The organism is Bacteroides sedimenti, assembly GCF_040365225.1.
GTDB lineage: Bacteria > Bacteroidota > Bacteroidia > Bacteroidales > Bacteroidaceae > Bacteroides > Bacteroides sedimenti.
Genome location: NZ_AP028055.1, coordinates 2,249,187 through 2,364,529 on the forward strand (window position 1 = coordinate 2,249,187; position 115,343 = coordinate 2,364,529).

72 protein-coding genes, 1 tRNA gene and 1 other RNA gene (2 of these 74 cut by a window edge) are annotated in these 115,343 nt (G+C 39.0%); 28 read left to right on the top strand and 46 right to left on the bottom strand.

All coding sequences use genetic code 11. From position 1 onward, the window contains the following. Positions 1-1,180, bottom strand: partial view of a polysaccharide lyase family 8 super-sandwich domain-containing protein gene (locus ABWU87_RS08925; RefSeq protein ID WP_353329999.1) — the 5' portion only. Its footprint begins 2,147 nt before the window's first position; 1,180 of the gene's 3,327 nt are visible here — the first part of the coding sequence; the start codon lies at positions 1,178-1,180; its stop codon lies beyond the left edge, outside the window. A 194-nt stretch (positions 1,181-1,374) separates the two neighbouring features. Between ABWU87_RS08925 and ABWU87_RS08930 the strand changes: the two genes are divergently transcribed. The 9 genes from ABWU87_RS08930 (at position 1,375) to ABWU87_RS08970 (ending at position 13,584) form a co-directional block, all read left to right on the top strand. Further along, complete coding sequence (locus tag ABWU87_RS08930) at positions 1,375-2,919, top strand: sulfatase family protein (protein WP_353330001.1); 1,545 nt, start codon at positions 1,375-1,377, stop codon at positions 2,917-2,919. A gap of 13 nt (positions 2,920-2,932) precedes the next feature. Continuing rightward, positions 2,933-4,471 (top strand): sulfatase family protein, encoded by a 1,539-nt coding sequence (locus ABWU87_RS08935; RefSeq protein ID WP_353330002.1) that lies wholly within the window; start codon positions 2,933-2,935, stop codon positions 4,469-4,471. Positions 4,472-4,664: 193 nt separating this feature from the next. Then, positions 4,665-4,967, top strand: coding sequence for an aconitase X (locus ABWU87_RS08940; protein ID WP_353330004.1), 303 nt, complete (start codon positions 4,665-4,667; stop codon positions 4,965-4,967). 181 nt (positions 4,968-5,148) lie between these two features. After that, positions 5,149-6,390, top strand: a complete 1,242-nt coding sequence (locus ABWU87_RS08945) for a TolC family protein (RefSeq protein ID WP_353330006.1) — start codon at positions 5,149-5,151, stop codon at positions 6,388-6,390. A gap of 1 nt (position 6,391) precedes the next feature. Then, the gene (locus tag ABWU87_RS08950) at positions 6,392-7,330 is read left to right on the top strand and encodes an efflux RND transporter periplasmic adaptor subunit (RefSeq protein ID WP_353330008.1); all 939 of its coding nucleotides are present in this window, start codon (positions 6,392-6,394) and stop codon (positions 7,328-7,330) included. After that, on the top strand, positions 7,327-10,347 hold the full coding sequence (locus tag ABWU87_RS08955) for an efflux RND transporter permease subunit (RefSeq protein WP_353330009.1): 3,021 nt from the start codon (positions 7,327-7,329) through the stop codon (positions 10,345-10,347). Before ABWU87_RS08950 ends, ABWU87_RS08955 begins: the two co-directional genes overlap by 4 nt. Before the next feature lie 31 nt (positions 10,348-10,378). Next, positions 10,379-11,053, top strand: coding sequence for a response regulator transcription factor (locus ABWU87_RS08960; protein WP_353330011.1), 675 nt, complete (start codon positions 10,379-10,381; stop codon positions 11,051-11,053). Next, entirely contained in the window at positions 11,041-12,102 is a 1,062-nt protein-coding gene (locus ABWU87_RS08965; RefSeq protein ID WP_353330013.1) for a sensor histidine kinase, read from the top strand. Before ABWU87_RS08960 ends, ABWU87_RS08965 begins: the two co-directional genes overlap by 13 nt. Positions 12,103-12,216: 114 nt before the next feature. Continuing rightward, positions 12,217-13,584, top strand: coding sequence for a phosphatase PAP2 family protein (locus ABWU87_RS08970; RefSeq protein WP_353330015.1), 1,368 nt, complete (start codon positions 12,217-12,219; stop codon positions 13,582-13,584). Positions 13,585-13,702: 118 nt separating this feature from the next. Here ABWU87_RS08970 and ABWU87_RS08975 read toward each other — a convergent pair whose 3' ends face one another. From ABWU87_RS08975 to ABWU87_RS09025, 11 genes are all read right to left on the bottom strand, one after another. Beyond that, positions 13,703-14,131: a hypothetical protein gene (locus tag ABWU87_RS08975; RefSeq protein WP_353330017.1), complete on the bottom strand. Its 429-nt coding sequence runs from the start codon at positions 14,129-14,131 to the stop codon at positions 13,703-13,705. Between the two features lie 60 nt (positions 14,132-14,191). Further along, positions 14,192-14,755 (bottom strand): hypothetical protein, encoded by a 564-nt coding sequence (locus ABWU87_RS08980; RefSeq protein ID WP_353330019.1) that lies wholly within the window; start codon positions 14,753-14,755, stop codon positions 14,192-14,194. 47 nt (positions 14,756-14,802) lie between these two features. After that, positions 14,803-15,426: a hypothetical protein gene (locus ABWU87_RS08985; protein ID WP_353330021.1), complete on the bottom strand. Its 624-nt coding sequence runs from the start codon at positions 15,424-15,426 to the stop codon at positions 14,803-14,805. A gap of 303 nt (positions 15,427-15,729) precedes the next feature. After that, positions 15,730-16,308, bottom strand: coding sequence for a hypothetical protein (locus ABWU87_RS08990; protein ID WP_353330023.1), 579 nt, complete (start codon positions 16,306-16,308; stop codon positions 15,730-15,732). A gap of 433 nt (positions 16,309-16,741) precedes the next feature. Then, positions 16,742-16,957, bottom strand: coding sequence for a hypothetical protein (locus ABWU87_RS08995; protein ID WP_353330024.1), 216 nt, complete (start codon positions 16,955-16,957; stop codon positions 16,742-16,744). 151 nt (positions 16,958-17,108) lie between these two features. Continuing rightward, a complete protein-coding gene (locus tag ABWU87_RS09000) occupies positions 17,109-17,468 on the bottom strand; it encodes a hypothetical protein (RefSeq protein WP_353330026.1) in 360 nt (119 codons plus the stop codon). Positions 17,469-18,762: 1,294 nt separating this feature from the next. After that, entirely contained in the window at positions 18,763-21,804 is a 3,042-nt protein-coding gene (locus ABWU87_RS09005) for a chondroitinase family polysaccharide lyase (RefSeq protein ID WP_434533878.1), read from the bottom strand. A gap of 159 nt (positions 21,805-21,963) precedes the next feature. Further along, entirely contained in the window at positions 21,964-22,323 is a 360-nt protein-coding gene (locus ABWU87_RS09010) for a DUF5017 domain-containing protein (protein WP_353330028.1), read from the bottom strand. A 32-nt stretch (positions 22,324-22,355) separates the two neighbouring features. Continuing rightward, a complete protein-coding gene (locus tag ABWU87_RS09015; RefSeq protein WP_353330029.1) occupies positions 22,356-23,951 on the bottom strand; it encodes a RagB/SusD family nutrient uptake outer membrane protein in 1,596 nt (531 codons plus the stop codon). Between the two features lie 18 nt (positions 23,952-23,969). Beyond that, positions 23,970-27,104: a SusC/RagA family TonB-linked outer membrane protein gene (locus ABWU87_RS09020; RefSeq protein WP_353330031.1), complete on the bottom strand. Its 3,135-nt coding sequence runs from the start codon at positions 27,102-27,104 to the stop codon at positions 23,970-23,972. Between the two features lie 109 nt (positions 27,105-27,213). Further along, positions 27,214-30,135 (bottom strand): chondroitinase family polysaccharide lyase, encoded by a 2,922-nt coding sequence (locus tag ABWU87_RS09025; RefSeq protein ID WP_353330033.1) that lies wholly within the window; start codon positions 30,133-30,135, stop codon positions 27,214-27,216. A 292-nt stretch (positions 30,136-30,427) separates the two neighbouring features. Here ABWU87_RS09025 and ABWU87_RS09030 point away from each other — a divergent pair, with 292 nt between their 5' ends. Next, entirely contained in the window at positions 30,428-31,786 is a 1,359-nt protein-coding gene (locus tag ABWU87_RS09030; RefSeq protein WP_353330035.1) for a sulfatase family protein, read from the top strand. A gap of 301 nt (positions 31,787-32,087) precedes the next feature. On the opposite strand, the gene ABWU87_RS09035 is transcribed toward ABWU87_RS09030, so the two are convergent. Further along, the gene (locus tag ABWU87_RS09035) at positions 32,088-33,296 is read right to left on the bottom strand and encodes a glycoside hydrolase family 88 protein (RefSeq protein ID WP_353330037.1); all 1,209 of its coding nucleotides are present in this window, start codon (positions 33,294-33,296) and stop codon (positions 32,088-32,090) included. 526 nt (positions 33,297-33,822) lie between these two features. On the opposite strand from ABWU87_RS09035, the gene ABWU87_RS09040 reads away from it, so the two are divergent. Next, positions 33,823-34,680, top strand: coding sequence for an HAD family hydrolase (locus tag ABWU87_RS09040; protein WP_353330039.1), 858 nt, complete (start codon positions 33,823-33,825; stop codon positions 34,678-34,680). 234 nt (positions 34,681-34,914) lie between these two features. Here ABWU87_RS09040 and ABWU87_RS09045 read toward each other — a convergent pair whose 3' ends face one another. Then, the gene (locus ABWU87_RS09045; RefSeq protein ID WP_353330041.1) at positions 34,915-35,667 is read right to left on the bottom strand and encodes a DUF169 domain-containing protein; all 753 of its coding nucleotides are present in this window, start codon (positions 35,665-35,667) and stop codon (positions 34,915-34,917) included. A gap of 428 nt (positions 35,668-36,095) precedes the next feature. Here ABWU87_RS09045 and ABWU87_RS09050 point away from each other — a divergent pair, with 428 nt between their 5' ends. The 3 genes from ABWU87_RS09050 to ABWU87_RS09060 all read left to right on the top strand — a co-directional run bounded on the left by ABWU87_RS09050 (position 36,096) and on the right by ABWU87_RS09060 (position 37,710). Continuing rightward, positions 36,096-37,304: a uracil-xanthine permease family protein gene (locus tag ABWU87_RS09050; protein WP_353330043.1), complete on the top strand. Its 1,209-nt coding sequence runs from the start codon at positions 36,096-36,098 to the stop codon at positions 37,302-37,304. Between the two features lie 82 nt (positions 37,305-37,386). Continuing rightward, entirely contained in the window at positions 37,387-37,584 is a 198-nt protein-coding gene (locus ABWU87_RS09055; RefSeq protein WP_353330045.1) for a hypothetical protein, read from the top strand. A 53-nt stretch (positions 37,585-37,637) separates the two neighbouring features. Continuing rightward, a tRNA-Trp gene (locus ABWU87_RS09060) sits at positions 37,638-37,710 on the top strand. A 137-nt stretch (positions 37,711-37,847) separates the two neighbouring features. On the opposite strand, the gene ABWU87_RS09065 is transcribed toward ABWU87_RS09060, so the two are convergent. After that, positions 37,848-38,414, bottom strand: coding sequence for a nucleosidase (locus ABWU87_RS09065; protein WP_353330046.1), 567 nt, complete (start codon positions 38,412-38,414; stop codon positions 37,848-37,850). A gap of 270 nt (positions 38,415-38,684) precedes the next feature. Between ABWU87_RS09065 and ABWU87_RS09070 the strand changes: the two genes are divergently transcribed. From ABWU87_RS09070 to ABWU87_RS09085, 4 genes are all read left to right on the top strand, one after another. Then, a complete protein-coding gene (locus ABWU87_RS09070; RefSeq protein ID WP_353330048.1) occupies positions 38,685-38,978 on the top strand; it encodes a hypothetical protein in 294 nt (97 codons plus the stop codon). A gap of 24 nt (positions 38,979-39,002) precedes the next feature. Continuing rightward, the gene (locus tag ABWU87_RS09075) at positions 39,003-39,317 is read left to right on the top strand and encodes a cell division protein ZapA (protein ID WP_353330050.1); all 315 of its coding nucleotides are present in this window, start codon (positions 39,003-39,005) and stop codon (positions 39,315-39,317) included. Between the two features lie 118 nt (positions 39,318-39,435). Continuing rightward, entirely contained in the window at positions 39,436-40,968 is a 1,533-nt protein-coding gene (rny, locus tag ABWU87_RS09080) for a ribonuclease Y (protein WP_353330052.1), read from the top strand. A 205-nt stretch (positions 40,969-41,173) separates the two neighbouring features. Further along, positions 41,174-42,406, top strand: coding sequence for a PLP-dependent transferase (locus ABWU87_RS09085; RefSeq protein WP_353330054.1), 1,233 nt, complete (start codon positions 41,174-41,176; stop codon positions 42,404-42,406). Between the two features lie 268 nt (positions 42,407-42,674). On the opposite strand, the gene sucD is transcribed toward ABWU87_RS09085, so the two are convergent. After that, positions 42,675-43,559: a succinate--CoA ligase subunit alpha gene (gene sucD, locus ABWU87_RS09090; RefSeq protein ID WP_353330056.1), complete on the bottom strand. Its 885-nt coding sequence runs from the start codon at positions 43,557-43,559 to the stop codon at positions 42,675-42,677. Between the two features lie 25 nt (positions 43,560-43,584). Next, on the bottom strand, positions 43,585-44,727 hold the full coding sequence (gene sucC, locus ABWU87_RS09095) for an ADP-forming succinate--CoA ligase subunit beta (RefSeq protein WP_353330058.1): 1,143 nt from the start codon (positions 44,725-44,727) through the stop codon (positions 43,585-43,587). Between the two features lie 142 nt (positions 44,728-44,869). Here sucC and ABWU87_RS09100 point away from each other — a divergent pair, with 142 nt between their 5' ends. Then, positions 44,870-47,881, top strand: a complete 3,012-nt coding sequence (locus tag ABWU87_RS09100; protein WP_353330060.1) for a DEAD/DEAH box helicase — start codon at positions 44,870-44,872, stop codon at positions 47,879-47,881. A 343-nt stretch (positions 47,882-48,224) separates the two neighbouring features. Here ABWU87_RS09100 and ABWU87_RS09105 read toward each other — a convergent pair whose 3' ends face one another. The 18 genes from ABWU87_RS09105 to ABWU87_RS09190 all read right to left on the bottom strand — a co-directional run bounded on the left by ABWU87_RS09105 (position 48,225) and on the right by ABWU87_RS09190 (position 82,311). Next, entirely contained in the window at positions 48,225-50,531 is a 2,307-nt protein-coding gene (locus ABWU87_RS09105; protein WP_353330061.1) for a GH92 family glycosyl hydrolase, read from the bottom strand. Between the two features lie 809 nt (positions 50,532-51,340). Next, positions 51,341-55,678, bottom strand: a complete 4,338-nt coding sequence (locus ABWU87_RS09110) for an endo-beta-N-acetylglucosaminidase (protein ID WP_353330063.1) — start codon at positions 55,676-55,678, stop codon at positions 51,341-51,343. 251 nt (positions 55,679-55,929) lie between these two features. Continuing rightward, positions 55,930-57,684 (bottom strand): SusD/RagB family nutrient-binding outer membrane lipoprotein, encoded by a 1,755-nt coding sequence (locus ABWU87_RS09115; protein WP_353330065.1) that lies wholly within the window; start codon positions 57,682-57,684, stop codon positions 55,930-55,932. 20 nt (positions 57,685-57,704) lie between these two features. Beyond that, positions 57,705-61,055 carry a SusC/RagA family TonB-linked outer membrane protein gene (locus ABWU87_RS09120; protein ID WP_353330067.1) on the bottom strand — a complete coding sequence of 1,117 codons (3,351 nt, stop codon included), beginning with the start codon at positions 61,053-61,055 and terminating at the stop codon, positions 57,705-57,707. 381 nt (positions 61,056-61,436) lie between these two features. Beyond that, positions 61,437-62,438, bottom strand: coding sequence for a FecR family protein (locus ABWU87_RS09125; RefSeq protein ID WP_353330069.1), 1,002 nt, complete (start codon positions 62,436-62,438; stop codon positions 61,437-61,439). A gap of 46 nt (positions 62,439-62,484) precedes the next feature. Further along, complete coding sequence (locus ABWU87_RS09130; RefSeq protein ID WP_353330071.1) at positions 62,485-63,054, bottom strand: RNA polymerase sigma-70 factor; 570 nt, start codon at positions 63,052-63,054, stop codon at positions 62,485-62,487. 422 nt (positions 63,055-63,476) lie between these two features. Next, positions 63,477-63,923 (bottom strand): YhcH/YjgK/YiaL family protein, encoded by a 447-nt coding sequence (locus tag ABWU87_RS09135; protein WP_353330073.1) that lies wholly within the window; start codon positions 63,921-63,923, stop codon positions 63,477-63,479. Between the two features lie 17 nt (positions 63,924-63,940). Continuing rightward, positions 63,941-65,176, bottom strand: a complete 1,236-nt coding sequence (locus ABWU87_RS09140; protein WP_353330075.1) for an MFS transporter — start codon at positions 65,174-65,176, stop codon at positions 63,941-63,943. A 22-nt stretch (positions 65,177-65,198) separates the two neighbouring features. Beyond that, complete coding sequence (locus ABWU87_RS09145; protein ID WP_353330077.1) at positions 65,199-67,259, bottom strand: GDSL-type esterase/lipase family protein; 2,061 nt, start codon at positions 67,257-67,259, stop codon at positions 65,199-65,201. Between the two features lie 6 nt (positions 67,260-67,265). Next, positions 67,266-67,925, bottom strand: coding sequence for a GDSL-type esterase/lipase family protein (locus tag ABWU87_RS09150; RefSeq protein ID WP_353330079.1), 660 nt, complete (start codon positions 67,923-67,925; stop codon positions 67,266-67,268). A gap of 11 nt (positions 67,926-67,936) precedes the next feature. After that, positions 67,937-69,886, bottom strand: coding sequence for a family 20 glycosylhydrolase (locus ABWU87_RS09155; protein ID WP_353334445.1), 1,950 nt, complete (start codon positions 69,884-69,886; stop codon positions 67,937-67,939). A 279-nt stretch (positions 69,887-70,165) separates the two neighbouring features. Further along, positions 70,166-71,794 (bottom strand): sialidase family protein, encoded by a 1,629-nt coding sequence (locus ABWU87_RS09160; RefSeq protein WP_353330081.1) that lies wholly within the window; start codon positions 71,792-71,794, stop codon positions 70,166-70,168. Positions 71,795-71,854: 60 nt separating this feature from the next. After that, complete coding sequence (locus ABWU87_RS09165) at positions 71,855-73,057, bottom strand: cyclically-permuted mutarotase family protein (protein ID WP_353330083.1); 1,203 nt, start codon at positions 73,055-73,057, stop codon at positions 71,855-71,857. Positions 73,058-73,365: 308 nt separating this feature from the next. After that, complete coding sequence (locus ABWU87_RS09170; protein WP_353330085.1) at positions 73,366-74,988, bottom strand: RagB/SusD family nutrient uptake outer membrane protein; 1,623 nt, start codon at positions 74,986-74,988, stop codon at positions 73,366-73,368. A 20-nt stretch (positions 74,989-75,008) separates the two neighbouring features. Next, complete coding sequence (locus tag ABWU87_RS09175) at positions 75,009-78,311, bottom strand: SusC/RagA family TonB-linked outer membrane protein (protein ID WP_353330087.1); 3,303 nt, start codon at positions 78,309-78,311, stop codon at positions 75,009-75,011. A gap of 196 nt (positions 78,312-78,507) precedes the next feature. Beyond that, positions 78,508-79,707, bottom strand: coding sequence for an AGE family epimerase/isomerase (locus tag ABWU87_RS09180; RefSeq protein WP_353330089.1), 1,200 nt, complete (start codon positions 79,705-79,707; stop codon positions 78,508-78,510). Between the two features lie 8 nt (positions 79,708-79,715). Further along, positions 79,716-80,633, bottom strand: coding sequence for a dihydrodipicolinate synthase family protein (locus ABWU87_RS09185; RefSeq protein WP_353330091.1), 918 nt, complete (start codon positions 80,631-80,633; stop codon positions 79,716-79,718). Positions 80,634-81,117: 484 nt separating this feature from the next. Then, positions 81,118-82,311: a PNGase F N-terminal domain-containing protein gene (locus ABWU87_RS09190; RefSeq protein ID WP_353334446.1), complete on the bottom strand. Its 1,194-nt coding sequence runs from the start codon at positions 82,309-82,311 to the stop codon at positions 81,118-81,120. A 424-nt stretch (positions 82,312-82,735) separates the two neighbouring features. Here ABWU87_RS09190 and ABWU87_RS09195 point away from each other — a divergent pair, with 424 nt between their 5' ends. Both ABWU87_RS09195 and xpt read left to right on the top strand, forming a co-directional pair. After that, on the top strand, positions 82,736-84,130 hold the full coding sequence (locus ABWU87_RS09195; RefSeq protein WP_353330093.1) for a nucleobase:cation symporter-2 family protein: 1,395 nt from the start codon (positions 82,736-82,738) through the stop codon (positions 84,128-84,130). 1 nt (position 84,131) lies between these two features. Further along, positions 84,132-84,698 (top strand): xanthine phosphoribosyltransferase, encoded by a 567-nt coding sequence (gene xpt, locus ABWU87_RS09200; protein ID WP_353330095.1) that lies wholly within the window; start codon positions 84,132-84,134, stop codon positions 84,696-84,698. Between the two features lie 964 nt (positions 84,699-85,662). Here xpt and ssrA read toward each other — a convergent pair. Further along, positions 85,663-86,059: a transfer-messenger RNA gene (ssrA, locus tag ABWU87_RS09205) on the bottom strand. 327 nt (positions 86,060-86,386) lie between these two features. Then, on the bottom strand, positions 86,387-87,577 hold the full coding sequence (locus ABWU87_RS09210; RefSeq protein WP_353330097.1) for a heparin lyase I family protein: 1,191 nt from the start codon (positions 87,575-87,577) through the stop codon (positions 86,387-86,389). A gap of 284 nt (positions 87,578-87,861) precedes the next feature. Between ABWU87_RS09210 and ABWU87_RS09215 the strand changes: the two genes are divergently transcribed. From ABWU87_RS09215 to ABWU87_RS09225, 3 genes are all read left to right on the top strand, one after another. Then, positions 87,862-88,734, top strand: a complete 873-nt coding sequence (locus tag ABWU87_RS09215) for an ATP-binding protein (protein ID WP_353330099.1) — start codon at positions 87,862-87,864, stop codon at positions 88,732-88,734. A 133-nt stretch (positions 88,735-88,867) separates the two neighbouring features. Then, positions 88,868-89,575: a DUF5020 family protein gene (locus tag ABWU87_RS09220; RefSeq protein WP_353330101.1), complete on the top strand. Its 708-nt coding sequence runs from the start codon at positions 88,868-88,870 to the stop codon at positions 89,573-89,575. An 18-nt stretch (positions 89,576-89,593) separates the two neighbouring features. Then, entirely contained in the window at positions 89,594-90,904 is a 1,311-nt protein-coding gene (locus ABWU87_RS09225; protein ID WP_353330103.1) for an NCS2 family permease, read from the top strand. A gap of 236 nt (positions 90,905-91,140) precedes the next feature. Here the strand turns inward: ABWU87_RS09225 and ABWU87_RS09230 are convergent, their stop codons facing one another. Next, positions 91,141-91,542, bottom strand: a complete 402-nt coding sequence (locus ABWU87_RS09230; RefSeq protein ID WP_353330105.1) for a hypothetical protein — start codon at positions 91,540-91,542, stop codon at positions 91,141-91,143. 429 nt (positions 91,543-91,971) lie between these two features. On the opposite strand from ABWU87_RS09230, the gene ABWU87_RS09235 reads away from it, so the two are divergent. Next, the gene (locus tag ABWU87_RS09235) at positions 91,972-93,183 is read left to right on the top strand and encodes an alkaline phosphatase family protein (RefSeq protein WP_353330107.1); all 1,212 of its coding nucleotides are present in this window, start codon (positions 91,972-91,974) and stop codon (positions 93,181-93,183) included. A gap of 212 nt (positions 93,184-93,395) precedes the next feature. Here the strand turns inward: ABWU87_RS09235 and ABWU87_RS09240 are convergent, their stop codons facing one another. The 7 genes from ABWU87_RS09240 to ABWU87_RS09270 form a co-directional block, all read right to left on the bottom strand. Next, positions 93,396-95,984 carry a DUF4962 domain-containing protein gene (locus ABWU87_RS09240; protein WP_434533879.1) on the bottom strand — a complete coding sequence of 863 codons (2,589 nt, stop codon included), beginning with the start codon at positions 95,982-95,984 and terminating at the stop codon, positions 93,396-93,398. A gap of 645 nt (positions 95,985-96,629) precedes the next feature. Further along, positions 96,630-98,198, bottom strand: a complete 1,569-nt coding sequence (locus ABWU87_RS09245) for a peptide chain release factor 3 (RefSeq protein WP_353330111.1) — start codon at positions 98,196-98,198, stop codon at positions 96,630-96,632. Between the two features lie 5 nt (positions 98,199-98,203). Further along, complete coding sequence (gene rfbD, locus ABWU87_RS09250) at positions 98,204-99,058, bottom strand: dTDP-4-dehydrorhamnose reductase (protein WP_353330113.1); 855 nt, start codon at positions 99,056-99,058, stop codon at positions 98,204-98,206. 3 nt (positions 99,059-99,061) lie between these two features. After that, positions 99,062-99,610 carry a DUF4924 family protein gene (locus ABWU87_RS09255; protein ID WP_353330115.1) on the bottom strand — a complete coding sequence of 183 codons (549 nt, stop codon included), beginning with the start codon at positions 99,608-99,610 and terminating at the stop codon, positions 99,062-99,064. A gap of 10 nt (positions 99,611-99,620) precedes the next feature. Further along, a complete protein-coding gene (locus ABWU87_RS09260) occupies positions 99,621-100,277 on the bottom strand; it encodes a LysE family translocator (RefSeq protein WP_353330117.1) in 657 nt (218 codons plus the stop codon). Positions 100,278-100,435: 158 nt separating this feature from the next. Continuing rightward, a complete protein-coding gene (locus tag ABWU87_RS09265) occupies positions 100,436-101,842 on the bottom strand; it encodes a DUF5723 family protein (protein WP_353330119.1) in 1,407 nt (468 codons plus the stop codon). 23 nt (positions 101,843-101,865) lie between these two features. After that, on the bottom strand, positions 101,866-103,596 hold the full coding sequence (locus ABWU87_RS09270; protein ID WP_353330121.1) for a hypothetical protein: 1,731 nt from the start codon (positions 103,594-103,596) through the stop codon (positions 101,866-101,868). Between the two features lie 464 nt (positions 103,597-104,060). Here ABWU87_RS09270 and purL point away from each other — a divergent pair, with 464 nt between their 5' ends. Further along, complete coding sequence (gene purL, locus ABWU87_RS09275) at positions 104,061-107,756, top strand: phosphoribosylformylglycinamidine synthase (protein WP_353330123.1); 3,696 nt, start codon at positions 104,061-104,063, stop codon at positions 107,754-107,756. 487 nt (positions 107,757-108,243) lie between these two features. Further along, positions 108,244-112,200: a hybrid sensor histidine kinase/response regulator transcription factor gene (locus tag ABWU87_RS09280; protein ID WP_353330125.1), complete on the top strand. Its 3,957-nt coding sequence runs from the start codon at positions 108,244-108,246 to the stop codon at positions 112,198-112,200. Positions 112,201-112,345: 145 nt separating this feature from the next. On the opposite strand, the gene ABWU87_RS09285 is transcribed toward ABWU87_RS09280, so the two are convergent. After that, positions 112,346-113,857: a glycoside hydrolase family 10 protein gene (locus ABWU87_RS09285; protein ID WP_353330127.1), complete on the bottom strand. Its 1,512-nt coding sequence runs from the start codon at positions 113,855-113,857 to the stop codon at positions 112,346-112,348. Between the two features lie 164 nt (positions 113,858-114,021). On the opposite strand from ABWU87_RS09285, the gene uvrA reads away from it, so the two are divergent. Further along, on the top strand, positions 114,022-115,343 hold the 5' portion of the coding sequence (gene uvrA, locus ABWU87_RS09290; RefSeq protein WP_353330129.1) for an excinuclease ABC subunit UvrA. The gene runs 1,459 nt beyond the window's last position; the window shows 1,322 of its 2,781 coding nt (coding positions 1-1,322); it begins with the start codon at positions 114,022-114,024; its stop codon lies beyond the right edge, outside the window.

A 115,343-nucleotide genomic window follows, 5' to 3' on the forward strand; every position in this document is an offset into this window, starting at 1 on the left:
GAAGCACCCTTTTCTTCAGGTTCACCCCTGGATGAGTGCTATCATACTCCTCATAGATTGGCATTGCATACAGAAACCCTTTCGCAAACTCCCGGCAAGGAGTATAGTTGCTCGATTGCATTCCTACCGGACCTCCTCCGGGAGAAACCCCATAATCCAACAGATAACGTGTCAGCTTCAGTAAATTATCCTTAGCCGTAGTGTTTGCTTTGTCTATAGCTGCATACGCCAGCGATGCCACATAATAGGCACTATTATAAGCTTGTTCGGGAGTATACACAAGCCAGGACGAGCTGGCGTTAATCCCTCCGTCGGCTGTTTCTGTTATATTCCTGTCATTTACAAATGTAGTTGCCTCTGCCAGCTTGCTCTCATACGTCTTAACGCTTATGTTCCGATAGTTTGCCAGAACGGCATCTACCTCAGCAACCTGCTGGCCGGTCACCGGGATTGAATCCTTTTCATTCATGGTCCGCGAATAAGCCTCCATAAAGTAAATATTCAGATTTGATCTGTCGGGGAAATATCCGGCACGGTAATCAGTAATCATCTGAGGTCCCAGGTGACAGATATAAAAATTATTATTCGATGTAGCCGCACTGTTACTTGCCGAAGTGCAGATTCCATCCAACCATAATGTTTGAGTGCTGCCGGTTTCTGAAGGCAGATAGGTTATTTCAATACGAGTGAAGTTCTGAGTTACATACTTGCCGAAGTCCTGATAGATATAACGTTGAAAGGGCACCCATCCCTGGTAATTCAGATCGTGCCTGCCTTCACATATTTTTGTTGAACCATTATAGAATGTAACAAGCAGTTTGTCGTTACTAGGTTTCAGACAATATATCGGGATATAGACCACCTTTCCGTAAGATATGTTATAGCCTGGATATTTCTTTGAATAATCCAGTACTAGTTTTGCACCACCGTTCGCCTGCCACTTCAAAGCTTGTGTTCCTTCCCGGGCATGCTCCTTGCTCAATGAGATGGTGCTATTCGAAGCCGACCAGTAATCACTTTCCATCGTTGTCTCCTCAAAATAAAAAAGCGTTTTCTGTGCCTTTACCGGCATAAAACAGGTAAATAGAAGCAGTGAAAGCACAACTGAATGCCTTCCCAAACCGCTTCTTTTCGCTAGGTCGGTTAAAATTGCAGTAAGATATCTTTTTCTGTTTTTCATGGGTATTGAATATTTTTCTTTCGTAAACAAAGAAACATCTTCTTTGCGATATCTACTGAACAGAATCGTACAGAAAAGATCTTTTTCCGTACGACTATGTACAATAATGGCATCAACTATGAATATTATTGCCTTCCTTTTTGGATATCAGAATGTAATTTTGTGAACAATAAAAGAATTCAATCTCTAAAATTATGAAAGATCAACTACTGTCAGGTCTGTTGCCGGGAATTATACTATTCACCGGATGCTCTTTGCAGAAGAAAGAGGCTGAGAACCTGCAAACCAGCAGACCCAACGTTATTTATATTTATGCCGACGACCTTGGAATAGGCGACCTGAGCTGTTATGGTGCTACAAAAATAAGCACCCCTAATATAGACAAGCTGGCCGGACAAGGCGTTCAGTTTACTAATGCCTACGCATCATCTGCCACCAGTACCCCATCACGCTTCTGTCTGCTTACCGGGAAATATCCCTGGCGACAGGAAAACACAGGTATTGCCCGTGGAAATGCCGGAATGATTATCGATACAACTTGTGTAACAATGGCCGATGTTTTCAAAAGAGCCGGATACAGTACGGGAGTTGTCGGGAAATGGCACTTGGGATTAGGCGGTCCGCAAGGGCCTGACTGGAATCATGAGATTTCACCTAGCCCAATGGATTTAGGATTTGATTACGAGTTCCTGATTCCTGCCACTGTAGACCGCGTGCCTTGTGTTTATGTGGAAAACAAACATGTGGTGAATCTGGATCCCAATGACCCCATTCAGGTTAATTACGATAAGAAAGTAGGCAACTGGCCTACCGGAAAAGATAATCCAGAACTCTTGAAGGTACACCCCAGTCAGGGACACGAAAATACGATCATAAACGGAATCAGCCGTATTGGCTACATGACCGGGGGAAAGTCTGCTTTGTGGACCGATGAGGACATTGCCGATGTAATCACCAATAAGGCCAAGGATTATATTATAAAGAACAAAAACAATCCTTTCTTCCTTTACTTTGGTACACAGGACATTCATGTACCGCGCGTTCCGAACAAACGATTTGCGGGAAAAAGCGGATTGGGAGTTCGTGGTGATGTGATTCTTCAGCTTGACTGGACAGTGGGACAGATAATGCAAACACTGGATAGCCTGGGCATTGCCCAGAACACCCTTCTTATCTTCACCAGTGACAATGGTCCGGTGATTGACGACGGATACAAAGACCAGGCGTTTGAAAAGCTGAACGGACACACCCCGATGGGCATTTACCGCGGTGGCAAATATAGTGCATACGAAGCCGGAACACGAGTTCCATTCATTCTTCGGTGGCCGGCATGTGCCAAACCCGCCAAGCAACAGGCGCTCTTTTCGCAGGTGGATGTGTTTGCATCGTTCGCTCATATCCTGAAACAACCTTTGGGAAAGAATATTGCCCCCGACAGCCGCAACTGTCTGCCCACCATGCTGGGCAAGCACAACGACAACCGCGACTATATTATTGAGCAGAACCTAAACAACACCCTGGCCATTGTCAAAGGAAACTGGAAATACATTGAACCCAGTAGTGCAAGCCGACTGGAGAAATATACAGGCATGGAGCTCGGTAACGAAAAAACGCCGCAACTCTACAATCTTGATTCGGACCCTTGCGAGAAAGAGAACGTTGCACAAAGACACCCCGGGATTGTAAAAGAGCTTGCAGCCATCCTTCTGAGAGAGAAAAACAAAAGAACAAATAAATAATAAATTTATAACAATGAAGAGAATAGACTATCTGTTGGGCGGAGCATTCCTTCTGGCTGCATGCGGAGCACATGCACAAGGCAGCACCGATAGCAAACCAAATGTAATCTATGTTTTCCCCGACCAGTTCAGAAACTGCGCATTGGAATTCTGGAACCAGAAAGAGTTCAATAAATACGTTCATTTTAAAGCTGACCCGGTTCACACACCAAACCTGAATCAATTTGCCAAAGAGTCGCTTGTACTCTCTTCGGCCGTCAGCAATTGTCCGCTCAGCAGCCCTCATAGGGGAATGCTGCTCACCGGCATGTACCCTGAAGGAAGCGGGGTTTCTCTGAACTGTAATTCCACACGACCCATTAGTTCACTCAATCCAAACGCGGAATGCGTCAGCGATGTGTTCAGCAAATCAGGCTATGATTGTGCCTATATCGGCAAGCTGCATGTAGACTACCCTACTCCGAATGACCCTGAACATCCCGGAAATTATGTGGAAGATCGAAGACCGGCATGGGATGCCTATACTCCCAAGGAGAAAAGGCATGGCTTCAATTATTGGTACTCGTACGGAACTTTCGACGAACATAAAAATCCGCATTACTGGGACAGCAACGGCAAACGCCATCAATCCAACGAATGGTCGCCCATACACGAAACCAACAAGGTTATCGATTATCTAAAAAATCAGCATCACGAACGCGATGGGAAAAAACCTTTCTTTATGGTGCTAAGTTACAATCCACCGCACAGCCCGTACAACAGCTTGGACGATTGCATGGAAGAAGACTTCAACCTATATAAAAACATGCCGATGGACAGTTTGCTGGTTCGTCCAAATGCCGACAGGAATATGTCCAAAGCCCGATCGGCTCGTTACTATTTCGCATCGGTAACAGGCATCGATCGTGAATTCGGACGCATTCTTTCCGCTCTCAAGGAACTGGGCTTGGACAAGAACACCATCGTAGTCTTCTCGTCCGATCATGGCGAGACAATGTGCAGTCAGGGAACCGACGACCCGAAGAATTCACCCTATGCCGAGTCGCTGAATGTTCCTTTCCTGGTTCGTTATCCGGGTAAAATCAAACCCAGGGTGGACAACCTTTTGCTTTCATCGCCCGACATCATGCCTACCCTGCTTGGACTTAGCGGACTAAAGACCTCCATTCCAAAGAGCGTGCAAGGAAAAGACTACTCCCCTGTTTTCCTGAACAAAAAAAATAGTGTGGCTCGCCCCAAAGCCGCCCTCTATATCCGTAATATGGATGGTGAAAAAGATAAAGATGGAAAGGTGATCAGCTATTTCCCGGAAGCACGGGGTATCAAAACAGAGAGATATACGCTTTGCCTCAACATCAACAAAAAGACCGGTAAGCTGAAGTCGGCTCAGTTGTTCGACGACCTGAAAGATCCCTATCAGATGAAAAACCTGAAACTGGAAGAGCATAAAGAGCTGGTTAAAAGCCTCTGCAAGCAGATGGTTCCTCTTTTAAAGCAAGCCAACGACTCTTGGTATAAGAAAAGAATACTCAGTGAAATGATTCCTTATTAATGGAAAAGAGTCCCGGAAGATGATTAATCTTTCGGGACTCTTTTTTTATGAACTCAAATGTTGAATGCAATTGGCTACAGGATATATTCTCCCCCCGTAAGAACATCTTATTATTTTCATTTGTTTATTAACATTAAAGTTAGTTTTATTGATCTATACAATTATAACTAACATTTAAAAAAAGGAGTAATATATGGAAAACTATAGAATGGAACTTACTCAAGAAGAAAAAGAGATACTCCAAGGTAAACAGGGAGAAGTTATGGTCAAAGTATTAAAGCCGATTGTCGTTTATGGTGAAGCATTCGGAGCTAAACGGCTTCTTCCGATCAAAAACCCAATACATGTAGTTACAGGTATGTCGATGACTGGTTTAAATGCATACTATGATATGCTTGATATGCTTATTCATGGAGGATTAAAAACAAAGGAGCCTTTTACGATTGATCTCAGACCATTTGATTTCGAAAATGTGGTATATATAGAATTTGGATGAATTTATTGAAAAATCCGACAGCCATCCGCCTATTATTAGAGAGCAAAACGGAAATTTTGTATTACAGAGTAATCTGTTGTTGAATTATTCAGCAAACCCTTTATAATACAATCAATGGATATTCAATATTTCTACAAAATTACTTCTTTATTTTGTATTTGATTTATGACATATTCAAATTATGAAGAATCAGGTATTACTAATTTGTATTTTATTTTTAGCCTCAATAAAGACTTCTGCTCAGAACAATAACTTAGATTATTTTATCCAGAAGGGAATTGAGAGCAACCCTTTGTTTTATGACTTAGGAAACAAAATAAAAATTACAGAGCTGGATAGTTTAAAAGCAAGAGCTTTATATAATCCAATCGTATCAGCCGCTTCAAATCTTATAATCGCTCCTACTTACAAAGGATTAGGGTACGACACCGCTATATCTAATGGGCAAAACATTGATGCTACGCTTACAATTACCAAACGCTTAATAAGCAATAATAACCTGAAAGCAAGATTGAACAGCTATAAATTAGACAAGAAAAGCATTGAAAACCAGAAACAACAATCAATTGATATAGTTAAAAAGGCAGTTATCGACCAATACATTACAACCTTTATGAACCAGGAATTACTGCACCTCTCTGATGAAATTATTGCCTTTTTACAAAAAGAAGATAAGGTTCTTATTAAACTGACCACTAATTCCAACATTAAGCAGACTGATTATCTTAATTTCAAGGTTACACTGCAACAAAGCCTCTTCAACAATGAGCAACAACGTATGCTGTGGATCAACAATTTAAGCTTATTGAATTACATTTGCGGCACTAATAATAATGGAACAGACTCAATTGTTTCACCTGTTATCGGTTTACCTGTTATTATTCCTTTTGAAGAAAGTTATTATGGAAAAAATGATGCAATTGACAGTTTGAAAAATAAAAATAACGAGCAGCTTATCAGACTTAACTACAAACCCCAGGTTTCTGTTTTTGCCAACAGTGGATACACTTCTTCATTTATGACAACTCCATATAAAAATTTTGGTATCAGTTTAGGCGTCAGTATGAATCTTCCGATTTATGATGGAAAACAAAAGAAACTGTCGTTAATGCAAAACGATTTGAATGAACAGAATCGTAAAACTTACCGGGATGCAAACAAAAAGAATTACATAAATCAGGTACAGCGACTTCAACAACAAATAGAACGTTACAACAAGCTCATATCCATGACTCCTCAACAGTTTAAATACAGCAGAGCTTTGGTTGATGCCAATGCGCATTTACTTGGAACAGGAGAAGTTAGTGTGACAGACTTTCTTTTATCGATCAATAACTATCTGAATATAAAAGCGATAGACATCCAAAACAGAACCAACAGGTTGTTGTTAATCAATCAATTAAACTATTTAATTTCACCTTGATATGAATATAAAAATAATAGCATTGCTGTCATTAGCCGGAATATTGATTTATAGTTGTGGCGCCAAAGAGTCCGCTTCCTCTTCTGAGAACCAAGAACCAACAACACCTGTGACTGTAACCACTCCGGAAATAGCATCAATGCAAGACGAAATTACGCTAAATGCAACTTCTGTTTATATTTTGAAAACAGATATTACATCTACTATTAATGGATATATTGTAGAATCAGATATTCAGCTTGGGGATAAAGTGAACAAGGGTGAAGTTTTATTTCGGTTGCAGACAAAAGAAGCAAAAAGTCTGGGTAATGAAGTGAATAAATTAGATCCATCTTTCCATTTTACAGGAATAAACAATATTGTATGCCCAACCAGAGGCTATGTTATTATGTCTAATCATCAACAAGGAGATTATGTGCAAGAAGGGCAGGTTCTGGCCACAATCAGCGATGAAAAAAGCTTTGGATTTGTATTGAATTTACCGTATGAACTTAATGGCATATTAGGTGATAACAAAGAAATAAATATTTGCTTATCAGATGGTAAGAAGCTTACAGGAATTGTCAATAAGATTATGCCAGAACTAGACAGCGTTTCTCAAACGCAACGTGTCTTTCTAAAGATAAAGCAGCATGTAAATCTTCCTGAAAATCTGGTAGCTAAAGCTATTTTGGTTAAAAGTAGAATGAACAAGGCGATAATTCTGCCCAAACAGGCAATCTTATCAGATGAGGATCAGTCTACATTTTGGGTAATGAAGCTTATTAATGACTCTACAGCTATAAAAGTGAACATAAAAAAAGGAATTGAGAGGGATAACCGTGTTCAGATTACGGAACCTCTTTTTACTGAAAAAGACAGAATTATAATCACTGGTAATTACGGTTTGGCAGATACGGCAAAAGTAGCCGTTCAAAAAACAAATATTCAGTTACAATGAAAAAGGATTTTTTTAACACCTATAAAACACCTTTACTTGTTATCGCGGTGCTTATTCTTTTTGGAGGAGTTTTTTCCTTACTAAAGATAAAAACATCTTTATTTCCTCAAGTTACATTCCCAAAGATAAAAGTGATTGCCGAAGCCGGGCAGCAGCCAGTGGACCTAATGACTGTCAGCGTTACACGCCCTCTGGAAAATGCAATAAAACAAGTGCCAGACTTGAATTCTTTACGAAGCATCACAAGCCGGGGGAGTTGCGAAATATCTGCTTTCATAGACTGGAAAGTTGATGTTAATCTCGCACAACAGCAAGTGAATGCTAAAATAAATGAGATAAGAAACCAACTTCCACAAAACACCAATATCACCGTGGAAAGAATGGATCCATCCATCTTAGCCGTAATGGGATATTCACTCAATAGTAACAAACGAAGTGCCATCGAACTCAAACAGCTGGCACAATATACCATCAAGCCTTTTCTCTCTCAAGTAGAGGGTATAAGTGACATCCGAATCATAGGAGGACAAACAAAAGAGTATTGGGTTACTCTGGATAAAGGGAAAATGTCACAGCTGGGATTAACTCCATCGATGGTTAAAGAGAGTATGGCCAATGCAAACTTTTTATTAGCAAACGGATATCTTTCTGATTACAGGCTGATGTATCTATCTGTAACAGATGCACAGATTATGAATCTGGAACAATTAGGAAATGCAGTAATCAGGAATGACGGGAAACGGACCATCAAACTGAATGATATTGCCAAGGTAGAGATACACAAGGCGAAAGAGTACATCAAGGCGAACGCAAATGGAAAAGAGAGTGTGTTAGTAGCTGTGATTCAACAACCCAATGCAAATGTATCGGAAATTTCTTCCAACATGGAAAAACAGCTGGAGAAGTTAAAGGTGATCATTCCTTCTGATGTGCAGATTAAGCCCTATTATGTGCAGGCAGACTTTGTAAATGACAGCATCAGAAGTGTAACTGATTGCTTGTGGATAGGTCTTTTTCTGGCCATCATCGTAGTGATTGGCTTTTTGAAATCATGGAGAGCAAGCCTCACCATTTTAATTACTATTCCCATCACATTGGGACTTACTTTACTAATGCTTTATGCTACCGGACAAACCTTTAATATTATGACTTTAGGCGCAATTGCCGCATCTGTAGGATTGATCATAGATGATGCCATTGTGGTGGTAGAACAGATTCACCGAACACATGAAGAAAGTCCGGGAGAATCAGACAAGAGGGTAGCACACAAAGCTATCAAATATCTGTTTAAGGCAATGATTGGCTCTTCCTTAAGTACGATTGTTATTTTTGTTCCCTTTATACTAATGACAGGAGTAGCCGGCGCCTACTTCAAGGTTATGACCAACACGATGATCATCACTTTGATTTGTTCTTTCCTGGCTACATGGATTTTGCTACCTGTAGTCTATCTGTCTCTTGGAAGGACAGGAAAATACAAAGATGTAGGAATTCACGAAGTAAAAGAACGGAAGTGGGTAGGTTACTTTATTTCAAGGCCTTATTACAGTATCGCCTTTATTATTATAATTATCACTTTGGCAGCCCTTGCTGTTCCTAATCTGAAAACCGGCTTTCTTCCCGATATGGACGAAGGAAGTATTGTACTGGATTATGCGTCGCCTCCGGGAACAACTTTGGAAGAGACAGATAGAATGCTGGTTAAAGTGGAACAAATGCTGGTAAAGATTCCCGAGGTAAAAACATACAGCAGACGAACAGGCACTCAAATGGGTTTTTTCATTACCGAACCAAATACCGGAGATTATCTGATTCAGCTAAAAAAGGACAGACATCGTACGACTGATGAGGTCATAGATGACATCCGAAAAAAAATTGAATCGACCCAACCGGCATTACGAATTGATTTTGGACAGGTAATCGGAGATATGCTGGGAGATTTGATGAGCTCAGTTCAACCGATTGAAATTAAGATATTTGGTCCGGAGCATGATATCATTCAGAAGTATGCCAAGTCTGTGGCTAAAATTGTTGAGAAAACGCCCGGAACTGCAGATGTGTTTGACGGTATTGTTATTGCAGGCCCCACGTTTTCAGTTACTCCTGATTTCCAGAAACTAGCACAATACAATATTACTCCAACTGATTTTCAGTTTCAATTGCAGACTATTATGGAAGGGAATGAGGCCGGGACTGTTTTCGAAAAACAGCAGCTTACCCCTATCCGCTTAATCTATAATTCCAATAACGGTGTTTCGGCACAGGATATAGAAAATAGCCAGATATTCCTTTCGAATGGTCAACAAAAATTATTGAAGGAATTAGCCAAAGTAGAATTTAAATCGGGTTCAAGTGAAATACAACGAGAGGATTTGCAAACAATGGGTGTTGTTACCGCTCGTCTGGATAAAGGAGATTTGGGAGGTACTGTAAATAAAATACAACATGAAATACGAAGCCACATCTCTCTGCCTAAAGGTTATTCAATTACTTATGGAGGAGCTTATGCCCAGCAACAGCAATCATTCAAAGAGTTACTGATGATTCTGATACTTTCTTGTATGCTTGTATTCACGGTAATATTGTTTATGTTCAGAGATATAAAAGTAGCCTTTACCATTATATTGGTTTCTATTCTGGGAATATGTGGAAGCTATATCTCACTCTATATTACAGGAACAGCCCTCAATGTAGGCAGTTATACCGGAATTATTATGATAGTGGGAATTATCGGAGAAAACGCAATCTTCACTTATCTGCAATATCATGAGAGTCTATCAAGCATCAGTCGAAAACATGCCTTGGTATATGCAATAAGCACACGACTGCGCCCCAAACTGATGACAGCCGTTGGAGCTGTTATCGCATTAACTCCTTTAGCCATGGGTATAGGAACTGGAGCACAACTACATCAGCCTCTTGCCATTGCAGTTATTGGTGGGTTTATTGTGGCTTTACCATTGCTTCTTGTTGTATTGCCAACATTAATTTATCGGATAAAGCCGTCGCATCCATAGATATTTAAATTTTTCGTATATATTTGCTTTCATGAAGCTACTAATAATTGAAGATGAGCACGAGCTTTCAAAGAGTATCGTAACCTACCTTGCAGCAGAGAACTATCTTTGCCAGCAAGCCTTTACGTTTGATGAGGCCATGGAAAAGGTCTCCCTCTACTCTTATGATTGCATTTTACTGGATTTAATGTTACCTGGAGGAAACGGTCTGGATATACTCACAGAAATTAAGCTACAGAACAATCCTGCCGGCGTTATTATTATTTCCGCAAAAGATTCATTGGACGACAAGATCTGCGGACTCAAGATTGGGGCAGATGATTATCTCTCCAAGCCTTTTCATCTTCCGGAATTAAGTATGCGTATCTATGCCCTTATCCGCCGCCGTCAATTTTTCAGCAATAATACTTTAACTATAAACAATCTGATTATCAATCTGCTTAATAAAGAAGTAGTAGCAAATGGAAAAATTATTAATCTGACAAAAACTGAATATGAGCTTCTTTTATTTCTCGTCGGAAACAAAAATAGAGTTGTATCTAAAAGCGCTTTGGCAGAACACCTGAGCGGAGACATGGCAGACATGTTCGACAGTCAGAACTTTGTTTATGCTCATATAAAAAACCTAAAGGCCAAGCTGGCAGATGCAGGTTGTCCCGATTATATTAAAAATGTTTATGGAACCGGATACAAATGGATAGAATGAAAAGTCTCCTTCAAAAAAGCCTTTCAAGGTTCACAATTTGTACAGTAATTATTCTTTTACTAGCAACCCCACTCTTTTATCTTCTTACCAAGTATTTCTATGCAGAAGATTTAAGGGAAATAGTTGAAGCTGCCCAATCAGGAGTTCCTCTTCCGAAAACAGACCTTGAACAAGACATGATTGTAGGCATTGCATTGCAGTTCGTTTTAATAATGAGCGTTTTATTGGCTTCATTAATCCTAATGTTAAAATTAATTTCCAAACGGCTTTGGGCTCCCTTTGATGAAACACTGAGACAACTTGAACATTTTTCGCTTGAAAAGGAAATTCCTCCTCTATTTACGGTAAGTGACATAAAAGAATTTAATCGACTAAATTCCGTTCTCACTCAATTGATCAAGAACAATTTACGCAGTTATAAGATACAGAAAGAGTTTACCGAAAATGCATCACACGAATTACAAACGCCTCTGGCTGTTTTTCAAAGCAAACTCGATTTATTGCTGCAGCAGCCCAATATGACCCAACAACAAGCCGAAATTGTACTAAGCCTATATGAAGTCTCTGCACGTCTTACACGTCTGAACAAGAATCTTCTCTTGCTTGCAAAGATAGATAACAAGCAATACACACAAATGGAACTTATTGATATAGTTCAGATAATAGAAAGGACTTTGCCTCTACTGAGCGAATTTACCCAAGAAATAAAAATACGGAAAGAAATACAAGTTACATCGTTTACAATAAGGGCAAATAAAGCTCTTTTGGAAAGTCTGATTAATAATTTGTTTATAAATGCCGTACGTCACAATGTTGTTAAAGGAGAGATCACCATTATTATAACGCCCAATCAACTAATTATTTCTAATACGTCCTCTGAAGAACAGTTGGATAAAGAATTAGTATTCGAACGTTTCCACCGTTCATCAGAAAAGATAAATGGAAACGGCTTGGGGCTAGCCATAGTAAAAGCTATTTGTAATTTTCACGGTTGGGGCATAGACTATCAATACAATGCAGGAAATCATGAGTTCATTATCAATTTTTGAACGAGTATACGCTTTTAAAAATATATTCAGAGCTAATTTTCTCCAATTATCATAAATTCAAATTCTCTACAAATTTCTGTTTTAACTTCGCTCTTATTAAAAAGGATAAGGTCTATGAAGATATTCATTGTTATTTTGTTATTTCTGATATTACATGGAATGCTGATGCAAGCCAGCAATATTCAAGAAGAAGCGAGTGGAATAATCTATTCAAAAGGGGAAATATCGCTTGAAGATATTCAGACCGTCAGAAACAATATTCAGAAAACATCAACTGGTGAGAATCTGTTTCTTAATACAAAAAATGAAACTGTGAATGTTCTATCTTCAAAGGAAAGTTTCAACATAAAACTTGATAAAACAACCTCTTCACGCGTCTTCCGAATGACTTATATTGGTGTGCCTCTTATTGCCGGTGGATTAATTGTAAAAAGTGAAGATGACCATTTCCGCAGTTTACGCAATGAATATCTACCCTCTTTTCGTCAACATTATGACGATTATCTGCAATATTTCCCTGCCGTTGCTATGGTCGGGATGAAGATTGGTGGCGTAAAAGGACGGAGTTCATGGTTTAGAATGCTAGCTTCAGATGCTATTTCAATAGCCATTATGTCTAATGTTGTAACTTCACTCAAATCTTCTACTAAAGTAATGCGTCCGGATGGTTCAGATAACAGGTCATTCCCTTCGGGACATACAGCTACCGCATTTATGTGCGCTACCATGATGCACAAAGAATACGGACTTACACGCAGTCCATGGTACAGCATCGGTGCATATTCTATAGCAACCGCTACTGGACTTAGTCGTCAACTGAATAACAAACATTGGTTAAGTGATGTTATGGTGGGAGCCGGAATCGGTATTTTATCGACTGAACTTGGATATTTTTTGGCAGATTTAGCATTTAAAGATAAAGGTATTACCCACTCCAATCTTGATTACAAACCGATTGAGCGATTCGAAAAACCTTCTTTCTTTGGAATTTTTATGGGCATTAACATCTTACCTGGTAAATATATAATATCCAATGATAATTATTTATCAACATCAACCGGAAGTAATGCCGGAGTGGAAGGAGCCTGGTTCATGAATCCCTATTTGGGCATAGGGGGTCGTTTTTCAGTTGCCAGCATGCCAGTATTATTAAATAATGTGCCACAAACCGATCAATTGGATATTCTTACAGCTTCAGCCGGCACTTATTTCTCATATCCCATTTCAAAAAGATGGTCGGCCGGAAGTAAATTATTAGCAGGATACAGTCACTTCTCAAAATGTAATCTTTCTTCGTCAGAAGTAGTAGGAAAAACAGGAGGGATCAGCATTGGTACAGGCTGCTCCATGAATTATTTGGTGAAACAGAACTTTGGAATTAAATTCTTTATAGATTATAATCTTACACCCTCTCCTATCTCAACAAACAACAGTATTGAACATATGTTTACTTTTGGAGGATCGGCAAAAGTTCTATTCTAGAGTCACACATTGTTTTATCTTCCTGTGGTGAAGCCGAGTGTCAGCTTCCTTTTTTAGGACGATAATTAATTAGACTGCTAAGTTATTAATTCCAGTTAATTGGTTACAAATTACCGTCTTAATGCATTGACGGATGATTATAGCCGGAATATTGACGAATCATTCTAACTAATGTGTCATTACCAATCATTTCAACGCTATCTAAAGTATTGTAATAATCACCTAAAAGAAGAACAGAGGAATGTCCATCAGGAAAGTGTATTATACATTGCATATAAGGCTCACACCCATCAGGGATTGTTCCTTTTTTCATTGGTTTGAGGCTATTTACTAGACATATGATTGAATCACAAACTTTTTCATTAGTAATCGAGCTTTTCACTAAGAATTCTGAATGTTCACCATTAATAACTTCTTCCCATTTTAATTCAACAATAGTTTCGATAGCATAATTTTGATATTTTATGTCTATTCTTTTTATATTCTTATTCTGACAGTTTAAGAAAACAAATATCAAAAAACAAATAAATAATTTAATGTATTTCATTATTTAACTATTTATAATAAACAACAATATCTGAATTTTGCAATACAAATAAAAGAACACCTATTTTAAATAACTTGTCAGTTTTTCAACAAAGAAGATTTCCCCGTCTCCTGTATATATTTTTCTAAGCCTGATATTTTTATCAAAATAATAATAGAAGCAATCTTTTGAAAATCCCATATCTGCCCCACAAAAAACATACAAACTATCTTTACTATCGAATTTTACAAATTTAAATCCACCTCTTCTAAAGTCCAATAAAGAATGAGAAATATATATTTTCGTGGATATTTCTTTATTAAAATTCAAATATCCAGAAGTAATATCATCATTTGATAATTTCAATAAAACTTGTTTATCTTGCTTTATCAAATAATACCTAAAAGTTTTATTCGTTTCATTGCTATAGTAGAAAATTCGAGTTACTTTCTGAGTGCTTGCCGAAATATCCTTATAGAGCATCACAATACTATCAACATATATTTTGTTACTATCCCTATCTACTCTGGTTATAGGAATAAGGCTTACTTTATTAGTTTTATTTACGCACCCCACAAAGTAAATAGAACTAATAAGTAGCAAGATTATATAATTACTCAGGTATATCCTTTTTGTTGTTTTCATAATTAAAATCACCCGTTTTTTCAGATTTTATTCCATATCGTAATATATTATTCACATCTTGTTTGTACGCTTCTTTTATAAAGAAGGTGACTTGTGTAATCTATAAAATTGTATTTCGAGAATCTGACTATATTACTTATAGGAGTATCCCAAAATGACTTGTCATAACTAAAGCCTGATTGTGGTAAATAAACCATTGAATTAAATTTGGTTCCTGCCCTATTATGATATTCATAGCAATCACAAAAATTTCCTGTAATAGGTGTCGCATATATATTAACTAATATCCATTTGCGCTTATCCCAATTCATCTTTATTGACTGAACTTTTACACGATTCTTGTCTATTAGAAATATTAGATTCTCTATTTGCTCATCATAATTGCTATCAAAATCAAGTCTTGTTTTACTAGTGGATGTGAATATATCAATAGTATCACCCTTTATGCAATCATCTAAATTATCCTTAGAAAATTCTGCAACATATAAAGGGGTAAGATAAAAATCATTACTTTTTATTGAGTCAACAGGAGTAATCCAATAATAATTTTTAAATTCTTTGTCAATAGATCTTTTCGATGAAAATGTAATAACAATAAATTTATTTGTTTGCCCATAACAAAACAAGCATATTACTGTTAACATCAGACTAACCATTATTTTACTTTTCATATGCCTTCCTCCATATTTAGTTAACTTCAAACTGTAATAAATTTACTGGAGATTAATTCATTAATTCTCCAGTTGAATTGAGATAATTATTATCTAAATGAAATGTATATCCATTTTCGTGAGATAGTGCAATACTATTTCACTCTCAATGTGCATTGACTATTTCATTTTTTATTCCTCATAGACAAATCTTATGAGATTTTTCTAATTATAAACAGTCCGATTTAAAGGAAAACACACAGTTGAATATTTAAGTCCGAAACCCTAATTTTATACTACCCGTTTTTTCGGAGTGAGGTCATTTCATTTTTTGTTCTTACCATAAGCTGCAGGGATAATATTATTTCCTTTGTATATATAATAGTAAAAATATGGATCAAAAAACGGAGGTGGATATCCCTCACCATTATCTTTTACTACATATTGATCATCTGGGAAATATATATAATTGAAATATTTCTTTTCGTTTGTTGGAGTCAGGAACTTATAAAACGCCATTTCAAAATCAACCCTATTATCTATTCTTGATAAGACAATGATTTCTGCTTGTCTCTGCCTATCTTCAATATAACCAACAATCCTTAAGTTTGAACCAAATATAAAATATTTATTTAAAATTTCTTTTTTTGTAGATGTAAAACAAAACTCAGGTGCAAACTCATTTATTCTCAATTCCAAGACTATTACATTATCGGATGCTTTTGATATATATGCACTATCTTTGATGCTGTTAATGATTGAATATAATTGTCTATTAACTACATTAAATTTTTGTAAGACAAATCCATTTTGTTTGGACTCATTTTTACAAACGAAAAGTCCAATTATGAATATAATTCCAATACAAATAATATAAATAATATTTCTTTTTTTTGTATTCATTCCTTATTATTATTACATTATTATAATGAATATATTTATTGTGTGGTACATCATAGACTCTACAACTTATTATCTTATTCGTACGACCTAATGATAAACACTTTTTATTAATTAATAATTCAAAATAGCTTCTAAATGAAAATTATTTCAGGAACAAACCAATACTAAAAATCTTTACTACTTTTTAGCATTAGCCTTATTACTCTTTTTAAATGACATTAATGAAAGTTTAAGCCAAAATGACGTCCTAAACCGATAGAGCTTCATTGCGTAAGCTTTAACAAAGCATGGCTCATTATAATATGATGCATCATAATTAAAATGAATATTTTTTTATTTGCTACACAAAAAGAATCTATCTGTTCACAAATATCGATATTTGGATACATTCTGCTTAATTTCCCACAATCAACATCTTCCCATCTCTTTTTCATTATAAAAACCTATGCACTTTTGTCTTTACCAAAGAAGCAACACCATTTTTAACTTCAAAATCAGTGACGATTTGTGCAACTCCATTAATAGTATCTTTAACACCTGCTTTAATTATCATTTCTCTGTTTAAAAACACATTTGATATTGGAGAATCTTGTGCACTAACATCAACACAAACAAGGAAAAACACCAATAAACTATATAGATACCTCATAATTTGATAATTTTTTATGCCATGGAACAATTTTTTAATATGCTATTATATATAGGATTTCTGATTTATAGCTTTTTACTAAAATATGCAATCATATCTTACATTTTTGATTTACACAATTAGTGGGATAGTGTCTTTTAGTAATTAACCATTAAGCCAAAAAATATAAAAATAGAAATATTAGTGTCCCCATAATAACAAATAACAGCCAATATTCTCTTACCGACTTATATTTTTCCTTTTTGGACATTTTCAAAATCAAGCCTACAACAATGCAAATTAAGGGAATTGTCAATCCGAATATTTCTTTAACAATAAAGAACTTTTCCAATTCTTTTGAAAGCATTTTCATCCCCCAAATTATAGATCCTATTGAACCTATATAACCATTTATATGGATAGAGTATGTTATTGAAAAAAAACCTTCTTTTATTTTTTTCTCATCTTTACAGGTTATATATAGAATAATAATTCCAAATAGAATCCATCCAATAGAATACAAATAATTCATTTTTATTTTTTATCTCCCTTTAACTTCTCTCTGTCTTCCAATATCTTATCAACAAGTCTTTCAATACCTGCGACTTTAAGTTTGGTTTCTTATTTTATCCATGGCATATGTGATGAATTAATTGTAATTGTGGCAGCATCCCTACAAATATAAATAAATTTATTACATTGTTAAATTTATAACTCTAATATAGTAAATAAATACCAAAAATTTAATACTCATTTTTTAATAACACTGTCATTCAAAGAGTACAATTTATATTTATTGCTCGTTCGGATTCAATCGGTTTCCCCTCATTGGATATTCTCTTGAAAGTCTCAATAGACTTGATATAACTTTTAAAGCATTATTTCCCGAAGGGGTGGCAGAGGTGGTAGTAAAAAAGAGTGTTTTACGGTTTCAGAAAATGAAAAATGAAAATTCTTCAAAAAGAATTTTTTTCGATTTACGATTTACAGAAAGGTAAAAAGGATATTTTCTCTACCACCTCTGCCACCCTTTGCCCAATATAGCATTCATTATCAATAGAATGGAAATAGATATTGGCGGGGTAGGTTTAAGGATAGTAGCTCTCTCATCCATCTGATATCTTGTATTTACCCCATTCCCGGTATGCAATAATTTAAAAGGGGTGTAGATGGTGTAGATAAAACGACTGTTTTTCGATTCTAAAAAATGAAAATTGAAAATTCTTCAAAAAGAATTTTTTTCAAATTTGATTTTCTGGGAACATAAAAAGCTTGTTTTTACTACACCATCTACACCCCAGAAAATGATACATCATTGATTCTCTTGAATTTAGATTCTAAAACAAATGGTGCAGAAGAATTGGTATATTGGCAATATCACTAAAAAAGAGACTCAAACAGATGGATTTCGGCAATGGTAGAGGGATAAAAACAGCACACCACCTCTCAGTTGTATCAATTGCTATTCACCAAATAGGTTAAATGTGGGGGGCCGACTGAAAACAAATGGCATTTGAGAACCTCTTCGATGGTTAATCCTTAAAAGGACAACCCATATCAGAGTCAACAAAATAATGAGTCAAACTAATTAATCGGTTTAGGAACATTAGTAGTCAGCTGGAATCAGATTATTGCAGTCAACTTAGTGAACTAACATAAAGAACGTCAAGAGTTAATCCAATCATGTACAAGATTAGGGGTAATCATGTACAAGATTAAAAGCAATCATGTACATGATTGGGGGTAAACATGTACATGATTGCTTTAATTATTCCCGATAAAAGGATTAGTTTATGCCGAAGATCGGGTTAAATGAACGAATGGAATTACTTAGTGAGCTCCAAATCAATACTCATTCCGTCGTGGCAGTTGAACAGGAGCACCGTCTCGTTTTTACCGACCGATACAAGCTTGCAATCGGGGGTCTCTTTCACGTTCCACTTCCCTTTCAGGGTAACTTTTACTGGAATGGGGGTGCTTACATTGTCAATCCACGGACGGGAATAGATGCTTCGCTCTACCCTTTTGCCATCCTTATCGAACAACTCATCGGACGGACCGGAATAGAGGTTCAAATCGGGGTTGGCAACTGTGAGCAGCAGCTTATTCTTTTGTTCACGCGTCATCAGCAAGCAGGTGGTATCCACCTTCTGCACAATGCCTTCGGGTAAAATGCGCGGTGTTTCGAACAGTACATACGAGGTAATTCCAGTTGGGATATCTTTCACAATATGGGCATTCCTGTCTTGTTGAAGTACCTTGTACGAAGGCTTCTTGGCAAAAGCAGCCAGTTGTGCCTGCGAAATCTGGGGCAGAATGGCATATTCGTACTTTCCTCCTTTAGGTGCTTTTCCGTGATTGATTACCAGCGAAACGAAATTGCCTTTTGTCTCTTTCTGTGTATCCTGCGCCAATGAGTATTGCGGGAAATGGATTTCCGGCTTCAAATTGCTCTGCCCCTCTTTGTTTGGAACATAATAGCCGGTTGAATTCACCGGATCAATCCAGGTGTTGTTCGTTGAAGCATTATCCAGCCAACATACTTGCACGCTGTCTGAATAGGCTGCCAGCTGAAATACGGTTGTTTCCGTATCGTAATTCTTATTGGTGTTCTCGATATCGCTGCCTAGGCAGACAATACGGTTATCAAAGAAATGGTAAGACTTGCGGGCACGCATTGAGCCGTTGTATTTATCATGCTCGTGCAGTTTCATGCCAAAGGCACCATTGGTGCGTTGTTGGGAAATCCCTCCGGCAAAGCTTTCGTCGGAATAGAGCATCTCTTCAAATCCGGAATAGACATCTACGTTGAGGACGTTTGCCTTTAACTGCGCTACCGGTAGATGAATAGCGGTGGTTCCGGGAATGCGTCCCCAATCGAACCCATCGTGCTGCCAACTGCTGGTGGTGGGAGTAACTGAATCGCCCGGCAGGGCAGTCAGGATCTGCAGACTTCCGTGTGCCAGATAACGACCGTACCAGTTTGCTCCCAAATAATGCTCTGCAGCCCAAAGGTAGCGGGAGTGTCCACGTGCCACTGCTGCCCAATTGCTTCGGCGTTGCACGGAAACACATCCGTATCCCAGCGCCAGGTTACCTTGTGGATCGTTCTCGGCTTTGAAGCCTTTTTTCTGCAAAGATTCCACCAATCGTTTCTCCTCTTTGCTGCCTTTGTTGGCAACGCGCAGGAAGGCAGCAGCCATATCTGCATCGTAAGGCTGAGCGCCATCAGGGGTACCAGCTAGCGCCATGATTCCATATTCCATCGGAATCAGTGTTCCCTTACCATTGGGATGGCGTCCGGACATAGACAGCGGGAAATAGTTTCTATTGCAGTAGAAACGCATGGTTAGTAGTACATTCTTAACGGTTGAATGTCCCAGTTCGGAAACACGGAACGAAGTTCTGCTCAGCAGATAAATCATGTTTGAAGCTCCTTCGAGCCCCCCTACCGCATAAGCCGGATAGTTGTTGCGATGGTGAAATGCACCGCCGTCTTTCTTGAATGCCCCAGCCAATCCGGTGGCAGGCAGGCAGCCGTTATTTATCCAGCGAGTGAAGGACTTGAGGTACTGAACCTTCAGGGGCGAGTTGTCCATAATCAGGATGCTGGCAATTCGTCCGGTTGTTTTGGTATTGAACGAATCCATATCCATTCCCGGCGCCGAAGGATTTATGTACACCTCATTGGTCATGGCATACCATTGCATTGCCTTCTGTGCCTCTTCCAGCAATCCGGCCTCGCGAAGCACATCCTTCATCAGGTAACAGGAGGTGTAATATCCGCGGAAGCTGTATCCGTAATGAGTGAAATTACCCAGACAGCTACCATAATCAATACCCTGATCGCAGGCAAACTGGTACATCAGCAAGAACATCGACTTCAGTTCCTGCTTAGCCGGCTCATTGTCTGCATTGTTATAGGCAATGGCAATGCGGTTCATCAAATCGAAATAGGCTTTTAGCTCCATGCCCATCTTGTCATAAAGATTCTTGTTCCAGTTAGGAAGGAAGCGCTCGTAAGCCTCGGCTGCACGGTTGAAATAGATGGGTCGGCCGGTAATGATTCCATCTTTTACAGTGATGTGATACTCTTCGAACTTAGTTCGTAAATTGGCCATTGCCTGCTGAGTAAGTTTACCGGGGGTATAAATCAGGTTCCGAAATCTTTGCCCTATCAGCTCCATGTCTTTCTTTTCCTGTTCGGACACACTGCTGTCAAGGGCAATATCCGGTTTCAGAAGAGAGCAATCTCTTACTATCAGCCAGTGATTATCTGTGCCGGCATTCACAAAAGGCACTTGATTATCGGCCGTTTGATGTCTATGGTCGGTCTTGGCAGCCAGCACCATCTGGTCGAAACAGAGCATTCCTCCGGTTGAAGGTGCCGAAACACGGAGCTCATTCATCCCCTCCTCGGGTTTTCCTTGCATGTCTCTTTCAAAGCATACCCAGGCAGCCCGCCATCCCTTAAAGTTTATATGAAAGTCGAACCAGGAACACTCCTTGCCATCTTTATAGAAGGAAAACCTTACTTTTTCGTCCTTTGGCTGGTCATTGTACACCCACACCACAAATGTGGAGAGATAGGTGTCTTTTCCTGTGGGATCCTTCGGTTCAAAGGGGATATCGTGTTTAAGCGACAGAGTGGCTCCGGGCTGATATTTCCATTGCAGGGATTGCTGTCCGTCCCTGTGATACTGACCGGTTATATTAACCTGGCTACCTTTCGAAGTTGTAAATCCGGACACTGAGCCGGCTTCCTCGAACGACAGAATCTTCTCGTGCTTTACCTCTTGAGCATTAGCATGGCTAAGGGAGGCAAAACAGAGAGAAAAAAGCATGTATGCAAAAGCAGAATTTCTCATAACAGTTTCTTTACTGATAATGTTTTAAACAAAATAAAGGGTTATTTTTTAATAAAAGAAATTTATGGAAAAGTTCTTCTGGGAATAGTAGAACTAGAGTGAATTAAAAAGGGTGACATTGCGGTCACCCCTTTTCATTCCAACAAACAAATAAACACACTAATTAATTGTGATTGTAAGTTCTTTCACAACTGTTTTTTCTCCGTCATAATTGGTATTCCCGGCGAGGAATGTTACAACATAGGTTCCTGGATCGGCATACTTAAAAGAATATGTGGTCAAAGAGTTTGATATATTCTTAATTGCCACGCCTCCTGCTGGATAGACAGCTCCTGTTTTACCAGAATAGAAAGTAACCCAGTTGGGAGTTCCCGATATTTTAAACACCACATCCGAACCGGCTGCATAGGTATTTGATTCGCTCAATGCAACATTAAAGTCAACATCTTCGAGTGCTTTATCACACGATGATAGTCCTATGAACATGAGCAGTATTGCAAAAATATGTTTTAGTTTCATGATTATCTGATTTTTAGAGATTTGAACTAATATTACCACAACGGATTTTGAACCAACGCCTTATTCAATCCAAGCTCTTTAGTTGGGATTGGAAGGAACTCATGTCTCTTTTCCGTTCTTTTTGCATAAAGTGCCGCAAATCCTTTTGCTGTTTGCCAACGTGAAGTATTGGCCACGGCAGCTCCCAGATTATCATGAACAGCAGTTACATAGTCACCCCAGCGTACCAGGTCGTATTTACGAAGACCTTCGAAGCAAAGTTCGCGTCCGCGTTCATCTTTCAGTTCCTGTTTAAATTGGTCGTAAGACAATCCGCTTAACGGAAGTACTCCTGCTCTTGCTCTTACTTTGTTAATGCATTCGTAAGCCAAAACGGTAGGACCCTGATTTACTTCATTGTCGGCCTCAGCAATCATTAGCAATACATCTGCATAGCGAAGAAGCGGGAAGTTTTCGGGTGTACGGTTTTTATCTTTCGGGAACAATGTTTCCCATTCACGGCGGAATTTACCGCAGTTACGTTGTACAATGTTCGTAGCCGCCCAGTTGGTCTTCACACCTTTGTTATAAGTATAAGGCGCCATTGATAAGTCGCGGCGTGCATCCGGAGTTGTTCCATTCTGAGTTTTCAGGTAAAGATCCCAAAGAATGGTAGTACTGGAGAAAAATCCGTAACCATATCCGTCACCGTTTGCAATATTTGGATCGGCATTATTCAGAATACCGTTCACATTACCGATACGTCCGGCAGAATAGTGTCCTTCTGTACGGTTGCCAAGGAATTCAGCTTCCCAGATGGATTCATTATATTTCGTATCCACCTTGTCACTGGCCATATTTTTAAACAATGCATAAACATCGGGATTCAGATCGTGTTTACCGGAGTTCTTCACTTCGTTTGCCCAACGAAGAGCTTTTTCATAGTAAGGCTTACCTCCATTTGACGGATATCCTGCACGGGTAAGACATACACGTGCCAACACACCTTCTACAACAGTCTTCTTAACATGAGAAACTGAAGGATTATAAACTGTATTGTCTACCATATCCACACATGCTTCCATTTCATTGATTACGAAATCGAGCACTTCAGCCTGTGTGCTTTTCGGTGTATTCACTTTTGTTACATCCTTTTGAGACTCCGTTTTCATAGGAACATCTCCCCATGCCTGTGCTAGCAGAAAATGATAATATGCTCTCAGGAAACGTGCTTCTCCTTTGTAACGAGTACGAAGTGATTCGTCCATAGTAGCCCCGTCAATCTTTTCCAGAAGCAGGTTTGCATTATTAATTCCGGCATAAAGGGCAGTCCATGTATCCAACAGGATCGTATTACCGGGTGTATGGTCATTGACATAAACCTCACCGGAGATATTGTTACGGTCGTAGTAGCTCAGATCATCTACTCCTGAAATCAAACAGGAATAGTTGTTCCCATAAACTGTTTCTTGGTGAATGGTACTGTACACCCCTGTCAGGGCATTATACACCTCTTCGGCATTTTTATAGTAGGTTTCCGGAGCCACAAAATCAGAAGGCTCTGTCTCCAGAAAGTTGCTGCAAGAAGACAATACAGAGGTCATTGCTGCAGCTATCAAGATTGATTTAATTCTATATTTGGTATACATAATAATTCGCTTTTAAGGTTATAATGTCAGGTTCAGACCAAAAGAAAAGCTTCTTGAACGAGGATAAGCAGAATAGTCGAATCCTGGTGTTAACGCAGAGTGTCTTACAGATACTTCAGGATCGAATCCGGAATAATCGGTAATGGTGAATAGATTTTCTGCCGACAAAGAAACTTTTGCACTCTTGATACCCACTCTCTTGATCAGTGAAGTTGGTACGTTATAGCCCAATGACACATTTTTCAAACGAAGGAATGAACCATCTTCCACATACAAAGATGAATATTGCTGAGAACCCTGAGCATCAGCACGAGGAATGTTACTTGTAGGATTTTCCGCAGTCCAACGGTTAATGTACGAAGCATACATATTTGTATTCTTTCTCTTAGCAGGATTTTCGAAGAACAACCGGTTCGCATTTAAGATATCGTTGCCGTAACTCCACTGGAAGAATATATTCAGTTCAAAATTCTTGTAGGTAAAGTTATTAGTGAAACCACCAGTATGTTTAGGCTGGCCGCGACCAATGATGGTACGGTCGTTGTCATTTACTACGCCATCTTTGTTAATATCCACATATTTAGGATCTCCCGGTTGAATTACTTCACGGCTTGCGGTATTATTTGGAATTCCGCTCTTCAAGACATAAGCACCTGTAGGAGTAACATCAAAATCTTCGTATTTATATGTTCCGTCATATAAGAAACCATACATCATTCCTGAAGGACGGTTAAGCATGGAGATATATGCATACTGACTGTTGTATTTGTTATCAAATGCTACAGAGTTAAGCATGGATTCCTGGTTAAGGCTCAGGCCTTTGATCTTTCCAACATTGAAAGCAATATTGAAACTACTGCTCCACTGGAAATTTTTGTTTTTGATATTATCTGTTTCTAATGTAAATTCTACACCTTCATTACGCATACGTCCTATATTCATGTATGTTGAAGAGAAACCTGATGTTGGAGGCAGATCAGCATACAAAAGTAGATCGTAAGTATTCTTGCGATAAACATCTGTTGTCAGTCGGATGCGATCCTGGAAGAATCCCAGGTCAAGACCAAGGTCGTACTGTTCGGTTGTTTCCCACTTCAGCTTTTCATTAGCCATTGATGAAAGGATATATCCAGTTGAATAGGCATTGTCATATACATACTCAGTAGAGATACCTGTATAGAGTTTTGCCAATGAAGCAAAATCTGATACACGGTTGTTTCCGGTTTTACCCCAGCTCAGTCTCAGTTTACCGTTTGACAACCATCCCAGTTTCTTAACTGCTTCTTCACGGCTGAAGTTCCATGCTACTGATCCAGAAGGGAAATATCCCCAGCGGTTATCAACAGGAAACTTAGATGAACCATCGGCTCTGTATGAGAGAGTTAGATAATACTTAGACTTGTAATTATAGTTAAGACGAGCCAGATAAGACATCATGGTATTTTCGCTTAGAGATGCATTTACAACGGGGGGGTCTCCTTTACCTAAACCGGCCATACCAAACGATTCGTTGGTAATATGGTTTACTGTTATATCATGGTTTGAGGCATAATTACCTTGGAAAGTAATACCGGCCAGAAGATTTAAGTTGTGTTTCTTTTTAGAGTATGCGTAAGTCAATACATTCTCATTCAACCAACCGCGACTTTCGCTTTCATAAAGGTAAGCATTGTTTCCCTTGCTCTGGGTATTCTTCGGGTTTGTATTACCTGTACGCGTATTGGGACCGTTAAACTCTTCGCGTCTGTAGTTTACCAAGTGGTATCCGCCGGATACTTTTAGTTTCAGGTTTTTGATAAATTCATATTCAAGAGATGCATTTGCAGAAAGGTCGTCATTTACGCGTTTACGGTATTCATTTCTTGCAGACAATACAGGGTTGAAACGATAATCTTCTGCCATATTTACATCCGGGTCAACCAATTCATCCAGTAAATCAGTACCCGACGGAGAAACCGGACGATATCCCCATACACTATACATCAGGTTATTCGTTGCACTCCATGAAGAAGTGGAGGGAGCAGAACCGTTGGTGATTGCACGCGCATAGTTGGCATTCATGGTCACACGAAGCTTGTCGCTTACTCTCTGTTCAAGATTTAAACGACCCTGATAACGGTTAAAGTCGGATGCAATGATTACTCCTTGCTGATTTGTGGCAGAAAGAGAAGCTGCATATTTTAGATCGTCTTTTTTACCGGTAAGTGAAACATAGTGGTTATTAGTTATCGCTGTACGGAAAATTTCATCCTGCCAGTCATAGTATGGCATATCACTGTAAGACTCCAGAGTACGTCCATCTTTGTAGTAAGAGCTTGCCATATCTTCGGGAGTAGTAATTTCCTGCTGTAATTTTACAAATTCATAACCATTCATCAGAGGGATGGTTTTTGAAACATTCTGCATTGAAACACTTCCGTTGTATGTCACAACCGGACGTCCTTCTTTTCCACTTTTGGTAGTAATAATCACAACCCCATTGGCACCACGGGCACCATAAATAGCAGTGGCTGAGGCATCTTTCAGAATATCGATTGACTCAATATCGTTAGGGTTCAGTGAGCTGGCATTGGATGACTCCATTGGAAATCCGTCGATAACATATAAAGGTTCACTACTTTGAGTCAGTGAATTGTTACCGCGAATAACAATATTCATTCCTGCACCTGGCACACCATCATTTGATGATACCTGAACACCAGAAATACGTCCGCCCAGCGCCTGATCAATCGAAGTAACCGGTGCTTTCAGCATGTCTGTTACATTTGCTTTAGCCACGGACCCTGTCAGGTCTTTTCTCTTCACATCACCGTAGCCGACAGCTACTACTACCACTTCCTCAATGCTTACCGCATTTTCTTCGAGTGTTACACTAATAACTTTCTGATTTCCAACAGAAACTTCCTGGGTTTTGAATCCCATAAAGGAAAACTTCAGCACATCCTTTGGTGTAGTCTGAATAGTAAATTTACCGTTAATATCGGTAACTGTACCAGCAGTTTTCCCTTTTACAACAACATTTACACCCGGCAATCCCTCACCGGATTTGTCTTTCACAGTACCGCTTATCCTCACTTGAGCAAATACCGGTACGACCGTAAATGCTGTAAAGAGAAAGAAAGCAATAAACAATTTAAAATTTGATTTTATCATACTATATAAGATTAAAGGATCTTTAATTAAATTTTTCTCCGATGCGTTCAAAATCAAAAAATCATGGTTTTTAAAATTAATATAAAGACAAATTAAACAAGCTAATATTTCAATATTTCATTAATGTAAACTCAACTGGTCTGCCATCCACACAGGTTACCTGCAAAGAGGTGCTCTTCTTGTCAGACGAAGTTACAGCCTTAACATTATCCATCTCCAGAGCAACTTTCCAATTTCCGTTGAGCGTAATCTGCTTAACAGCCGGTTTACTGGATTCTTTGGTTGTGTAACTCTTCTCCGATATATTGAGGTCGGGCATGCAGACACTCATTATTTTCTGATTATCGCCAACTGGTTTTGTCATCACCAACAGCTCCCTATCACTCTTCTGGATTTCAGAAGATTTATCGGTCGATACAAAATCCTCAAAGATGGCGTATCCGGTAATGTTTGTCTGATTATCACGAACAGCATGTACAATGCTATCTTTTCTCAGAACTGAATAGTTCTCTTTACCGATCTTTTTTAGTTGGTTTTTATCCGGTTGAATCAGAACCATGTATTCGTATTCCTGATTATCCGGTGCAGTGCCATGTACAAGACAGGCTGATGCAAAATCTCCTTCTGTCAGTTTTTTTGTTTTGTTCTCAAAAGAGCGTTGATGCTGTCTCATCACTTTTACATGACCTGAGTTTTTTACATAATAATAGTTTCCTTTGGTATCCGAACAGATCAGTCCATGCTGGCTATCGAACTCACTTTCAAATGGGAATGTCGTAGTTTCTGCATTATCGACAACCATCGGTTCAGCAGGTTCTTTCAAAGCGACCTGGAACAATGTTGTTTCAGTAGGATACTTCTGATTATTGTTTGTGATACCTGTTCCCAGACAGACTAAGCGATTATCGAAGCAAAAAACCGATTTGCGGGCTTTAAATCCCGGAGTAAATGTTGGACGATTTCGCTCCAACAGTTTCATGGCAAATACTCCATTTTTTCCTTCAAGAGATGATGCTCCGGCAAAATGTTCAGGTGAATGTTCCATTTGTGTTCCCTTGAATGGTGATTCAAGCATTTCGAGAGGCAAATGAATGGTTGTGGTTCCCGGAACACGGTTCCAATCCCATCCGTTTTCTTCAAAACCACTTTCTTTCTGAGTTACTGGTTTGCCCGAACCGATAATTTGTACTGACCCGTAGCTCTGATATCTTCCGTAGCGATTATCCTTTGTATAAATCTCCGAATTCCACACATCAGTATTATAGCCTTTCAGAGTAACCATCCAGTTGTTGCGGCGGTGAATTCCGAAAGCCCCGTAATTGTATGCCCAGAATCCTTCGGGATTGGCAGACTCAACAACACCTGCTTTCCGAAGAGTTTTGGCCAATTGTTTGTTTCCAGTGCCAAAGCGAAGAAAGTCGGATGCCAGTTCACGATCAAAGGCCTCTCCTTTTCCAGTCAGGTCTCCTGCCTGAGCCAGATAGGCAAAAGCATTGATGTCTTCATCTGGTATTTTTCCACTGAACGGGTGGCGTCCGCAGATTCCAATTCCCCAGTCTTTCAGATTTGTATAATTTCGTATTGTTTGTAATGCAAGCTTAAAATTCTTTCTAGCTGATTCTGAAATCATAAAAGGAGTAGCATTGGTAACCATCAGATAGTTTCCTAATGCTGCAAAAGCTCCTACAGAATAAGCCGGATAAAAGCCCCCGTGGTGAAAGGTGGTGCCATCTATCTTAATACCTCCGATTGTTCCGGGTGTGAAAGCCATTGAACCCGATACCCATCTGGAAAGTGCTTGCACTGCACGGTAACGCTCTTTCTCTTCAGTAATCATCATAGCACAAATCAGTTTCGCCTGTAACAGCGTATGCCAAGTATCCAAAAGTTCGTCACGACCATATTGATATGGTATTCGTGATTCTTGCAGTCCACTCCAGTAACAAAGCGTTTTGATGTATTCAGAGCTGTTTTCTGATTTGCGAATTTCATTTCTCATTATCCAGGCAGATCTGAAAATATCGCGTGTCTGGTATCCATAATGGTGATTTGTTCCCATACCACTTCCATATGCCATTCCTTGTTCAATAGCATAATCCAGCACTTCGAAATATTTCTTTAGAGAACTGCTGTTTGCACTAATCACCCAATCTTGAGCAAATGCAATCAGCATATCATTAATATCAGTGAGACTCAGTTCGCCATTCTTTTTTTGCAGTTCATCGTTTGACACCAAGGGTTTTCCAGTCATATGGTCACCTACACGGGCGATTCCCGCTGCTGAATATGTTTTCTCGACTTTATTTAGTTCTTTTGTGTTAACATCATCTGGTTTGAGTGCTGCATCGAGTCTTTTTTCCATCTCTTTAAGTGCAGAACTCCCTTCTGTCGTCAGATTTGTAGGAACAGATACATCATATTTATATTGTTCCCATTCCCATAGGCGACACCAATGCCATAAATCTCTCTTTAGATTATTGTTGTTTTCATCTATCTGAAGGTCGGGGGTAATGCGATCGCTTAACGTCTTAGCGGTAATCTTCATCCGGTCCAGATAAACCGAACCTTTTGCAACAGAGGATGGTGAAGAAACAAGCATCTTTACTATTTTTCCTGAAGCGAGCTGGGTTTTCTTCATATCACTGAATTTTATCCAACAGGCACGCCATCCTTTATATGATAGGTTGAAGCTGAACTCATAGCCTTTTTCTCCCTTTGCTGTTTCGAATACAAAATGAAGGTGATCGGCAACAGGCTTTTCATTATAAATCCATAACGTGATTCCTCCGTCGGCACTCTTGGCAGCCCCAGGCATTTCAAGGGAATCAATCAGGCACAATGAGGAATTTGAAACCCAGTCCCATTTCAGCGATTTTTTCCCTTCTTTAAAATAGGAATCGCTTAACGACAAGTTTCCCCCCTTAATAACCGAAATGGATTTGGGAACAGAATCTTCAAATCCATAATCAGCCGCCTTCAGTCCGGTTGAAAATGCTCCAAGTAAAGAAAGTGTCAGAATCAGGTTTTTCATGGTATCGAAATATATGTTTTTTAAATAATAAAGTTCGGTTATAAACAGCAAATCAGAGATATTATTTCTCATTCACCGGACAAAAATAGAGTCTATAATGATTCGACAACTGCATAAATCGTACAAAAATAGGCAAAAATAATACATCCTTAAAAATGCCGGAAAATTGGATTATAAAGCACTTGTGAACGATTTAGCAACCTTTTTTGTACATCATCAAAAGTACTTATTAATATGAAATATTATTTTTGCCTTTATCTTATATATAAACTATGAAAGGAGTGCATAGCAAATGAAAAAAATCTTATTTACCGGTCTAACCGGACTGACTTATGCCGCGCAGCTGACTGCACAGCAACCCAATATTGTGTATATTTTCACTGACCAGCAAACAGCTTCGGCCATGAGTTGTGCCGGCAACCTGAATCTGAGTACACCTAATATGGATCGTCTTGCAAGAGAAGGAGTACGTTTTACGGAAGCATATTGTGCAGCTCCACTCAGCACCCCATCAAGGGCAGCCATGATAACAGGTGTTACTCCCGGTACTCTGAACATGCTGAAAAACAACACCAACTTCCCAGAAAAATACAAAAACAGTACTATCGGGACAGTCCTTTCGGAAGCGGGATATAATTGTGCCTATGCCGGCAAGTGGCATCTGCCTGAATCCAGTCTGTCCATAAGCAAAGGGAATGAGAAAACATACGGCTTTACAGTTTTACATGAACATAACGACTACGGACTGGCAGAATCGTGCATAAAGTTCATCAATCAACAGAAAAAAGAACCGTTCTTTCTGGTGGCATCTTTTGATAATCCGCATAACATCTGCGAATATGCACGCAATCAGGTACTTCCTTTTGCACAGATAAAAGAACCAGCAATAGCCGATTGCCCGAATCTACCTGGTAATTTCCAACCTTCTCCCTATGAAGCGGAAATTATAAGAAATGAGCAGATGCAGAGCTTTCCCACCTACCCCGTGATTAACTACTCAGAGGACGACTGGAGAAGATACCGCAATGCATATTTCAGATTAACTGAGATTGTAGATGCAGAAATAGGTAAAATCCTGAAAGCACTGGATGATAACCACTTGACTGAAAATACTATCATTATTTTCTCAAGCGATCATGGAGACGGAACTGGTGCTCATCAATGGAATCAAAAATCGGCTCTGTTTGAAGAAGTGGTGAATATTCCATTTATTGTAAGAATGCCTCAAAAAAAACTGGCAGGAACAATCCGGAAAGAGATAATAAACAACGGATTGGATCTGATGCCAACCCTCTGTGATTTTGCCGGGGCCCATACTCCTGATTATTGCTTGGGCAAAAGCCTGCGACCAATTCTGGAGAACAAAAAAGAACAGCAAATTAATGAATATGTAGTAACTGAAACTCAGTTTGATAAATCGGTTACACGAGGATGGATGGTCCGGACCCCCCGATATAAATATGTACTGTATGATAAAGGTCGCAACCGCGAGCAACTGTATGACATCCAAAACGATAAAAATGAACAGGTAAATCTGGCTGTGGAAAGTAAATACAATGTTGAGCTCAACAAACATCGCCGATATCTTACAGAATGGATAAAGAAATGCGGAATAGAGACGACAGGCCGGGAAATAATTCCTGCAGAATAAAAGTCACTATTTTAAGGCTGGAATTTAAAAACACGAAAGTTATAGATTGTCATAAGCCAGCTTAAGGCAAACATTAAGAGCCATTTCAAATCCATAATATCGGATTGGAATGGTTCTTTTTATTATTGAACTTTATAAAAACTCATACAGGATAAAGCCATCCAAAAAATAAAATTAACTCTCGAGAATTGAACATTTAAAACGACATCAGATTGAAGCACGAAGAAAAAGAAAATAAAAAAAGGGCTGTTCCGACAGGACAGCCCCTAAATTTTAATTCATTAAATGATAAAAACGATCACTATCTTGACTCCAAATCCTTTTTCCATTTCAATGCTTCGAGGAAATAATAATCGGCATAGTTCAATGGAGTATCAATTTCGCTATTGTGAGGAATACTGCCCACAGAATGCATCAATAGGAAGTTTCCGTTGGTACCTAGTTTTGCCCTGTAAGCAGGAGTGCTCAATGAGAACATGATGCTGTCTGCATATGATTTATACGAAGATGCATTGGGCACATCAAATGTACTAATCATGTACAACGCAGCTGCCATGCAAGTTGCAGAAGACACATCGCGTGGTTCGTTTGGAATATTAGGAGCATCCATATCCCAGTAAGGAATGAGATCTTTAGGCATGCGAGGATGATTCTTCATGAAGCCAAATGTTTTAAGTGCCTGATTCAGATAAGCACGGTTCCCGGTTTCACGGTAACAAACAGCGAATCCATAGATTGCCCATGCCTGTCCGCGTGACCAAGCTGATTCGTGAGAATATCCCTGAGCAGTATGACGGTGTCTCACTGATCCGTCCGTCAAACTGTAATCAATCACATGATAGCAACTTCCGTCCGGACGAAAATGCTCTGCCATTGTTCTGTTGGCATGTTTCACAGCTATATTATAGAACGTAGAATCGCCCGACAAGCGGGTTGCATTGAATAATAGTTCAAGATTCATCATATTATCAATAATAACAGGACATTCCCAACCACGTTCTGACTGCCATCCTTTGTCTACATTCCAAGACTGAATGATTCCTGCCTTTTCACGAAAACGAGTGGAAAGCGATTTGGCTGTCTGGATAATTACATCTTTGTATGCAGGATCTTTTGTTACTTTATACCCATTCCCGAAACTGCACTCAATTATAAATCCCACATCATGATGCCATTTAAGATTCTTAGCATCTTCAATGGCTCCAGTATATTTCTTAGCCAATGGAAGATAACTCTTGTCCCCTGTCAATTGGTAGAGATACCAAACCGAGCCGGGGAAAAAGCCACTACGCCAGTCATCATAATCACAATAGAACACTGAACCATCTTTCTTCAAGGTGACGGGATTCAGAACTTTCCCACTCTTTTCGATAACTGAGATTTCCTTGCCAATTTGTTTTCTGGAAAACTCTATATCGTCTTTTAAAAAATTTTTCGACTCCAAAGGCTTGGTTGCGCACGACGTGAATAACACAGCTATAGCAACATAGGACAATTTAATCAATTTCATATTTTTCTTATCATTTTATTATTTCTATTTCTCATAATCTTTTTTTCTCCATTTCTTGCTGTTAGTGAGATGCACTCCTAACAAGAACATAACTTCCTATCATTAACCAGAATTTTTTCAATGGTTTGAAATCGATTTGCATTTGAACAAATCCTGTTCCGTATAAATACCGGTGTGTATGGCTGTTAAAAAGAGCATTAGAAGAAATGCCGTTAATCGATTGTTTTTCATGATTTACACTCTAATAGTTGACGTTACGAAAATAGAACAAACAGCGATTAGTGAGGTACCCTTATTGTACAAGTTTTATGCAAAAATCATTCATTTCGTTATCAACAAGCCGTTTTGGAGTAATTTCACTATCGATAACGAAACTAAATCAATGAATTTACGCCAAATATTTCATTGCGACATGACGTTTAAATATCCACATATCTAAAATAGGAAGCACAAGATATTTATTCCTACCTGTGCAGATTATATTTGAATATTTTTATATATGTTTGTCTATTAACAAAAAGAATATATGAAGAAAAGCGAGAAACCTGTTGTGGCATTGATATACGATTTCGACGGAACTCTTTCCCCGGGCAACATGCAGGAGTATGCATTTATTCAGGCAATAGGTAAGAACAAAGAAGAGTTCTGGAGGGAAAACCAGGAACTGGCCGAAGCGCAGGATGCAGATAAGGTGCTAACCTATATGTTTTTGATGCTCCGAAAAGCACAGGATAATGGCATTTCGCTGAAAAAAGAAAGCTTTCAGCAATTCGGAGAAAATGTGGAACTCTTCACTGGTGTGGAAGAGTGGTTCGATCGGATTAACGAATACGGGAAAGAAAAAGGGGTGATTATTGAACATTACATCAACTCATCGGGTCTTAAAGAGATGATTGAAGGAACCCGGATTGGGAAAAGGTTCAACCAGATATATGCCTGTTCTTACCTATATAGCTTAGACGGCATTGCACAATGGCCGGCTATTGCCGTGAACTTCACCAACAAGACTCAGTTTCTATTTAAAATCAATAAAGGAATTACCAGTGTAAGTGATACAATAAAGATAAACCAATTCATAAAAGAGTCCGATCGGCGGATCCCTTTTAGTCACATGATTTATTTTGGTGATGGGGAAACAGATATTCCCTGCATGAAATTGGTTAAACAACAGGGCGGACATTCCATAGCTGTGTACCAACCCGGAAACAGGAAGCGAGAAGTAGCGGAAAAACTGATTAACGAAAACCGAGTGAACTTTGTATGCCCCGCTGATTATTCACTAGGAAAAGAAGTTGACCAGGTAGTTAAAACAATCATTGACAAAATAAAGGCCGATTCAGAATTTAATGAACTGATGAGGCTGCATAAAGATAAGGCAGGTTAACAGGGTCAACATAATCGACATATATTTTTGTTTAAAATTAAATTTTAACATTTATATGAATCGTCATAATTATATTTTTAAATTTATAATTGGTTAGGTCGTTTCCTATTATATCGATTTATATTAGGTATTCTTTTCCGAGGTTATTATTCTTAAAAACGGGCAACATTAGGTGATATCAAAAATGCGATATAAATGCAGACGTAAAATACAACTAATACTTACATTCTAAATTTATTCCGTTTTGGGAAGTCCCATTCTTCCTCTAATTTTAGACCAACTATCAGTAATAAGGAAACTCTCTTCCATTTCATCGATCATTTCTTTGAATTTCAAGAAAGGAATTGAAAAAGATAAGATATCTCCTTTTACAAACTTACGCGCAGACGGATCGAAAAGCCCAAGCACGGCACGCTTTGTTCCATCCAACTCTTCCCGATAGGGATAATACACAATGGATGCACAACCAGCACCAAAAGGAGTGATTACCGCATCGAAAGCCGCACTATTAAAACAAGTAAGTGTAAACAGCCCCGAAACAACATCCGGAGTTGCGAAAAAAACAACTGCTAGTGGGGTATCTTGTTCATTAAGCCTGTCCCACCGCTTAAAGATTATGTTCTTTTTGACGGGAAGTGGTGAAAACTGCTTCATGCACTCATTAACTAGTTCAGGTGTTCGTTTATAACGCTCGCCCTCACCCGCCTTATCATGAGAAAGGAAATATTCAAATTCCAGAAACATCTTCTGAGAAAACCCTAGATACCGTTTCCCACCTCCACAGCATACCGATTCCTCTTGCATGCAGATAGAATCACCCCTTCTTACTTTTGAAAGTTGCGCAAAGATACACCGGTGTCCCGAAACAGGCTTTTCTTCTTCTGTCCCCATCGTGTCATCCGAGTATTGAAACGTAAGTGGCAACTCTGCGTTGGGAAAATATTTCTGCCACAATAGAATGAATCTCTCTTTTAATATTTTTTCCATAATGCTTTAAGATATAACTATAACAAAAGAACGTATAAATATAACATTCTTTTCTGATGGAAGTTTATGATTCTGTTTTATTTTGCATTCCAGAAAATGATTTAAATCAAAAAGCTATATTTAAGACAGCTCGATTAATTATATTTTAGCCAGACTGCCTACTGTTAATTGATTCCATATAAGAAAAAGATATTCAGTTATTTTTTTTACATTAAGAAGGAAGGATCCTTGCCCTTAGTGAAATGGAGAAAAAACAAAGGATACTGCGCAATGGACAATTTATAAACCGCCCATTTTGATTTGTTGATTCAGCCAAGCTGATTTTTATTATTTATGCATTATTTTCCTGAAAAATGGAACTTCAATTTTGAAGTATGAAAATAAAAAACGAACTTTGCCCGATTTTTAATTAAACCCTTGATTATTATATGGACAATGACAAACAACTGAGCCCGCTGCATAAAACAATAGTCGGTGTTCAATTTTTATTTGTGGCATTCGGAGCTACTGTGCTGGTTCCACTGCTCGTAGGGCTCGATCCCTCAACAGCTCTTTGCACAGCAGGAATAGGTACTTTAATCTTTCATTTATTAACGAAAGGTAAAGTACCTATTTTTTTGGGTAGTAGTTTCGCATTTATCGCTCCCATTATTAAAGCTACTGAATTGTACGGACTACCGGGAACTCTTTCCGGAATGGTAGCTGTAGGTTTAGTTTATGCCCTGTTCAGTGCAATTATAAAATGGAGAGGGGCAAGTTTTATCCGAACTATTTTCCCACCGGTGGTTATTGGCCCTGTAATTATTTTGATTGGTATCTCTCTGTGCGGAGCAGGGGTAAATATGGCCAAGGAAAACTGGGTATTGGCTCTTTGTTCATTAATCACAGCCGTACTGGTTACTCTATTAGGAAAAGGATTGTTAAAACTGATTCCCATTTTTGCAGGAATAATTGTTGGTTTCATTGTCGCCGTTCTCTTTTACAGTGTCGACTTTACATCTGTAATAAACGCTCCTTGGCTCTCACTTCCCAAATTTGTGACTCCGGTATTCTCCTGGGAAGCAATCTTATTCATGACTCCGGTTGCCATCGCACCGGTAATTGAACACATTGGTAACATTTATGCAGTTAATGATGTAACGGGAAAAGACTTTGTGAAAGACCCCGGATTACACAGAAGTCTTCTTGGAGACGGATTGGCATGTATGGTAGCAGGTACAGTAGGTGGCCCTCCCGTAACAACTTATTCTGAAGTGATAGGGGCCATGTCTTTAACTAAAGTTACTGCTCCCGGAGTAATTCGCATTGCTGCCGTAACTGGTATCGTTTTCTCAGTAATAGGAAAAGTCAGCGCATTGCTTAAAATCATTCCGAATGCTGTATTAGGTGGGATTATGCTACTTTTGTTTGGTACAATCGCCTCAGTGGGTATTAACAACTTAATTCATGCAAGAACAAATCTGGGCGAACCACGCAACATGATTATTGTGTCATTGATATTAACCTTCGGTATCGGAGGTGCTGTACTTGAAATCGGAAGCTTCTCTATGACTGGAATAGGGCTTGCCGCAATTCTGGGGGTTGTACTCAATCTGATACTGCCTAAGGAAAAAAAACAAGAAGAGACAGTAAAGTAAACCATTGAAAGAAATATTGTATCTTTGTAGCCCGCACTAAAGTGTGGGCTACATTTTTATAAGAAACTAACTATCAGATTATATGAGCATTGACAAAAAAGTACTGACGGAAGGCATTGTTTTTAAAAAGGGCAAAGACTCCTCTTTTGGTAAAAAAGAAGAACCTAAAATTAAAACAAAAGCAAAAAAAACGACCTATATCAAAGGAGCTCACGGTTCGGGAGCAGCCAAAATGAAGGCCGAATATAGAAGGAAAAGAGCAAATAGAAACAAGAAATAATTAAAGCAGGTATTGCATATATAAAATATTGCATTACCTTTGCAACCGCAAACACGGAAGTAGCTCAGTTGGTAGAGCACCGGTCTCCAAAACCGGGTGTCGGGAGTTCGAGCCTCTCCTTCCGTGCTTTTATTCTTTCCCTGATTTTCACATAACAGAAAATCCACCAAGATTTACTCAAAAAAGCAAGCATTGTAAAACATTACAACAGTTCTAGTAACAAACAGATTCCGTCCTTATGCATTTGTTTAATATTAATTCATTTATCGCACTAAAATGCGTTCTTCCAAAAACTTAGCTAACCCTTTTCTGGCATCAGCCAACTTATCTTCCCAATGCTTAATTGAATTTTCGCCTATTTTATCTGTTACATATTTTACCGAAATGAAGGGAATGTTTTTAAGCAAACAAACCTGTGCCTGAGCATATGCTTCCATATCAAAAACATCTCCTGACGAACCGGATGGCTCAGTCAGAAAACTATCACCGGTATTGCATACCCCATCATGATCCCAGCCTAAACAAAGCCCCTTCTCAGAAAGCAAGAATGAAGAGTCTATTTCATATTGTAGATTAAGTGCTCCTACTTTCTGAAGATCTCTGTCAATAAAATGACGACATACAAACACATCACCAACATTATGAGACACTGTCCCCGCAGTTCCCATATTTAGAACAACATCAGGAGAAAATTCAGTTAAAGCATCCATCAGTCGGATAGCAGCTTTTACTTTACCAATGCCGGTACGTATATATTTAATCTGACAATCGGGCATATTTACTTTAACCAGCTCGTCATTCACTGCATGAGTAATCAAAACGTTCAACATAAATCAATTATTTTGATGCAAAGATAGAAAAATGAATAGAACAAAAACACTTTTCCAGATGATAGATTGAAGCAAAGACAGATAAATTAATTGTTGCTTGTATGATTTGCACACATCTTTAACAAATACGGTATCACAAAGAATCGTTCTTATTAAAAAGAGATTACAGGATGTCAGAATACTTTTTTCAATAAATATCCGTAATTTTCATAGGATTTTTTTGTATATTTCAGACTTAATTGTATTTTTGTGTACAATTTGGGCGTAGAAATGACAGAAGAAGATAAAAAGTTATTAAGCACCTTTGAGGCAAGACTTAGACATTTGATGTATTTGCATGACGAGCTTAGACGTGAAAATGCAGAAATGAAGCAACTTCTTGGGAAAAAAGAAGAAGAGGTCGCAAAGCTGAGAAGTAACTATAATGAACTGGAAATAGCATACGCAAATTTGAAAGTAGCAAAGACAATAAGCATTACAGACTGTGAGGTAAAAGATACCAAGCAAAGATTGTCTAAATTAGTGCGGGAAGTCGACAAATGCATCGCTTTATTAAATGAATAATTAACAGGCAATAGAAGAAGATGTATGAACGATAAGATAAAAATTAACCTGCAGATAGCAGATGCTCCTTATACAATGACCATCAATCGCGATGAGGAAGAGTTGTTCAGGAAAGCTGCAAAGCAGGTGAATGATAGAATGAACGTATATCGTTCCATGTATAAGCCAACCGGAAATCCGGGAGCCAGAGAATATGAACAAAAAGATTTTCTGTCTATGGTAGCTTTTGATTTCGCATGCAATAATCTGAAATTGGAAAGCAAGAACGATACTTCGCCTTTTACTAATAAAATTGAAGAACTGACCCAGGAATTGGAGGAGCACTTCAGAAAAGAGTAAAAGTAGGTCACCAGTCTACCATTTTTTAAGAATATTAACCCCGCACTGCTGATGCCCGGAAAAAGAGAGTTCCGGTGCATAAGTAGTGCGTTTTTATTTATAAATTAAATTAATTGTAATGAACGTAATAATAGCATCTATTTTATGCTTTATCATTGGAGGCTCTCTTTCTTACGTTTTGTTTAGATATATTCTAAAATCAAAGTACGAAAGCACAATTAAAGAAGCCCAAGTGGAAGCGGAGGTAATTAAGAAGAACAAGCTTCTGGAGGTAAAAGAGAAATTCCTCAATAAAAAAGCAGACCTTGAAAAAGAAGTAGCTATCCGCAATCAGAAGATTCAACAGGCCGAAAACAAGTTAAAACAAAGAGAGCTTGTACTGAATCAAAAACAGGAAGAGATACAGCGCAAAAAAGCTGAAGCAGAAGCTGTGAAAGAAAATCTGGAGGTTCAGCTTGGAATCGTTGAGAAGAAAAAAGAAGAGCTGGAGAAACTGCAACACCAGGAAAGAGAAAAACTGGAAACAATTTCCGGTCTCTCTGCCGACGAAGCAAAAGGCAGACTAATTGAATCGCTTAAAGAAGAAGCCAAGACAGAAGCTTCATCTTATATAAACGATATCATGGATGATGCAAAACTAACAGCTAACAGGGAAGCAAAAAGAATCGTTATCCAGTCCATTCAACGTGTAGCTACGGAAACAGCTATCGAGAACTCGGTTACTGTGTTCCACATCGAAAGTGATGAAATAAAAGGACGTATCATCGGACGTGAAGGGCGTAATATCCGAGCACTGGAAGCAGCAACCGGAGTAGAAATCGTGGTTGATGATACCCCTGAAGCAATCGTATTATCAGCATTCGACCCAGTTCGCCGTGAGATTGCCCGCTTGGCACTTCACCAACTGGTAACTGATGGACGTATCCACCCCGCCCGCATTGAAGAGGTGGTTGCTAAAGTTCGTAAACAAGTGGAAGAGGAAATTATTGAAACCGGTAAACGCACAACCATCGATTTGGGAATTCACGGACTTCACCCTGAGTTGATCAGAATTATCGGTAAAATGAAATACCGTTCTTCTTACGGTCAGAATCTGTTGCAGCATGCTCGCGAAACAGCTAATCTCTGTGCTGTAATGGCTGCTGAACTGGGACTGAACCCGAAGAAAGCAAAACGTGCCGGATTGCTTCACGATATTGGTAAAGTACCAGATGAAGAACCAGAATTGCCACACGCATTACTTGGTATGAAGCTGGCCGAGAAATTCAAAGAGAAACCAGATATCTGCAATGCAATCGGCGCTCACCATGACGAAACCGAGATGACCAGCCTGTTTGCTCCAATCGTACAGGTTTGTGATGCCATCTCAGGAGCACGTCCGGGAGCACGTCGCGAAATTGTGGAAGCTTATATCAAACGCCTGAATGACCTTGAACAGCTTGCAATGTCTTATCCTGGAGTAACCAAGACTTATGCTATCCAGGCAGGTCGTGAACTTCGTGTAATTGTAGGTGCTGATAAGATTGACGATAAGGCAACCGAGAATCTGTCTACTGAAATAGCTAAAAAGATTCAGGATGAAATGACTTATCCGGGACAGGTGAAAATCACGGTTATCCGTGAAACCCGCTCTATTAGCTTTGCCAAATAAATAAGAGATACATTAATATAAGAGAGGCTACCACATATAAGTGGATAGCCTCTTTTTTTTATACATCACCTCAATCACCGTTTTATATACCACAAACATGGTATATTTGCGAGAAAAAATTTCTTTTATTTCCGGAATAAACAATTCTGCTTTATTTTTGTATATAAATTAAGAATAAAGAAATCAATAGGTAATAAAGAACAAGATGAAAGATATTAGTTTTGAATCTCAAGTATTACACACACTTTTTGAAAAAGAGGATGCATACCATTCTCTGGCAATGCCTGTATATAACACTGCTGCATACGAGTTTGATTCGGCGGAAGCCATGGAGGCGGCTTTTTGTGGTCAGACTGCCGAACATGCTTACTCCCGCATAACTAATCCTACAGTGGAATATTTCGAAAAAAGAGTGCGTGTCGTTACCGGAGCACTGAGTGTCACAGCTCTTAACTCAGGAATGGCAGCAATCAGTAATGCATTGATTGTTGTGGCTTATCAGGGAGCAAACATCATCACTTCTACTCATCTTTTCGGAAATACATATTCGTTTATAAAGAATACATTAGGAGCGTTTGGAGTTGAAGTTCGCTTCTGCGACCTAACCAACCCGGAAGATGTCAGAACAAAAGTAGATAAAAATACATGTGCAATATTTCTTGAAGTCATAACCAATCCGCAATTGGAAGTGGCAGACTTGAAAAAGCTCTCTGACATCGGAAAAGAGAATGGTATTCCTTTGATAGCTGATACCACGGTAGTTCCTTTTAATATTTTCAAAGCAAAAGACTTTGGAATTGACATTGAGATTGTTTCTAGCACCAAATATATATCGGGAGGAGCCACTAGCCTGGGAGGACTTATTCTGGATTATGGTACTTTCGACTGGGGGCAATCACCTAAGTTGAAAGACATGGTTGCTCAATTCGGCAAGAGTGCTTTCACAACAAAACTACGAAAAGAAATTCATCGAAACTTAGGAGCCTATATGATTCCACAGGTGGCTTATATGCAAACTCTTGGACTGGAAACATTGGAGGTACGTTACGAACGCCAGGCAGCAACCTGCCTTAAACTAGCCCAAAAGCTACAATCGTTGAAGGAAATCGAAGCAGTTAACTATACAGGATTAGAAGATAACCCGTATTATGAATTAAGTAAAGCGCAATTCGGTCCTTATCCGGGAGCAATGTTTACCTTTGATCTTGCATCTAAAAATGATTGTTTTCGTTTCATGAATAAACTAGGACTTATACGCCGGGCCACCAATCTTTTCGATAATAAGACATTAGCTATTCATCCCGCCAGTACAATCTACGGAACTTTTACAGAAGAGCAACGTCAAAGTATGGATGTAAGCCCCAAAACCATCCGGTTATCTGTCGGTCTGGAAAGTGCGGAAGATCTATTTGATGATATTAGACAAGCTTTGGATTAAATTGTCTTTTTATCCCTAGCAGAAACAAAACGGCATAAAGCATTATAAAATAAAGAGATAGTCAACCTTTAAAAGGGCTGTAAACTTAATGAGCCATAATCTTACCAGAATATTCTGATATAAGATAAAAGTGTTTAAATCAGAAAAAACAAAAAGGCTGTCTTTAAAATATATTTTCTCCTATATGGTCGTAGAAAGCATCTTATAGACAGCCTCATCCACATAATCTGATTACCGAGCGAGACTATTCACAGGGTCAGTTATTTATTCAGACCATGATTTTTTTTAATTGATTTTCAATGATCAGCTTCGGAATCATTGAAGGATCTCTGGCTACTGTCACCCCAGCCGCCTCAAAGGCTGCGATCTTTTCCGCAGCGGTACCTCGACCGCCCGAAATAATAGCTCCGGCATGCCCCATTTCTTTATCGAATGGAGCATACTGTCCGGCAATGAATACAACTACCGGTTTGGTAATTTGCCAGCGGATAAACTCCGCGGCACGCTCTTCCGCATTGCCGCCAATTTCTCCAATCAAAACAATAGACTGTGTCTCTTTATCTTTTTCAAATTGTTCCAGCAATTCACGAAAATAAAGTCCAACCACCTTATCACCTCCAATACCAATGGCGGTTGACTGACCCAGCCCTTTTGCTGTAAGATGAGATACAACTTCGTAAGTAAGGGTACCACTACGACTGATGATACCTACACCACCACGGGTAAATATATGAGAAGGCATAATTCCTGTCATACTTTTACCTGGAGAGATAACTCCAGGACTATTGGGCCCGATCAATACAGCTCCTTTCTGCTGTACAAAATTATAAGCTTTGATCGCATCCAGTGTGGGAATCCCTTCTGTAATACATATAATAAGTCCGATACCAGCATCGGCAGCTTCCATTATGGCATCGGCAGCAAAAGGAGCCGGCACAAAAACAATAGAAGTATTAGCACCGGTCTGGTCAACCGCTTCATACATGGTATTAAACACAGGAATATTTTCAACCATGCTTCCCCCTTTTCCGGGAGATGTGCCTGCAACCACATTCGTTCCGTAGGCTTTCATTTTCATGGCATGAAAGTATCCGTCTCTACCGGTGATACCTTGTACAACCAGGCGTGTTGATTCATTTATAAGAATACTCATATCGAATGAATTTTTATTGTTTAGCCTAACCGGCTTTTATTGATTCGTTTACAGCCATTTTAATAGCTTCAAGCATTGTCTGAGCCACCAGAAAATCAGAATTACGAAGCAATTCTCTGGCCTCTTCCTCATTGGTACCGGTAAGCCTCACAACCACTGGAACATCCGAATGCAACTCTTCATAGGCCTTCAAAAGGCCATTTGCTACATCATCGCAACGGGTAATCCCGCCGAAAATATTCACAAGAATCACCTTCACCTGGTTATCCTGCAAAAGAAATTTCATTGCCTCGAGAATCTTTTTCTGGTTTGAACTACCTCCTATATCCAGAAAATTAGCCGGATAACCATCATTTTCTTTAATCATATCCAGAGTTGCCATTGCCAGTCCGGCGCCATTTACCATACAACCAATATCCCCATTCATGGGAATGTAATTAAACCCTTTAGCTTTTGCATGAAGCTCTATTTCTTCCTGTGGAGTGGGTTCCGAAAAGAAGCAGATATCCTCCTGACGATAAAGAGCACTGTCATCAAACACCAGTTTCGCATCTGCAGCAACCAAATTCCCGGATTCAGTTAATACAAGCGGATTAATCTCTGCCAGGAGCGCGTCCTTCTCTATAAACAACAGATAGAGGTTCTGCAGGATTTCAACCAATTGAGAAACAAGTTCCATATCGTCAAAGAGGAAGAAAGCAATTCTCCTTGCAAGATAATCGGGCATTCCTACAAAAGGATCTATATTGACACGATATATATTTTCAGGAGTATACTTAGCCACCTCCTCAATATCTATCCCACCTTCAGAACTCAACATCATAATAACCGATTTATTTCTTCTGTCTATGCTGAAACTCAGATAAAATTCCGATTCAATATTCACAGCCTCACTAACCAGTATTTTATTTACCGGCAACTCATTTATCTTCATTTGAAGCATATTATCTGCACAAGTAGCAACATCTGTAATGCTCTTGGCCAACTTCACACCACCCGCTTTACCTCTTCCTCCGGAAAGGACTTGTGCCTTAAGCATCACTTTTTCCATTTTCAAGGCTGCATAAGCAGCTAGTGCATCCTCTATACTATGGCACAAAATATGTTTTTCCACAGGAATGCCATATGAAGAAAAAAGATTTTTAGCTTGATATTCGTGTATTTTCATCTCTCAGAAATATTAAGTGATACGTTTATGATGGTTCAATTAAAACAATTGAATGAAAAGGTTTGTTTAAAAACATACAGCACATTTTATATCTGAAACAAAGGAACTATCTTTGTATCTTAAATCAAGAATTCATCTTTTAATGTCAAAATTAATCGTAGGACTTACCCGCCATCTCAGTTTAGGTACTCTTCTTATACCTTATTTGGTCAAAAAAGAATCCGAAGAGATTATACTGGTGGAAGAACAAGCTACCTCCGCTTCTCTTTCTGATGAATCGCTTAACGAAGCTGAGAAAGAGATTATCCGGCTATCGCTCTGTTATTCGGAAAAAGCTTTGATGCAGGTATATTCAAAAGAGAAAACTGTATCAGCATTTCTTCGTAAACTGACAGAGGAGAGATTAAAAGAGATCATTCGTTCTTATATTGATAAAAAAATGATGGAAATCATTCAACTGGTTCGTATACATAAGATTCCACTGTATCAAAAAGAATCAGGAAAGAAAACACTGTACAGCCACAGCCGTATAACGTTATTAAACAACGATGCTGAAGTGTTTTTTCATTTCGACATGGATGATCATCATTTCAGATATTCAATAACCTGCACTGCTAATGGAAGGCCTGTGGTTCTGAAAGAGAAAAAACCGGTTATCATCCTTGCCTCACATCCTGCAGCAATTCTGGCCAAAGATGAACTGATGGTATTTAAAGGTATTGAAGCCTCACGACTGCTGCCTTTTTTCAACAAAGATTGGGTCGAGGTTCCTGTCTCGATGGCAGAAAAGTACATAGAGCAAATTGTAAAACCCGCCTTGGAATATTTTGAGGTAAAAGCAACAGGACTTGATATCAAACAGCTGCCAGTTTATAATAAAGCCGAACTCTCCATTGAGAAATCGATTCTGGAGCAACCTTTGCTTAAACTCTGTTTCCGATACAATGAATATAACTTTCCTCCTGAAGAAGAAATCAGGAAAAAGTACGTCAGTATAGAGCATATTGAGAATCATTTTGAAATAAGATATTTTACTCGGGACTATCTGTGGGAAAAAGAGTGTGTTGAACAACTGAAGAGCTGTAAACTGAAACAGATTAATGCCAACCAATTCATGTTATCAGAGGATGCAACGGAAAAGAGCCTGATACAATGGATTGGAAATCATAAAGAGCTGCTGCAACGGAACTTTGAGTTAAACCAAAGTGGATCTTGTTCAAGTTACTACTTGGGCGAGATTACAATGAAACAGGAAATAAGCGTGCAACCTGACTGGTTCGACATACAGATAATGGTTCAGATAGGGAATTATCGCTTCCCCTTTATCTACTTCAAAAGAAATATAATCAAAGGAATCAGAGAGTTTATACTCCCCGATAACTCTATTGCTCTACTGCCTGAAGAATGGTTTGAGAAATACAATGATTTAATGGCATTGGGGAGCAAACAAAAAGATAGTATTCGCTTACAGAAGGTACACTTTAAAGTGGTTGACGAACTAGAATCAGGCGAATATAATAAGGATATTGAAGAATTACTGAAAGGATTCCACGAAAAGAAAGAGTACTCTGTTCCTCCACGTATTAAGGCCACTCTTCGCTCTTACCAAAAAGAAGGATTTTCATGGATGGTTCATCTAAGGGAAAACAATTTCGGCGGATGTCTTGCAGATGATATGGGACTGGGTAAAACTTTGCAAACCATTACAGCACTGCAACACCTGTATAATCCTTTGGATATTAACACAAAAGAGATAATTACCTCTTACGACACTCACAAGGGCGACGCAACTGGACAATTATCTCTCTTTGGAGAAGATGAAAACAGAGAACTTACAGCTTCCGGAACAATTCTTTCCCCCGAAAGTGAGAATCCACTAACTCCACAAGGAATAAATTTTGCAGAACAGCTTTCGGCATCATTGGTCGTTGTCCCAACTTCTCTCCTTCCCAATTGGATAAAGGAAATCCGTAAATTCAGTTCATTAAGTACTTATGAGTATTCGGGAACAGGGAGGATAAGGAGTAAAGGAATAAAACGTATTTTTAATCACTACAATGTTGTGCTGACTACCTACGGAGTACTAAGAAATGACATTGAACTGCTGAAAGATTACCCGTTTGAATATGTAATTCTCGATGAAAGCCAGACTATTAAAAATCCGGATTCAGTGACATACAAATCGGCTATCAGTCTGAATGCCAATCATAGGCTTGTACTGACCGGTACTCCTATTGAGAACTCTCTGAAAGATTTATGGGCTCAGTTCAACTTTATCAATCCCGGGATGCTGGGAAGTGCAGAGAACTTTCGCAATCACTTCATCACACCTATTACCAAAGAGGGAAATACACGAATGGAGAGCCGTCTTCAGGAACTGATCAGACCGTTCTTTCTGAGAAGAACAAAAGAGCAGGTTGCCCCCGAGCTCCCATCGCTTACAGAAGAGGTCCGTTACTGTGAGATGTCACCCGAACAGGAGATGATCTACAAGAAAGAGAAAAACATTCTACGGAATACATTGATGGAGATTGACAGTAAAGAAGGATTGCAGAAAAACAGCTTCGTGGCCCTGCAGGGAATGACCCGACTACGTTTAATGGCAAACCACCCCCGTATGCTGAGTCCCGATTATACTTTCTCTTCAGGAAAGATGGAGCAAATACTCGAAGATTATGAAATGCTGATGAGCGAAGGGCACAAAGTGCTGATATTTTCTTCTTTTGTAAAATACTTACATCTTTTAGGAGAAGTATTTGATAAGAAGGGTTGGCGTTATGCGCTGCTAACCGGTCAGACAACCGATAGAGAGAAAGAAATAGCCCGCTTCTCAAACGAGAAGGATATCTATGCGTTCTTTATTTCACTGAAGGCAGGTGGTGTGGGGCTTAACTTAACGGAGGCAGATTACGTCTTCATCATTGACCCTTGGTGGAATCCGGCAGCAGAAATGCAGGCTGTGAGTAGAGCGCACCGCATAGGACAAACCAAGCAGGTAATGGTCTATCGCTTTATTACCATCAACACCATTGAAGAGAAGATTACCAGACTTCAGGAAAAAAAGAGCAAACTGGCAGGCAGCTTTATTACCTCCAATAATCCGCTGAAAACATTTGATGAGAAAGAATGGAAAGAGTTTATCGCTCTTTTCTGACGGGCTAAATTGTCTTGGTTTAATAGTAAACGGTCAACTTTTTATTGAATATATAAAAAGCTGACCGTTTATTGTATAAATGCAGTTGAGCCGAAGGTTTATCTTTGCAGAAAAGAATTACCGGATTTATACCATGATTGATTTTAAGAAATGGCTATCGCGCTACGACGAAGGCGGATTCATTAATACCAGATATGAAAAAATAGAGAGAATCATAATGTGGGTAGCATTAATAGCTATCTCTTTTACTCTCATCTTCCTTATCATATGGGTTATTATTGAATCCAAAACGCACACTCTCTAACAAACAACAACCATTCCAACTGCCCGGGTTATTCCTTGTTCACTTCTTTTCGTTTACAGAAAAAGAATAAGGGAAATCTTCCGGGTTAACCCCACGTTTATAATTAGGAGTATTACTCATCTTAATATTGATTTCTCCACCAGAAAGAAGTTCTGCATGTGTCAGGAAGTTTCTGGTACATGTTTTGCCATTCAATGTCATCGATTCTATGTAGCGGTTTTCCTGACTGTTTGTTGGTGCATTGATTACCATTTTGTTTCCGTTTTCAAACGAGATGGTTGTCTTTTTAAATAACGGTGCACCTAGTACATATTCGTTTGAGCCCGGACATACCGGATAAAAACCCATTGCAGAAAAAACGTACCATGCCGAAGTCTGCCCGTTGTCTTCGTCTCCACAATAACCATCAGGACCGGGAGTATACATCCGGTTCATCACTTCACGCAGCCAGTATTGTGCTTTCCATGGCTGACCCGCATAGTTATACATATAAATCATATGCTGTATAGGCTGGTTGCCATGTGCATAATTTCCCATGTTCATTATCTGCATTTCACGGATTTCATGAATCACCTGTCCATAATAACTTTCATCAAATATTGGTGGCACAGTAAAGACCGAGTCGAGCATACTCACAAAACTCTCCTTACCTCCCATCAGATTGATTAATCCCTGAGGGTCATGGAAAACCGACCAAGTGTAATGCCAACTGTTTCCTTCAGTAAAGGCATCTCCCCATTTCAACGGCGAAAACGGAGACATAAACTTTCCATCCGCATTCTTTCCTCTCATCAATCGCGTTTCGGGATCGAACAGATTTTTATAATTCATAGCTCTTTTAGCAAAGAGGTTAATCTCTTTTTGAGGGCGCTTCAGTTCTTTGGCCAGTTTGTAGATACACCAGTCATCATATGCATACTCCAGCGTACGAGCTGCATTTTCGTTAATTCCTACGTTATAGGGAACATAACCTAGTTTGTTGTAGTATTCGTATCCTAGTCTTCCTGTGGATTTCACTTTAGGATGCACACTTTCGGTGCCGTGAATCAATCCTTTATACAACGTCTCCAGGTCGTCTACTTTCACTCCTTTCATATAGGCATCAACCAAAATGGAAGCGGAGTTATTTCCAACCATACATTCCCGATGTCCCGGGCTTGCCCATTCAGGGAAAAATCCGCTTTCTTTGTACGTGTTGATAAGTCCTTCCTGGATTTCCTTGTTTACAGATGGATATACAAGATTCAGGAAAGGAAACAGACAACGAAAAGTATCCCAGAATCCTGTATCGGTATACATATAACCAGGCAAAACCTGACCATTGTAGGGACTGTAATGCACAACTTTACCTGTTGAATCTATTTCGTAGAACTTGCGTGGGAAAAGCATAGAACGGTACATACAAGAGTAAAACGTACGGTACTGATCCAATGAACCACCTTCAACTTCAATACGACTCAAAGCCTTATTCCATGCTGTTTTCCCTGTTGATACAACCTGGTCGAAACTATCATTTCCAAGTTCCGCTAAGTTTTGCCGGGCTTGCTCAATGCTTATAAAGGAAGATGCAACTTTGGCATGAACCACTTCTCCCTTTCTTGTCTTGAATCCAATTACAGCACCCACATGATTGTCAGTCAGCTCATCATCGTGCTTCAAGTCATTGCCGGAAAAGGTATATTTATAAGTAAACGACTTATCAAAAGTAATCACAAAGTAATTTTTAAAATTGTCCGGAACGCCTCCGCTGTTTTTTGTTGTGTAGCCAATAATCTTATTTTCTTCCGGGATTATTTTGATATATGAACCTTTATCAAAAGCATCAATAACCACAAACGAGCTGTCGCTTTTAGGGAAAGTAAAACGAAACATGGAAGCTCTTTCGGTTGGAGTAATTTCGGTTACCACATCATGATCGGCAAGATAAACCTTGTAATAGTAAGGTTTTGCAATTTCTGACTTATGCGAAAACCAGCTTGCACGTTTTTCCTGATCAAAAACCGGAGCACCAACCACAGGCATTATAGAGAATTGCCCATAATCGTTAATCCAAGGACTTGGTTGATGAGTTTGTTTAAACCCGCGTATTTTATTTGCACTATACACATAGGTCCATCCATCACCCATTTTACCTGTCTGAGGTACCCAAAAGTTCATTCCCCATGGGCGTGCAATTGCTGGGTAGGTATTTCCTGTTGATAACTGAAAAGTGGACAAAGTCCCAACAAGTGGACTTACATATTCCACAGGATCAAAACCTTCTTCTTTTGCTAAAACATTGGCTGGTTTGTTTATACAGCAAAGTATCATCAAAAGAAGTGTTGTAATAAAGTAATTCTGTTTCATATTGTTCATTGAATATAATTAACTCTGTTATTTTCACCATGTAAAGCTGTGCAAAATAAGCATTTAATTTCAACTTTCGCATTATGTCGAAATGAAAAAATCAGGCGTATTTTCACAATCTATATTTATTTATTTTCTTTTAACCTGTTCAGAAATGGTTAGCCAATTACAAAAATTAGACCTATTCTTCATTCATCTCTACATATTTTTTATTTCAATAAGTAGCACATGTCGCGCAAGTCACGCAAATGCGCATAAAGCATTATATATCGGCACAATAAAAGTGTGCAACTTCTGTGATACTTCTGCGTGACTTCTCCTATTTAGAGCATAATTTTCAGAGATATACAAATCTCTCTTAAACAGTTGCTCAGTTATCTTTCTGATCAAAGCATACCCTCACTATAAAATTAAAGAAGCAAGAGTAGACAAAATCTTTTATAATCTAATATTTCCCTGTACTTCCGGGTGTAGGTTCCACCTACATCCGGGTGAACCATACCCTTCCATCCGGGTGGACAGATGGTGTACATCCGGGTGGAGCAATAAAGTTATAATGGTCTAATATTTAATTAGATCCATCAAAACATATTTAAACGCACCTTTAAAATATAATATCTGTTGCATAGCGTAGGAACATCACATTTTAAATGTAATGTAGCTTTATACTGATTATCAAAAAAGCAAAGAGAACCGAATGGCAAAGCCTCAGCTCTCTCTGTTAATTTCTGACTCGTTGTAGATTAGTCAAACAAAGGGGTCGTAATAGAAATACCACACGACCCCTTTTTGAGATTCTGAAATAAAACCTACTTAACTAATACTTTTGATGTACTAACTCCATTACTACCTTTTACCATAACCAGATAAATACCAGGAGCAAGGTTATTCACCGGAATTTCAGTAATAGTGCTAGTTATATTCTGTTGATACAATACACTACCCTGGAGTGAAACAAGTTGAACGCTTTCTGCATCGGCTGATTCCACGCTCAGAATTTGTCCATTTCTAATAGGATTAGGATAAACCTTCAACGACTGACTTGCAGGATTAGAAATGCCAGTGTTTATGCTTTCAATTGTTTCTTTTGAAACAGCGAATATTATTGGATAACCAGAAGAACTGCTTCGTTGAATCTTAATACCGGTAACCTCTTTTGCAGGATCAGCAGCAACACGTCCTTCAAACATACGGAAAGAGCTACGTCCATCAAATTGATCTGCCGTGTAACCACTTGCAGCTGCTCTGATAATACGATCAAGTCCGCTTACCGCAGTCCCTGACGTGTCACCATACCAATCTGAGAAGGAAACGTCCGAAGCACTTGATTCAGTACCATCGCTGTAAGTAAGGATAACCTTAACCGTTGAAACACCATTAGCACTTGTTCCAAGTAAATAGATAGCTTGAGCTGTAAACGGAGCAGTTGTCAGAGTTTTAACCGAAGTTGACTCCTTAAGCATCGCCGCATTGTTTCCGGAATAAGGAGCGAACAGGTAATTTACACCCTTTAAAGTCGTTACTTTACCATCATTTGGTAATGAGCCTGTTGCTTTTACTGCAGCTGAGTAGAAATTCCATCCCTGATCATCCAACTTATCACTTGTATATTGTGCTGAAGGCAAATTCTCTGCTATAACATCTGCATCAAATCCGGTAACTGAAATAGGTGTGAAAACCTTTTTAGTTGTAGGAGCCGGGCTATCTTCTTTTTTACCCATTGCAGAAAGTTCTTTCAATGAAACGGAATAATAAGAAGTGGTATTAAATACAAACTTAATGTATTTTGCATAGAATGCAGAGGATGGAATAATATCCATATCTTCTGTTATGTTCGAGCTAAAGTTAGCAACTTCTTCATACTGACTCTCTTCATCGGTTGTTGTCGATGCATAAACAATCATTTTTGAAGGGATTGCAAAATACGAGTGTTTGTAAAACAATGAACGGAGACTGGAAATCTTGTAAGATGCGCCCAAAGAGAAGGTGAGAGTATTTGTTGTTCCTCCAGATTTATATGCACCCGACCACCAAGTTCCTTCATTATCGTCGGTAATACCTTTTGCACCAATCGCACCTGTTGTTGCGGTTTCGTTATTCTTTTCAAGGTAAGAAGTGCCTGTTGATATGGTAGGAATAATACCCGAAAGTACATTCATATTTTCCGGATCTACAACTCTTGTCACAAATTTGTTCTCTTTTGTCCAGATACCATTGGTGAAAGAGACTGTAATCTCTGCCTTGCCGGTTGTTTTGCCCGACATATCAAAAGATAAATTATCTTCATCATTCGTAACATTGCTGACAGCTACCACATTAGGATCTGAAGAAGTTACAGCAAACTTGAAATTTGCATCCTTAGGATCGCCACCTAAACTGTATGCAACCTTCATTGAAGAAGTGGAATTAATATTCACAGTTTGCATAGCAGGTGAGGCTAATGATAGGTTACCTTGTATACCAAACACTTCAAATTCCCATACACGGATTGTAATAGCCAGTTCGTCACTGTAAGGAGTAAATCTTACATAGCGAGCAACTGTTGGCTTGATATAATCGTCCTTGGTGTTTTCCGGACGGTTTTTCTCATTTAAAACCTCGTTCCAGTTTTCACCATCATTACTCAATTCGATTTTAAAATTCTGGAAGTTATCTGAGTAATTCTCTTTATTTCCACAGTCGAAAATACGGAAGCGATAGATGTTAAACATCTCTTTCAGGTCGATGATTACCCAGTGTGACTTAGCACCACCAATACACCATTTACCATGAACATCACTCGGAACTTCTACCCCATCAATTATATTTGAAGGAACTTCAGGAGATAAAGCGCCACTGTAGCTTTTTATTGTTTTACCAACACTGACGATTTGCAGGCTTTTTGAGTCAGAAACATCAATCAGCGATTCAATCAACTCGTCAGTAGAACCAACAGAATTAGCTACGTTAACTTTGATGTTGTATTTACCTGCAGCATTAAATTTAAAGAATGCTGTGTCCTGACTCTGACGTGTGAGCTGAGCATTTTCGGGAACTGTCCATGTGTATTTTTCTGGGAAATTTGTGGCTCTGGCTACAACAGCAACTTCTTCTCCAACTTTTACCAAAGTCTTCATTGCTTTAAGCTGAACCGCCGGAAGGCTTATTGTAGGATAATTGAGCTGAAGAGCTACTTCGGAGCCTTCGTTCATATCTTTTGTTACAGCAGTTACGTAAGCCTTTACAGAAGTTTCTGACGAAGATGTTCTGTCAAATTTAGGGATATAATAACCTTCGTCTCTGGTTTGTCCTACTAAAGATTTAATGCCATTCTTTTCAAAATAAACATTGTAATGATCTATTTCAGAAGAAGCCGGTGCATCCCAGGTTAATCTAACATCACTAACTGTTTGAGTCAGTTCATTTTGTGCTGTTAAATTTGAAACAGTTTCTGCAGCTGGCTTATAACTTCCTCCAACAACTGAAAGCTGACCTAAAGTTGATTGATAATCTGCAATTTCAGAAACTGATTTAAAGTTGAGTGCGATAACTGAAATAGTTTTTCCAGCTAAAGAAGATAAGTCTATTGTGGCAATTGACCAACCATTATTTGTTGATGTTTCTGTTACCGGGAATGTAACAAAAGCATTTGCATCTTCCGAAACTGCTAATTTAAATTCCATTGAATTAGCCGTGTTTGTTTTATAGACCAATTGCAGTTTATCTCCTGCATTAGCAACAATTTTTGTTTTATAAAGACGAGTCAGATGATCTACTCCGGCAGAAAGTTTTCCTTTCACCAACAGGCTTGTACCCATATTATATGCATCATCCCAGTTCAGGTTAACAGAGATTTCGTTGGCTACCGTAGATTCTATCCACCAACGCCACGTAGGCATGATGTTTTGCATACCGCGATGATACCAATCCTGGGTACCTCTTTTTTCTCCATTAACAAACCGGTATTTACCCAAACCTGTACTGAAAGAAGTTACAAAGGGCTTTTCCTGAATAGTACTACGTTCCATCAAAGCATTTGCAAAACCTGGCCAGGAAGTAGAACTGGAACGTGCAGTTGTATTTGATGGGTCATTGGCAAGATTTACCCAAAAGCGAGCTTCGTTTGAAAACACTGTTTTCATTAAATCATAAGCTTTTGCCCCACTAGCATCATTCGTTCCCAAAACATCTTTCACTACCTGTTTCCAGATTCCTTCTTCAGGATTAAACAAATCGATAGAACCTGCATGACCAGTAGAGGGGAAACATGCCTGAAAACCTCCGGCATTACCTCCAATACCTCCTTGTGCACATTCAATGCCATGATATACTTTTGAAAAGAAATCATCAGATGAAATTCCTGCTCCTGCACAAGCAGATTTGTTGGAGGAAATTGTTGATGAACTGGCACTTCCATAATTTGCAAAGAAAGAAGCTCCGTGAACTTTAAGAATATCTATTACCGAGCTGGCAGAAGTTCCCATATCATAATATTGCATTTCCATTTGGGTATTGCCATCATCTGCAGCACACTTATCAAAATAAGCTACGAAAGCCGCCCAATCACTCGCCGACGAGCCTCCTGATTCGGAATTGATGAACCAACCATCAAATCCATAATATTTAGCTATATCATACAGCTTTTTTGCATATGGATAAGAACCGTCGCTCTCTTTCGTCAACATTTGGGTTACCCATGCAACCTGACCTCCATAAGCTGTTGGTGGAAAAAATATATTACCCAGAACTTTCACTCCGTTCATATGAGCAATATCTGTAACCGGTGCTGAAGGAGGAGTTATTATACCTTCGCCGGCAGAACCACCCCACCATACAAGAATATCCATATATTGCCAATATGTTGGGTTGTAACCGACAAAATTATTTGCATCTTGCGAAGGTGTCTGGCTACACATTGGGTTCATGGTGAGACAGGCTGTCACTTTACCATCATAAAACTGATACTGATTTGCTTTTACAGTAGCATCTTTAAAGCGTGGTTTTAATGGGACCTTACTTCTGTTAAATTTTGCGTCTGGGTCTTTTTCTGGTGTCCATCCTTTAATATAATCTGGATGCCAGCATCCTCCATAAGGCTGTTGAGCTCTTGAAAAGCTCACAATAGCCAGAAACACGACTAAAAAGGTTAGTAGCTTTTTGAGATTCATAATAATTAGTTTTTAGTTAAACGTATGTTATACATCTCATTTAAGAGATAACATTGAATTCGTGATAAGTTATATATAATACAACCAACCGATTAGAAACACTTATTCAATAAACAAGATTTTTTTATATTTAATGAAACAAGCATTTACTATTATTCTATACAAAAAAGAGTACAAAAAGGGCTTACCATTCATTAAATGAAATTTATCCAATAATGAATGGTCTATTTCCCTTTGTTTTTAAAGAAGTATTATCTGAAGTTATTTATTGAGTTTCTTTCTCCTGATGCTGCATTTGTATCTTCAACATCCCACCATACTCGTGTAGATTGGTTCACTGTTCCAAAACTTGGCACATTTTCGGGATTATAATCATATTCGTCATTCGGATAACGAACACGATTAATAAATTTCTTGCCTGGAATATTGCCATCAAGATTATTTAGATGATTTCTGAGGCGTGGATAATCCGTACGACGGAATTCAGCCCATCCTTCGTTCCCATTTGGGAATATCGACAACCACTTCTGAGTTATTATCTGTTCCAACTGGCTTTCTTTGTTTCCTGTTGCAAAAGGATTTTCAATCGCACCTGAATATATCTTCAATCCATTGATATAGTTGGTTGCTTTAGTTGCAGGAAGATGGTAATAGTCAAAGTTGGCTCTGATCCCTTCTTTAAATAGCTCTTCCGGAGTCTGGCCTACTCCGCCCCATCCTCTTAATGCAGCCTCAGCTTTCAGGAACAGACATTCAGAATATCCCAACCAAAGATATTCTCTGCTATAACCAAACCAATAATCATCTTTCAATATTGATTTATCATCAGTTGAGTTAACTCGTAATACAGAATAAACATCTGATGCATGCTCTATAGCACTGCTCCCTATTTCACAACCATTATAATCCTGCTCGGTAAATTCAATTCCAACTGATAGCAGCTCCATCGGTGTTGGCCTGTACCAAGAGATTTCACACCTTGGATCTAATATATTACTTTGATTTTTATATGCCAGTTCCAGGTCTTTTGACATAACAGCATCTACGTATCTGAAGCTACAATTAGCTACCTCATTTTCATTTCCACCGTCATTATCCCCTCCCATAGCAACCGGAGCATAAGCAGGTATTGTCTTCATTCGGTCCTCTTGCGATTTCATAACTCCATAAGTCTGAGTCAAAGCAGCTTCTCCTTCCTGTTTTGCTCTCACCGGGTCAATATTAGAGATTCTTAATGCTAAGCGAAGGCGAAGAGTATTGGCAAAACGAAGCCATTTCTCTTCATCTCCTTGATAACATTTATCTTCCGAAGAGCTAAACTTAAATGAACACTTCCCTGGCTTTATACTATCAGTAGCCTGTTTTAAAATACGGAGCATTTTATCGTATACTACTTTTTGAGTGTCGTAAGGCACCTTCTCTGGAATACTGGCACACTGCAGATAAGGAGTAAAGGGCATATCACCATATGTATCAGTCATTGTGGATGTCAAAAACACAAAATAGATACGAGTAATATAATATGCATTTCGATATGCTTCAGAATTTACATACTTAAATGTTCTTGCCAAAGTTTTATATTCAGCACAACGTTCTTTATAGAAATGATCCCAGCGTTTGGCAGACCATCCATCTGTATAGATATAATTGGGCGAACAGTTGAGGAAATCCACCTTGTTGGTAGCAAAATAACCACCATAAATATCATGTGTGAGGTTTGTTGTGCGCTGATAATCATTGACCAACCCTTGGTACGAATAATTCCTAAAGAGTGCTCCAATACTATTGGCTCCTTGTTTCAATGAGTTCAGTTCTGTTTTAGAAATAGTGTCTGGTAAATTTATATCATTGTCAGTTTGCCCCGGGTCAGTTGAACCTGGCACATAAGGAGGTTCAAGAGGATATGTATTCAATGTTTCAAATCCATCAGTACAAGAAAACAAAGCAACAACAGATAACAGAGTTATAAAAAATCTACCTTTCTTAAAAATAATATTGTGTTTCATATATAAATTCATTCAATAGATTAAAAACTAACATTTGCCGAAAATCCGAATGTACGAGTATAAGGCACTGATGTAAAATCAATGGCCTGTGAAAACATTGTTGTATCAAATCCACCTTCTGGACTTGTTCCAGGAGTATGTTTCAATAAATAACAAAGATTTCTTCCTACTAAGGATAATTTTATAGCTGAAAATGGAGTTTTTTTAAGTGTCTTTACTGGGAAATTATACGATAAAGAGAGTTCCTTCAGTTTAATAAACGATGCATCATAAACAAACTCTTCCGCTATTGCGTTTTCACCGCCAATCAATGTATATAATGACTCTCCCGAAACTTCGATTGTATTGGGAAGTCCAGTCCCTTCATCAATTCCCTTAAAAATGATGTGCTCTCTGTTCTCTGTTTTCTTAGCAGTTCCAAAACCAGTGGCTACAGCTTCTGACATCGAAACAACATCACCTCCGGATTTCATATCAAATAACGCATAAAGTGTAAACCCTTTATAGGAAAAAGATGGAGCAACAGACATCAATAGGTTTGGTTGAATATTTCCAATTGCTTTGTTATTCCTTTCTGTTGTACGTAAAGGCAAGCCATTACGGGTTAAGATATTGCCGTTGGCATCTCTCTTATAACTAACATTTGCAAATATATCACCCAATTTACCACCTTCGTATGCTCCTACATCTACCAATAACTGATCCTTGTTAAAGTTAAAGCTCATATATTTGGCGCTTTCGCTCAGTTTTTTAACAACCGAACGGTTGTGTGCAAAGTTTACATCCAAATTAAATTCAAAATCCTTTGCCTTGAATGGAGTAGAATAAATCATCAATTCATATCCTTTATTTTCTATTTCTCCGGCATTGATTCTTTTCCAAAAATATTCACCAGACATAGGAACAGTCATAATCTGATTTTTTGTCAGATTATAATAATAGGTAAAATCAAAACCTAGTCGGTTGTCTAAAAACTTCATGTCAAGCCCAGCCTCATAAGCAGATGATATTTCAGGTTTCAGCTGAGCATTGGGCTTTATTGACGGTTTGGTAGAAACCGGTGATGTGGCTCCCTGTGACCAGGATTCCAAAGGATAAAGCTGATAAGGTCCTGTGTCTTTACCAACCTGTGCAACTGACAGACGAAGCTTTCCGAAAGTAACCCAAGAAGGCAGGTTTCTATTCATACTCTTCATAAAATCCGAAAAAATAAAACTTAAATTGGCAGAAGGATAAAAATATGAGCAGTTATTAATTGGAAGTGTTGACGACCAGTCATTCCTGGCAGTTAGGTCCAGTGCCAGATATTCATCCCATGCAAATTGCATAGACCCAAAAACAGAACGGGTTTTTCGCTGAGAGATGTCATTCTCTACCACATTTATTCCCATAGCGGAATTGTGATACCAGTAGTCCTTTACGTTCATATTTGTTGAGCGTCCCTGCAAAAAAGAAGTTTTCTGAAACATTTCGTTAGCTCCTAACGTATATCCCACACGCATCTTTTCATTAATATTGTTATGTCCTACCAGCAAGAACTCTACATTATGTTCAAAGAAATTATCTTCTTTAGATCTGTATGTTTCATTTGCCTGATCATCAATACCATTTGTCCTATCAATCTCTTCAATATTAGTATGGTAATAATCGAATGCATACTTTGCAGTACCATAGAGCCAAGGTGTAAAATCTAGTTTCAGGGTATAATAACCAAATGCTCTCCACCGTTCATCCATATTTGAATATCTATAATTAATATAATATGGATTCATCACAGTAGGTGATGGACCAACCCAGTTAATATGTCTGTGGGTTTCATCGCTAAAAGATTCCAAATCACTTAGAAGGATATTATTGGGAATAAACAACAACTGATAAATTTCACCACCTTTCCCATATACCGGACGGTTGCCGGCTCTTGTTTTTGACAAAGAGATCTTTGAGTCCATGCTTAGAATCTTATTCATCTGCATTCCCGCTTTCAAATCAAGATTAATTTTGCTCAATCTTTCCTTATTAAATACACCATTGCTTTCCGTACTTCCAAATGAAGCACGATAATTTGATTTTTCAGTCACATTCCCGATAGCCACATTATGCGTTTGTGAGAAACCAGTATCAAAATAATCTTTCATTTTATTTCCATATCTCCGGTATTCCCTTGTCTCTCCATTCCATGCCTTATATTCGTGTCCGTCAAGCAATGCACCATAGCTATACTCTGAGTTCGGGCTATATACATTGTTTTTACCTTGACCATATTTATCTTGCATGTTTAGGGTTGATGCAATATTTGTCCATGTTACATTTCCATTATATGTAACACCAAAACCTTTTGACTTTGTACCTTTTTTAGTTGTAATCAGGATAACACCGTTACCAGCTCTTGAACCATAAAGAGCGGCTGCATTGGGACCTTTCAGCACAGAAATAGATTCAATATCTTCCGGATTTATATCCGCAGTTGCACCACCGCGATCTACACCTCCATAAAGAGATGCTCCCGAATCATTATTATCGTTGAACGGCACCCCATCAACTACCCATAAAGGCTGATTATTGTCGGTTAATGAAGAGTTGCCTCGAAGCGTTATTTTTGTTGAGCCACCTAAACCTGTGCTAGACGTATTCATCTGGAGACCTGCCACCTTTCCTTGTAACATACTAGTTACAGAAGGGTCGCCAGTTTGATTAAGCTTTTCTCCTTTTAAATCTTGCACTGCATAACCCAGCATTTTTTTTTCGCGTTTAATACCCAGAGCAGTTACCACTACCTCTCCTATGTTTTGAACATCTTCCTGCAGAGTAACGTTGAGTACATCATCCTTGGCAACAGAATGAGTCTGCATTTTGTACCCAACGAATGAAAAAGTTACATTCGACTTCGAATCAATTAAATCCAAACTATATTTTCCATTAATATCTGTCATAGTTCCAATCGAAGTACCATTCACTTTTACACTCACACCAATCAAAGGCTCACCCGATTGGTCAATAACAACCCCCGTAATTAGTTTCCCTTTCTTTTGTTGTTTTTCAGAAGCGGGTTTTGCATTTATCGGCGATAGGTATACAATGTTTTCTTCAATCTTATAATTCACTCCTTTATCTTTCAAGACCAGAATGAGCAATTTGTCCAGAGTGATATTCTTGACATTAACAGACTCGATCGGAATATTTGATAGTCTGTCTTCATAGAAGAACTTATATTTTGTTTGTTTTTTGACAATATTGATAACCTGTCCTAATGTTGTGTTTTTCAGAGATATATTTATCTGAGCAGATAGGTGACTTTGCGCTGCGAACAATAGCGCAACTATTAAAAATAATTTGAAAAGTTTTAGCTTTTGAGGCCAACGATTGTTTTTCATATGCATTTTTTTATGTTTTAAGATAAGTTATGTCTTCCATTATAATACAAGTGATTGAAGAAATACACTTACTCAGATATTAAAATTTATATCATTTTTCAACTGAAAGACTTTCATTCGAGTTAAAGCCTGGTCGGTTACATCTTTTATCGATAGTTTAAATAAGATTTAGGATATGATTTTACACGAAGGTTCTAAATTGTTTTCATAATAATAATGTTATATGGAATAATAAAGCATGTGTTACTTTGTTTTATGGTAGTTTGTATAGCCGCACAAATTTATATGACGAGGCATACTCGCCATAAGATATAGATTGGTTTTCATATGTCAGGCTTCAAGAAACTTCCATGTTTCTATGTGTGGGCAATAAAAATTAAGTTACTTTTTATAGGAAGAATTTATATAAATTGTATTGGAACTACCTATTTTGTAACTGAAAGGTATGGCATTTTTTAAAGAATTGAGTACAGAATCAATGCTTCCTCTCTTCCTAATAACCCCTGAATAAGTGTTTTTATCTGTATTGGGAGAGACAACAATTCTCACTTTATAGAAATGTTCAAGTGTATTAGCTATTTGAGATATTGTGGCTTTTTCAAAAGGTATCAGGTTATCTTTCCACACCGCATCGTATTTTGCATTTACTTGTTTAACCACTAATCGCCCGTTTTTTAGGTCGAGTTCTGCTTTTTGTCCGGGTGTTAACACAATATGTCCTTCATCCCGGTTTCCTTTTACTTCAACCGAACCTTCTATTAAAGCCACTTCAGCCAGCCTGTCATATTTGCTACTCTTCAGATTAAAGATTGTTCCAAGTACTTTTATCTGCATAGCATCACTGCTTACAATGAACGGTTTTGACTTATCTTTTTTTACTTCGAAATAAGCCTCTCCATTCAGAGCTACTCCACGATTATCTTTTCCAAAAGATTCCGGATATTTAAGAATGGTAGAATGGTTCAGCCAAACTTTGGTACCATCAGGTAATTGTACCTCTTTCACTGATTCATTGTCAGAGACAGAGACTACAACCTCTTTCGTCCGGGATAAATATCTTACCAGATAAGTTGTCCCCATTGTTCCAAAGGTCAGAATAATGATGATCATTGCAGCATATCTCAAAATAGGATAAATACGAAAAGATCTGTTTTGAGAACGATCCTGTTTTTCGATCTCTCTATATAATCGGATTCTGGCTTTTTCCACATTATCTGAAGAATAAAGATGCTTGTTATTGCCTGAATGGAAAGCCTCTTCCATTAAGAATAATTCTCTAGCATTATTCTCCGATTCGCTTAGCCATAGATTGATCTTCCTCCAATCATCTTTTGAGCATTCGCCATTAAAATACTTCAATAATAATTCTTCTATATTATCCATTATAAATATCTGTTTGTATAAATAACAACTATAAATGAAGAAACACTTAATCTATAAGACTTAATAAAATTAAAAAAGAGAGATGACTTAAGTTATTTCTAAGAAACTTTAAGGCTTTGTACATATGTGCCTCTACAGTTCTTTCAGAGATACTGAGTGTTTCAGCTATTTCCTTATTTTTCAGGCCATGCAAGTAGCTAAGTTTAAAAACATTTCTGCTTTTATCAGGAAGTTGATTTATCATTTCATCTATTTCCTGCCTAAGCTCCATATTTTCTAATCTCTTAATTGTATCATTAGAATCGGGCTCGTAAAATTCTATTTTACGTTTGTAAACTTCCTCAACCTCCGTACTATACTCATTTTCTATCTTTTTATGCTTCAGTACATTAATTGCTTTATTATACACCAGCCGATAAAGATATGCCTGAATCTGACCGTCCATATCCAATACATCTTTACGCTTCCAAAGTTCGAGGAACGTTTCCTGTACTATATCCTCGGCTTCTCCGTTGCTTAAAAATCTGGTTGCATAAAAAAGTAGCTTAGGATAATATCTTCGGAATAATCCATCGAATATTATATGAACATGATCTTCATTCATGCTGTTTTTCATGTATTTCAATTAAAGTTATATAGATATATTTAATTATAACAATCATCTTTCAAAAAACACTTATTGCAGTCTATTGACTTAATGTTATTAATGAAAGATTGGTTAATAAAAGGGTGCATCTATTTTTCTGTTTAGCATCCACAGAAATGCAAAAACTTTGTGCACTATCCAGCTACAAATATTCTTTAAATTTTATGTTTTTTGCAAATCATTTGACGAAAATCTCGAAAATTCTACATGCCCCCGAACAAGATAGAATAATTTTCGCATTTAAAGAGCATGTGATGAGCTCAGTTTAAAGCAATATGCCCAAAAACACAAATTAGCTCTCTTTGTTCTTTATTTGGTTTGTAATAAGCAAAAAAAAAGCGCCCGAAATAATCGAGCGCCTTTGACATTGCTTTTTTAGAAGAAAGAATCTATTATAATTTAACCTTTGCAATCAGTTTTCTTATCTTTCCTTCACCAATTACCGGTGCGTGGGCATCTTCCGGATATACAATCACAAACTCTTCGGGTTTAATATTTACGTAGGTAGTAGGTTTGTCAGAATAAAGAGCACAGTCACCTTCCTTCTGATAAGATTTAACCTCTTCACTCAAGTCTTCAGTGGCCTTCCATCCAATGGTTTCTTTTCCTTCAAGAAGAATGTGTACATCAATATAGTCATGATGAAGCTCAAGTACCTGCTTATCGCTGGCTACACATTCCGGGTTTACATTATTAATAAACAGATTATCACCGTCTATTTCTATACGTCCTAATTCGGCATGCAACAAATCGTGCGATTTTACATAAGCAAACAGCTGAGGAAATAGCGGATGAAGAGATTCAATCCTTTTGCTATTCTGTAAATTTGATACTATCATAATTTTTCCAATTTTAATTAATCTACATTATCGGCTTTGGGTTTAAGGAACAAAAGTTGTAATGCCAATGCTACAAGCACCACACCCCCCAACATAGAGAATCCTAAGCCCAGATTACCACCATCTGTCCATTTACCCAATAGTTGAGTCACAGCAGCACCGGCAAATACACCAACCATATTCATAATACCGTAAGCAGTTGCACGTTGTTTCGCAGAAACAAACTGACAGAGAATCGGCATGTTATTTGCATCGAACATACCATAACCGATACCAAACAGAAGACCAGCTCCGATAACACCAACAAAGCTGTGTGCAAACCCAAGCAAAAGCAGGGAAGGAATAGTCAGCCCCAAACCAATTGCACCGGTATAGATACGGCCACGGATATTCTTTTGCACCCAACGGTCAGAAAGAACACCTCCAAGAATAACCCCGATAAACGAAGAAACCGCAATGGTAATGGTTGACATCGGACCAGCTTCGGCCATTGGAAGACCTAAGTTCTCAGAGAAGAGTGTAGGAAGCCAGTTCTTGGTTGCCCATCCCGGTAAACTTGGTGCAGCAAAGTAGAACAGGATTACCCAGAAAGCTACATTGCTGAATAAAAGAGACAGTCCTTTGAACATGGATGATTTCTCCTTCGGTTCATCGGGAGTCAGTTTCTTCACATTGATATGATTTGGGTTTTCATGCAATAAGAAAATCAAGAAGAGTGAATAGACAATTCCAACAATACCAAACCAGTGGAAAGTGGCCTGCCAGGAGAATGCAGCGGCAACTGTCGCCCCGAAACCACCAATGGCCTGTCCGGTATAAAGACCTGTCATGTGAACACCGATGGCCAACGAACGTGATTTGTCTTGGTGCCAGTCGGCAATCAATGATAAAGCCGAAGGAATGTAAAGGGCTTCACTGACCCCCATGATACCACGCAATATATATAGCTGACTGAAGTTCTCGGTATAACCCATCATATAGGTCACAGCCGACCAAACAAATAAGCTACCTACAATAAGCCATTTACGGCTCATCTTATCGGCAATCATTCCGGCTACCGGGCTCATAAAACCGTATATCCAAAGAAATACAGCCATCAGGGCACCAAAGGCTTCTGCCTTGTTTAGTTCAACTATATCCATCTTCATCGCTTCCTGCATGGTAGAAAGCATCTGACGGTCCATATAGTTCAACAAGGCTACCACCCATAAAAGAGCAACAACCAACCAGGGATAAAATTTTTTATTCTTCATTTCTATAATTATTATTTATTTATTATTCATTCCCAAAAGTAGATGCAGGCAGGCCACTGCCATTTACCAGATTCGCCCGCGTAAACGGTTGCCATCCATACCGAACAAATAGAGGATTGTTTACTTTATCCGACCAAATCTTCACTTTTCCATCCATAATCTCGGCCGAAGCAGAATAGTAAACCTTATCTTCACCAGCAATTTCAAACGAGCGAAGAGCTTTTCCATCCGAAGTACAGAGTCCCTGAGCATAATCAAATGTGATATAAGCTACAGCGTCTTTGAATGAAACCGAACGGAACAGTGGTCCCGAAGGTGTTACACCATCATGTTTGTATACCTTGTTCAGCATCCATCGTCCTGCGCGTTCGCCAATTTCTTTTTTCATGCGGGGGTGCACATCCAGTGAGTCTCCCCTGTCACTCGAAACAACCATGTATGCATCTGAAATCTGATTCATCAACCTGCGTTGTGCATCGCGAAACCAAGGCCAGCTTGGACGGTTCAGACTGGAAAGCTGCACATAAACAAAAGGCATACTAGGATTATTCCAATATTTTCTCCAGCTATTCACCATCATTGGGAAAAGCTTTTCGTATAATTCCATGTTATGAGCATTCGATTCTCCCTGATACCAAGCAACTCCTTTCACTGTATATTGGGCAAGCGGTAGTATTCCCGACTCGAATAGATAGCACGGTTCATAAGGATGACGTTGCTGCTTATTCTTGGATTGCTTAACATTAAGCGCTGCTCTTTCGCGCACCCAATCCTGCAACATGTCATTCCTGGTATAATCATTCAGCATATCGGGCAGTTCATATTGCAGCGTACGTCTATCAATCCACGATTCACAAGGAGAACCTCCCACGGCATTATTAATCAATCCAACCGGAACTCCCAGACTGTCTGCCAGCATCTTTCCAAAATAGTAACCGATAGCAGAAAAAGAGGCCGCATTTTCGGGCTCGCACTCTTTCCAAGTTGCGTCTTTATAGTATTGCAAACGATTCAACGAATCGAGTACGCTTGCATTCCACTCCACGGCATAAGTATCCCAACGCGGTTTCATGTCAAAAAGACGAATTGCAGGATTCTTTGCACCGGCAATTGCCTCTTTAGCAGTGACAGCCTGTTTCAGCATAAAGGCCATGTTCGATTGTCCCGAACAAATCCACACCTCTCCTACCAATACATTTTTATATAATAGCTTTTTGCTCTTCGCCTGAATGGAGAGAGTGTATGGTCCGCCTGCTTTGAGGGGAGTAAGAGTTACACTCCATTTCCCATTTTCACTTGCATTGGTTGTCTGTTTTTGGCCATTTATCTCTACTGATATTTTCTCTCCGGCATTGGCTGTTCCGGATATATTTAAAGGAATATCCCGTTGCAGTACCATGTTATCAGAATATATCTGAGGCATCTGCAATCCTCCATAGTTTCCTGTAAGGGTAGAATAAACCGTTTTTGCCAATATTCCGGCACCTTCAATATTGGGATGAAGGGCATCGGGCAGAAGGTCGGGGCGGTTAAATAGTCCTTCTTCAAAATCAATCAACCCAACATTTGCATGAGTTGCAATATTTTCAATTGCCAGCTGAATTTGTCCATACCAATCGCGGGTTCCTGAGCGAAAACGCGGATGAAGATGAGTTATCGGTGATAACCGGCATATCCATATTTTACAGGTAGGGTTTATTCTGCGGAAAGAGTCTATTAATGCACGGTAATCGTTTATAAATTCATCGCGGTAATTGGGCCAGTCTCTGGGGTCCGTATCGTTTAATCCAAGATGAATTACAACTCTGTCGGCGGCAAAAGCCATTGCTTTCTTAAACTCCTCCTGCTGCATATAGGGGCGGTGTCCATGATTCAACAGAGTTGCGCCGCTCTTCCCGAAGTTTCCTACTTCGTATCCATCTCCCAGCATTCTTTGTAACTGGAAAGGATAAGCATTAATCTCCCTGTCAGGGAGCAGATAACCATAAGTTACACTATTACCCACACAGGCTACCTTAATTTTACCTTTACTCCAAAGAGAAGTCGAGCTCAAAAGGAGTAAGAAAATTAATATCTTTTTCATCTCATCTTATTTTACATACTGTTTAACCAAATCTCTCCAGAGCATATATCCTTTACCCAACATGTGAAGTCCGTCATTAGATAAATCAGAACGTAATTTACCTGTTTCCTTGTTCACAAAATGAGAATACAAATCAATATAAGTTATTTTCTTCTCTTTGGCCAATTTAACCAATCGGCTGTTTATCTCCAAAACTACATTCCCTCTTGAGGTATGTGTTGAGAACATGTTGTATTCATTGCTTACCGGAAGCACACTCTGCAAATAGATTTTTGTGCGCGGTGAAGCGGATTGTACCTTTTCTATAATACGTTTGATGCCCAATGCTATAGTATCAGCCGAAGTTCCTCTTGACACATCATTTATCCCGATCAGCAAAAACAGTTTGGCCGGTTTTCCTTTCACAATAGGATCAAGCCGATCATAAACTCCTTCGCATATATCACCGCTGATTCCACGGTTTTTCACATGTGGGTTATTAAACAGCTCTGCCCATTCACAGCCGTTTGTAATACTGTTGCCTAAGAAAATAATATCTTTCGATGTAGTGGGCAACAACTCAAACAGCGAGGCACGTTGTTCATAAAAGGTGGAATATTTCCTTTTCTGAGCAGAAACAGAAACAAAGGAAAGAATCAGGAGCGTAAATAAGAATAACTTTTTCATCGCAGTAAATATCATTTAGTTTTATCAGGAGAATAGATCAGTCCATCAACCGCCCGGCTTCCGTCGGGGGTAACGAAAACCGCAGTAAACTGCCATTTTACGAGCCTTACTTCGGGTAATGAGAATTTCCCTACCGGAAGTTTCATAAAAACCTTGTTCCATCCTTTGTTGAGATGTACCATTAACGGTGACCGTGCGACACAGTTTTCATTTCCAAGTGCTATTTCATTGCTCTTCTCTCTATGAGTGGCCGTCCATACCGGAGGCAGAATTTCTGAATCATTTAACCAGATGCGGCTATCTTTGTAATCCCACTTTCCTGGAAGAGGCGCTAAATCCATCTCAGATCGGCTATAATTCTGGAATTCCACCCACAATCCAGTATCTTGCGCTTTAGGTGACCACACCCAGGTCCAGGCATATGCCGTATGGTTTTCCTGAGGGTCTTTATAGAACGCAGGTACAAATGTTCCCCATACATGTCGCAGATAAATACCCGCACCCGTTGCCTGACGAACGCCGTAACTCTTTCCTTCATACAGATACTCTGCTTTCAGCTCCTTTTCGGGAGGAAATACTTTTCCTAAATCGCCTTCATTGGGGAAAGCGTCGGTTATGTTCCATTTCACATTGGTCTGCTTGACATAGGCAAACGGATAACCTTTGAAATTATGCTCCTTATGCCAAATCATCCTACGTTCAAAGTCAGCAAACTCTTTGAATTCTTTTGTATCTTCCTTAGGAAGGATTACCCCGTTTCCGTCAAAATATTCGGAACCGCCACCTATCCAGGAACGCTCGGCGAAAGCCAGCATATTGGGATAGAAGTTATTTTCGAGTATCATGTTTTGTTCAGGAGTTACCAACCTGTCGTGCCAAAAAGCCAGAATACTTCCGGCAATGTCCTCACTTCCCTGCGGCTGATTATATATGCGGCTGTTATATAGCGCCACCAAATCTCCGAAAGTATCAAAGTGGTTCAGGTAATGAAATCTACAATCAATAGCCGGAATCCCTTTCTGAGCTTTTCCACGATAACTCCAGAGCTGCGTCATATCAATCTCACCGGGTTGATACTTCCAGCCCGGATTCCATGAAATCACCTTCTTCCCTTTCGAGCGGACAAAAGCCACCATCTCGGGCACAAAGTTCTTATTAGTGAACTGCACCTCATCAGTTCCAATATGAAGCCAAGGTACATCAAATGTTGCACACACTTCATCAACCAATCGTTTGAGAATTGCCATTCCCTCAGCGCTTTGCATATCACATTTAAAGGTGCGGATAAAGGCCGCGCTGTGTCCCGGCATATCAATCTCCGGAATCAGCAAAACATTATGCTGTTTGCAGAATTCTACCAGTTCTTTAGCCTCCTTCAAAGTATAATATTTTCCCGGCATACGGGTGGTGTTTGCACTGTCGTTCAACTCCGGGTAAACTTTGCTTTCCAGTCGCCATGACTGGTTTTCAGTTAGATGCCAATGAAATACATTGATCTTATAACGGGAAAGAGCCGCTATCTCTTTTTTCAGTTCCGGCAGGGAAATGTAGCTTCGACCTACATCCTGCAAAAATCCACGGATACGGAACGCAGGCCAGTCGGTGATAACGCAACCTTCCAGAAACGTTTTCTTCCTGTCTGTCTGTTTAAGCTGACGCAGAGTTTGGATTGCCCAATACACTCCTTTAGGTGAAAGAGCCTCTACGGTAATTTTTTTGTTTGTGACATCAAGATGATAGGCTTCATCTTTATTAAGCGATACCCCCGCCAGGGTATCTGTCAGGCGAACTTCAATTTTCTGCTTGGCATCCGAAGTAATCTTACCTCCTGCTTCGCGTATAAAATCTGTCCATTCGGTAGTTAATACAGGTGATGACAAGGAAATATTACCAATGACAAATTGTTGTCCATTAGAATGAATCTGCTGAGGTTTTGGCAAAAGATGTGTGATTCCTGCCATTAGAGGAGAGAACGGCTGAAAGCAGAATAGTAAAATCAAGGCTGAAAAAAGGCGTTGCGTCTTTCTTGAAGAAAATAAAGATGTAACTGGATTCATTGAATTATCTTTTTTGAAGATTATTTTCAAAGCATTGTTCTTGCTTTATTTGGAATATCCCGAAGAAATATAAATCTATGGCGAAAGAAATATAAATGCCTGTACAAAAGAATGCAATCTTCTGTACAGAAGAATGAATTGTTTTGTACAGAACAATTCATTCTTTTGTACAAGATAATTTGGTTATTTAATTATATCTTTCAGTTTGATCGCCTGGAATGTCATATGGGCTACACTACCTTCGTAAAGTATGCCCACTGTTTCACGATCAATCATGGTGAGGCAAGAATAACCCCAGCCTTCATCTTCATCCAATAGCAGCTGATTTGCAGGCAACCAGGTAAGTCCACCGTCAAGACTTGCTTTGATGGTAATATGGTGACGACCTTTTACTGTATTCGGGTTCGAGAAAAGAAGAATATCCTTGTTCAGTACATTATCTTTAGCTTCCACCTTAAGAAGGCTTGCCATACAAACCGATTCAATCAGGGCACTTCTGGAAGAAGGATGTTCTGTCCATGTTTCGCCCATGTCTTTTGTTGTAGCCACGGCACGGCTTCCGCCTCGGTTATCGCGCATGTTCAGCATCAGAACTCCCGGTTCCACTTCTGCCACTTGAGCTTCTGTAGTATTTGTTCGTGCCAGCTTACTAATTTTCCATGTCTTGCCATGGTCCTTGCTATAGATAATTCCTGCATTGGGCACACGTGTAGAATCAATGTATTGCGAAGCAAATACCAATGTACCATCGCTCATGGTGATTCCACTTCCGGGACCTTGCAGTAAGAAATACCAGGATGGATCTTTCACCTGTGGAGTCACATTGATTGGAGGCGACCATGTTTTACCATCGTCATCGCTCTTTGTCATAACCAACTGAGCAGTTTCGTTCAAATCCATTCCAGGATATGAGCTCCACCAAGCACGATTGTTACCCATACCGTGAGTCCATGCTGCAACAATCCAGATTGTTCCTGTGTTCTTATCCACCAGAATAGCTGGGTCGCCTACACCGTTTTGTGCTTTAGGCAGTCCACCGTATTCTCCAAATGCCAATGGCAATCTCATTTTTTCCCAAGTTTGTCCGCCGTCGGTGCTTCTGCTCAGACCAATGTTTACATATTCCTGTAGGTCGGCGCTATTGTTATAACGGGCGTCATATACGGACAATAGAGTTCCTTTGTTGGTAGTAACAAGTCCGGGGATACGATAGGAAGCTACGCCATCATCACCTGCATGGCGTACACCGATACCCATCATGTGAGTTACAGGTTCTGTCTCGAATTTCAGCGGAGCACTCTTTCCATCAAGAGTCACTTCATCAATGCGAGAAGTTATTTTTGTCAGCAAAGAAGCTTTTGGTTTCATCTCCAGGCTCACCCAGAAATAATTCAGACCCGGGAAAAGGTTCTGATTCGCTGTCAGCCTGATTTTTCTTGTTAGTTTACCCGTTTTATCCTTCAATATAGAGTACGAAGGATTTGCCTCAAGCGTTTTACCCGGCTCATCGCGGTAAATGTAAGGCTGTGTTGCAAATTGGTTTTTCGATTCCCTTTGACGAGCTTCTGTTCCTCCATAATAAAGTTTCACTGATTTAATTGCTTCGAGAGGCACATTGTTATCCAAAGTAAGGGTAACATAGTCCAGTGAACGGCTCTCTTTGGCATGAAGGCGCAGATAATAAAGCACATTGTCGTGCCTGTCAATAAGAACAGGAACTTGAGTCTCTTTCACTTTTACCGTATCCTGGGCAAAAGAGTTAATTGCTCCACAAGAGAGCAGCAAAGTGAATAACAATTTTCTGTAATTCATGTCAGTCAGTTATTTTAGGGGTTTATAAGCAAATTAATATCTATCGTCTCTAGCAAAAAGCTAATCAACTTTTCCTTTCCAAATCTGCGGGGTACGAATACCAGGCTTCAATTCTCCGAAAAACAGATAAACAACCTTGTTCATTGATACCACAGCAGCACCTGCCCGTGCAGTTTGTTTGAAACTTCCCACCGATGTCCAGCTATCTTTAACCGGCGAGTAAATCAGTACTTCTTTATTAAACTTATACCAATCGACAGGTTGTTTCATATATTTTTTCGCATCTTCACGAAGCTCATCAATCCTCTTCTGATTGTTCTCAGCCACAGCCTTCTTTAATGCTTGTTCACGCTGAAGAGCCTTCAGAAAGATATCCTTATTCACACCTCCCATACAAAGCATCAGCGAATCGTCAAGCGTAACCGCCACCCCTCCGCCTAAGGAGAGAGGCTTACCATCCGTACCAACCGGGGTGGCAATTTTTACCCAGCTGCAAGTTTCCGGTTCAAAACAATAGGCATCAGTGCTTAAGGAAGCATCCTCATTCGCAAACGCTCCAGCAAAACCACCCGTTACAATCAGGCAAGGTTTCCCATTTTTCCGGATTGTCGCGCATACCGGCTGAACCCTCGGATTACCCGGAACAGGTGTCAGTTCGTGCCAACTGGCAGTATCGCTGTTTAAATTCAGGGCAAACATACGAGAAGAAGGTTTCTTATCAACATTGCCGCCCACGATATAAAGTGTATTTCCTACCAGTGCCCCGGTCATATTATCAACTGTATTGGGCAATGGAGTTAATTTATGCACGGATACATTACCAGATGCACTATTATACTCTAATCGATATGTCATTGTAGTTGGTCCATCGGGTGTGATTCCTCCTACACATACCAGACCCTTGGGAGTTGATACCGAAACGCCATAGGCCAAAGGAGCAGGTAGATTACCTATTCTCTCCCATTTTTGGACAGTATCATTCTGTACATGGGCAGCATATATATCATCATAAAAGATTTTCTTTCCTCCCTCGGCTGCCGGAACATCAGGGAAATTACATCCTCCAGCAATAATCAGAGAGCCATTCTGATATCCTGCAAAACAAGCGGAAACTCCTTTCGCAAAATTACCGTTTCCTGGAGAGACCTCTGTGAGAGATTGCCAGTCAACGGTATGCACTCCTCTGCGGCTTTGTGGTTGAATAGCACAACCAACAAGCAGGGATGAAAATATTGCTAGTGAAAATAATCTTAAGTAATTCATTATAATTCATTGAATAAGAGTCAAAACACCTTTAAGAAACAGATTTATCGCTTAGCAGTTAAAACCATTATGCGGGTAACAACCTTATTGTCCTTCTTTAAAAAACATCCTTGGCATTAAAATCTCAATATAAACTTTGATGCTGAGGTTCTGTTTTCATTTATCCGAGACTAGTTATCTCTCCGAAAATGGGTTTTTCTGAAAAAGGTTCTTTATCTATCTCTTTAGAATCGAGTACTCTTATAGTTCAGTAAATATAATGAAAAATTGCAGGTGGAGAACCCCACCTGCATTTTTCTTATGATAAATTACCAATTCTCAGTTTCCTGACCAAGATCCGTGTAACCCGGAGTCTGTTTAAGTGTTGGATCTGAATTTAAAGTAGTAATATCGATCGGCCATAAAAGTTTATGCTTCTCTGTAGTATAATCCAGAATAGGTTTTCCTTTATATGCTGCTTCTGAGCTAAATGCCAATGGTTTGCCATTCTTAGCATCTTTCATTCTGCAAACATCGAACCAACGAGTCCCTTCATTTACAAACTCAAGGTCTCTTTCGTGAAGAATTGCAAGTTCGTTTGTTTTAAAGTCGGAATTAGTATAGCCATATACTGCAGGATCCCATTTTGAATTGTAAGCACGAGCACGTACCTGATTAATGTACTTGGCAACATCGCCATCTTTCATATTCTGAACTTCAGCCATCAATAACAATGCATCAGCATATCTGTACACAACCTGATCGCCACAGTAAATGCGAACGTTACTAGAGTTTACATAACCCAAGCTCTTAATCCATATTACCCCTTTCAAACTTTTATCTTTATTATAAAAATCAAAGAAGGTTGCACCACGTCTTGTGTCATTCGCATCGTATGCTTGCCAAAGAGTTGGAACATATTCATGTCTTAAAAGACCAGTATTTTTCAAGTTAAGTACATCTGCAGAGATAAGATTTCCTGAACCATCATATACTGAACCAAGGAAGTTAGCATTGGCAGGAACAAAATTAGCAATATTCCCGTTAGTGTATTCTCCTTCTAAATAACGCAGAGAGAAAATAATTTCTTTATTTTCTTTTGTTGCTGTTGATGTTGCATCAAAAACAGATGAGAAAGAGGGTAACATTCCAAAGCTAGAACTATTCAAGATTGTGTTCAGATAACCTTCAGCAGCATCCAAGTCGCTGGCAGCAGGAACCTGATCACCCAGAGAAACTTTAGCTGACCATAAATAAACCTCTGCAGCCAACATTGTTGAGGCAGCTTTTGACCAAGTACATCTGTTTGTTCCGGTTGGGATCAAATCAGATGAAGCAAAATAGTCTAAAGATTTCTTCAAATCAGCTTTGATGAAATCCATCGTCTGTTTTGGCGTAGAGCGGGGAGTATAAAGGTCGGCAGGAGAAACCTGTCCGTCCATTACTTTTACTTTATCAACTAATGGCACACCACCAAATGTTCTGTACAAGTAGAAATAGTACATTGCGCGGATACCATATGCTTGACCAAGTGCGTAGTCAATAGCAGCTTTGTTGTTCTTTTGCAATTCAGAACCTTCAACCTTTTGAATCATCAGGTTTGAATCGAAAATATAGCCATATAATCCAGCCCAGCCACTAACACCGGTATTTGATGCGTCCAGGTTGTTCTCTTTAATTCTATCGTAGTCAAGAGAAGTACTTACAGAAGAAGTTCCCGATTTGTTTGTACCACCACGTGCTTCACCCAAAAGAAAGTTACGAGTAAAATTGATATCCCTCATTCTGGTATGCATGCCATACATATAACCTTGCACCTGAGGAACGGTATTCCAAAAGTTACCACTTGCGTAGTTATCAATCGGTGCCAAATCAAGCTTGTCACAAGAAGTGAAGAAAGCCGATGTAGCCAATACCGCACAACTAAATATAATTGATTTTATAGTTTTCATATTTAATACGGAATAAATTATTAGAATGATAAATTAACGCCAAACAATAGGGTACGCGGAAGTCCATATCCTGAACCTGAGCCAGTACCTGCTTCAGGAGTAGTTACCTTCTTACATTGAGTAAGATAACCTAAGTTTTGTCCTGTTACAGAAAGATCCAATCTTTCCAATTTTGCTTTGCTGATAATGCTCTTTGGTAATGAGTATGTAAGTGATATCTCACGGAAAGCAACGTAAGAACCGCTGTATGCAAACATAGTTGAGGTTCTGTAATAGTTACTCTTACCTAACTGATCAGCCCAATAGTATTTAGGTAATGTTCCGTTAGGATTTGTTTCAGACCATGTATTTTTCACATCAGTTGTCATGTTATATGTTCCTTGCATAGCACCTAAGAACCAAGGAGTTGTATTATCATAAATTGTAAAATCTAAAGCATAGTCTAATGCTGCAAACAGAGACAAGTTCTTCCATTTCAGAGTTGAAGTCAAACCACCAATCCAGTGTGGAGTAGTGTTACCAACTTTCACCATATCGTATTGGTCAATCACGCCGTCACCATTCACATCTTTCCATTTTACATCACCCGGTTGAATTGGCAACACTTTACCTGCTTTCTGAGCGTCAGTCAGGTTAGCCCACGATGTTTTTCCATAAAGAACGCGAGCTGAGCTACCACCGGCTCTATCCTCCATTACATCAGGAATTTCATCCCAGCTCTTGTAGATACCTTCGGATTTGAATGCATAAAGAACACCTGGTTCCTGACCTTCCTGATAACCACCAACCCATACTTTATCTGTTCCGTTTCCGGTATATACCTGGTAAGCATTTTGGCGATTCTTTTCCAAACCATTATTAGGCAACTTCTCAATAATATTCTTATTGTAAGAGATATTTGCATTAATATTCCAGTTCCAGTCTTTTGATTGAATAGGTTTCGCTGCTAATTCAATTTCAACACCGCGATTTCTTATTGCACCGTTATTAGTAAGAATTGAACTAATACCAGAAGAACTTGCTAAATTAACTCTTGCAAGTTTGTCGCTTGTCAAACGATTGTAGAATGTGAAGTTTGTAGAGTATCTGTTATTCAAATAACTTAAATCTAAACCAAATTCAAAAGTTTTTGATTTTTCCCATCTCAAACCTGGATTTGGAACTTCACTCATAGAGAAATCTGCTAGTCCATTATAAAATGCTGCATTTCCATTGGATTTGAAAGAACCTTGCAATTCATAATTACCTATACCTGAGACGTTACCATTCAAACCATAACTTGCACGCACCTTACCAAATGAGATAATATCTGCAAATTTCTTCATAAAGTTTTCTTTAGTGAAGATCCATCCAGTAGATACACCTGGGAAAACCCCCCAACGATTATTGATCAGTTTAGAGTAACCATCCTTACGTATTACAAATGAAACCAAATATTTGCTATCATAATCATAGTTTGCACGACCAAAGAAAGAAAGAATACGTTGACGGTTGTGATAAGAATCAATTTTACGCATATTTTCTTTTATAGAGGTCAAAGCTAAGTCCATGAAATCGTCAGTTGCAGCTCCTTGACCTGAAGCACTTAAACCACGGCTGTATGAGTCATAATATTCAGAACCCAGCATTGTTGTTACATAATGATTTCCAAACTGACGTTCGAAATTCAACACAGCGTTGTAAGTTTGGTCAAATGTACGGTCATAAGATGCTGAAGAAGAACGTGTAGATACAACATTTGTTGGAGTACTACGGTAGTCTTTATTGAATGATTCGTACATACCTTCACTGTAGTACCAGTTAGCTGAAGTCTTTAAATAAAGTCCTTTCATAAAATCAATCTTGAATGATTGACTCATAGTAAACTTATCTGTCTGGTTATCACGGAAGAATTTATTAGCTTGATAGCTTTGGTTACCATCACCTGAATTCACCCCAAGCATTGGATTACCATTTTCATCCATGAAACGAACTGTTGGAGGCAAAGACATAATACGACCAAAATAGTTATATTCATCTGTCTGAGAACCAGGCATTGACTGCCAGTTCGCACGGTTGTAGTTTAAGCTGGAAGTAGAAGTTAACCATGTTCTGATCTTGTAATCACCGTTAAAGATGAAAGAATAACGATCATAGTAAGATGCAATAGGAAGACCTTCTGAGTGGTTGTAACCAAAACCGGCATAGTAGTGACCTTTATCGTTACCACCAGACATATTGATATTATAATCCTGTGTCAAAGATGGATTGTTCAGGTTATATTTGGCAACATCAGTATCCGTAAAAATAAGGTCTTTGCCTGTTACAGGATCTTTCATTGTTTTCCAACCTTTATCCAAAAGGAATTTATTGGAATCATCCAAATACATTGTGCTCCAAATGGTATTGTTGTTTAGAATCGCATTACCATTTGCATCAACATCATACTTATTTCCTGTTCCATATGGAACGGCATTAGCCAAAGAGGAAGTGTTTTGGTACCCCATTGGTGTACCATCAGTTTTTTGCCAAACATTTGATGCACGAGCATAAGCAGTACGCATCCAGTACAGGTAATCGGCAGCGTTATTGAATTCATAAGGAGTATTGAGGTAATTGATACCCACTTTTGCCTTCACGCTGATGTCAGAAGTACCTGCTTTACCTTTTTTGGTAGTAACCAGGATAACACCGTTATTTGCACGCGCACCATAGATCGCAGTTGCTCCTGCATCCTTCATTACCTGCATATCTTCGATATCTTCAGGGTTGATGTCGCTCAAACTTGAACGAATCTGTCCATCCACAATTACGATTGGCGCACCTGAGCCATCAAGGTTGGTACCACCACGAAGTACAATAGAAGGTGTAGCGCCCGGGTTACCTGAAGTCTGAATAACTCTCAAACCAGAAACGGCACCTGAAAGAGCCTGTGCAGGGTTAGAGAAAACACCTGTACTCAGCTTTTCATTGCTCACCTTGGCAATTGAGTTAGTAGCTTTGGAACGCAACTGGGTTCCAGTATAACCGGTTACCACAATCTCATCGAGCATTGTAGAGGTTGGTTTAAGTTTGATTACCAGACTTTTCTGGCCTTTTACACTTACAATCAGCTTTTCATAGCCAATATAGGAAACAGAGATTTCCCCTTGGGGATTTAGACTTAGCGAGAACTTTCCATCAAGATCGGTAACTGTACCGTTCCTGGGATTTCCCACTTCAGAAATACTTGCACCAAGTACAGGTTCGTTTGTTTCGTCAAACACCTGTCCGGTAACTGTCTGCTTTTGAGCCATCACGCCTAATGATAGGAAAAAGCACATTAGTAATAAGAACTTCCTCATAGAACTAGTTAATTAATGAATAAATGAATAATATAGTATTACTATTTGTTTTGGTCTATTTTACGTAAGCAAGCTATTGTTATTTGTTAGGGTTTAGCTTATAGTTCAGTTAATTACATAATCTTTATTGCTTGCTTTAAATTGTAAGATATAATAGTTAGTTAGTAAAGTCTGGTTTAGTTTAAATTTAGTATAGCTAATTAATATTTGGATTTCGCAACAAGATCTCATTACACAGTTCGAATGATTTAATCATCATGCGAGGTACGTGGAACGGTCCCTTGAAGATATTTCCTTTTGCAGGTTGAGATACTGAACCATCACGGTGCAGGTATCCATACCACTCTCCGTATTCATTATCCGGGAAATGAGTATATGTCCAGTCACGAATCTGTTTATGCATATCCAGATATTTTTCATCCTTGGTAGCTTCGTAAGCATACAATGTGGCGATAATCGCTTCACACTGTGGCCACCAGAATTTCATATCGTGGGCATAATCCTGAGGAGAGTAGTTCTTACAATCACGGAAATTGATTATTCCGCCGTAAGTCTCATCCCAGCCCCATTTCCATGACCAGTCAAGTATTGTAATTGCAGTGTCTACCAGCCCTTTATCCCATCCGCGAAGTTTTGCTTCTTCCAGAATAAACCAAGCTGTTTCAATGCAGTGTCCCGGATTAATCAGACGTCCGTTGATGCTATCAATAAATTCACCATTCGGACCAACTGTTTCCAGTAAAGCACTGAATTCAGGATGCATAAAGTATTTGCGAAGTTTTTCTATTGAACTGTCAATCTGTGCTGTCAATTCCGGAGCATCAATCGCTTCGCGGATGCGTGAAGCTGTATTAATAAGAATCATAGTCAGTGAATGACCCTGCATCTCCACGTTTTCACAATATTTTGGAGCCAATAACCCCGGAGTTGTTGTTAAACGTACAATGTTATGGAACATTTTAAGCGCTTTCTCTGCATAGCTCTTATCACCTGATGCCAAAGCATATTCGGACATGGCGATAGCTGCGAAAGATTCAGAGAAAACATAGCGGCGCTTACGGACAGGTTCACCGGTTGCAGTAACTTCGAAGAACATGTGTCCGTCTGTATCGATGCAGTGTTGCTCAATAAAGTCGAGTGTGCTCTTTGCTGCAGCCAGCCATTCAGGGTTTTTCTCTACCTTATTATATGCATATGCACAAACAAAAGCAAAACGTCCCTGAAACCATACAGATTTTGTTGTGTCAATCAGAGTTCCGTCTCTGTCCACACATGTATAAACGCCACCGTTTACACGGTCGAAACCATATTTCATCCAGAATGGCATAATGTCTGTCGTCAAATCACGACGACAAACATCAGCCCATTCAGTAAGATATCCTTTAATCTTTTCCATTTACCTAATTAAAATTTGTTGCAACGGTCAAAGAAGTTAATAGCTTCAAGTTCGGCCTTCATCGCTGCTTCTTCTTCATCAGTCATGTTCTGGAACGGAGTACGGTTTTTACCCAAATCCAGACCTATCAGTTTCATAATGCGTTTACCACCTACGATATTTCCACGGTAATGGCAAATCACATTAATTACTTCCTGTGAGAAGTTTTGTTTTTCGCGAGCTGCTTCCAAATCACCGGCTTTCCATGCATCGATAATACCTACAAGCTCTTTTCCGTTGTAGTTTGTTGTTCCGCCGATACCGCCCTGAGCTCCACCCATGGCAAGACAAGGAAGAATAGTTTCGTCCTGTCCATGAAGCATATCAAATTTGCCACCTTTGTAAAGACGACATTGATTGTATTCGTACAGACTTTCGAAAGTATATTTAATTCCGGCGAAGTTAGGGATACGACCATCAACAGCTTCCAGGAAGGAAACCATCGAAAGGAATGCACCGTTAAATGCAGGAATATGATAGAAATAGAAAGGAAGTTGAGGTGCACCGCAAGCAATCTCCTCGCAGTATTTTACCAACTCTTCTACTCTGCCAACTTTTGGAAAAGGAGGTGCCATTGTTGCAATACCCCATGCTCCGATCTTCTGAGCATGCTCTGCCAGGGCACGGCTGGATTTTACGCAAGTACTACCAACGTGTACAATTACTTTAAAACCTTCTGGAGCAACTGACACCCAACGTTCAGCAAGCTTCATACGCTCTTCGTCATTCAACATGTAGCCTTCACCAGAAGAACCATTGATAAAAACTCCCTGAAGGCCGTTTTTCTTCAGCATATTTGCATATGCTTCAATTGGTTCGTAATTCACCTCTCCGTTTTCGTAAAACGGAGTAAATGGTGCGTCTATTAAACCCTGAATCTTTTCCATACCTTGTAAATTTATATTTTTTTAGTTCAATTCTTAACTTTATTAAATACGCAGCAAATATATCCAATTTTTATTATCTACGCAATATCTTATTAATTATTTTATCTTTCAGGAGTGATTTATTTCATTTTTAACTAAATTGATTGATTTACACTCCGATTCATAAGTTCAGTTGAGGCATAAATGAAGCCAATTTTTTATATACCTCCTCACTTTATCGCTTTTTAGCTACAATATTAAGTTAAAGAGTAAGTGTTCTTTAGGCAAAGAGATAGAAAAATAAGGTTGAGTGAATAGCAAGCCATTGAGTAGTTATTAGCAAAGCCAAATAATAAAACAAAGAGAGAAGAAAAAAGGTTTTTCAAAACGTTATTATATACCTTTATATATATACCGGATATGCTCACAATAAAAATTGCCCGTTGAAATCAGTATCATTATTGATTGATTCCAACGGGCAATTAAATTTATAATAGAGTCAGGCCTATTCTTCCCAGACAAGATAAGCTGATATCAACCAGTGATTCAACTTATCTCCTACTGCCGGTTGTGCCGTAGGAATAGCGATCTTCAGGGTATGCTCGCCCGCCTCAATATTTTCCAGGTATGCAGTGAAAGGAGTGACAACACTGCCGGGGCACCAGTTAGACCGGGATAAGTCCGACGAAGCAATTGGTTCTTCTATCTCCTTTTCGGCTCTTCCACCTTCCTCGGAAATATATGCCGCGGTACGTTTCTGCAACCAAACACCAGATGACGGATTAAATCTCCTGAATGAAGCACAATCTGTTCTCCACGGTGTGAAACGAATCACTTCACGCCCATCTACAGAAACAATATTCTCTCTTTTCACAAACTCATCACCTCCGGAGTGTCCACCATGGCCTGTAACAATATAGTTAATCATCACATTTTTCGCTTTTTTAGGTAAAGTAAAGGGCACTTCCAATGACTTTCTTGCAAACATATCCGGAATAGCCTGTCCGGTATAGTAAACTGTATTCACTAAAGGAAGAACTTTTCTATTGGGAAGCTTATCGCACTTTAAAGGGCTCTCCTTGAAACTGAGTTCTACCGAGATTTTATATCCTTCTTTTGTCCATGAATCAATAAAGGCGCCAACATAAACATCACCTGTTAATAATGAATAGCGATCAGTGATATCTTGCTCCCATTCCACAAAAGGTGCGAACTCATCAATATAAACAGGCTTTCTTTTAGCATTTGTAATACTATCACTACTATAATAACCCACTCCAAAAGGAGTCATAAAACGCATCAGCTCAACAGTAGGCGAATAATTCTTCCCTGGAACAACTCCCACTAATTTTTCCAGTTTAGTGGAATCTACTGCCGGATATTTTGCATTCCCCGCTGCAACTTCAATCATATTAATTGCCGAGGAGGCAGGTATTACAAACAAGGAACCGCTTTTATCCCAACGATCTCCGTTAGAAGTCAGTCTCACTTTCACGCGCACAGCTACATTACGTTTAAATTGGGGAACATTGATTTTTTTCAGCAAAACCCGTCCATTATCCAGACGAATAACCCCCTCACCTTTCCACACTTTATCAGGATAACTATTGGGATTAAAGCAAACGGGTGCTTCTACAAACGGTTTGATAACAAGAGCCGTATCTGCTTTCGCGGCAAAAACCGGTTCATCACAAACCATAAATGCCAGCAACAAAAATGCCGCTAACGATATGCGACGTAAAAAAGATAATTGATTCTTCATATGCTTAATTTATATATAGTTATTACGTTAATGCCATGCTTCTTTTTTGAAGCGCCATCCTAAAAAGAAAACAAAGATACTTATTATCCATAAATAAATCAGAGGCAATTTTTGTTTTTTAAAGGAGATCAATTTATCCGGATTTAACTCTTTGACTGGTAAAATCTGTCAATTCAAAACATTAAGATCTTCTTTTTAAATTTTCACTTCCATTTAAACAAAACTATTAAATAAGAATATTACAACCGTAAACTCCCATTTTTTTTGTAATTTCGCGCCCAAAATTTTATCTGCCTAAAAGGAAAAAGATTTTCAACTCGTCTTTTTCCTTTTCAAACCAGATGCATAACAACAAGACCTTATGGATATTCAGACAAAAAAAGAACAAACAAGTCCGGCTTCATCTACTTCGGACTTAATCTATGGGCTCAATGAGCGTCCACCTCTCAAAGAAACATTATTTGCAGCATTGCAACACTTGTTAGCCATCTTCGTAGGTATCATTACACCTCCTCTTATTATCTGCGAAGCCCTGAGAACCGATTTAGCGACAACAGGATTCATGGTTTCAATGGCTCTTTTTGCATCTGGTGTATCCACATTTATTCAATGTAAAAAATTTGGTCCGGTTGGGTGCGGACTACTCTGCATACAAGGAACCAGCTTTTCATTTATTGGCCCCATCATTACAGCAGGTCTGCAAGGCGGCCTTCCTCTTGTTTTTGGTGTTTGCATGGCAGCATCACCCGTTGAAATGATTGTTAGCCGCACCTTTAAATATCTTCGACACATCATCACACCGCTGGTATCGGGAATTGTAGTACTGTTAATCGGACTTAGCCTGATTAAGGTGGGCGTGGTTTCCTGTGGTGGCGGTTTTGACGCAATGAAGAATGGAACATTCGGAAGCATAGAAAATGTGGGACTAGCCGCTATTGTACTGGGAAGCGTGCTATTCTTTAACCGTTGCAACAACAAATATCTTCGGATGAGCTCCATCGTATTAGGACTGGGGTTGGGTTATGGCATCGCCTTTGCAATGGGAAAAGTGGATTTCTCGCAAACATTTACCACAGGTTTCTGGTCTATAAATATTCCGATGCCATTTAAATATGGATTGGATTTTAACTTTTCATCTTTCCTTGCTTTAGGTTTAATCTACTTGATTACAGCCATTGAGGCTACCGGTGATGTAACAGCCAATTCAATGATATCAGGCGAACCGATTGAAGGGGAAACTTATCTGAAACGCGTATCCGGAGGTGTATTGGCAGACGGGTTCAACTCATGCCTTGCAGGTGTATTCAACTCATTTCCGAACTCCATTTTTGCACAAAACAATGGCATCATTCAGCTCACCGGTGTTGCCAGTCGTTATGTAGGATATTACATTGCTGGTATGTTGGTTCTACTTGGCTTGTTCCCGATTGTCGGAACCATTTTCTCTCTGATGCCCGCTCCCGTGTTGGGAGGTGCAACCTTACTGATGTTTGGTACAGTGGCCTCAGCAGGTGTAAGAATTATCTCATCACATAAAATAGACCGTAAAGCAACCCTTGTATTGGCAGTAAGTCTTGCTTTAGGACTTGGAGTAGAGCTAATGCCGGACATTTTGAATCAGGCTCCTCAGTCTATCAAGGCCATTTTTTCATCGGGCATAACAACAGGCGGACTTACAGCAATTCTTGCCAATGCATTGATCCGTGTTAAAGAGGGAAGTGACGAAAGAAAAGATGAAAGAGAAATTATAGAATAACATGGAAATATTAAAAGAACGTATCCTGCAGGACGGCAAATGTTTTGAAGGTGGAATATTAAAAGTAGACAGCTTTATCAATCATCAAATGGATCCCATGCTGATGTATCAGATTGCTGAGGAGTTTGTAACCCGTTTTAAGAATGAAAATATAAACAAGATTGTCACTATTGAGGCAAGTGGAATTGCTCCTGCCATTCTGGTTGGCTATGCAATGCAGCTCCCGGTTGTTTTTGTGAAGAAAAAGCAACCAAAAACCATGGAAAACATGCTTACCACCACGGTGCACTCGTTTACCAAGGACCGCGATTACACCGTTTGTATCAGCAACAATTTCCTGACTTCGGATGACCGCGTGCTTTTCATTGATGATTTTCTGGCAAATGGCAATGCAGCCATGGGAATGATAGACCTAATCAATCAGGCCGGAGCAACCCTCAGCGGCATGGGATTTATAATTGAGAAGGCATTTCAGGAAGGTGGAAAGATTCTTCGCGATAAAGACATCCATGTTGAATCACTTGCCATTATCGAAGATTTATCTAATTGCGAGATAAAAATCCGTTAATCAGACATCGGATTACACATTATATAAAATATAGACTCCTTTCGGAAGCATTATCCGAAAGGAGTTTTTTTTTGCCACACCATTAATCTCATTCCCCATGTTTTTGTTTTAAAAAAGTCGCGCAGTCACGCAAGTCACGCACTTCCGATTTAACACACTCATATCATGCACATTACAGGTACGAATCTTCTGCGTAAGCAGTGCGTGACTTCCATAAAGTCGCGCACTCCCGTACCGACCGATAATCAATTTTTGTTACAAAACAAAACACCACTATATGCACATGTTTATCAATAGCTTAAATTTAATTTTAACGATTTGAACTTAATAATAATGCTTATATCTTTGTCTTTACATCCGGGTGTACAGGCAGGGTACATCCGGGTGGAGCACTATGGTACACCCGGGTGTAGGAGGATGGTTGACCCGGATGAGTAGAAAAAAACTTCAATGAATCTTCAATAACATATGTGGGCAACATGCTAAAATTCGACAACAAGCATCTGAAAACTGATAGGACTTCTATTTTTTAAGGGCAAATGCCGCGCATATTCCGGAGAAGAATCAAGCTAAAAGAAAAATATTAAAGCCATTTATCATTAGAATTAATACACGCCCAGATTTATAGCACTATAATTCAATAGGTTAAACAAGTAATAGGAGATATCTTAGCCATTGACAAGTGCGTGACTTCTGCGTGAGATATGAAAATATAAAACAAAAGTCACGCACCCACAATCAACTGATTCAGTGCATATTACACCCATTCTGCGTGACTTGCGCGACTTGCGTGACTTTTCAAATTAATTTCATAGGGAACTTGAGTTAGCAGACAATGATTCGGTTCTGAAATACATTTAATGATTGCAGTAAACGAGCGACAGAAAGACGAAATTTATCCTACAATAGAAAACCCTGATAATAACCAAACGTAAGTTGTTTATTATCAGGGTTTTGCCAAAATAAGTGGAGCTGGAGGGAATCGAACCCTCGTCCAAACGAGGAAATCATAAGCTTTCTACATGCTTATCTTCGCCTAGGTTTTCGAATATAGCAGGACCGAAGCCACCAAACTATACCTTAGTCTCTTAATTTTCGCAAGAGCCACGAGACTGGACTCAAACTATTTCCGATATAACTGCACCACTAAACCGGAACGCTTCGGAACAACAGCAACCGAGTGATGTCTCGTCTCCGCACCTAGTGCAGAGATTAAGCTAATCTACTATGATTCGATTAAGCAGCAAGAGCGTAATTATTTTCGCCAGATAAAATTTTGATAACTGAGATTAAAGTGCAAATCACCGACGCACTGCATGCTTACATACCATTTCTGCCCGCTGTCAAATCCAGTCAACCCCTTATTTTAATAGGTTGTTTTGTAATCAGAAGAATGCAACCTTTTCAGAGCAATAAATACATCAGAAACAGGAAGCACTTTTTAAAGCACCTCATGGCTGCTTTCTCCGATACAAAGATACTAATTATTTGTTTGAATTGTAACCTGATACTCTATTATTTTATGAAAGATTATCAGTTATTCTGCATTTTCACACGAACAGAAATTTTATCTCCTTATAAGATTAAACTCCCTCTAATTCCGTTTAGAACTTCTAAAGTTTCTCAAAAAAAGAATGAAACACTAAGGGCCCGGACCGGTTTGTTGATTTATACAAAATAAACGAGCCTTACTTTTCCGAATACCCCGCTAAATTATAACAAACAGGAGTTGTACTATTTCCCACACGGTAAATGCCAAACTTAAAGTAATAACCATCATCATCATTACGGCCAATCAGAATCTGCTTGTTATCAACCAGATGAGAAGATATATCTTTTCCTTTCTCTGAATACTTCATCTGTACATCCAACTTTCCGGGTTTCAATATATTCTCACTTTCTTTTCCATACACCGTCCAGTCAATTTTCACCTTAAATGTAATCCAGCAATCTTTCGGAAAATCCTCAAAAGACATTTTATAGGCAATAGTTGAAGCCTTATAGTTAGATGTTACCGGCTTCATTACCTGCTGTTTTTCAGGGTTGGCATTGCAACGGTCTGTTTTATCAGAAAGCCATTTCCTATCCGAATTGGCTTTTATATAAAACCATCCGCCCGAGAATCCAAAAGCCAAAGGAGGATAACCACCTTGTTCTACCACCCACCCATTAGGCTTTCCTGCTTTATAAACAACGTTTCCATTCTTATCTTTCTTTTCAACCTTATCATAAGCAATGTCTTTCTTGAAAATCATCCGATTATCTAAATCCAGAAACTCTTCCACACTCAGCTTCCTAACATCTCCTTGCGGTGTAGATACCAAAGTGCGGGTTGGCATGCCGTGCCACTGAGCAAATATTGTACTAACATCCTTACTTAATGAAGATGGTATATAAACAGAAAATTCATAAGTCCGTGAAGAACCCTGAGGACAACTACCTTTTCCATGATGATATACTGTTTTCATTTTCTGGGCATTGACGTATTCATTTGCAGACAAACCCCTGAAATCGGCAGAAGTTGCATAACAATAAGACAACTCGGCACGCCCTTTTGTCTCGCCTTTTGCATAACCTTCCAAAGTATTATCACCTTCTTTCAATTCAAAACGATAAGAGGGCTTTCCTTTAAAAGGAAGAGAATAATCATGTTGAACGGAGTGTGGTTTATTAGTACCCACAGCCACCCAGCAACCATCAATAATCTGGTTCGTTTTAGCCGAATCTGCCTGAACATTAACACGTCCTTTCAACGGTACCAAACCATTTCGGGGAGCTTCCTTAGAGCGTTGTTGCTGCTGTCTTTCAGCCGCTCCTGCTTGAAAAGTAATTAAAACCAAAGCAACCGAGCAAAAATAAAGTTTTATGTCTTTCATCATACTAAATTATTAAATGTTGAATAAATGAGTAAATCAGGCTTTTATAATTTATTGCTAAAGTACGACTTATAATTTTTAGATTAAGATGGCATTGTTTAAACCTTGTTTGATTATGATTCGCATATAGCATTTGTGTTGAGTATTCTATTAAAGATGTTCAGGTGCTAATTTGAGATCTTAATATCTGATAAACTATTAATCATTTAAGTGATTGTAACAAAGGTTACAAGCTACAACAAAAGAAGATATCTATCTTTGCATCATCATTCAAAAAAGAGCAAAGTATGAAACGAACTGTGATAAAAATAGACGAAGAATTGTGCAACGGATGTGGCAGATGCGTAGAAGGCTGTCACGAAGGGGCCCTCCAACTGATTAACGGAAAAGCGGTTATGGTGAGTGAACTGTACTGTGACGGACTGGGTGCCTGTATTGGCGATTGCCCAGAAGGAGCCATAGAGCTGGAAGAGCGTGAGGCAGAGCCTTACAGTGAAGTGGCGGTTATGGAACGGATTTCGCCAAAAGGAGAAAGAGTTATCCTTGCTCACCTGAAACACCTGAAAGAACATGGTGAAACCGAATTACTAAAGCAGGGAGTGGAATACCTGAAAAGAAACAATATTGCTATTGACCTCTCTTCTATCCACGGACAGAAAACTGCAGGTGCAGCATTCAGCGGCTGTCCAGGCTCAATGGCACGTGCATTAAAACCCGATTTCAAAGCCACCCCTATTGTAGGAATGGCTCAGGAGGAGGTTACATCCATGGCTCAACCTTCCGAACTTCGTCAATGGCCGGTACAGCTTCATCTGCTGAATCCACAAGCCGGATACTTTCAGGGTGCTAATGTGTTGCTAGCAGCAGACTGTTCATCCTTTACCGCTGGGAATTTCCACAGTAGGTTCCTTAAAGGAAAGATTCTGGCCATCGCATGCCCTAAATTAGATAGTGGTACGGACTCGTACATCGAAAAAATCCGTGTGATGATTGATGAATCTCAGATAGATACGCTTACCGTACTGATAATGGAAGTACCTTGCTGCGGCGGGCTTTTGCAAATGGCTAAAATGGCAAGGGAGGAAGCATCAAGGCACATCCCGATAAAATGCATAGTCCTTAACCTGGAAGGAGAAATAAAAAGTGAAGTCTGGCTGTAAACCAGACTTTTTTTTATTAAATAAACCTATATGAACTAATCTTAAATATGTACCTGAAGCTCCTACTAAACAGAAGTTATTGCGCATGTTAGTACATTTTGTTGTTTTTTTGATTATTTTTGCAGCAAAAAACATGAAACGCAAGAATTTACTCTTAATTGCTCTTTTAGGAGCGTGCCAATTTATAGCGGCACAGAATCTTCAGTTACATTATGACTTTAGACATGCACTGCATAGTAACGTTGCTCCAAAGAACTATATTACTTCTACCTTTGAGATGTTTAAACCTGACCAATGGGGATCTACTTTCTTGTTTGTAGATATGGATTATAACCAAAGTAAAGGGAATGTAGGAACTGCATATTGGGAAATTGCACGCGATTTTAAGATTGGTAAATGCCCTATCATGCCTCATATTGAATATAATGGCGGTGTAGGAAACGCAGAAGGCTTTGGATTCTCTATTGCCAATGCTTACCTGGTAGGTGCTTCTTATCCTTTCAGCGTTGGTAAAGCAAACTTCAGTACTTACATTGCTTACAAATACAATGCATTTAAAAAGACAAGTAATGATGTGCAATGGACCGGAACATGGGGCATCCCAGCATTAGACGGTAAAATGACTTTCTCTGGATTCATTGATGTATGGACAGAAAACAAAGACCGTTCAGGTATTGAATCAGGCAAAAAGGTTATTTTGCTTACAGAACCTCAGATTTGGTACAATGTCAATTCTAAATTATCAGTCGGTTCAGAGATTGAAATCAGCAACAATTTCTATACTGCATACAAGAACAAGATGTACATTTGCCCAACTGTTGCTGCAAAATGGAATTTTTAAATAAAATATAGATAATCGATGATTGAAAAATTATTTAAACTAAAGGAAAACAAGACAAATGTCAGCACTGAACTCGTAGCGGGAGTTATTACATTCCTGGCGATGTCATATATCCTGATTGTTAACCCCAACATCATGGGTGAAACCGGAATGGATAAACATGCATTGTTCACTGCAACAGCTGTATCGGCTATTTTGGGAACTCTTTTCATGGCATTTATTCCAAATCTGCCAATTGCTCAGGCATCGGGAATGGGTCTTAACAATTTCTTTGCCTTTACTGTGGTACTGACCATGGGATATAGTTGGCAAATGGCTCTGACTGCGGTATTTATTGAAGGCCTGATCTTCATTTTGCTGACCTTCTTCAACATCCGCGAACTGATTGTAAAAAGTGTACCCAAAACGCTGAAAGATGCAATACCAGTGGGTATAGGTCTCTTTATCACATTAATCGGGATGAAAAATGCAGGCATTATTGTTAGCAATCCTCATACACTGGTTGCAATGGGTGATTTTTCTAACCACAATGTATGGATTGCTTTGATTGGTTTGATTATAACCGGCGCACTGTTTGCAAAGAACGTACACGGTTCCATTTTGATTGGTATCGTTGTAGCAACTGTTTGCGGAATATTTTTAGGAGAGGTGCATGCACCCGAAAATGGCATTTTCTCAATGCCTCCGTCTATCGCTCCCATATTCTGCCAGTTTGAATGGCAACATGTATTCTCACTGGACATGCTGATTGTTGTTTTCACCTTCTTGTTTGTGAATCTTTTCGACACAGTGGGAACATTGATCGGTGTTGCTTCAAAAGCGGGATTCATTGATGAACAAGGAAACTTCCCTCAGGTTAAGAAAGCACTTTTTGCTGATGCATTGGGTACTACATTCGGAGCAATCCTTGGCACCAGCACTGTAACATCATACGTTGAAAGTTGCGCAGGTGTGGCATCAGGTGGTAGAACCGGCCTTACAGCTGTCAGCACTGCGTTTATGTTCATCATTGCCCTCTTCCTGTCTCCATTGTTCCTGATGGTACCAGCTTCGGCAACAGCACCGGCATTAATCATTGTGGGTCTGTTTATGATCTCTTCTATCGTTAAAATCAATTTCGACGATATGACAGAATCTCTACCGGCCTTCCTGACCATCATCATGATGCCTTTCTGTTACAGCATTGCTCAAGGTATCGTATTTGGATTCCTGAGCTATTCACTGCTAAAAGTCTGCACCGGACAAGCAAAGAAAGTATCTTATACTGTATTTGTAATCTCAGCCTTGTTCATGATAAAAATGGTAATGGATGCTATGCATGTTATATAAATTACAACAGTAATATCACTACTATAAAAAAAGCGGGAAAGAGTATTCTTCCCGCTTTTTCTTGTTTATACCGATTCATATTTTATGAATTCAAACAAATAAATTGCTATTCCCAAAATCACCGCAGAAGACATAAGCCTACCAACTGTGAAAATATTATAACCAGATGGTTCTTTATCAGCGAGTAGCTTATAACAGAAAAGTCTAACATAAGCTTCCTAGACCTCATACAAGAATTAATTATAATTGTCTGGTACAAATTTATTTTGGGGCACTGTCATTCTAATCGCGGCAATAACCCCGATTATCCCCCAAATCAACATTATTATTGACTGAATCATCGTCATTTTAATACTTGTGGTATTAATGCCATAAAAAGCCATCAAAATAACTACAAAAGAACTTATTCCCAAGAGTACAGATAAGACACTTGCTAAAGCTCTACTTTTCCAAAAAAATTGACCAATAAGGCTAATTAATAAAGGCAAAAAGATACAAACGAGAAAAATATCCCATCCGTCCATTGCATATCCAAGTATTGCAGCTTTGGCTAATGCAGTTAACCCAAATCCTATTGGAACTACAAAAACGATTTCTTGCCAAAATTTCAGAGCTAATTTCAATGATTTAATTGTCATTTCTTGCATTTTTAAATGGTTAACATATTTATTCAACGCTCTATTAGCTAATTTATTGTTTAATTAGCCCTTATAGCTTGCTATAAAATTGAAAACAGGTTACACAAAACGTCTTTTATATTATGATAAACATGCTATATATGGCTGATTATTGTAAATAAAATACGGATATATTTAGATCTATAGAAGTTATATTTTGATTGAATTATCATATAAATTGCTGCTTATGCTTAAAATTGAATTACTAGTATTTATAGATTGATGAAAACAGTAAAATCGTAAAAAATAAATTTGGAATGATTCAATCCAGACTTCAAGTAAAATTCTGATTATTATCGATTCCATCAATGGAAAGGAAAAATTGCATTTTTTACTAATCAGAACGAATTAAATATTAATTTTAACAAGTCTATTAAACATATATTTATCATGGAAAAAATTAGATTTCTTGTAACTTTATTCTGCCTTTTTTCTGTATTTCCTGCTCAAGCCAATAAGAAAAAAACTGTCTTTGTAATCGTTGATGGCATACCGGCTGATGTTATTGAGCGAGTCCATACCCCGAATATTGATGAAATTTCATCTGCTGGAGGTTATACACGAGCCGCAATGGGTGGTAAAGTAAATGATGTAACACAAACTCCGACAATTTCTGCGGTATGCTATAACACACTACTCACTTCTACATGGGTAAATAAACACAATGTATGGGGAAATGGAGTGGAAGCTCCTAATTATAATTACTGGAACATTTTTCGTATTGCCGAGAATCAGAAAAAGAACGTAGAAACCGCCATCTATTCTACCTGGCTGGATAATCGCACAAAATTAGTTGGGGATGGACTGCCGGCTGCCGGAAATATAAACATAGACAAGCATCTGGATGGATTAGAATTGGATAAAAATAATTATCCTACCGAACCAAATAATTTGCATATCTTTAAAATAGACGAGACTATATCTAAAGCTGCAGCAGAAGGAATTAGTAAAGACGGGCCGGATTTGACATGGGTTTATTTGCAGTACACTGATGATGCCGGTCATAAATTTGGCAATGGAGAGAGATTTGACTCTTTTGTTGAAGCTGCAGATAAGCAGGTCGGACGGATTTGGGAGGCTGTAAAAAAACGTCAGAAAGCAACGGGGGAAGATTGGCTGGTTGTGATTGTTACCGACCATGGACGCAATAGTACAGGATACGGTCATGGTGGACAATCAGAGCGCGAACGCACCATCTGGATTTCGATGAACCAAAAGCCTAACTCCTATTTCAATAAAGGGCAAGCGTCAATGGTGGATATTCTTCCAACGATCTGCCGTTTTATGAACTTCTCTGTTCCTAAAGAAGTAAGCTATGAGGAAGAGGGAATGCCATTGATAGGAAAGATAAGTTTCTCGAATCTGGAAATGAAACAAGATGAAGGAGGAATAGAGCTATCCTGGAAAGCGTATGATAATGCTCCTTTGGAAATATATGCATCAACGACGAACCACTTTAAGGAAGGCAAAACTGATGAATGGAAGAAAGTGGGACGTGTCAGGGCTTCCGAAAGAAAATTCTCACTCCCCTATGCTAAGGACGAGTATTGCAAGATCTGTGTCAGAGGAAGCAAAAATAATGGAACCGTATCCATAAAATAAAGCTTTAATCGTAAAGAGCTATTAAAAAATAGATCATAAGTTTTAAAACATTCAGGGAGCCCAAAAGCAAAATTAGTTCTCTAAAAAATGAATATTCATAAAATTCTCAGATAATAAACTGAAGAAAAAGTCATAAATAAGGGGTTGTTCCAACTTTTTGGACAACCCCTTGTTTACGTAGTATAGTTTTATTTATATATTATAACTCTCCGTTATATTTCCAATTCAGGCAAACGGTCTTTCAATTTGGTCTGCTTCCCTCCTTCTTGAATAATCGTTGCATCATCATAAATGAGACTTACATTCTCCTTAGCATTCTTTACACTGAAACTGGCTTTCCCTTCAGAAGAAATGTTAGCCTTGATTTCCCAACTTCCAACTTTTATCAAACCATTCTGAAGTATCTGAGGTATAGCATCCGGAACGTCTTTCTGATGCGTATTGATAATTGTTGCGAAACGATAAACTTTGCGTGCTGGCGAAGTCGCCGTAAAATGCCAGTGATTCTCAAGCGGAGCGAAATATCCTTTATCGTCAGCTCGCAGCCAGTTTACGGCAGGATAAAAGAACTGATCGGTCTGTTCCGTTTTCAACTGGTCAGGAGAAAACAGATAAGCATCCGAGGCTCCCATGCCATTAGTTGCTCTAATGCGTACATATTCTTTTTCTTTCGTTACCTCCATTTTATTCACAGCCGTATGCAACAAATAACTCCAGATCACGCTTGTATCTGCCTCTAATTCGTCATAAATAAACATTATTCCGGCATTGCCCAGTTCAACTACATGGCGTCGGAAGGTCTTCAGATGATTCTTATCCCAACCGTTTGTAGGTGAATATTCTAATTTCGATTGTTTGCCACGCTCCAACCAAAGAGGAGAAATCACTTCTCCGTAAGCATTCGATGCATCGCCTACCAGATAACCAATCTTGTCACTCACATAGTAACGGGGAATCCAGCCATAACCTTCGGTTCCTATTCTTTGTCCCATGCCATTGACCAGGATAGTGTTGTGCGCACGAGTGGCACGGTGGCAATAAACGCTATGCTCGTCAGTAAAACTGATGTGGTGCCCGCTGCTGTAAAACAAGGGGCGCCCGTTGTAGAATGTGTTGAAAGCATTCTGATTTGCAAGGGCATGCGATGTGGAGGCATAAGGGCTTGAACGGAAAGAGAACATAGCATTGCGTTTAATGCTGTGCCAGTCAGACATAAATGTGGCAATACCTGTTTCTGGGAATACATAACCCAAAGGTAGTTCGTTCAATCCCTTTCCTTGCGGCAAAGACTTATGGCACTGCAAGCGGAACCAAGACAAATCTCCGGGTTTTGCCATAAATGCTTCCTTCAGGATATCTGGCTGTTTCTCTGAAATACGACGCAAATAATCGGCGGCAAATGTATTGCCTGTCAGACGGGCTAAAGCATCTGCATATCCCACACGTACACCATTTGGTTTAATAATCTTTCGATGTGAGCTACCGTTACCAGCCGATTTGGAGAAAGGTGGCTGTTGATAAATAACGTACATTGCCGAACCTTTGTACCAGGGATCTGTAAAGAAGTCGAATCCGCTAATGCGGCTATAAAAATAAGGAACTTCAATCAGTGTGCGGATATTAACATGAAAATATGAATCGCCATTGTGCCATCCTCCATCTTTATTTAATCCGGGGAAGCGTGCCAACCAAACATTATAACAATAATCCACCCAAGTATCAGCTTCGGGCAATTCACCATAAACGCTGAAAGCAGCCATCGTAAAAATACGCAAAGTCATTTGCCACACATGGTTGTCAGCAATATGATTTTCTAAATGGTTATTAAATTGCCTATAAAAGTCACCGCCCATTATTTTAATCTCATTGAGAAGCATCTTCTTCTGACTGTCAGAAAGCTGATTGTAAAAAGAATCATAAGCCATAGAGCATAATGAAAGAATGGTAGCAGTATTGAAATCGCCGGCTACATTTTTATTTCCGCTCCAACTAATCATTTCTGTGATACGCTTCATAGCCTCATCAGAATAGCGCTTATTCTGCGTCAATAGATATGCGCGTATCAACACTTCAGTATTCGCTTCTTCGCGGTCTATAATATTACGGCTTTCACGTACCAACATGGCGTTTCTTTTAACAGCATTTTCCAAACCGCCAATGTTACTTGTATCTATCTGGTTGATTGAATACATGGGAGTTTTTATTACTTTTTCAGCTCGTTCTATATACCACTGATATTCCGGAGCCGACTTGCTTTGCTGCATAAAATCTGTCCATTCGTTCTTCATTACCCAGACACGCGGATGGTAAGTCGGTAAATTCTTCAGTACTTTTTTCAACGAAGGTGGACAGAATTTATTAGGATTCTCCTTTACTGTGAACTGCAGCACTTGCGACCAATCAGTTTTTGCATCATTTACATACCCATATTGCCAGTACCACACACCCGTGTCAAGCGGTTTTCCAGGGTTATGAAAAGGCCACAGAGTAGAAACGGTAGTCACGTTCTGCCTCATATTCGGGTCCTTGGAATAACGGACCTGATATCTTAGCTTCGTTTTATCAACCATTTCGTTTTCTGACTTTATACCATCTAATAAATTCTCCATGGTATTAACATACGAAGGAAGAGGCCACTGCAATGAAACTGATCTGTCAGAAACTACAGCTTTATTTAAAGGAGAAGGGGTTGCTCTCATTTCGTGCATCAACGTGACATCATTCAATTTCATGGTGACTTGTGCATTCATATTTAAAGTAAAAATGCTACATATTAATGCTAAATAGAAGTTTTTGTTCATGGTTATTATTAATATTATATTCAAAGTTTTTTAGCATAAAAGTCCTTTATGATTTTACTTCTGACAGAGCTCTTTGGTCCCTAGCTATACAGATAAAAGGGATCACAAAAAACAGATCCAGTTACATATTATCACTTCAACAAGGCTTTACTTCAGATTTTCTATCACAAAGTTAGATATTTCACTTAGAACAACTGTTTTACATTGTTTTTCATTTATTCAAATATGATTATGATATTCCAATTCTGTTTAAAAGATTAGCAAGAATGTATCAAGATGTTATCCAGAATCTATTATAAAGTTTTATTCGATTAATTATCAAGCAATTACATTCACAACAGAAATATAATATAACTGAGTGGTGAAAAATAATATATTTTCTACAGCACTCAAATTAATAGAAGATTTATTGGTAAAGAAACTATATGGAGGAATCCTGCTTATCTGCGGGTGATAAAGTTGACATCAAAACAATGATAACCAACTGAAATAAGTATGATACAATTAAAAGAAAAAGAAGAGGAAATATCGCAAATACGACACACCCTCTTCTTATCCATGCACTATCCGAAAAAGAATCGAGGTCAAAGTTATCAGAGATTTAACCTCTTTTTCAAGATATGTTATTTAATACAATGTAATAAATCAGAATTCGCTTGTAAAATGGAATTTGATGCTCTTAAAGTCCATCTGTGCCATCTGAAGCACATAATTACTATCGGCAAGGAAAACATCGCGTCCTTCGCGGTCCTTCGCCATAAACTGGTACTTACGTTTCTTGAATGCTTCCAACTCTTCTGCATTGTCACTTTCAATCCAGCATGCTTTGTACAAACTAAGGGGTTCCCAGCGACAAGCGGCATTGTATTCATTCAACAGTCGATACTGAATAACCTCAAATTGCAGTTGCCCTACTGTACCAATAATCTTGCGACCATTAAACTGGTTGACAAACAGCTGGGCTACCCCTTCATCCATTAACTGATCAATACCTTTATTAAGCTGCTTAGTCTTCATTGGGTCGGCGTTCTCTATGTATTTGAACATCTCGGGAGAGAAGCTAGGTAATCCTTTGAAGTGTAGCTCTTCTCCTTCCGTCAGCGTATCACCAATTTTAAAGTTTCCGGTATCGGGCAACCCGATGATATCTCCCGGATAAGCCTCGTCAATAGTACTCTTCTTCTGAGCCATAAACTGAGTAGGTGAGGAAAAACGCATAGTTTTGCCATGACGCACATGCTTATAGGGGGCATTCCGCACAAACTTTCCAGAACAAACTTTGCAGAAAGCCACGCAGGAACGGTGGTTAGGGTCAATATTAGCTGTAATTTTAAAGATAAATCCGGTAAACTTCTCATCTTCAGGATTTACAACCCGTTCCTCAGCCTGAACCGGACGTGGAGATGGAGCTATTTCGACAAAACAGTCCAGCAGTTCCTGCACACCAAAATTATTAAGAGCCGATCCAAAGAATACGGGTGCAATCTCTGCTTTGAGGTAATCATTCACATCAAATTCAGGATAAACTCCATCAACTAATTCTAAGTCCATACGGAGCTTCTCAGCCAGTTGCTCACCAATATTATGTTCTAGTTCCTCACTATCTATATCGATTTCCACCTTCTCAGTAACAACCTGTTTGCTTGGCTGATAAAGGTCTAATTTACCTTCGTATATATTATAAACGCCTTTAAAACGAAGCCCTTGTTCAATAGGCCAGCTCAAGGGGCGAACCTTAATCTGAAGTTCGGCTTCAATTTCATCTAGCAAATCAAAGGGATCGCGTCCTTCGCGGTCCATCTTATTGATAAATACAATTACAGGGGTATTTCTCATTCGGCAGACTTCCATCAGCTTCCGGGTCTGCGCCTCAACCCCTTTGGCTCCGTCTACCACGATAATAACGCTGTCTACCGCTGTTAGTGTACGGAATGTATCTTCAGCAAAATCCTGGTGACCCGGAGTATCGAGAATGTTTACTTTGAAATCCCGGTAATCAAATTCCATCACAGAAGTTGTTACAGAAATACCACGTTGCTTTTCAATTTCCATCCAGTCGGACGTTGCTGTTTTCTTAATCTTATTAGACTTCACAGCCCCTGCAACCTGAATCTGGCCTCCAAAGAGAAGAAGTTTTTCGGTTAATGTTGTTTTACCCGCATCCGGGTGAGAAATAATAGCGAACGTACGCCTTCTTTTAATTTCGTCAAGCATAATTATTAATTAATATCATTGATACATTCTTTCAGACTCACCTCCCAGTGAGGAATTTCAATGCCAAAAGTTTCTTTTATTTTTGTTTTATCCAATACCGAATAATGTGGTCGAGCCGCCTTTGTGGGATAATCGGCTGTATGAAGAGGTTTCACCTTACAGGTCTCGATTCCTGCCAGGCGGTGAATAGCCATCGTAAAATCGTACCAAGAGCAAACACCTTCATTGCTGAAATGATAAACACCCCGAACAACCCCTTTATTTATAGCTGCATAGATAGCTTTTGCCAAATCGCGTGCGTAGGTTGGAGTTCCAACCTGGTCGAAAATAACCCCCAGACTCTCTTTCTCTTTTCCTAAACGAATCATCGTTTTTACAAAATTATTGCCAAAAGTGGAGTAAAGCCAAGCAGTTCTGATTACCATTGAATTGGTACAGCTATTCAAAACATTCTGTTCTCCTTCCAGTTTTGTTGATCCGTAAACGGATGCAGGACAAGTCTTTTCATCCTCAGTATAAGGGGTGTGATTTGTTCCATTAAAGACATAATCAGTTGAAATCTGAATTATGGCAGCCCCTCTGCTTTGTGCAGCTTTCGCTAAATATCCAGGGGCTATTGCATTTAGCTTGGTACATAATTGAATATTATCTTCTGCATTATCAACAGCGGTATATGCTGCGCAGTTAACAATTAGGTCTATTCCACGGTTGTTTACAAATTCCTGAACAGCCAGTTCATCACAGATGTCAAGCTCCTGCACATCAGTAAAAAAATAGTTGTATTGACTGTTTTCCGAAGAAAGCAAACGCATTTCACTGCCTAACTGCCCATTGGCTCCAGTAATCAGAATATTTTTCATGACTTAATCGTCTAATTTTAAATCGCCGTTTCTCTCCTTTTCATAGTAGTTGGAAAGAAGTGAAAGGAACTTTGCAATAACCTCAAGTGCTTTTGCTGTCTCTACAGAAATCTCTTTCTTCTGAAGTCGTAGCAACATAGCTCCATATAGTGCTTCGAAACAGGTCTCAAGCTCAGACTCGTCCTTCTTTCCGCTTTTATTCCGCAACTCTACAATATAAGGCAATGCTTTATAATATGCTGCGCCATAGAAAGGTTCTTTAGTGGATCGAAGTAACTGAAGATGCAAATCGATCAATGCTATAATCACATTTTTACAGATTTGCAGATGCCCTTTCTCCTGCACACCTTCTTCGCGCATCATTGTTATTAAATCTCCGTACCACTGTATCAGTTTCTCTTTTTCATCATTGTCAACCTGATACTGACTGATAAAATTCGTTTGTAATTTATCAATATCACATTCTGCAGCCCTGATTAAATCCTCAATCTGCCACATATAAATAAGGTATTCTGCAATATTGGTTTGTTTTAAATTCTGAGCTATAAACATATTCTTTCGATTAATATAGAGCTTTACCTAGCAAAGTGAAAATAACTCCTATGACCGACAAGAGCATCACAACTCCTCCGATTACACGGTTAATCATCCAGATTCCCCGCACATTGAATCGCGTCCGGAGCTTACTAACAAAGAAGGTTATGCAGAACCACCACGTAAATGCCCCGAGAGCAATAGAGAGATACCCAATTACCTGTTCGTAAATATGAATTTGTGGAGTAACAAAAGTAAACCGGGCGAAAAGTCCTATAAAGAGAAAGATTATCAATGGATTTGAGAGTGTTACCGCAAAGGCTGTTACAAAGTTATGCAAATAGGTTCCTGTTGAGGAGGATGCCGGTCGCAAAGCACGTACCGGGTTGCTTCTGAAAGTATATACCCCAAATGCAAAAAGCATGACACTACCCAACAACTGAAGATAAAACATGTTGGTTGAAATGAAGTCAAATATAAAACTCATGCCATACCCGGTTAGTAGTGCGTAAGCAATATCACTTACAGATGCTCCGAGTCCTGTAACAAAACCATACCATCGTCCTTTGTTTAAAGTACGCTGTATACAGAGTACCCCTACAGGGCCTAACGGTGCTGAAACCACCACTCCTATGATAAATCCTTTTACCAGCAGGTCTAATATCGTCACTTCTATAGCTAACATTTTGCAAAGATGGCACTTTTTTGCGAAATCTGAAGCATTCCTTTTACGTTTTTTACCTCATTATGCGTCGGTTTAGCTTTTTTAGCAATCTCTCCTTAAAAGAAAAAAAACGGCCAGAAAAAGTCTCTGGCCGATAAAATAAAGTGATTTCTTCTCTATTATCTCTTTCGACCAAATGTAATATTAAAACCAAGGCATAGATTTGCATTCATATTACCGACAGGGATATATTGAGGAGTAACCTCGGTAATCATACGATCAGACCCCATAAAGAAGGTGAAACCTTTAGGATGAAAATTAACCATCCAGCCCAAATTGGGACCAAAATCAGAATACGAATAGTTTACTGTTGCATCAAACCATTTTAAGGGACTAATACTGGCAGCAACTGTAGCTTCGTTCCAAGTGTAAGGCTTATTAATATGTGTTGTAGCCAACAAGCCAAGCGAAAGCCTGTCGTAGAAAGGAAATTTATATTCTGCCCCCAGATTAACTGTAGATGTCAGCTTTGTAGAACGTCGACTTGTTCCTTCGTCATAAAAACGGGTCATATCTTCCAGATCGTCTTTAATATTATCAAACTGCTTATCCACACTATTTGGATCACCTTCAGCAGGTTCAATAGCTATATTAGAAAATCCATCAAAAATAAAAGGTTCATTGTTGCGGGTTGCTCCTTTCAAGTTCTTGCTCCAGGAGATATATCCCAAATCAAGAGCGGCAGCCGACAAAGTAAGATGGTCGCCCAACTGATAGGTTATTCCTAGATCAACCGCACCACCCAATCCGGCTACACCGGGTGAATCATAATCAAACCCGCTGATCTGTCCCGGATTATCTGTTTTAGTTTTATAATAACCTTTCGCTACAGCCGTGTTCAAAGTCCCGTTTGCCATAATTTCCCACTTATCACCTGTCAGGGCAATATCCATCTGATCGATCTTGGCATCTACATTGGCTGCTCCGAGCAACAATTTCAGCTTTGCCCCAATTGTCAGGTTATCGTTCACTTTATGAGCGTGTCCTAAAGCTATTTCCAGATAATTATTGGAATTTGCGGAGAAATCCTTAATGTGGTATACTTCCTGATCCATTCCCGTTTTCATAAAATTAAATAGTTCGTAGGGCAAATTGAACGAGGTATTTGACTTCACCCCCACATCGATTGTGTTGAATCCACCCAACCCATAAAAACCGGTAGAAAAAAGAGTCAGGCCAATATTTGTATTAATCTGGTTATTAGTCTTTAGTTTCCCGAGAAATTCAGTTCGATCAACTGAAGAACTCATAAATGTTGTCAAATCGTACTTCCCAGTCGGATCATTATATTTGTAAACAAAATCAGACAAGCCGACATTACTCGTCGTTCCCAGATTTATGTTTCCCAGCGCTGGAATACTGATATAATTCCGTTCTCCCATGAAAGCGGGGTTCAATTGGTGACGATATGTGGAGCCTTCAAGAAAATAAGAAGAGCGCAATGTCTGAGCAGAAATGCTTACCGGCAGAACTCCGGAAAAAAAAGTCAATATAGAGATTAAAACGATTAATTTACGTGATTTCATTAGAACATATTATTAGGGGTTGGCTACTTCTTGTTTAAATCCAGATTCAATCCTCCAATCGCCATAGCCTTGATATTAGTAAGACGAAGATACTGTGATTCTTTTAATGGCATTCCGTTTACTGTCTGGGGCGATTTTGCCGTTACTTTCAACAATAAGCCATCAAGCTTCTTTATTGCCTCATCAGATGCCTCTGTCAGCTCAATAGTGATGGGAGATTTTTGTGTTTTACCATTATTATCGCAAGGGGCAATTTCACCTGTTACTTTTACAGAAAGGCCGGAAATCGTTTTTTTGTCGATCCCTACAGGAATTGCTTCCATCTGTAGCTTCAGAGGGATATTATTCTCCACTGTAGTTGTGACATTCAAACTGCTAATGTCGAGGTCTTTGATATCATCATTGAAACCGTCTATTGTATCATTGTATGCAATAGACAGTCCAGAACCAAACTTAAAAGGAACCTCAACCGCATAATCGATATTTACATAATAATCTTTCCCCAACTGAATCTTGTGAGTAGAACTTTGATCTGCATCAGCATTCAGCACGAGTCCTATTTTATCGGGTATTTTTTCAATCAGCTTATTCAGATCTGCTATTTGATAGTTTTTACATCCGGCCGGGCCTCCCTGTCCTGTTCTGGATAGACAGATAACGCTTTTACCAGCAGCGTCAATACGAATTGGGTTTACAGATGTTCCTTTAATATCTACCTGGCTGAGCGCAACTCCGTTCCTATAACCTCTGAGCACCCCACTAATAATAATCGGAATATCAATTTCGTTGTTTACAGTTAAACGAATCATTGGATTTTCTACATCCATAGTCACAGCCTCATCTTTAAGAAATTCAGGAATTGAAAAAGATATCGGATTAACTTTTACATTAATCGTGGGATCGACCATTCCTTCTACTTCAGATATCACTACGGGAGACACTGTGATAGATGTTTCTAGTTTAATATCTCCAGTCACCATTGAAGCATTGAGGTTTGTTCCTACAATATTACCAGCAATTGATACATTCTTTTCTAATTGAAGAAGCTGGTTCTTGATAGCTAATGCACCACCGGATTCACAGCTAAAGCTAAAGCCGTTTATATAAATTTCTTTTGTCAGCCCGCCAGCAACTTTATCATTCAATATAAGTTCATGATTTGCATTCAGTTGATTTGAAACAACAAAATCAGGGAAAGTAACGACCAAATTGTTAAACCTTACATCAGCACTTGGATTCACTCCTGTTAAATTAAACTTCATCACAGCTTTTACTTGTGCAGCAGAAGATATCCCTATCTTTTTAATAGAAGAGAGCTCTGCAGGCATACCGCTACGGTTTAATTCAAACACTCCCGAAGTGAGAGGAACAGCCACTGCTAAGTTCCCAGAAGCAGAATGCAATTCCGAATAAGCAGAAGCATGCCCTATTGTGATGATTGGTAAATTAATAGGAGCCACATTGATAGGAGCCACACTGTTTACAGAGACTTTTACAGGACTTACAACGTCTTCTTTCAACAATGAATATTCGCCACCATTTAAATGAAGAACATCTGACTCATCCACTTTGATAATTTTATTCAATTTTATAGAGTCTGTACTACCAACCGGAAGAGCCAATTTGCTACCTCCCACGTGAATGTTTAAATCAATATTCTTACTTAAATCGTAATCCTGGTTTACGCAAGAGGCAAAAAAGAAAGACGAAATAAACAAATTTGTAAGAATAACTTTCAATTTGTTTTTAGTCATAGTTATTTGGTGCAATTATGTTGTAGATATGCGATAAAAATTTTCCAAATGCAAACATACACTATTTTTTTAAAAATATAACCTTTAGAAATAAATTCCCTTATCATTTAACAAAATAAGTTAACTTTGATTAAAATAACATTTCATATCAGCTATTAAATTTTTATGCTAGGTACTAAAGGCAAAAACTAAAGCTTGGGCATTATTGTTTAATTTTGTACAATGAGAAATCTTTAATAAAAAAGGAGCTGAAAATTCCAGCAATCATTTTCTGTTCGATTCTTCCAGAAGCTACAATAAAACAACATTATAGCAGCTAGTAATAGGAATTTTCTGATTAGGAATTCAAACTGTCACAAATAATAAACCCATTTCTTTCACAGGCCAATGGATTTACGTAACTTTGCAGCTTAAATTATGAACAATTCACTAGATTACTATAACCCATATATACTTAAAGTGATATGATTCTTTTTTTCAGAACCCCTTCTCAGAGCGTGGTGGCTGTAGAGTCTGACCATGAATTCTCTTCTGAGGACATCAAGAAACTCAGTTGGCTTTTAGGTGAAGCAAATGTGGAAAACGAAGACCAGCTACAAGGCTATTTCGTAGGTCCTCGTAAGGAAATGGTTACTCCCTGGAGTACAAATGCCGTGGACATTACTCAGAACATGGGCATTGAAGGTATTCTCCGTATTGAAGAATACTTCCCTGTGGAAAACGAAAACGCTGATCACGACCCGATGCTGCAACGCATGTACAAAGGCTTGAATCAGGATATATTTTCAACCCATCGTGAACCGGAAGCCATCATCTATATTGACGATCTGGCAGCTTATAATGAAAAAGAGGGGCTGGCTCTCTCTCAGGAAGAGATGGATTACCTACTCAACCTGGAGAAAACCATGGGACGCAAACTTACGGATTCTGAGGTATTCGGTTTTGCTCAAATCAATTCAGAGCACTGCCGTCACAAGATTTTCGGTGGAACCTTTATCATCGATGGCAAAGAGATGGAATCTTCACTTTTCCAGATGATCAAGAAAACAACTGCCGAGAACCCAAATAAGATTATTTCGGCCTACAAAGACAACGTGGCCTTTGCCGAAGGCCCGGTAGTGGAACAGTTTGCCCCGGCCGACCACACCACTTCCGACTATTTCCAGATTAAAGACATTAAAACCGTAATTTCCCTGAAAGCGGAAACACACAACTTCCCAACCACCGTGGAACCCTTCAATGGCGCTTCTACTGGTACTGGAGGTGAGATCCGCGATCGTATGGGTGGAGGTAAAGGCTCTTTGCCAATTGCAGGAACTGCCGTTTACATGACCTCTTATCCTCGTACGGAAGAGGGAAGAGAATGGGAAGAACTACTTCCGGTTCGCGAATGGTTGTACCAGACTCCGGAACAGATTCTGATCAAGGCATCTAACGGGGCTTCCGACTTCGGCAACAAGTTTGGTCAGCCGTTGATCTGCGGATCTGTACTGACTTTTGAACACAACGAAAATAATGTTCGCTACGGTTACGACAAGGTAATTATGCTTGCCGGCGGTGTGGGTTATGGAACACAACGCGACTGTCTGAAAGGCAAACCCGAAACAGGAAACAAAGTTGTGGTACTGGGCGGTGACAACTACCGCATTGGTCTGGGAGGTGGATCGGTTTCTTCCGTAGACACCGGACGTTACTCCAGCGGCATTGAGCTGAACGCCGTTCAGCGTGCCAACGCCGAGATGCAAAAACGTGCTAACAACGTAGTGCGCGCCCTTTGCGAAGAAGACGAAAACCCGATTGTTTCCATTCACGACCATGGTTCGGCCGGTCACGTAAACTGCCTCTCTGAGTTAGTTGAAGAAAACGGTGGATTGATTCACATGGATAAACTCCCTATCGGCGACAAGACACTGTCGGCAAAAGAGATCATTGCCAACGAGTCTCAGGAACGTATGGGACTATTGATAAAGGAAGAGGCCATTGAGCATGTACGCAAGATTGCCGAACGCGAACGCGCTCCGATGTACGTTGTGGGTGAAACTACCGGTGACGGTCGCTTTGCGTTTGAACAAGCTGACGGTGTTCGTCCGTTTGACCTGGCTGTTGACCAAATGTTTGGTAGCTCTCCAAAGACTTACATGATTGACAAGACCGTAGAAACACACTACGAGAATGTAACTTACCATATTGACAACCTAGACGAATACCTTACCCGCGTGCTTCAGCTGGAAGCTGTTGCCTGCAAGGACTGGTTGACCAACAAGGTAGACCGTTCTGTAACCGGAAAGGTTGCCCGCCAGCAATGTCAAGGCGAACTTCAGTTGCCGCTGAGCGACTGTGGAGTGGTAGCACTCGACTACAGAGGAGAAAAAGGGATTGCCACTTCAATCGGACATGCACCTCAGGCTGCTTTGGCCGATCCGGCTGCGGGTTCGGTACTTGCCGTATCGGAAGCGCTGACCAACCTGGTCTGGGCTCCACTGGTCGACGGAATGGATAGTATCTCTTTGTCTGCCAACTGGATGTGGCCTTGCCGCTCAATGGAAGGCGAGGATGCCAGACTCTACACAGCCGTAAAAGCATTGTCCGATTTCTGCTGCGGTCTGCAAATCAATGTTCCAACAGGAAAGGACTCCTTGTCCATGACCCAGAAATACCCCGACGGAAGCAAAGTGGTTTCTCCGGGAACAGTCATCGTATCGGCTGGCGCCGAGGTGTCTGACATCAAGAAGGTGGTATCGCCGGTATTGGTGAACGATCCGAAAAGTTACCTGTACCATATTGACTTCAGCTTCGATGAATTAAAGCTGGGCGGTTCCGCCTTTGCTCAATCGCTGAACAAGATCGGTGACGATGTACCTTGCGTACAAGACAGCGAATACTTCCGCGATGCCTTCCTGGCTGTTCAGGAATTGGTGAACAAGGGACTGATCATGGCCGGACACGACATCTCTGCCGGTGGTCTGATCACTACACTGCTGGAAATGTGCTTCGCCAACGTAGAAGGCGGTCTGGAAGTTAATCTGGACAAGATGAAAGAAGAAGATCTGATCAAGATTCTCTTCGCTGAAAATCCGGGCGTGGTGATTCAAGTGAAACACAAGGCCGAGGTGGAAAAGATCCTGGAAGATGCAGGAGTAGGCTTCATCATGATTGCCAAGCCAACCGACGAACGTCATATCCTTGTATCAAAAGACGATGCCACTTACCAGTTTGGCATTGACTATATGCGCGATGTGTGGTACTCCTCTTCATACCTGCTAGACAGAAAACAGTCCATGAACGGTTGCGCCAAGGCTCGTTTCGAGAACTACAAAATGCAACCGCTGGAATTCGCCTTCAACAAGGAGTTCAAAGGCAAGTTCTCGCAATTCGGCATCTCGCCCGACCGCCGCACACCAAGCGGAATCAAGGCTGCCATCATCCGTGAAAAGGGAACCAACGGTGAGCGCGAAATGGCTTACTCACTCTACCTGGCCGGATTCGATGTGAAAGATGTGGCCATGACCGACCTGATCAGTGGCCGCGAAACGCTGGAAGACATCAACATGATTGTTTTCTGCGGAGGCTTCTCCAACTCAGACGTACTGGGTTCTGCCAAAGGATGGGCTGGAGGAATCCTGTTCAACGAAAAGGCAAAGGCCACCATCGACAAGTTCTATGCACGCAAGGACACCTTGAGCCTTGGTATTTGCAACGGCTGTCAGCTAATGATTGAACTGGGACTGATCAATCCAGAACACGAGAAAAAGGCGAAGATGCTGCACAATAACTCTCATAAGTTCGAATCTACATTTGTGGGTGTCACTATCCCAACAAATCGCAGTGTCATGTTCGGTTCACTAAGCGGATCTAAACTGGGTATCTGGGTAGCTCATGGTGAAGGAAAATTCTCGCTGCCTTACGAAGAGGATAAGTATAATGTAGTAGCCACTTACTCTTATGACGAATATCCGGGCAATCCGAATGGTTCTGATTACAGCGTAGCCGCATTGGCATCTGAAGATGGCCGTCACCTGGCAATGATGCCTCACTTGGAACGAGCAATTTTCCCTTGGCAGAATGCTTATTACCCCGCTGAAAGAATTAACAGTGACCAAATCACTCCGTGGATGGAAGCTTTTGTTAATGCGCGTAAATGGGTTGAAGAACACAAATAATAACACGTTGATTATAAGATTATTCAATTTTAAAGTCAACCTTAAAAGCTGAGTAATTAAAATTATTAATAATGAGGAGGCTGGGTTCTAAATTCAATAGAACTTAGCCTCTTCTGCTTTACTCTGACTATCTTTTTCTAGTCATAATCGAGATCTTGTCTTAATACTTTAATAAAGCGTTAATCCAACTTTTTATATCCGGGATTATTCTTATCGATAAAGATATTTAGAATCTAAAATCATATTCCGATATTTCTTTTTGCAGAAAAATAAAAGTATTGCAAACTATCTGACTAGAATATTTAATGGGAGAATTCACATATTGATTATCAACAAAATAACCATCATCCAGTTACCGGAAATAATGGAAGCAATATTTCTAAATTCCATTTAAGAAGACTTTTTTCACAATTTTTAGTCTTTTTCCTTTGAATTCTCTTTTTTTTTATTGATTTTTTGTGTAATACGCTACATAAAATCTCTTATTATGAGAAATGTACTGTTCATTATTTCCCTCATATTAAGTACTCTCAGCTTTTCACAAACATATAAATCTATAGGTGTGGAAGATGGGTTAAGCAACAGACGTGTATACAACATCCATAAAGATAAAAAAGGATATATGTGGTTTCTCACGCAAGAAGGCATAGATCGTTACGATGGAACACGTTTTAAACATTATGAATTAAAAATAAACAGTAAAAAGATAAATTCCTTTTCAGATATAAATTTCCTTCTTATAGATAAAAACAAGGAACTTTGGGAAATAGACAAAAGCGGAAACATTTTCAGATACAACTTAAATACAGATAGCTATCAACTGGAATTTCAACTTAAAATAAAGGAGCCTGTCGTTTACTCATACATTGACCACAATGACAATATATGGTTATGCACTCCTCAAAACCAGTATCTATATAATACCAAATCCAAGAAAAAGGTTCAACTAAGAAATTCTAATAAGCAATCAATCAATTGCATTGTTCAAACGAACAGTAATGTATATTATATAGGAACAAACAATGGCATTTATGAAGCACGACTTCAGAATAGTACTCTTGAAAGAATTCCTCAAAAAGATCTGGATAATATTTCAGGAAAAATTGATGAGATATATTACCATGTAGATAATAGAAAATTGTTCTTCACAATTTTTCAAGAAGGACTTTATGTTTATGATATCCCTCAAAAGCAGCTTAAGCAGATCGGGAACAATTTCAACGATCTCAACATACTGATGAGAAGATACAATAAAAAAGAGATCCTGATTGCAACCAGCGGATTGGGGGTATACAAAATGAACACAGACAGCTATCAGCTATCTCCTTTCATCGTAGCTGATTACGATAAGCTTAATACACTAAATGGAAATGTAATTAACGACATATATGTTGACGATGAACAACGCATCTGGCTGTCAAACTATCCAATAGGCATAACCATTCTGTACAACCGATTCCCTCAGTACACCTGGTACAGGCATGCATTCAACAGCTATAATTCTCTGGCATGCAATCAGGTAAACGGCATAATCGAAGACAGCGATGGTGATTTGTGGTTCGCAACACACAACGGAATTAGCCTTTACTATACCAAAAGAAACAAATGGGCTCAATTTTTCACAGAGACTGCTTCCAACTCATCAAGTAAAAAAAGCAATGCGTTTCTATCAATTTGTGAAATAACTCCAGGAGTTGTCTGGGCAAGTGGATACAAATCCGGGATCAACCAAATAAACAAACGAAACGGAAAAACAGAATATTTTAGTCCATCTGATTATACAAAACTACATTTGTCACCGGATAAATACTTGCTTTCAATAACTAAAGATAAAAGCGGAAAGATATGGATGGGGGGATCTTACAACCTAATGAGACTGAACCCACAGAAGAATGACATTAGAGTCTATTCAGGAATCAGTGGGATAAAAATAATCCTTGAAAAAAACTCAGAAGAGATGTGGATTGGTTGTACCAACGGACTTTACTTGTTAAATATAAAGAGTGGAAAAATAAAAAAAATAACAATGCCTCAGGGAGCTGTTCATATCTACTCACTATACTTGGAGAAAGGGTTCTTATATATAGGAACTTGTGGTCAAGGTCTGATGGTTTATAATGAAAAACTAAACAACTTTATTATTTACAACAAGAACAATAGTGCACTGATATCTAATAACATATATACAATTCTAACCGACCGGAAAGGAACTTTATTTTTGGGAACTGAAAATGGAATTTCACGATTTGACATCTTCAGGAAAAAGTTTCAGAACTGGACTAAAGAGGAAGGACTGGCAGCAAATCATTTCAATTCATCTTCAGGAACTTATTTGAAAGACGGAAATTTCATATTAGGCAGTACAGAAGGTGCAGTAAAATTTAGCGAAAAAACAAACCTTCCATATACTTATTCTTCAAAATTAGTATTCAACGATTTCCAACTGTTCTACAAAACTGTTTCGGCAGAAGATCCGGAATCTCCACTAAAACAGAACATAGATGAAGCAAAAGAGATAGAGCTCAATTATAATCAGAATATCTTTGCAATTCAGTTGGCCTCCATAAACTACGACTATCCATCCAAGATATTATATTCCTGGAAGTTAGAAGGTTTTTACAACGAATGGAGTAAACCAAGTCATGATAATATCATTCGTTATACGAACCTTAACCCTGGGAAATACAAACTTCGGGTCAGATCTATTTCAGAAGAAACGCTGAAAGTACTTGAAGAAAGAAATATTGATATCGTGATTAGTCCTCCCTTCTGGGGAACTATCTGGGCAATCCTGCTTTACATCGTTGTATTAGCATTGATTATCTGGGATTTTTTACGCCATTACAATATGAACAAAGATAAAAAAGTTTCAAACGACAAAATTAATTTTTTCATCAATACAGCCCATGATATTCGAACTCCTCTTTCATTGATCAAAGCACCATTAGACGAATTAAGCGAAAATGAGAAGCTATCGCAGGAAGGAAAGCAAAATCTGGAAACAGCAATACGTAACACAAACTCTTTATTAAGGTTAATCACAAATTTGATAGATTTTGAAAGAGCTGAAACTTATTCAAACAGTTTACACGTAGGTGAATATGAGCTATTTACTTTTATAGATGAAATACTGAAAGCATTTCAAACTTATACAACATCAAGAAGTATAAGTCTGACTTACGATAGCAATTTCCGCTTTTTGAATGTTTGGTTTGATAAGGATAAAATGGAATCTATTCTCAAGAATCTCTTATCGAATGCTATTAAGTACACTCCTGATGGCGGGACTGTGAAAGTTACAGCATTCAGTTATATTGATTATTGGGGTTTTGAAGTGACCGATAGTGGAATAGGAATCCCAGAAAATGAACAGAAAAGACTATTCAAACTCTATGTTAGGGGAAGCAATGCTATTAATTCAAAAATTACCGGAAGTGGCATTGGGCTTTTGCTGGTTCGTAAGCTTGTTAAATTACATAGTGGTTCTATTAGTTTGAAAAGTAAGCCAGATTTTGGTTCTTCATTCAGAATTACATTTCCACAGGGTAATAAACATTTTAAAACCACCGAGCTGAAATGGATTCACAAAAAAGAAGCAGAGAAAGTGGAATACTTGTTTGAAAACTTTAAGACCAAAGCTGCCGAAATCCTACCTCCTTCAATACACTCCAATCTGAATGAAGATGCCCCCCGCATCTTGATCGTGGAGGATAATGATGATATGCGGACTTATCTGCAGCGTACTTTGTATGAGACGTATTATGTTCTATTGGCAAGCGACGGACAGGAAGGATGGGAAATTGTGCAAAACATAAAGCCTGATCTGGTTATATCAGATATTATGATGTCTAATATAAATGGAGATGAATTATGTACAATGATTAAAAGTAATATTGATACCTCACATATTCCTGTAATTCTCCTGACTGCCCTGAATGATAAGAGCAATATTATTAAAGGTCTTAAAACTGGAGCTGACGACTATATAACTAAGCCATTTGATATATCAATATTAAAAGCTACTATAAATACAATCCTCACTAATAGATCTGTTCTGAAAAATCGTTTTGCCCAATTAGACATTAAAAACAATGATGAATACATAGATAGTGCGTCAGAGCTAGATCGTGAATTCATGCATAAAGTAAAAGATATTATTGAAAAAAACCTGCAAGATTCAAACTTTACAGTAGATATATTATGCAGCGCTCTCAATATGAGTCGATCTAGTTTTTATAATAAAATAAAAGCACTTACCGACCAGGCTCCAGCTGATTTCATTCGTGTTATACGTTTAAATCGTGCTGCTGAGTTATTAAAAAGTAAGAGATATAATATTACTGAAGTTGCAGATAAAACAGGATTTAATGATGCTAAATATTTTAGAGAAGTATTCAAGAAGCACTATAATATAAGCCCCAGCAAATATATGAATGAGAAATAAAAAGAAGATTCCTTCTCAGGGTGATTAAATTATTATAAAAACTGCTTGGTATAATAACATCATTTAAAGGATAAAAAAATGCTAAAAATATGCATCTGACTTATGCACATTTTCAGCATTTTTAGAAAAGCATAAAATAAATCGATTATAACTTTATTTTCTTACTTTCCATTTTAGATTCGTTTTGAAGTCTGTCCAAAGCAGTTACTACATACCGGTATTTTACTTTACCTAAATCGTAAGGAAGTTTATAAAAACAATCTCGTGTTATAGTTACTATCTTGGAAGGATCTTCAAGATTTATTTTTTCTTTATTTTCAAATCTGTAAACGCAATATATCGCAGCTTTATCCATCTCTTCAGTAGCTTTTGGTTCTCTCCAAGTTAAAAGATATCCTTCTGCTGTCCATTTGGCTTTCAGTTTACGAACAGATTTTGGCGCTTTATCATCTATAAAACTAAATTTAGGTTGAAGAGCCGGATAAGATTGATAGTTCTTCTTCAGGACAGTTAAAAAATTACCTGGATCACCTAACAATGCTTTTCCACTCCAAAAGCAGTTACCGGACACATTAGGAGTTGTACGTGACAGCTGCATTTTTCTTGGTATCTGACTGATATTGGGATTATTCAAATCTGCAAACTTTACTGTACGTTCCACATCCTGCCCTATAAAGAATGGTCGGTCATACGAATATGCAGCCCACCAATTAACCAAAGTCTCATGATCTGCAGCTTTATTTCCTATTTCCCAATATATCTGAGGAATATTATAATCTACCCATCCGTTTCGAATCCATAAAAGTACATCAGCGTACAATTGGTCATAATTTTGAAGGCCATTTGTTTCACTGCCGATACCATCAGGAGTGTTCTTTTTATTACGATAAATTCCAAACGGGGAGACTCCAAACTTCACCCAAGGCTTTGTTTCACGAATAGTTTCATGCAATTCACGAATCAATGAATTTACATTACTACGACGCCAATTATCCTTCTGTCCTACAAAGCCATCAGGTACTCCATATTTCTGAAAAGCTTCTTCATCGGGAAATTCCTTGCCTGCAATGGGATATGGATAAAAATAGTCATCCATATGAATAGCATCTACATCGTATCGAGAAACAATATCTTTAATCACTTTATTTATAAACTCACGACTTTGAGGCATGCCCGGATTAAAATAGCGTTGATTTCCATATTCTACAAACCACTCTGGATGTTGATAATAAATATGAGTAGGAGCCAATTTACTTTTGATATTCAGTTGTACTCTATACGGATTAACCCACGCATGGAATTCCATACATCTTTTATGACATTCTTCGATTACAAATGCCATCGGGTCCCAACCACCTTCTGGAGCTACTCCTTGGGTTCCTGTAAGAAAACGACTCCAAGGTTCCAACTTTGAAGAATAGAATGCATCTGCCTCAGGACGTACCTGAAATAAAATAGCATTTATACCAGCTTCATGAAATTCATTGAGCTGACTAATCAGATAGGTTTTAAACTCTTGCGGTGATTTCCCGGTATAATCCCCATTAAGGGTATGTATCCAAACTCCCCGAAATTCGCGTTTTGGGATAGTATGGGCAGTTGAAAAAAGAGAATAGCCAACCATCAAAAGGGTTGCTAAAAGAGCCTTGATTTTCATTTCTGTAGTTTTGCAATGTTAATATTCACAAAGATATATATTTATTTTAAAATACCAAGTTGGTCACATTCTTAATAAATTGTATATATCTATATTCAAATGAGTTGTTCTTTTGTACTCTACCTTTTTTTGTTTAATTTTGCAAGTTATTTGAAAATCAGCCTATGTCTCAAGAAAAATATATTTCTATTAAAGGAGCCCGCGTAAATAACCTGAAAAATATTGACGTAGAAATTCCACGGAACAAACTAGTTGTTATTACCGGCCTCTCCGGGTCAGGGAAATCTTCCTTAGCCTTTGACACTCTATATGCCGAGGGTCAGCGTCGTTATGTAGAAAGTCTTAGCAGTTATGCAAGGCAATTTTTAGGAAGAATGACAAAACCGGAATGCGATTTCATTAAGGGAATCCCTCCTGCAATTGCAATTGAGCAGAAAGTAAACAGTCGCAATCCTCGTTCTACAGTTGGTACTTCGACAGAAATATACGAATATCTTCGATTACTCTATGCAAGGATTGGTAAAACCTATTCTCCAGTATCAGGAATTCTTGTTAAGAAACATGAGACAGAGGACATAGTCAACTGCATGCTTTCATACCCGGAAGGCACCCGATACGCCATTCTTACTCCCATTCTTTTAAGGGATGGAAGAGATTTAAAAGAACAGCTCAGCATTGATCTGAAACAAGGGTTTAATCGTGTAGAAGTAAACGGAGAGACAATGCGTATTGAAGAACTGCTTGCAAAAGAGGATTTGCAATATGAATCTGAAATACTTTTGCTTATTGACCGGATGGTGTGTGACAGTTCAAAAGACAGCATAAGCCGACTGACAGATTCTGCCGAAACAGCTTATTATGAAGGTGACGGAAACTGCTTGGTACGTTTTTATCTGGAAGATGGTCCCATTATGCATACTTTCAGTAAGAAATTTGAAGCAGATGGAATTGTTTTCGACGAACCAACTGACCACATGTTCAGCTTCAATTCTCCGATTGGCGCTTGTCCCAAATGTGAAGGTTTTGGGAAGGTGATTGGTATTGACGAGAGCTTGGTGGTTCCCAATCGTTCACTTAGTATATATGATGGAGCAGTTGTTTGCTGGCGTGGAGAGAAAATGGGAGAGTGGAAAGATGAATTTATCCGCTCTGCCTCTGAATATAATTTTCCTATTTTCACTCCTTATTATGACCTAACCGAAAAGCAAAAAGAGCTCCTATGGAAAGGGAACAAAGAAGTAAAAGGGATCAACGATTTTTTTCGAATGCTGGAAGAAAATCAATATAAAATCCAATACCGAGTAATGCTGGCTCGTTATCGTGGAAAAACGACATGTCCAGAATGTAATGGAACAAGATTAAAGAAAGAAGCCGGATATGTGAAGATAGGACAACATTCTATTTCTGAACTTGTGGATTTACCAATTCATGAATTAAAAAAATTCTTCGACAATCTGTCACTCGATAAGCACGAAGTTGCCATAGC

Excerpts from the sequence above, each read along its gene's own strand:
- ABWU87_RS09000 (WP_353330026.1), bottom strand. The coding sequence starts at position 17,468 with ATGAATTATTTGTATTCTATTGGATGGATTCTATTTGGAATTATTATT.
- ABWU87_RS09040 (WP_353330039.1), top strand. The coding sequence starts at position 33,823 with ATGAAGAAAAGCGAGAAACCTGTTGTGGCATTGATATACGATTTCGAC.
- ABWU87_RS08995 (WP_353330024.1), bottom strand. The coding sequence starts at position 16,957 with ATGAGGTATCTATATAGTTTATTGGTGTTTTTCCTTGTTTGTGTTGAT.
- ABWU87_RS08930 (WP_353330001.1), top strand. The coding sequence starts at position 1,375 with ATGAAAGATCAACTACTGTCAGGTCTGTTGCCGGGAATTATACTATTC.
- ABWU87_RS08950 (WP_353330008.1), top strand. The coding sequence starts at position 6,392 with ATGAATATAAAAATAATAGCATTGCTGTCATTAGCCGGAATATTGATT.
- ABWU87_RS09120 (WP_353330067.1), bottom strand. The coding sequence starts at position 61,055 with ATGAAAAACAATCGTTGGCCTCAAAAGCTAAAACTTTTCAAATTATTT.
- ABWU87_RS09240 (WP_434533879.1), bottom strand. The coding sequence starts at position 95,984 with ATGAACAAAAACTTCTATTTAGCATTAATATGTAGCATTTTTACTTTA.
- ABWU87_RS08945 (WP_353330006.1), top strand. The coding sequence starts at position 5,149 with ATGAAGAATCAGGTATTACTAATTTGTATTTTATTTTTAGCCTCAATA.
- ABWU87_RS09030 (WP_353330035.1), top strand. The coding sequence starts at position 30,428 with ATGAAAAAAATCTTATTTACCGGTCTAACCGGACTGACTTATGCCGCG.
- ABWU87_RS08965 (WP_353330013.1), top strand. The coding sequence starts at position 11,041 with ATGGATAGAATGAAAAGTCTCCTTCAAAAAAGCCTTTCAAGGTTCACA.
- ABWU87_RS09020 (WP_353330031.1), bottom strand. The coding sequence starts at position 27,104 with ATGATAAAATCAAATTTTAAATTGTTTATTGCTTTCTTTCTCTTTACA.
- ABWU87_RS09045 (WP_353330041.1), bottom strand. The coding sequence starts at position 35,667 with ATGGAAAAAATATTAAAAGAGAGATTCATTCTATTGTGGCAGAAATAT.
- sucC (WP_353330058.1), bottom strand. The coding sequence starts at position 44,727 with ATGAAAATACACGAATATCAAGCTAAAAATCTTTTTTCTTCATATGGC.
- ABWU87_RS09230 (WP_353330105.1), bottom strand. The coding sequence starts at position 91,542 with ATGACAATTAAATCATTGAAATTAGCTCTGAAATTTTGGCAAGAAATC.
- ABWU87_RS09265 (WP_353330119.1), bottom strand. The coding sequence starts at position 101,842 with ATGAAATCACGTAAATTAATCGTTTTAATCTCTATATTGACTTTTTTT.
- ABWU87_RS09285 (WP_353330127.1), bottom strand. The coding sequence starts at position 113,857 with ATGAAAATCAAGGCTCTTTTAGCAACCCTTTTGATGGTTGGCTATTCT.
- ABWU87_RS09010 (WP_353330028.1), bottom strand. The coding sequence starts at position 22,323 with ATGAAACTAAAACATATTTTTGCAATACTGCTCATGTTCATAGGACTA.
- ABWU87_RS09125 (WP_353330069.1), bottom strand. The coding sequence starts at position 62,438 with ATGGATAATATAGAAGAATTATTATTGAAGTATTTTAATGGCGAATGC.
- xpt (WP_353330095.1), top strand. The coding sequence starts at position 84,132 with ATGGAAATATTAAAAGAACGTATCCTGCAGGACGGCAAATGTTTTGAA.
- ABWU87_RS09110 (WP_353330063.1), bottom strand. The coding sequence starts at position 55,678 with ATGAATCTCAAAAAGCTACTAACCTTTTTAGTCGTGTTTCTGGCTATT.
- ABWU87_RS09195 (WP_353330093.1), top strand. The coding sequence starts at position 82,736 with ATGGATATTCAGACAAAAAAAGAACAAACAAGTCCGGCTTCATCTACT.
- ABWU87_RS09035 (WP_353330037.1), bottom strand. The coding sequence starts at position 33,296 with ATGAAATTGATTAAATTGTCCTATGTTGCTATAGCTGTGTTATTCACG.
- ABWU87_RS09075 (WP_353330050.1), top strand. The coding sequence starts at position 39,003 with ATGAACGATAAGATAAAAATTAACCTGCAGATAGCAGATGCTCCTTAT.
- ABWU87_RS09260 (WP_353330117.1), bottom strand. The coding sequence starts at position 100,277 with ATGTTAGCTATAGAAGTGACGATATTAGACCTGCTGGTAAAAGGATTT.
- ABWU87_RS09155 (WP_353334445.1), bottom strand. The coding sequence starts at position 69,886 with ATGGCAGGAATCACACATCTTTTGCCAAAACCTCAGCAGATTCATTCT.
- ABWU87_RS09085 (WP_353330054.1), top strand. The coding sequence starts at position 41,174 with ATGAAAGATATTAGTTTTGAATCTCAAGTATTACACACACTTTTTGAA.
- ABWU87_RS09185 (WP_353330091.1), bottom strand. The coding sequence starts at position 80,633 with ATGGAAAAGATTCAGGGTTTAATAGACGCACCATTTACTCCGTTTTAC.
- ABWU87_RS09055 (WP_353330045.1), top strand. The coding sequence starts at position 37,387 with ATGAGCATTGACAAAAAAGTACTGACGGAAGGCATTGTTTTTAAAAAG.
- ABWU87_RS09270 (WP_353330121.1), bottom strand. The coding sequence starts at position 103,596 with ATGACTAAAAACAAATTGAAAGTTATTCTTACAAATTTGTTTATTTCG.
- ABWU87_RS09100 (WP_353330060.1), top strand. The coding sequence starts at position 44,870 with ATGTCAAAATTAATCGTAGGACTTACCCGCCATCTCAGTTTAGGTACT.
- ABWU87_RS09005 (WP_434533878.1), bottom strand. The coding sequence starts at position 21,804 with ATGAGAAATTCTGCTTTTGCATACATGCTTTTTTCTCTCTGTTTTGCC.
- ABWU87_RS09170 (WP_353330085.1), bottom strand. The coding sequence starts at position 74,988 with ATGAAAACTATAAAATCAATTATATTTAGTTGTGCGGTATTGGCTACA.
- ABWU87_RS09255 (WP_353330115.1), bottom strand. The coding sequence starts at position 99,610 with ATGTTTATAGCTCAGAATTTAAAACAAACCAATATTGCAGAATACCTT.
- ABWU87_RS09190 (WP_353334446.1), bottom strand. The coding sequence starts at position 82,311 with ATGGTTTGTGATGAACCGGTTTTTGCCGCGAAAGCAGATACGGCTCTT.
- ABWU87_RS09130 (WP_353330071.1), bottom strand. The coding sequence starts at position 63,054 with ATGAAAAACAGCATGAATGAAGATCATGTTCATATAATATTCGATGGA.
- ABWU87_RS09175 (WP_353330087.1), bottom strand. The coding sequence starts at position 78,311 with ATGAGGAAGTTCTTATTACTAATGTGCTTTTTCCTATCATTAGGCGTG.
- ABWU87_RS09105 (WP_353330061.1), bottom strand. The coding sequence starts at position 50,531 with ATGAAACAGAATTACTTTATTACAACACTTCTTTTGATGATACTTTGC.
- ABWU87_RS09135 (WP_353330073.1), bottom strand. The coding sequence starts at position 63,923 with ATGATAGTATCAAATTTACAGAATAGCAAAAGGATTGAATCTCTTCAT.
- ABWU87_RS09210 (WP_353330097.1), bottom strand. The coding sequence starts at position 87,577 with ATGATGAAAGACATAAAACTTTATTTTTGCTCGGTTGCTTTGGTTTTA.
- ABWU87_RS08990 (WP_353330023.1), bottom strand. The coding sequence starts at position 16,308 with ATGAATACAAAAAAAAGAAATATTATTTATATTATTTGTATTGGAATT.
- ABWU87_RS09115 (WP_353330065.1), bottom strand. The coding sequence starts at position 57,684 with ATGAAACACAATATTATTTTTAAGAAAGGTAGATTTTTTATAACTCTG.
- ABWU87_RS09025 (WP_353330033.1), bottom strand. The coding sequence starts at position 30,135 with ATGAAAAACCTGATTCTGACACTTTCTTTACTTGGAGCATTTTCAACC.
- purL (WP_353330123.1), top strand. The coding sequence starts at position 104,061 with ATGATTCTTTTTTTCAGAACCCCTTCTCAGAGCGTGGTGGCTGTAGAG.
- rfbD (WP_353330113.1), bottom strand. The coding sequence starts at position 99,058 with ATGAAAAATATTCTGATTACTGGAGCCAATGGGCAGTTAGGCAGTGAA.
- ABWU87_RS08955 (WP_353330009.1), top strand. The coding sequence starts at position 7,327 with ATGAAAAAGGATTTTTTTAACACCTATAAAACACCTTTACTTGTTATC.
- ABWU87_RS09225 (WP_353330103.1), top strand. The coding sequence starts at position 89,594 with ATGATTGAAAAATTATTTAAACTAAAGGAAAACAAGACAAATGTCAGC.
- ABWU87_RS08960 (WP_353330011.1), top strand. The coding sequence starts at position 10,379 with ATGAAGCTACTAATAATTGAAGATGAGCACGAGCTTTCAAAGAGTATC.
- ABWU87_RS09070 (WP_353330048.1), top strand. The coding sequence starts at position 38,685 with ATGACAGAAGAAGATAAAAAGTTATTAAGCACCTTTGAGGCAAGACTT.
- ABWU87_RS09280 (WP_353330125.1), top strand. The coding sequence starts at position 108,244 with ATGAGAAATGTACTGTTCATTATTTCCCTCATATTAAGTACTCTCAGC.
- ABWU87_RS09050 (WP_353330043.1), top strand. The coding sequence starts at position 36,096 with ATGGACAATGACAAACAACTGAGCCCGCTGCATAAAACAATAGTCGGT.
- ABWU87_RS08985 (WP_353330021.1), bottom strand. The coding sequence starts at position 15,426 with ATGAAAAGTAAAATAATGGTTAGTCTGATGTTAACAGTAATATGCTTG.
- ABWU87_RS09150 (WP_353330079.1), bottom strand. The coding sequence starts at position 67,925 with ATGAAAAAGTTATTCTTATTTACGCTCCTGATTCTTTCCTTTGTTTCT.
- ABWU87_RS09160 (WP_353330081.1), bottom strand. The coding sequence starts at position 71,794 with ATGAATTACAGAAAATTGTTATTCACTTTGCTGCTCTCTTGTGGAGCA.
- rny (WP_353330052.1), top strand. The coding sequence starts at position 39,436 with ATGAACGTAATAATAGCATCTATTTTATGCTTTATCATTGGAGGCTCT.
- ABWU87_RS08935 (WP_353330002.1), top strand. The coding sequence starts at position 2,933 with ATGAAGAGAATAGACTATCTGTTGGGCGGAGCATTCCTTCTGGCTGCA.
- ABWU87_RS08975 (WP_353330017.1), bottom strand. The coding sequence starts at position 14,131 with ATGAAATACATTAAATTATTTATTTGTTTTTTGATATTTGTTTTCTTA.
- ABWU87_RS09140 (WP_353330075.1), bottom strand. The coding sequence starts at position 65,176 with ATGAAGAATAAAAAATTTTATCCCTGGTTGGTTGTTGCTCTTTTATGG.
- sucD (WP_353330056.1), bottom strand. The coding sequence starts at position 43,559 with ATGAGTATTCTTATAAATGAATCAACACGCCTGGTTGTACAAGGTATC.
- ABWU87_RS08980 (WP_353330019.1), bottom strand. The coding sequence starts at position 14,755 with ATGAAAACAACAAAAAGGATATACCTGAGTAATTATATAATCTTGCTA.
- ABWU87_RS09145 (WP_353330077.1), bottom strand. The coding sequence starts at position 67,259 with ATGAAAAAGATATTAATTTTCTTACTCCTTTTGAGCTCGACTTCTCTT.
- ABWU87_RS09235 (WP_353330107.1), top strand. The coding sequence starts at position 91,972 with ATGGAAAAAATTAGATTTCTTGTAACTTTATTCTGCCTTTTTTCTGTA.
- ABWU87_RS09015 (WP_353330029.1), bottom strand. The coding sequence starts at position 23,951 with ATGTATACCAAATATAGAATTAAATCAATCTTGATAGCTGCAGCAATG.
- ABWU87_RS09180 (WP_353330089.1), bottom strand. The coding sequence starts at position 79,707 with ATGGAAAAGATTAAAGGATATCTTACTGAATGGGCTGATGTTTGTCGT.
- ABWU87_RS09065 (WP_353330046.1), bottom strand. The coding sequence starts at position 38,414 with ATGTTGAACGTTTTGATTACTCATGCAGTGAATGACGAGCTGGTTAAA.
- ABWU87_RS09165 (WP_353330083.1), bottom strand. The coding sequence starts at position 73,057 with ATGAATTACTTAAGATTATTTTCACTAGCAATATTTTCATCCCTGCTT.
- ABWU87_RS09245 (WP_353330111.1), bottom strand. The coding sequence starts at position 98,198 with ATGCTTGACGAAATTAAAAGAAGGCGTACGTTCGCTATTATTTCTCAC.
- ABWU87_RS08970 (WP_353330015.1), top strand. The coding sequence starts at position 12,217 with ATGAAGATATTCATTGTTATTTTGTTATTTCTGATATTACATGGAATG.
- ABWU87_RS09215 (WP_353330099.1), top strand. The coding sequence starts at position 87,862 with ATGAAACGAACTGTGATAAAAATAGACGAAGAATTGTGCAACGGATGT.
- ABWU87_RS08940 (WP_353330004.1), top strand. The coding sequence starts at position 4,665 with ATGGAAAACTATAGAATGGAACTTACTCAAGAAGAAAAAGAGATACTC.
- ABWU87_RS09220 (WP_353330101.1), top strand. The coding sequence starts at position 88,868 with ATGAAACGCAAGAATTTACTCTTAATTGCTCTTTTAGGAGCGTGCCAA.